This is a genomic window from Massilia sp. UMI-21, assembly GCA_015277795.1.
Lineage (GTDB): Bacteria > Pseudomonadota > Gammaproteobacteria > Burkholderiales > Burkholderiaceae_D > Telluria.
In genome coordinates this window covers 3,559,388-3,674,730 of sequence record CP063848.1, presented here as the reverse complement: position 1 = coordinate 3,674,730, position 115,343 = coordinate 3,559,388, and the positions used below count along the sequence as shown (strand labels likewise).

Genomic DNA, 115,343 nt, shown 5'->3' with positions numbered 1-115,343 from the left:
CATGAGAAGCGACGAACTTGATCGCGATTTGGTTATCCAGCTAATTGACGAGTACATCACCACCCAAGATGTTATCGTTTACGCAAACGCCAAAGACTGCTCTTACGTCGGAAAACCTGCCGCGTTCGAGCTGATTCAGAAGTATCGGCTCAATGACGCTCGTGCACCAGTAGAGGTAGTCGCGGCAGATTTCTCCAGTCGGATTGTGATAGAACCGATTGGCGTCGGGGTTGGTGAGCACCGAAGGATGCGGTCGTAATTTGAAGTGCAAACTGAGGCGCTTATGCAGCGGTTCGCGTTCGTCTCCTTCGGGTCGATTGCAGCCGGTCGTGACCGTCCCTGAATTTTTCCAATCGGGCAACCTGCTATGCTGGGCCGAACGTCCGAGATCGGCCCAGCCTGTGTAAAAACTCATTAACTGGATCCGTAAGCCGAATAGTACGGCTCACGGCCTATCCAAAAGCTTATAGAAGCGCCATAGCCTTGGCCGCCCCGTTTTCCAGTCCTCGGCAAGACCAGCAGCAAGAACGCTCCAAACAGCCCGATTGGCGGCAGAAAACGGGCATACGCCCTAATCGCCGCCAGCATTCCCTGCATGCCAAGCAGCGCGAGCAAACGACTAAAGTTGTAAGCCAGCACATGCAAGCTCATTTCGATCTTCACACGTTCCAGGCCTTTCGTTAGAAAGTGTGTGGATCCCATCCATGCCTTGATCGTGGCATAGGGATGCTCGACGGTTGAACGCCGGATGCGCATGGCGTCGGGCGTCTGTTCAAGACGTGCCTGCATGTCGTCGAGCACATCCTGATGTTCCCAGCGCGTCACGCGCCGCTGAGTGCTCGGCGTGCACTTGTCCTTGAGCGGGCAGCCCTTGCAGTTCGAGCTCCAGTAGCGGTGATTCGTCATGCCTTTTTCGACGCTGGAAAATCGCCATATCAAGGCTTCGCCAGCCGGGCAGCGGTACTCGTTCTTTTCGGAATCGTAGATGAAGTCGGCCTTGTCGAACCGGCCATCGGCCTTGGCCCCGGAAGTTTTCGTAGGCGGCACCAAAGCACGTATGCCCGCCTCATGACAGGCCAGGATTTCCTCGCCCTTGAAGTAGCCTCGGTCGGCAATCGCTGTCAACGTCGCCGTACCGATCGCTGCGCGGGCCTTCTTGGCCATGCCGGACAATTGATCGCGGTCGCTGCCATTGTTAGTGACCTCGTGCTCGACAATCAAATGGTGTTTGGCATCGACCGCTGTTTGCACGTTATAGCCAACGATGCCTGAGCCGCGCGTCATCATCGAGCGAGAATCCGGATCGGTGAGCGAGATCTGCGTTTCTCCAGTCTTTTCCAGCTTCGCTTCGATTTCCTTGAGCGTAGCCATTTGTGATTTCAACGCTGCGATCTTGTCGTTCAGGCGAACGCTTTTCGCTTGTGCAGTAGCCGGCTCCTGCCGGTCTGCCGTGTCGAGTTCTGTCAGGTAGCGGCTGATGTTCGCTTCGATCTCCGTCATCCTGCGCTTGAGCTTGGCGTCAGTGAAGTTGCGGTCGCTGCTGTTGACGGCCTTGAACTTGCTGCCGTCGATCGCCACCACTGCATCCGAGAACAGATCCAGCTGCTGGCACAAGACGACGAACTGCCTGCAGACATTACGAATGGCTTTGCCGTTGTCCTTGCGGAAGTTCGCTATCGTCTTGAAGTCCGGGGTCAGGCGCCTGGTCAGCAACATCAGCTCGACGTTGCGCTGCGCTTCGCGCTCGAGCCTGCGGCTCGACTGGATGCGGTTCAGGTAGCCGTAGATGTAGAGCTTGAGTAGTACAGCCGGGTGGTACGCTGGCCTGCCAGTCTTTGCAGGTATCACCCGCGCAAAACCCAGACTGGCCAGGTCAAGCTCATCGACGAATACGTCGACCACCCGAACCGGGTTGTTTTCGGTGACGTAGTCATCCAGGTGCTCTGGCAGTAGCGTGCCTTGCCCACGGTCTTCGCCTTCGATAAAGCGCTTCATTTAACACCCCGGTGATGAGATACTCCCTCAACGTTAACCCAGCCGGGTTCGTTTACACGGTCCTGTGTTTTTACACAGGCTGGGTCGGTTCCGGTCCTTCGTGACAGAGAGCGATTTTTCGCCCCTGGAGACCTGCTATGCTTGAGCTAGACGGCCGCCGTCGGCCAAATGCGGACCGTACGGTAAGCATTTACGCTAAGTAATTCGGCCTATTCGTCTCAAACGGCCAATCGGACGGGCTGCTTTGAACGACACGCCCGGCATTGCTCATCTCTAAGGAACGCGCAGCGCACGGCAGTTCGGCTACCCTTCCAAGGCATGATTATTGGAAGGAGAGGTCGATATGCATCATATCCGTTGCGGCACCGGGAAACCGCTGCTCCTGATACACGGCCTCGGCGGCCATTGGCAGAGTTGGGAACCGATCCTGGACGATCTCGCCGCGACCCGCGAAGTGATTGCCGTGGACCTGCCCGGCTTCGGCCGGACACCGCGCCTGCGCGGCGAAACCTCGATCCGGAGCCTGGCCGATGCGGTAACAAGCTTCGTCCATGACCACGGCCTGGCCGGTATCGACGCGGTGGGCAGTTCGATGGGCGCGCGCCTGGTGCTGGAACTGGCGCGTCGCGGCGGGGTCGTCGGCGGCGCGGTAGCGCTCAACCCGGGCGGCTTCTGGCGCGGCTGGGAGCGCCACGCTTTCTTCAGCTCGATCTACCTCTCGATCCGTCTGTTGCGCCTGCTGCGTCCGGCACTGCCCTCGCTATGCAACACGGCCATTGGGCGTGCCCTGTTGCTGGCCCAGTTCAGTGCCCGGCCGACCAGGCTGGACCCGGGCATCGTGAGCAGGGAACTGTGCAGCTATGTCGCGGCGCCGGCCTTCGACGAACTGCTGGCCGAGCTTGCCTATGGCGAAGAACAGCAGGGCGCCCCGCGCCACAGCATGGCGCATCCGCTCATCATCGGCTGGGGGCGCCGCGACCGGGTCTGCTTCCCGCGCCAGGCCTGGCGGGCGCTGGCCGCGTTCCCGGATGCGCAGCTCCACTGGTTCGAGCGCTGCGGGCATTTTCCGCATTGGGATGCGCCCGGCGAGACCGTGCAGCTGATCCGGAATGCCTTGTCCGGCCGGCGAGAAGCGCTGGCGCAGGGCGCCGATGCAGGCGCCATCCGTCCGCCCGCGCCGTCCTTGCGGCCGGTCAGCGCCTAGGGGCAGCGTGCGCGACATCGCGCTTGAACAGGCGATAGCACCCCGATGTTCATCACCGCGCCGGCGTTCCGTCGGCGTGTGTTGTGCGGGGGCGCCTACTCGACCACCACCGCGCTGCTGCCGCCGCCGCCCGGGCGCACCAGCACCTTGGTGGCGATCCGTTCGGTCATCTCCTGCACGTGCGAGATCACGCCCACCTTGCGGCCGAGCGACTGCAGCGCATCGAGCGCGTCCATCGCCACGCCCAGGGTCTCGGTGTCGAGGCTGCCGAAGCCCTCGTCGATGAACAGCGACTCCACCCGCACCCGATTCGAGGACAGCGAGGCCAGGCCGAGCGCCAGCGCCAGCGACACCAGGAAGGATTCGCCGCCGGACAGGGAATTGACCGAGCGTACTTCGCCGCCCATGTCCTGGTCGCGCACCATCAAGGCCAGCGAGGGCGCGCCGTTGTGGCTGACGCGCTCCAGGCGGTAGCGCCGCGCCAGCTGGCCGAGGTGGGCATTGGCGTAGCCGAGCAGCACGTCGAGCGTGAACTGCTGCGCATAGTTGCGGAACTTCTTGCCGTCGCTCGAACCGATCAGTTCCGACAGCTTGCCCCAGCGCTGCTCTTCCAGCTGCTGGCGCTCGACATCGGCAATGACCGCCTGCGCCTGCATCCGCCGGGTATCGTCCTGCCCGGCGCGCATGCGCAATTCGGTGGCCAGGTCGTGGGCGGCGCGCCGCTCTGCCGTGAGGGTGTCGACGGCGGCGGCCACCGTGTCGGCAGCCAGGCCGCTTTCCGGCCTGCCTTCGTCGTGCAGCACGCGCTGGGCGCGGCGTTCGGCCAGCACCGCGCCGGCGCCGGTCGCCCCGGCGTCGAGCGCGCCCAGTGCCGTGCGTTCCTGGGCCATCCAGCTGCCGCCGACCGCCAGCAGGCGGCCGAGTTCGGCCGTATCCTCGACCGGGTCGAGTCCCTTGACGAAGGCCGACTTGCGGTAGTCTTCCAGCCAGTCGGCGAGGGCGGAAGACGCTTTCGCACCGGCACTATCGAGCGTGGCGATGTGGGCGCCCAGCTGGGCCAGCGCCGTGCGGGCGCTGGCTTCGCGCTGGGCCGTCTCGGCGGCGACCGCCTGGCGTGCTGCCAGGTGATTGCGCGCGGCGCCGACCGCGGCCTGCAGTTCCTGTTCCACCTCCGCTACCGGGCGGCCGTTCCACAAGGCCATGCGCTGGGCGCGCTTGTCCGTGAGCTCGGTATCGATGCGGATGAATTCGGCCGCGACCCCGGCGCCGTGGCGGTCGGCCTGGGCGATGCGTTCGAGCGCGCCGGCCAGCTCGGCTTCGAGCGTCGCGGCAACCCCCGTGCAGCGGGTGAGCACGGCGGTCTGCTCCTGCCACTGTGCGGCTTCCTGGGCGCGGGCTTCGCGCCAGCCGGCCGGCTGGTTGCGCCAGGCATCCTGCCAGCCGTCGCCGACGGCGTCGCACAGTACCGGGTCGAGTTCGGCCAGCAGCCCTGCGAGCTGTGCGGCGATGGCTTCCTGCTGGACCGTCAGGGCGCGCAGGTCGGCCTGCAGGCGTGCGCCGGCTTCGCGCGCGCTGTCGGCAGCCTGGCGCAGGCGCGCATGTTCCTGCTGTGCCTTGTCGAAGGCGGCCTGGGCGGCGTCGCGTGCCTGCGCCGCGCGCCGCAGCGCCGCGCCGCGCTCATCCAGCGCCGCCGCGGCGCCGCGCAGGCCGTCGCGCGCTTCGGCCAGCCATGCCGTGCGCAGCGCGTCGGCGGGCGCATCGGCGGCCAGCGGCTGTGCCGTCCACTCCGCTTCGAGTTCATCGAGCAGCTTGCGCAGGCTGGCGCGCTCACGCTCGAGTCCGGCAACGCGCTCGCCCGACGCGGCCAGTGTCGCGGCCTGGGCCGCCTGCACCGCTTCATTGTCGCGCACCTGCGCCCGGCATGCGGCGATTTCGCTGCGCAGGTTCGTCAGCATGTTGTGCAGCATGTCTTCGCGGCCGTCGTCGCGATAAGGATGCTGGTGCGAGCCGCACACCGGGCAGGGGGCCGCATCTTGCAGCGTGGCGCGCAATTCCTCGACGCTCGCTGCACAGGCGAGCTCGGCTGCGGCCAGGGATTTCTCGGCCTGCTGCATGGCCGCGTGCAGGGCCGGCGCCGTGGCGCGTGCTTCTTCCAGCAAGCGGGCGGCGGCCGCACGCGCCGTGTCCACACGGTCGAGCTCCCCCGCGGTTTCGGCGAATTCCTGGCGCGTGGTGAGCAGCGCGTTCCATGCGCGTTCGGCCGTCGTCAGCCGTTCGCGGCGCGCATCCAGGGCCCGGCGTTCGTGATCCAGCGCCTGCGGGTCGGCGGCCTCGAGCACAGCCAGCGCCGCGCGCCGCGCGCTGTCGAGCGCATCCAGGCGCACATGGGCCTCGGTCAGCGCCGACATGGCGGCCTGTTCGGTGGTGCCGGCTTCTTCCGCCTGGCGGCGCGCCGTCGCCAGGGCCGTGGCGGCAGCGGCGTCGGCCGCCACCGACTGCGCGCCCTGGGCCAGCAGCTTGTCCCAGCGCGGCCACTGGGCCGCCATCGGCGCCAGCCGCGCGTGGGCGGCCAGCCAGCCGGCGGCACGCTCGCGCTGACTCTTGGCAGCCTCGTGCTCCGCTGCTTTCGTTGCGTGCACGGCGCGCGCCTGGCGCGCTTCGAGGCGGGCCGCTTCCAGCGCGGTCAGGGCTTGCGCATGCGATGGCGCCAGCGCGGCGATGGCCGCATCGAGCGCCTTGGCGCCGTCGAGCTGGGGCGCGGCGGCGCGCAAGCTGCTTTCGGCCGCGTCGGCCGCGGCCAGCGCGGCGTCGACGTCGAGCACCGCCTGGCGGCGCGCGTCGAGCGAGGCGGCCAACGCCGCTTCCAGCCTGGTCGTCGACGCGGCTGCCGTCTTGTGTTCCTCTTGCAGGCGCAGGACCTCGGCAGCCAGCGCACGCGCGGGCTGCACCGCCTCGAGGGTGGCCAGGCGCTGGCGCCGTCCGGCTGCTTCCTGCTGCGCCGCCTGTGCCGCCGCCAGCGCAGCGCCGGCCTGGGTTTCGCCGTGCTCGAGCTTGGCGGCTTCCTGGTGCCAGCGCAGTTCGCCGTCGAGGGCGGCGCGGCGTGCGTCCACCGCCGCCAGCGCCAGCTCGGCGTTGACGCGCTCGGCGTCGAGTTGCTCGCGTTCGTCGGGCGGCAGGGGCGCCTGGTTGGCCAGCCTGGCGGCCAGATTGCGGGTGCGCTCCTGCTCGGCCCGGTAACGCTCGAAGGCGCGCCGTGAAATGTCGCTGTAAATCGTGGTGCCGGTGAGGGTCTCCAGCAGTTCGCCGCGCTCGTTCTCGTCGGTCTTGAGGAAAGCCGAGAATTCGTTCTGGGCCAGCAGCACGGCGCGCGTGAACTGTTCGAAGGACAGGCCGATGCGCTGCACAATCTCGGCCGCGACCTCGGTCTTGGTGCCGCCCAGCGGCGCCAGTTCCGGCAGCCGGTGCAGCGTCATTTTCGCCGCCTGCAGCGCGCCGCCGGCCTTGCCGTAGGCGCGGCGCACGCTCCAGCGCGCGCGGTAGCGGATGTCGTCGTTGCCGGCGAAATCGACCTCGGCCCAGGCTTCGGCGGCGCCGCGCCGCAGCAGGGTGCGCGGGTCGAGCGCCGAGACGGTGTCGCCGCCGACGTCCGGCAACTGGCTGCCGGCGCGCTTGAGCAGGCGCGGGGTGGCGTCGTACAGCGCCAGGCACAGGGCGTCGAGCAGGGTGCTTTTTCCCGCGCCGGTGGGGCCGCTGATGGCGAACAGGCCGCTGGAGGCGAGCGGTTCGGCTTCGAAGTCGACCTGGAATTCGCCGGCCAGCGAGGCCAGGTTCTTGCCGCTGATGCGCAGGATCCTCATGCCGCGTCGCCTCCCAGGGCGGTGCTGAGCTCGGCGAACGCGGCCAGCTGTTCGGGTGGCGCATCGGCGCCGTAGCGCTGCGTCCACAGGCGCCGGAAGATGTCGTCCGGCTGCAACTGGCCCAGCTGGTCGAGGCTGAGCGCCTCGCCCGCGCTGTCCGGTGCGGCATGGCGGCGCGTCGGTTCGATCTTGGCCAGGCGCACCGGCTTGCCGTCCAGCGCCGCTTCGATGCGCGTACGCAAGCCCGGCTCGGGACCGTCGAGCAGCACCCGCACTTCAAGGAAGGGCTGGCGGTGCGGCGGTGCATCGGGCGGGGTATCGGGAAGATCGAGCGCTTCCAGGGCTGCCAGCACCTCGTCGAGCGGCGCCGGCTGGGCCGGCACGCGCAGCAGCTGCACCGCGCGCGGCACGTACAGCGGCGTGACCGATGTCGTGTTCGGGCCGTCGAGTTCGATGCGCAGCACCTGGTGCTGGTAGCCGACCTCGGAGAAGGACAGCGGCAGCGGGCTGCCGCTGTAGCGCCGGTGCTCGTGGCCGCCGACGCGCTGGGCCAGGTGCAGGTGGCCCAGGGCCACGTAGGCCACTTGCGGGTCGAACATCGAGGCCGGCAGGGCCTCGCTGCCGCCGATCACGATGCGGCGCTCGGAATCCTGGGACGACTGGCCGTCGACCATGTGGCAGTGGCCCATGGCGATGATCGCCTCGTTGCCGGTGCAGCGCGACTGCGCCAGCGCGAAGGCCTGGCGGTAGAGCAGGGCGGTGCCCTGCAGGTAGGGGTCGAGCCCGGGATGTGCGTCGTCCAGCACCGCGCGCGGCACGTCGCCCGGGCGCAGGAAGGGAATCGCCAGGCACCAGGCCGCTACCGACCCGTCGCGCCCGTGGAGCGGCACCAGCAGGCGTTCGAGGTCGATGTCGCCGCTTGGGGTGCGTCCGACGTTGCCGACCACGACGGTGCCGTGTGCTTCCAGCAGCGGCGTGGGCGCTTCCAGCCGCCCCGGCGAATCGTGGTTGCCGGCAATGACGACCACCTGCAGCTGCGGCAGCCGGCTGCGCGCCTGCTGCAGGAAGCGGTACAGCTGGCGGTGGGCGGCGGCCGACGGATTGGCGTTGTCGAAGATGTCGCCGGCGATCAGGAGCACGTCGATCCGTTCCGCCACGAGCGTTTCCACGAGCCAGTCGAGGAAGCAGGCATGCTCGTGGGTCCGGTCGAAATTGTGCAGGGTCTGGCCCAGGTGCCAGTCGGAAGTGTGGAGCAGCCGCATGGTGAGAATGGAAAGTCGGGTCGGCGCCCACTATAACGTAGATGAGGCGCGGATTGACCCTGTCGCCGACAAAAAGACTGTGTATTTTTACAGTGGTATTGATTCGCCATTGCAATAAATACATGCGCGAAATCAATCGTGCGGGGTCGTGCGCCATGCCGCGCCTGCTGAATCGTGTTTTGACATCAGATCAATGAAAAAGTCTCCAATGTCCACGGGGGCGGGTTTGCGCCAGCTCAAACCCCGGCGGGGGCATCTCTCTACACTACGAGTTCCCGCGGCTGGCCACAATAACAAAACCTGCCAGCCTGACCCCGACAAAAAAGCTTCCCCAGCCAACGCTTCGCGGCCCCCCGCCAGGCCCGCGCTGGCGAAGCCATCCTGAGAGGAGACACGATGCTGACGTCAACCTATACGCTGGTCGCCTTGTCCATCGAACAGGCCAGCGCACGAATCGGCCTGCAATCCCTGCTGGAGCGCTGGCAGCCGGGTGTCCGGCGCCAGGCCGCGCCCACGCCGCGCGACCTGCAACTGGCCTGCGATGCCCTGCGCGTGGCCTTCGACAACTGCTATTGGCGCAAGCTCGACAAGTTCGTGGTGCCGGCCCTGCGCCGCGCCGGTGCGGGCGCCGCCTTGCTGGCGGAACTCGACGCCCTGACCCTGGCGGCGATCGAGGCGCGCGCCGATGCCCATGCCGCCGCCGCGGTGCAGGATCCGGGCTTCGGCGCCGCCATCGAGCGCTGCTGCAACCTGCTGCTCGAACGGCTGGAGCGCGAGGAGCGCGAGCTGTTTCCGCTGGCGCGCACCCATGTGCCGAGCGAAGTCTGGTTCGCGATCGCCAACCAGATGCTGGCCCGCGACGCCTGGCAGAACGAGAACCGCGCTTACCTGTCCGGGGCGTCCGGGCCGGTACAGCTGGACAGCGCGGCCAGCAATTCCCTCCGGCAAAGTACGGCTGCCGCCGCGTCGCATTGCACCATACATCACGCCACCCATTACGTCACCCACTGAGCGCGACGGGCGAGCGCCACCATGGTTCTTTGCTATGATGGGGGTTTTGGAAGTGCGATTTCATCATGTTCGAATTCCTTTTCAAGCGGCAGGGTGGCGACAAGCCGGCCGGCGCTTCCGGTGAGCAAGCGCAAGCTCGTCCATCCGGCGGGCAGGGGGCAGGCGCGCGCGATGCCGGGCCGGCCCAGTCCGCACCGGGGGCGCGCGCATCGGGTGCTTCCGCAAGCTCGCCGAGCCCGCGCGAGCAACAGGCTGAACAGCTCAAGGGATTGAACGGCGACGAAGACGCCGCAGTCGCCTTCATCCTCGCTTCCGAATTCTCCGAACTGCGCCTGGCGGCGGCCGAGCTGGTCCACAGCCGCCCGCAGCTCGAGCGCGTGCATGCCGCGATGCGCAACACCGATCGCCGCGTCGCCAAGCTGATGCACTCGCGCCTGGAGGCGATCCGCCATCACGAGGCCGAGTTGCGCCGCGGCCAGGAAGCGCTGGCGCAGGCCAGGGCCCTGCTCGACGACGCGTTATTGACCCCGAACCATGTTGCCGAGCTCGATCGCACATGGGCGGTCATTACCGCGCCCGCGCTGGCGACCGAATTCGATGCCGTCCGTGCCGAGCTGGGCAAGCGCCTGGAAGACCAGGTGCGGCTGCAGCGCGCCATGATCGACCGGCTGGCGGCCCTGCGCCGGCTCGACGCCGCCGGCCTCGATGCCGCCGCCTTCGCCGAACGCCTCGAGAGTCTCGCGCGCGAGCAGGCCGCCGCCCTGGCGGCGCCGGGCCACGTCGCGCTGCCGCGCGCCCTGGTGGCGGAGTTCGCCGCCGAGCAGGGGCGCCTGCAGGCCAGCCTGGCCACGATCGAACAGGACCGGGCAGCCCTCGGCGCGCGCGAAGCGGCGCTGGCGCAATGGGAGGCCCAGCCTGCCACCGAACTGAAGGCCGAGCTGCTGCGCAAGGAATGGCAGCGCCTGCCCGCCATGCCTGCCAACGGCGCCGGCGCGCAGCTGCAGGGCCGCTTCGACGCCTTGCTGGCAAGCCTGCCGCAGCCGGCGGGCAGCACGTTGCGCAAGCCGAAGCCGGCGCCGGATGCGCGGCGCCCGGCCGCCGCAGCCGCCGATGGCGCGGCTTCGACGTCGGCACCGAAAACGCACAAGCCGCAGAACAAGGGCGCCGACCAGCACTTCCTCGAGCGCCTCGATGCGATGGAAGCGGCCCTGCAACAGGGCTCGCTTGGCACCGCCGCCGAACTCGACAAGTCGCTGAAAGACAGCAAGGACAAGGGCATGCGCCTGAGCCCGGCCCAGCTCGAGCACCTGAATCACGTTCGTGCCGAGTTCAAGCGCCTGTCCGACTGGGCCCGCTGGGGCGGCAATGTCTCGCGTGAAGAACTCATCAAGTCGGTGGACGCGCTGCCGAGCCAGAACCTGGCGATGGGCGAGCTGGCCAAGAAGGTGGGCAGCATGCGCGAGCGCTGGAAGGCGCTCGACAGCCTGTCCGGCGCCGCCCCGCGCTCGCTGTGGGAGCGCTTCGACGCCGCCTGCACCGCCGCCTATGCGCCGGCCGCCGCCCACTTCCGCCAGCTGGCCGATGAACGCCACGCCAATGCCGCGCGCGGCCAGGCCCTGGTCGACGAAGCCCGGGCCGAGATCGCGCGCCTGGAATCGGGCGAGGCCGACTGGAAGCACGTGTCCGGCACCGTGCAGCGCCTGCGCACCGCCTGGAGCCACCTGGGCCCGATCGACCGCAAGGACAAGAAGCGCCTCGACGGGCTGTTCAGCGATGCGCTCAATACCCTGCAGCGTCCGCTGGAAGAGCAGCGCAAGGGCGAGATATGCGTGCGCGAGCAATTGATCGAAGAAGCGCAGGGGCTCGATCCGCACGACCGGTACGCAGTCGACGCGCTGCGCGGACTGCAGGCGCGCTGGCAGGAGCATGCGCGCGCGCTGCCGCTCGAGCGCAAGGCCGAGCAGGCGTTGTGGCAGCGCTTCCGCGCCGCCTGCGACGCGCTGTTTGCCCAGCGCAAGGAGCACGCCCATGCGGCCGACGTCGAGCGCCGCGCGCACGAGGCGGCCAAGGAAGCCATCTCGACGCGCCTGGAAGCGGCGGCGCCTGACGCGACGCCGGCCAACGCCGGCAAGCTGCTGCGCGAGGCGGCCGCCGAGTGGGCGGCGATCGGGCCGGTGCCGCGCGCCCACGAGGCGCGGGTCGAGAAGCGCTACCACGCAGCGCTGGCGGCGGTGCAGCACCATGCCGAGCTGGCGCGCCGCGCCGCCGGGCTGGCGCTGGCCGGCGCCGTACGCGACAAGCTGCGCCTGATCCAGGCGCTGGAGGCGGCCCTCGTCAATCCCGACGCCCACACCAACCCGGCCGACTGGCGCGGGCGCTGGGATGCGCTGCTGCCGCTCGAGGGTGGCTACGAGCCGGTACTGCATGCCCGCTTCGAGGCCGCCCTCGGCGCGCTCGAGGGCGAGCATGCGGACAGTCGTGCCGACTACGCGCGCCGGCTCGAGGCAAATCGGGAACGCCTGCTGCACGATCTGCTGCGGCTCGAGATCACGGCCGGTATCGACAGCGGCGCCGAGTTCGCGCGCGAGCGCCTCAAGCTGCAGGTCGAGGTGCTGCAAAGCTCGCTCAAGTCCGGACACAGGCCGGGACAGAAAGCGGGGCAGAAGGCAGGACAAAAGCCCGGGCACGCGGGCGGCGGCGCCGACGACCTGCGCAGCTTGCTGGCGCTGCCGGCGTTGGCGGACGCGCGCACCGAAACCCGCATCGAGCAGCTTCTCACGCGCTATGCGAAGGATGGCCGGTGAGCGCGCCTGCGGGGGACGGGCGCACCGACATCCGCGTGCAGGCCGCGGACTTCGACTTGTCGCGCGAGCTGGCCGCCCTGCGCGACGGCGACGGCCGGGTCGGCGCCGTGGTCAGCTTTGTCGGAACGGTACGCGAGCTGAACGACGGAGCGGCGGTGTCCGAAATGGAGCTGGAGCACTATCCCGGCATGACGGAAAAGGCCCTGGAAGACATCGTGGCCCAGGCCCGGGCGCGCTGGCCGCTGTTCGGCGTGCTGCTCATCCACCGCGTCGGCCCGCTGGCGCCGCTCGACCAGATCGTGCTGGTGGCCTGCGGCGCGGCCCATCGCGGCGAGGCCTTCGCGGCCTGCGAGTTCATCATGGACTACCTCAAGACCGACGCCCCATTCTGGAAAAAGGAACAGACGCCGGAGGGCGCGCGCTGGGTCGACGCGCGCGCCAGCGACGATTCCGCCAAGCGCAAGTGGGCTGAGCGTTGAGCTGGCTGGCGGTCGGTACCGGTGCCGCGGTCGGCGCCTGGCTGCGCTGGGCCCTGGGGCTCTGGCTGGGCAGCCTGCACGCCTACGTGCAGTTCGGCACGCTCGCGGCCAACCTGCTGGGCGGCTACCTGATCGGAATGGCACTGGGCTTCTTCACGGCGCATCCCGCGCTGTCGCCCGAATGGCGCCTGTTCGCCGTCACGGGTTTTCTTGGCGGCCTGACCACGTTCTCCAGTTTTTCCGGCGAGTCGGTGCTGCTGCTCCAGCGCGGCGAATATGGCTGGGCGCTGCTCCACACCCTGCTGCACCTGCTGGGTTCGATCCTGTTCTGCGTGGCCGGCTTCGCCACATGGCGCGCCTTGCGTGGCTAGCGGTAGCGCCTGCGGGGACCTCCGCTTGGGTCAGTGACGTGACGCAGTCCGGCATGGAGCGAATCCGGCTGCCGCAGGACAGGAAGCGCATTGCACATCTTGAAAAGCGAACAGTGGCCCCTATCTTGCTTCTCAGTTAAGCACACTACTAGGGAGCACTACCATGCGGCAAGACAAACTCACGACCAAGCTCCAGGAAGCGCTGGCGGATGCCCAGAGCCTGGCGGTCGGCAACGATAACCAATACATCGATCCGGTCCACCTGCTGGTCGCCCTGCTGAACCAGGACGACGGCGGCTCCCGGTCCCTCCTGCAGCGCGCCGGCGTCAATGTCGGCGGTCTGGCCAATGCGCTGAAGTCCTCGCTCGAGCGCCTGCCCAAGGTGACGGGTACCGGCGGCGACGTGCAGGTGGGGCGCGAGCTGGTGTCCCTGTTGAACCTGGCCGACCGCGAGTCGCAGAAGCGCGGCGACCAGTTCCTGTCCTCCGAGATGGTCCTGCTGGCGCTGACCGAAGACAAGTCGGACGCCGGCCGCCTGGCGCGCGAGCATGGACTGGCGCGCAAGGCCCTCGAATCGGCCATCTCTGCCGTGCGCGGCGGCGAGTCGGTGAATTCGCAGGATGCCGAAGGCCAGCGTGAAGCCCTGAAAAAATACACCCTCGACCTGACCGAGCGCGCGCGCCAGGGCAAGCTCGACCCGGTGATCGGCCGCGACGACGAGATCCGCCGCGCGATCCAGGTGCTGCAGCGCCGTTCCAAGAACAACCCGGTCCTGATCGGCGAGCCGGGCGTGGGCAAGACCGCCATCGTCGAAGGCCTGGCGCAGCGCATCGTCAACGGCGAGGTGCCCGATTCGCTCAAGGGCAAGCGCGTGCTCTCGCTCGACATGGCGGCGCTGCTGGCCGGCGCCAAGTACCGTGGCGAGTTCGAGGAGCGCCTCAAGACCGTGCTGAAGGAACTGGCCCAGGACGAGGGCCAGACCATCGTCTTCATCGACGAGATCCACACCATGGTGGGCGCCGGCAAGGCCGAAGGCGCGATGGACGCCGGCAACATGCTCAAGCCCGCGCTGGCGCGCGGCGAACTGCACTGCGTCGGCGCCACCACCCTGGACGAGTACCGCAAGTACGTCGAGAAGGACGCCGCGCTGGAGCGCCGCTTCCAGAAGATCATGGTCGACGAACCGAGCGTGGAGGCGACCATCGCCATCCTGCGCGGCCTGCAGGAAAAATATGAGCTGCACCACAAGGTCGAGATCACCGACCCGGCCATCATCGCCGCGGCCGAGCTGTCGCACCGCTACATCAGCGACCGTTTCCTGCCGGACAAGGCGATCGACCTGATCGACGAAGCGGCCTCGAAGATCAAGATCGAGATCGACTCCAAGCCGGAAGTGATGGACAAGCTCGAGCGCCGCCTGATCCAGCTCAAAATCGAACGCGAAGCCGTGCGCAAGGAAACCGACGAAGGCTCGCTGCGCCGCCTGGAGCTGCTCGGCGAGGAGATCGCGCGCCTGGAACGCGAGTACAACGACTACGAGGAGATCCTCAAGGCCGAGAAGGCCGCCGTGCAGGGCACCGCGCACATCAAGGAAGAGATCGAGCGGGTGCGCCACCAGATCGAGGAAGCCAAGCGCCAGAGCGACTACAGCCGCATGTCCGAGCTGTCGTATGGCCGCCTGCCGGAGCTCGAAGCCCACCTGAAGACGGCCGAGGAAGCCGCCGCCGGCGCCGATGGCGACGCCGCCAAACCCAAGCTGCTGCGCACCCAGGTCGGGGCCGAGGAGATCGCCGAGGTGGTGGCGCGCGCCACCGGCATTCCAGTCTCGCGCATGATGCAGGGCGAGCGCGAGAAGCTGCTGCATATCGAGGAAAAACTGCACGAGCGGGTGGTGGGCCAGGACGAAGCCATCGAAGCGGTGTCGGACGCGATCCGCCGCTCGCGCGCCGGCCTGTCCGACCCGAACCGGCCGTACGGCTCGTTCATGTTCCTGGGCCCGACCGGGGTCGGCAAGACCGAGCTGTGCAAGGCATTGGCGAACTTCCTGTTCGACACCGAGGACGCCCTGGTCCGCATCGACATGAGCGAGTTCATGGAGAAGCACTCGGTCGCCAGGCTGATCGGCGCGCCACCGGGCTACGTGGGCTACGAGGAGGGCGGCTACCTGACCGAAGCGGTGCGCCGCAAACCCTACAGCGTGATCCTGCTCGATGAGATCGAGAAGGCGCACCCGGACGTGTTCAACGTCTTGCTGCAGGCGCTGGACGACGGCCGCATGACCGACGGCCAGGGCCGCACCGTGGACTTCAAGAACACCGTGATCGTGATGACCTCGAACCTGGGCTCGCACAAGATCCAGTCGATGGACACCGACGAGCCGGGCGTGGTGAAGCTGGCCGTGATGGCCGAGGTGCGCGGGCATTTCCGCCCCGAGTTCATCAACCGCATCGACGAGATCGTGGTGTTCCATGCGCTCGACGAGAAGAACATCGGCGCGATCGCGAAGATCCAGCTGCACAACCTGGAGCAGCGCCTGGCCAAGATGGACATGACGCTCGACATCGACGAGGAAGCCCTGCAGAAGATCGCGGAAGCGGGCTACGACCCGGTGTATGGCGCGCGCCCGCTCAAGCGCGCGATCCAGCAGCAGATCGAGAATCCGCTGTCGAAGGACATCCTGGCCGGCCGCTTCGGGCCGAAGGACACCATCCCGGTGCGGGTGCGCGGGGGCAACCTGGTGTTCGGCGAGCCGCAGGTGGCGCTGGCCAAGTAAGGCAGGCCCCACCGGCAAGCAACACGGCGCGTTCCCGCAAGGGCACGCGCCGTTTTTCCATCCGGCCGGAGTCTATGCCTGCTTGTGCTTGTGCTTGCGCTTGCGGCGCGACAGGCCCATCACGGCCAGGCCGGCGCCGACGATGGCCAGCGATTGCGGCTCGGGGATGTCCGCGGGTCCACCGCCGGCGGCAGGCGGCGGAATCGCCTCGTCCTGGGCCGGGGCGTCGACCGGTTCGGTCAGGACGGGCGCGGGAATCAGCACCGGGTCGGACACCGGTTCAGACACCGGTTCGGTGGCGCCGCCAGGCGTGCCGGTATCGGCGCCTTCATCCGATCCGGACGCGCCTGCGCCACCTTGCTGGCCGCCGCTGGCCGGCGGGGTCGGCACGGTCTCGGCCTGCCATGGGAAATCCATCGACAGCAGGCTGCCCACCTTGCTGCCGGCGGCATTCACGAAATGCACCTTCAGGTGCGGCGCGCTCAGCGTCGGCGTGCCGTCGAAGGTGAACGTGAACACCATGTTGTCGGCCAGCTCGATGGCGCTGCCGGTATAGCACAGGCGGCCGCCGCCGGCGGTCTTGGCCTTGCCGCCGGAGGACCGGCCACAGCCCGCTGCATTCAGTTCGGTGCTGGCGTTGGTCCACGCCGCGCCGCCTGGGCTGGCCATTGTGACATTGTCGAAATTGCCGATGGTCTTGATGCCCAGCGCATCGATCGCCGTCGCACCGGCCCAGCCGCCGGTACGGCCGGCGGCATCGATCTCCAGCGTCAGGACCTTCCCGGTGTAAGTCGTGGTGAAGACCACGCCGTCCTGGGTAATCACCCCGGCCGATGCGCTGCCGGCGGTGGCGGCGAAGAGAAGGAAGAGGGCACTGCGAAGCTGGCGGTTCATGGGGAAGCTTTCGGGATCTATTCGACGAAATTAACGATATGACTAGATTGACATTGGCCATGCCTCTAGTCAATACAAATTGCTTTTTCTAAGCATATTTCTCTTAATAACAGCGATAGAGGGAAACAATTACAACAACGGGGAGGGCCTTCCGCCGTGCGATTTCACAATATGAGAGGTGGAGCGCGCATTGCGAAACTCACGCCGGCTTCCCATCCGCGTGCAGTCTCATTGTCAGAAATTTCATGCCACATCATGAAATGTTGGATGCAAGTCCATGAATACACGGCATAAAAAAATCTTTTCATGTCTTATATAAGAGTGGTTGTGCTCTGCACAAACTGTTTTATGATTAAGCCATCGGATTCGTTTTCGCACATCGTTTTTCATTCAGGAGAAGCAGCATGGCAACCCGTGAACAACAGATCAGTGAACTCCAACAAGACTGGGACACCAACCCGCGCTGGCAGGGTGTGACGCGCAGCTATACGGCGGCCGACGTGGTGCGCCTGCGCGGTTCGGTCCGGATCGAACATACGCTCGCCAGGCGCGGCGCCGAAAAGCTGTGGGACTTGCTCAACAACGAGCCCTACGTCAATGCCCTGGGCGCCCTGACCGGCAACCAGGCCATGCAGCAGGTGAAGGCCGGGCTGAAGGCCATCTACCTGTCGGGCTGGCAGGTGGCGGGCGACGCCAACGTGGCCGGCGAGATGTATCCGGACCAGTCGTTGTACCCGGCCAATTCGGTGCCGCAGGTAGTGCGCCGCATTAACAATACCTTCCAGCGCGCGGACCAGATCCAGTGGTCCGAAAGCAAGGGCGACATCGATTACTTCGCCCCGATCGTGGCCGATGCCGAAGCCGGCTTCGGCGGCGTGCTCAATGCCTTCGAACTGATGAAGGCGATGATCGACGCGGGCGCCGCCGGCGTCCATTTCGAAGACCAGCTTGCTTCCGTGAAGAAGTGCGGCCACATGGGCGGCAAGGTGCTGGTGCCCACCCGCGAAGCCGTCGAGAAGCTGGGCGCCGCGCGCCTGGCCGCCGACGTGATGGGCACCCCGACCCTGGTCATCGCCCGTACCGATGCCGAGGCGGCCGACCTCCTGACCTCGGACGTCGATCCCAACGACGGGGCTTTCTGCACCGGCGAGCGCACGGTGGAGGGTTTCTTCCGCGTCAGGCCGGGCGTCGAGCAGGCCATTTCGCGCGGCCTGGCCTATGCCCCGTTCGCCGACCTCGTGTGGTGCGAGACCGGCAAGCCGGACCTGAACTTCGCCAAGCAGTTCGCCGAAGCGATCCATGCGAAATTCCCGGGCAAGATGCTGGCCTATAACTGCTCGCCCTCGTTCAACTGGAAGAAGAACCTGGACGATGCCACCATCGCCAAGTTCCAGAAGGAACTGGGCGCCATGGGCTACAAGTTCCAGTTCATCACCCTGGCCGGCTTCCACGCACTCAACTACAGCATGTTCAACCTCGCCCACGGCTACGCGCGGCGCGGCATGTCGGCCTTCGTGGAGATGCAGGAAGCCGAATTCGCCGCCGCCGACAGGGGCTTCACCGCGGTGAAGCACCAGCGCGAAGTCGGCACCGGCTACTTCGACGCCGTGACCCAGGCCATCCAGCAGAACCAGAGCTCGACCACCGCGCTGCACGGCTCGACCGAGGACGAGCAGTTCTTCGACGAGCAGAAGGTCGCCTGAGCGTCTGGTCGCGGTATCCGCAAGGGCCTGCGGCCATTGTTGCAGGGTGGGCGGGTCTTCCTGCCCACGCGGTGATCGCTTGCAGCGCGATCATCCGGTACGAACACGAAGCTGGAAACAACCACCGCGTGGGCAAGGAACCTGCCCACCCTACGAATGTCCCGGGAAGTCGTGTTGTAGTGGATAATGGCGCCCATTGCGCCGTTGTCAAACTCGGCACCCACTTTCTTCTCAGGAATTCCAGCTTATGTTGAGCTACCGCCACGCCTTCCACGCGGGTAACCACGCCGATGTCCTCAAACATTTTGTACAGGTGCAGTTGCATTCGTACATGAACCAGAAGGATGTTGCCTACACCTATATCGATACCCACTCCGGCGCCGGCGTGTATGCGCTCGACAGTTTCCAGGCGACCAAGACCGGCGAGTACGATACCGGTATCGGCCCGCTGTGGAACGCAGTGAACGTCCCGGCGCCGCTGCAGCCCTACCTGGACCTCGTCAAGGGAATGAATCCGAGCGGCAAGATGCGCTACTACCCGGGCTCGCCCTACGTGGCCGACCAGATGGCGCGCGCCGACGACCGCCTGCGCCTGTTCGAACTGCATCCGGCCGACGTCAAGATCCTGCACGAGAACGTCCGCAAGGCCGAGGCGCACAAGGCCGAGCAGGGCGAACGCACCCGCGGCAAGCGCGTCATCATCGAGCATGGCGACGGCTTCCAGAGCCTCAAGAAGCTGCTGCCGCCGCCGTCGCGCCGCGCGCTGGTGCTGGTCGATCCGCCCTACGAGGTGAAGGACGACTACAAGAAGGTGCGCGATGCCCTGGAAGAAGCCCTGGGCCGCTTCCCGAGCGGCATGTACGCGGTCTGGTACCCGGTGCTGCAGCGCATGGAGTCGCGCCAGTTCCCCGACAAGCTCAAGCGCCTCCCGGCCAAGGAATGGCTCAACGTCACCCTGACCGTCTCGACCCCGGGGCCGGACGGCCTCGGCCTGCACAGCAGCGGCATGTTCATCCTGAACCCGCCGTACACGCTCGAGGCGATGCTGCGCGAGACCATGCCCTACCTGGTGCAGGTGCTGGGCAAGGATGCCGGCGCCCGCTTCACCATCGAGACCGGTACCCAGGTCACCGGCGCCGTCTCGGCGCGCCTGGCCGGTGAGGGGCCACGCACGCCGGTCGGGAATGCCCGCCGCGCCAGTCCGCTGTCCGGAAAGGGCAGCCTGCGCCTGCCGGGCCAGAGCATGGTGCGCGAAGGCGAAGAGGAGGCGCGCGGCGCCAAGCCGGGCGCGGCCGCCCCGGCCCCGGCCCCGACCAAGACCGGCGCGCGCCGGGTGTGGCGTCCCGATGGGAATGCTCCGGGCAAGCCCCAGGCGGCGGCAGGCGGCGACGGACGCGGCGCGGGCAAGCGGCCGGTCGCTGCAGGCGGAACGGGCGGCGGCAGGACGGTCGCGCCACGTCAGGCCGGGCCGCGTCAGGCCGGACCGCGCCAGGGCGGGCCGCGCTCCGGCGGCAAGGGCGGCGGCAATCGCTGAGCGGCAGATTCGATATAAAAATGCTAATAATGTCGGATTTGTAGTATAGTCTTCGAGGCAGGCGTTCGCGCGCCCGCCCGGCAGGCTTATCCGCGCCGTAACAGTTTCCAGGAGCTTTCCAGATGCATGCCGAAGCAACGGCAGCGGCATCCGTGCCGTCCAACGATTTTTTCCTCGCGCGCCAGCCCATCCTTGGCCGCGACCAGCATCTCGTCGCATTCGAGCTGCTGTTCCGGGCCGCCGGAGAAGACGACGATGCCAAGTTGACCGATAACGCGGCGGCGACGGCGGCCGTGATTTCGCACGCCTCGCAGCTCGGCATGGAGCAGGTGGTCGGCGAGCAACTCGCCTTCGTGAATGTCGATGAAGTCGTGCTGATGAGCGACTTCGTGCGTTTCCTGCCTCCGCATAAGGTTATCCTCGAAATCCTGGAAACCGTCAAGCCGACCCGGCAGCTACTGGCGCGTGTCGCCGAGCTGAAGGAGCTCGGGTTCAAGTTCGCGGTCGACGACGTGATCGAGCATTCGCCCGAGCTCGACCGCCTGATCGGGCTGGTCGATGTGATCAAGGTCGACGTCAAGCTGGTTCCGCGCGTCGAGCTGGAGCGCCTGGTGAAGTCACTCAAGGCCACCGGCAAGAAACTGCTGGCCGAAAAGGTCGAGACGCTCGACGAATTCAGGCTGTGCATGGACCTCGGCTTCGAATATTTCCAGGGTTATTATTTTGCTCGCCCGGTCATCTTGTCGGGCAAGAAGATCACGCCGTCCGAGATGGCGATCCTGCGCCTGCTGGAACTGGTGAGCTCGGACGCCGACACCCAGCTGATCGAGACGGCGGTCAAGCGCGATGCGCTGATCAGCCTGAACCTGCTACGCCTGGTCAACAGCCGCGCGGTGCCGGGCCCGCAGATCGAGTCGCTGTCGCAGGCGCTGAGCCAGCTGGGGCGGCGCCAGCTGCAGCGCTGGCTGCAGATCCTGCTGTACACCACCGCCGGCGGCGTGGAGCTGGCATCGCCGCTGCTGCAACTGGCCACCACGCGCGGCAAGCTGCTCGAGCTAATGACCCTGGCCTGCCGGCCGCACGATCCGGCCAAGGCCGACCGCGCGTTCACGGTGGGCATCATGTCGCTGGCCGATGCGCTGTTCTCGATCCCGATGCAAGAGATCCTCGACCACGTCGAAGTGGCGGACGACGTCCGCGCCGCCTTGCTGGGGCGGGAAGGGGAGTTCGGGACGATGCTGCGGGTCGCCGAGTTGCTCGAAGCGGCCGAAGGCGGCTGCATGCTGTACAACGCGCTGCGCAAGCTGGGGCTGAGCGTGGCCCAGATCCGCGAGATCGAATTGCAGGCCTTCGACTGGGTGCGCGAGCTGACCCACGAGGTCCATTGAATCCGTTCGGCCCGGGCCGCGGTTTATTGCGCCAGGAACAGGAAGACGGTCGGCTTCTTGTGGAAATCCGGCGCCTTCCCCGCGGCCAGGGCCGCCTTCCATTTCGCCGCACTCAGGGTCTTGACCGACTCGCTGGCCAGCGATAGATCGGTCGCCACGCAGATCAGGGTGCCCGGCTGGCAGGCGCCGGCCAGCGCTTCCAGCATCTGTCCGTTGCGATAGGGCGTTTCGATCAGCAACTGGGTCTGCTTCTCGCTGCGCGAACGCCCCTCCAGCTGCTGGATGCGCTTGCCGCGTTGCGCCGCATCGGTCGGCAGGTAGCCGTTGAATGCGAAACTCTGGCCGTTCAGCCCGCTCGCCATCACCGCCAGCAGCAGCGAGGACGGCCCGACCAGGGGACGCACCGCGATGCCGTGCTGGTGGGCCAGGCGCACCAGGTCGGCGCCCGGATCGGCCACCGCCGGCACCCCGGCTTCCGAGACCAGGCCCGCGTCGCGTCCCGCCAGCAGCGGCGCCAGCAGTTGTGCGAGCGCGGCCGCTGGGGTGTTCACGTTCAGCTCGGCGATCTCGATTTCCTGCAGGGGTTTGGCCAGCGGATGATCGATTGCAATCAATTTCAGGAAGGCGCGCGCGGTCTTGGCGTTCTCGGCGACAAAGTAGTCGAGCTTCGCGGTCAGCGCCTGCACCTGGGTCGGCAGCAGGGCGGACAGGGCGCCGGAGGTGGCCTCGACAGGGCCAAGGGTATTCGGAATCAGGTAAAGGGTGCCAGGCATCGTTGAATGGGGGATAAAAGGGTGTCAGGCGCCGAAGAACGGGACGCCGGCGCGGCGCAGCATGCCGGTCAGGGCAATCAGGGGCAGGCCGGTGAGGGCGGTCGGGTCGCTCGACTCGATGCGCTCGAGCAGGGCAATGCCCAGGCCCTCGTTCTTGGCGCTGCCGGCGCAATCGTAGGGCTGCTCGATGCGCAGGTAGGCGTCCAGTTCGGCATCCGGCAGCATGCGGAAATCGACGAACACTTGCACATTCTCGACCTGGACAGCCCGGGACGGGTCGGCCGCGCGGCTGTCCCACAGGCACAGCGCGGTATGGAACACGACCCGGCGCCCGCGCATCAACTGCAGTTGCTCGAGCGCCCGCGCGTGCGAGCCAGGCTTGCCGATCTGCATGCCGTCGAGCGTTGCCACCTGGTCCGAGCCGATCACCAGCGCCCCGGGGAAGCGCCCCGCGACAGCGCCCGCCTTGTGGCGCGCCAGGCGCAGGGCGGTGTCCTGCGGCGCTTCGCCCGGCAGCGGGCTTTCGTCGATGTCGGGTGCGACCGTCTCGAAGGGCAGGTGCAGGCGCGCCAGCAACTCGCGGCGGTAGGCGGAACTGGAGGCGAGGATCAGGCGCGAAGGCGCGGAACTTGGTATCATTGCGGTCTGGCGAGTAGTGGCGAGTAGTGGCAAGTAGTGGCAAGTAATGGCGAATCAGTGAGGCAGTCAGCAAAGCGATGATCAGCAAAGCTGATAGATACGGCTCCCTGGCAAGCAAATCTCATAAATGCCACGCATTGCCTGTCGCTTGCAACGCGCCCCGGTCAAAATCGGCGTAAGTCTTTGACTCTGCGGAGAGAAGCCTGTTATTATCGCAGGTTTTCCGGGGAAGTTTTCCAAATGAGCGCTTTTGTCATCGACGCCTTCGAGTTTTGCCGGAATGGCGGACACCGCGACGGCGTGACGCCAGTTGCCGAGATGACCCGCCTGGCGGCCGATTGCGCGGATAAATCCGGCGAAATCCGCTGGTCGATCGACGGTGGCCTGACCAAGCAGGGCTACCCATCGATGACCCTGGCGGTTGCCGGTCCCGTGAAGCTGGTCTGCCAGCGCTGCCTGACGGCAATGGAATACGACATCGATTCGTCCACCATGCTGGTGCTCGGCAAGGACGACGAAGATGCCGACGGGATCGAGGAAGTCCTCGACGATGAAAGCATCGACGTGATCGTCGGCAGCCGCGAGTGCGATATCCGCCAGTTGCTGGAAGACGAAGCCCTGCTGGCCCTGCCGCAGGCACCGAAACATGCGGTATGTCCGGACACCAAGCTCCTGGACACCCTGAAGACCGAAAAGGTCTCGCCGTTCGCGGCACTGAAAAACCTCAAGTCAGAATAAAGCTTTACAGAATTTAGTAGTACCGCAGTAGCTGCAGTACGGCTGGAAGAACGTGTCAAACGCGTGCAGTAGTCGAGTATGGCAGTAGCAGTTGATGTAGGCAGCGTTAAAACATGTCGGCAATGGATGAATAAGAAATTGCCGCTGGGATACTCGATCTGCAAGTATTTGCAAGTCGAATGTGTTAGAATTTTAGAACTTATGTATTAGGAGTCATCATGGCAGTTCAGCAGAATAAGAAGTCCCCGTCGAAGCGCGGCATGCACCGTTCGCACGATTTCCTGACCGCACCGAACCTGGCAGTCGAGCCGACCACCGGCGAAACCCACCTGCGTCACCACATCAGCCCGAACGGTTTCTACCGTGGTCGCAAAGTCCTGAAGACCAAGAACGACGAGTAATCGACGTCTTGTCCTTTAGTACCATGAAAGCGGTGCAACGTATGTTTTCTGCGTGGCGCCGCTTTTTCTTTCGCCGCTTTTTCCATGGCGTATCCGTTCGCATTCCCGTTTTCATCGGCTGCAACAAGCTTGCACTCCGTCATTTTGAATTGCGCGGACAAAGGTTGGTCACGAGCCATACCCGATCCCATCTTGCCGCCCGCGCCGCGTGAGCCGGCATCCCCCGACAAATGACAATCACAATTTCTATTGACTGCATGGGCGGCGACCACGGCCCCTCAGTTACCATTCCGGCAGCCATTTCGTTTCTAAAAAAACAAGCTGACGTCCATCTTGTCCTGGTGGGTCCCGACGACGTCGTGCGCGCCGAGCTGAAAAAGCAGCGCGCCGAGGCGCATCCCCGCATCACGCTCAAGCACGCCACCGAGGTCGTGACCATGGACGACCCGATCGAGATCGCCTTGCGCAAGAAGAAGGATTCGTCGATGCGCGTCACGGTCGAGCTGGTCAAGGACGGCAGCGCCAACGCCAGCGTCTCGGCCGGCAATACCGGCGCCCTGATGGCCATCTCGCGCTACGTGCTCAAGACCATGGCCGGCGTCGACCGTCCGGCGATCTGCTCGATCATGCCGAACCAGAAGGGCGGGCCGACCTACATGCTCGACCTGGGCGCGAATGTCGACTGCGAGCCGCATCACCTGCACCAGTTCGCCATCATGGGCTCGGTGCTGTGTTCGGCGATGGAGCACATCCCGCGCCCGACCATCGGCCTGCTGAATGTCGGCACCGAGGACATCAAGGGCAACGACGTGGTCAAGGCCACCGGCATCCTGCTCAAGGCCGACCACGAGCGCGGCAAACTGAATTTTTACGGCAACGTCGAAGGCAATGACATCTTCAAGGGCACGGTGGACGTGGTCGTGTGCGACGGCTTCGTCGGCAACGTCACGCTCAAGGCCGTCGAAGGCCTGTCGCGCTTCGTCAAATCGGTGTTCACGGAGAATATTTTCTCGATGGCGGGCGCCTTGCTGGCGCGTAAATCGCTGAAGAAGCTGAACCCGGAACGCTACAACGGCGCCAGCCTGCTCGGCCTGAAAGGCCTGGTCTTCAAGAGCCACGGCAGCGCCAATGCCTTCGCGTTCGAATGGGCCATCAAGCGCGCCTACGACGCGGCCAAATACGATGTGCAAGAGCAGCTGTCGGCCCTGATCGCCGAACTGATGCCGCCCCCGCCCGACGCCCAGCGCCAGGCTTGACCAGAACCAGCAGGATGGTGGAGAGATGACTGTTTACAGCAAGATCACCGGAACCGGCAGCTACCTGCCGGCCAAGCGTGTCACCAACGACGAGCTCGCGGCCCAGCTGGCGGGGCAGGGTGTCGAGACTTCCGACGAATGGATCGTGAGCCGCAGCGGCATCCAGAGCCGCCACTATGCGGCGGCCGACGAAAACGCATCCGACCTGGCCGTCAACGCGGCGCGCAAGGCCCTGGAAGCGGCCGGCTGCCAGCCGGCCGACATTGAACTGGTGATCGTCGCCAGCTCCACGCCGGACTTCCACGGCAGCTTCCCGAGCACCGCCTGCATCGTCCAGCAGAAGCTCGGCATGGGCAACCACAGCGCCGCCTTCGACGTGCAAGCCGTGTGCAGCGGCTTCGTGTACGCGGTCTCGACCGCCGACGCCTTCATTCGTGCCGGCGTGTACAAGCGGGTGCTGGTGATCGGCGCCGAAGTGTTCTCGCGCATCCTCGATTTCACCGACCGTACCACCTGCGTGCTGTTCGGCGACGGCGCCGGCGCGGTGGTGCTGGAAGCCTCGGACGCGCCCGGCATCCTGGCGACCAAGCTGCACGCCGACGGCAGCCATGCCGACATCCTGTCGATCCCGGGCAACCTGGCCGGCGGCGCCGTGGCCGGCAGCGGCTTCCTGTACATGGACGGCCCGGCGGTGTTCAAGCTGGCCGTCACCGTGCTGGAAGAAGTCGCCAAGGAAGCGCTCGCGCACGCGCAGATGCAGGCGTCCGACATCGACTGGCTGATTCCGCACCAGGCCAACCTGCGCATCATGAAGGGCACCGCCAAGAAGCTCGACTTGCCGCTGGAAAAGATGGTCATCACCGTCGACCAGCACGGCAACACCTCGGCCGCCTCGATCCCGCTGGCCCTCGATTGCGCGGTGCGTGACGGCCGCATCAAGCCGGGCCACAACGTGCTGATGGAAGGCGTCGGCGGCGGCTTTACCTGGGGCGCGGTGCTCGCCCGCATGTAATTTGTAGGGTGGGCGGGTCTCCCGCCCGCGCGTCCAACTCCCGGACGCGCTGTCGCAACGCATATTCCGGTTGAACGCGTGGGCAAGAAACTTGCCCACCTTACGGAAAGCGTTCAACCACATATTCGAACAGAGAGAACAAGAACATGAGCAAATTCGCATTCCTGTTTACGGGCCAGGGCGCCCAGGCCGTCGGCATGCTGAACGGCTTCGCCGGCAACCCGGTCGTCGAACAGACCGTGCTTGAAGCGTCGGACGCCCTCGGCTTCGACATCGGCAAGCTGATCGCCGAAGGTCCGAAGGAAGACCTCGACCTCACCACCAACACCCAGCCGGTCATGCTGACCGCCGCGGTCGCCGTGTACCGCGCCTGGATCGCGGCCGGCGGCCCGGTGCCGAGCATGGTGGCCGGCCACAGCCTGGGCGAATACTCGGCCCTGGTCGCCGCGGGCGTCATCCAGTTCAGGGACGCGGTGCCGCTGGTGCGCTTCCGCGCCCAGGCGATGCAGGAAGCGGTGCCGGTCGGGCAGGGCGGCATGGCCGTCGTGCTGGGCCTGCAGGCCGACGAGGTGCGCGCAGTCTGCGCCGAAGCAGCCCAGGGTGACATTGTCGAAGCCGTCAACTTCAACGAGCCGACCCAGATCGTCATCGCCGGCCACGCCGCCGCCATCGACCGCGCCTGCGAGATCGCCAAGGCCAGGGGCGCCAAGCGCGCCATGAAGCTGTCGGTGTCGGCGCCGTTCCACTCGTCGCTGCTCACGCCCGCCTCGAGCCGCCTGCGCGACTACATGGAAAACATTGCTTTCTCGGCGCCGCGGATCGACTTGATCAACAACGTGGACGTCGCTATCCTGCACGATCCGGCTGCCATCAAGGACGCCCTGGTGCGCCAGGCCGCCGGCCCGGTGCGCTGGGTCGAGACCATGCAGAAGATGGCCGCGGGCGGCATCACCCAGGTGATCGAGTGCGCGCCGAGCAAGACCCTGATCGGCATGGCCAAGCGCATCGATCCGGTCCTGGCCGGCGAAGCCCTGGTCGACCAGGCTGCGCTGGAGCGCGTGCTGGCCTCGGTCCAGCCGGCCTGAAATACATTGAGAAGAAAAGGAATAGCATGAATCTGGAGAACCAAGTCGCGCTCGTTACCGGCGCGTCGCGCGGTATCGGCAAGGCCATCGCGCTGGAACTGGCGCGCCAGGGCGCGAAAGTGGTCGGCACCGCCACCAGCGCGGCCGGCGCGGAGGCGATCGGCGCCTACCTGGCTGAATTCGGCGGCAAGGGCGTCGTCCTGAACGTGACCGATGCGGCCAACTGCGCCGCCGTGGTCGACGACGTGCAGAAAAGCTTCGGCAGCCTGTCGATCCTGGTCAACAATGCCGGCATCACCCAGGACAACCTGGCCATGCGCATGAAGGACGAGGAGTGGGACAGCGTCATCGCGACCAACCTGAGCGCCGTCGGCCGCCTGTCGCGCCTGGTACTGCGCGGCATGATGAAGGCCAAGCACGGCCGCATCATCAACATCACCTCGGTGGTGGGCGCCTCGGGCAACCCGGGCCAGATGAACTACGCCGCCGCCAAGGCCGGCGTGGCCGGCATGACCCGCGCACTGGCGCGCGAGATCGGCAGCCGCAACATCACCGTCAACTGCGTGGCGCCGGGCTTCATCGACACCGACATGACCAAGGCGCTGGGCGACGAGCAACACGCCGCGCTGCTGGGCCAGATCCCGCTGGGCCGCCTCGGCCAGCCGGAAGACATCGCCCACGCCGTGGCCTTCCTGGCCGGCCCGACCGCCGCCTACGTCACGGGCACCGAACTGCACGTGAACGGCGGCATGTACATGAATTGATGGCGAAAAACAGCGCCGGATGAGATCGAAACGCGGCGGGCTTCCACCCGCGCGAAACAAAATCCGGCGCAATCGCCTCTGTTAGCAGTAATTTCGGTGGAAATAGCCGTAATCGCCGAAAGTAGTTTTTCAACGCGCAAACCTGATAAAATGCGCGCACTTTCCGCAACACATACCTTAATGGAGCCATAACATGTCGGATATCGAACAACGCGTTAAAAAAATCGTCGCTGAGCAACTGGGTGTTGCAGAAGCAGACATCAAAATCGAATCCTCGTTCGTTGACGACCTCGGCGCCGACTCGCTGGACACCGTGGAACTGGTGATGGCACTGGAAGACGAGTTCGAAATGGAAATCCCTGACGAGCAGGCTGAGAAGATCACCACCGTCAAGCAAGCCATTGACTACGCCACCGCGCACGTCAAGGCCTAAGTAGTAGCTGGCGCTTTAAAAAGTTTCTGGGAGAATCGCTTGAGCCGTTCACGCAACCGCCGTGTCGTCGTTACCGGCCTGGGCTGCATTTCACCAATCGGCAACACCATTGCCGAGGCGTGGGACGCGGCGCTGGCCGGTAAGTCGGGCATTGCCAACATTACCAAGTTCGACGCCACGCCGTTCACGACACATTTCGCCGGTGAAGTGAAGAACTTCAAGGTGGAAGACTACCTGCCGGGCAAGGAAGGCCGTAACATGGATAGCTTTATCCATTACGGCATGGCCGCCGGCATCCAGGCCCTGCAGGACTCGGGCCTGGTCGTGACCGAAGAAAACGCGGACCGCATCGGTGTGACCATCGGTTCGGGCATCGGCGGCCTGCCGATGATCGAAGCCACCAAGGAAGAGTACATGAATCGCGGCCCGCGCCGCATTTCGCCCTTCTTCGTGCCGGCATCGATCATCAACATGATCTCGGGCGATCTCTCGATCAAATTCGGCCTGCGCGGCCCGAACCTGGCGATCGTCACCGCCTGCACCACCGGCCTGCACTGCATCGGCGCCGCCGCGCGCCTGATCGAGTACGGCGATGCCGACGTGATGATCGCCGGCGGCGCGGAAGCGACCATCTCGCCGCTGGGCCTGGGCGGCTTCGCCTCGGCCCGCGCGCTGTCGACCCGCAACGACGATCCGGCCACCGCCTCGCGTCCGTGGGACAAGGACCGCGACGGCTTCGTGCTGGGCGAGGGCGCCGGCGTGATGGTGCTCGAAGAGTACGAACACGCGGTCAAGCGCGGCGCCAGGATCTACGCCGAGGTCATCGGTTTCGGCATGAGCGCGGACGCCAACCACATCACCTCGCCGGTCGAGGATGGCAGTGGCGCGGCGCGCTGCATGGTCGCGGCCCTGCACAACGCCGGCGTGAACCCCGGCGAAGTCCACTACGTCAACGCACACGGCACCTCGACGCCGCTGGGCGACGTGGCGGAAGTGCGCGGCATCAAGCGCGTCTTCGGCGACCATGCGAAGAACATCGTCGTGAACTCGACCAAGTCGATGACCGGCCACCTGCTGGGTGGCGCGGGCGGCCTGGAGTCGGTGTTCACCGTGCTGGCGATCCACAACCAGGTGTCGCCGCCGACGATCAATCTCTTCAATCCGGATCCGGAATGCGACCTGGACTTCTGCGCCAACACGGCGCGCGACATGAAGATCGATGTCGCGGTCAAGAACTCGTTCGGCTTCGGCGGTACCAACGGTACCCTGGTGTTCGCAAAAGTCTAGGTTTTCAGACCCGCGGACTGAACCAGACCACACCCATTCCGGTCTAACCGGAATGGGCGCCTGACAGGCCGACGTCGTTCGGTCCTGCACATCAAGTTTTCTACCCCCGTATCTCCTTCCGTATGGCTCCCGCCTGCGGGCGCCCCTTCTTTCCCTATCCACACGATGTCGATCGCGATGACCGTCGTCATTGCGCCGTCGCGCCGCCTGCGCTGTCTGCTCGCCGGCTTCGGCGCGTCCCTGCTTGCGGCCGCATGTGCCGCAGGCCTGCCCGCGTGCGCCGGCGTATCGCGCTACGGCGGCTTCGCTGCCGCACCGCTTGTGGCGGCCGCGCTGCTGTTGGCCGGGCTATGCGTGCTGCATGCCGCGCTGGGTCCTGCAATGGTGCATCGCATTGATATTTCTGGAGTCGGCCGGCTACGCCTGACGGTACAACAGGGGGTGCGGACGGACGCATGCGAAGCCTTCCCGGCGCGGCTTTTACCGGGATCGACGCTGTGGCCGTGGCTGATGCTGTTGCGCCTGGAGACGGCGCCCGGCCCGGCGCCGGACGGTCCCTGCGGCTGGTTTCGCGGGTGCATGCCGGCCCGCCGCAAGCTTGTCTGCCGCAATGTCGTCATCCTGCCCGACAGCGTGCCGCCGGCCGCCATGCGCGCCCTGGCGGTAGCGCTCGGCGGGGCCGGCGGAGCAGGCGGAACAAGCGGCGCGACGTCGACGACGCACAAAATACTTTGAACTTATTGCAGCGGGCCAACTCTTATGCAGGAGGGCCGTTGCAGCGATGGGGCATGGTCCGTGACGACAGAACGCGAGGGAGATCAGCTGTTGGTGGAGCGCGTCCAGGCCGGCGACCGGGGGGCGTTCGACCTGCTCGTGGCCAAATACCAGCGCCGCCTGATGCGCCTGGTGTCGCGTCTCGTGCACGATCCGGCGGAAGCCGAAGACGTGGTGCAAGAGACCTTCATCAAGGCCTTTCGCGCCCTGCGTCACTTCCGCGGCGATTCGGCCTTCTACACCTGGCTGTATCGCATCGGCATCAACACGGCCAAGAATTTTTTGGTGACTCAGGGCCGCCGCGCGCCGACCTCGACCGAGGCCGATGCCGAGCGGGCAGAGGGATTCGACGACGCAGACAGCTTGCGCGACATAAACACACCGGAATCGGTGCTGGCGAGCAAGCAGATTGCCCACACGGTCAATGCGGCGATGGAAGCGCTGCCGGTGGAATTGCGAACGGCAATTGTCCTGCGAGAAATAGAGGGATTGAGCTACGAAGAAATTTCCGAGGTGATGGCGTGTCCGATAGGAACCGTACGCAGCCGGATTTTCCGCGCACGCGAAGTCATTGCTGAGAAATTGCGCCCTTTGCTCGATTTCCCGGTTGACAAACGTCGGTAGGTGGCAGGATCGTACATAGGCGAGACAAATTGAACAGACCGACGGCGGCGAGTTACCAGATGGACACGAATAAGAAGATACGCGAATACATATCGGCCTTTGCGGACGGCGAATTGCCGGATGCCGACCTCGAACTTGCGCTGGCGGCGCTGCGCGAAGAAGACGGCCGGCGGGCATGGGACCTCTACCACCGGATCGGCGACGCGCTGCGCAGCGATCGGGACGAGCCCGTGCTCTCATCCGGTTTCGCCGCGCGCCTGTCCGCCAAACTCGCCGCCGAGCCGGTGCCCCAGCGGCGCCCGGCGCCGCCCGCCACGCCGGGCGAGGCACTGGCGGCGATCGCGCCGGCCGTCGTGGCCGGCGCCGACCCGCTCAAAGGCGCCAAGCGAACAGCGCAGGCGGCGCCCCATGACGGGCCAGCGCCGGAAACCGCCCCGGCCGCCGTCAAGCGCCTCTGAACCGGCCGGCGCGGGCGCTGCCCGGGCGCCGGCCTGCGGGCAGCATCGCCTTCCGGTCATCCCTTGATACGCCACGCGTATCGATTGCCTGCCTTTGATACATTCTACATATCGCCCGCGCAGCCCTTCCCGGTCCCGACCGGGTCATCCGCGCCGTACCGGGCCGCCGCACGTCCCCAGCGGCGCGCGACAAAGCGCGTTTTTTGGCTTACCATAAAGTCAATCTCAGCCTTCCTATGCCAAGCCAATGCCAGCCAACTTTCGCCCGTTTCCCCGTCGCTGCGCAAGCCTGATCCTGTCGGCCCTGCTGGCCGCCGGCGGCAGCGCCTTCCTCCCCGCCACCGTCCTGGCCGCGGCGCCGGTGCAGACCCCGGTGGTCACCGGCCTGCCCGACTTCTCCGACCTGATCGACAAGGTCGGCCCCGCCGTGGTCAATATCCGCACCACCGAGCGCGTCATGCGCGGCCAGGGCGTGCCGGGCGAAGACGAGATGCAGGAATTCCTGCGCCGCTTCTTCGGCGGCCAGATCCCGCGCGGCGGCCAGGGCCGGCCGGGCGCGCCGCGCGGACAGGGCGGCGTGGAAGAGCAGGTGACGCGCGGCGTCGGCTCCGGCTTCATCATTTCGAACGACGGTTACGTGCTGACCAATGCGCATGTGGTCGAGGGCGCCGACGAAGTCACCGTGACGCTCACCGACCGCCGCGAGTTCAAGGCCAAGGTGCTGGGCGCCGACCGCCGCTCCGACGTCGCCCTGCTCAAGCTGTCGGCCACCAACCTGCCTTACCTGCGAACCGGCGACTCGAGCAAGATCCGCGTCGGCGAATGGGTGGTGGCGATCGGCTCGCCCTTCAACCTCGACAACACCGTCACCGCCGGCATCATTTCGGCCAAGTCGCGCGACACCGGCGAGTACCTGCCGCTGATCCAGTCCGACGTGGCGGTCAACCCCGGTAATTCGGGCGGACCCTTGATCAATATGCGCGGCGAGGTCATCGGCATCAACTCGCAGATCGCCACGCTCTCCGGCGCCTACAACGGCATCTCCTTCGCGGTGCCGATCGACGAAGTGATGCGGGTGGCCGACCAGCTCAAGACCACCGGCAAGGTCACGCGCGGTCGCCTGGGCGTGCAGATCAGCGAAGTCACGCGCGACGTGGCCGAATCGCTTGGCCTGGGCAAGGCGCGCGGCGCCGAAGTCTCGATGGTCGAAGCCGGCGGGCCGGCCGAGAAGGGCGGCATCAAGGTCGGTGACATCATCCTGAAATTCAACGGCCAGGCCATCGAGACCACCCGCGACCTGCCGCGCCTGGTCGGCGCCACCAAGGTGGGCAGTCGCGCCACTGTCACCGTCTGGCGCCGCGGCAACCAGATCGACGTGCCGGTGACCATCGTCGAACTGCAGGAAGAAAAATCCCCGACGGCGCGCACGACGCCGAAGAAGCCGGCCCCGGGCGTCGCACCGAACGCGCTCGGCCTGGTGGTGTCCGATATCACCCCGCCCGAGCGTGCCGAGCTGGGCGTCGAGATCGGCGTGCTGGTCGAGAATGCCGAGGGCGCCGCGGCCACGGCCGGCATCCGTCCGGGCGACCTGATCTCGCAGGTCGGCAATACGCCGGTGGGCAATGCGGCCCAGTTCAATGCGCTGGTCGCCAAGCTGGATCCGAAGAAGCCGGTAGCCCTGCTGGTGCGTCGTGAAGACGTGAGCCAGTACGTCGTCGTGAAGCCGCGTCAATGAGCGTGCCGGGCATGCAGTCGATTCCCTTCACGCTCTATTCGCGTAGCTACTGCCACCTGTGCGAGGACATGCTGCAGGCCTTGCTGGCGCTGCAGCGGCCGGGTGAGCACTTCGAGGTGGCCGTGATCGACGTCGATGCCGATCCGGCGCTGGTGGCGCGCTTCGACGAACTGGTGCCGGTGCTGTTCGGCGACCCGGGCGCGGCCGAGCTGTGCCATTATTTCCTCGACCCGGCGGCGGCGCGCGGCTGGGTGGGGGCTTGCACGCAGGCTGCCTGAGCCATGGGCAGAGGCGGCGGTGGCGGCACATCATCGACCAGTTGAACGCGCGGGCGGCGCCCACGCCGCCGCCTTAACCGCGTCCGGGTGGAGCCGCCCACCCTACGAAAGCGGCAACATTGAGCTTCCGATAAGCCAAAACCGCGGTTTCTACCCCTCGCGGCCCCAAATCCGGGCTTTCCGGCGCGGAATCCGGTAAAATGCCGGGGTCGGAAAAGCGTCTGCCCTCGTCCCACGATCCGCTGCCGCTTTCCTTTCGCTTCATCGAGCGCTTCGGCCGGGCCCGGCATGCCCTCCCGCGGAGCGCTTTTTTGCATGACGATCCCGTTCTGCACCCTGTTGCTGTAGCCTGCCGCGCTGTTCGCGGCCTTTTTGGTTTGAGCTTTGTTAATGAACAACATACGTAACTTCTCCATCATCGCCCACATCGACCACGGCAAATCGACCCTGGCCGACCGCATCATCCAACTGTGCGGCGGCCTGTCGGAGCGCGAGATGGACGCGCAGGTGCTCGACTCGATGGACCTGGAACGCGAACGCGGCATCACCATCAAGGCCCAGACCGCGGCGCTGCAATACAAGGCGCGCGATGGCCAGGTCTACAACCTGAACCTGATCGACACCCCGGGCCACGTCGACTTCAGCTATGAAGTCTCGCGCTCGCTGTCGGCCTGCGAAGGCGCGCTGCTGGTGGTCGACGCCAGCCAGGGCGTCGAAGCGCAGACGGTCGCCAACTGCTACACCGCGCTCGACCTGGGCGTGGAAGTGGTGCCGATCCTGAACAAGATCGACCTGCCGCACGCCGACCCGGACAACGCCAAGAAGGAAATCGAGGACGTGATCGGCATCGACGCCTCGGACGCGACGGTCTGCTCGGCCAAGACCGGCCTGGGCGTGGAAGACGTGCTGGAAACCCTGATCGCCAAGGTCCCGCCGCCGAAGGGCGACAAGGATGCGCCGCTGCAGGCCCTGATCGTCGACTCCTGGTACGACCCCTACGTGGGCGTCGTGATGCTGGTGCGCGTGGTCAACGGCACCCTGCGTCCGAAGGAAAAGATCCTCCTGATGTCGACCGGTTCGGTGAACCTGGTCGAAAGCATCGGCGTGTTCACGCCGCGTTCGGTCTCGCTGCCGGAACTGTCGGCAGGGCAGGTGGGCTTCATCATCGCCGGCATCAAGGAACTGACCGCCGCCAAGGTGGGCGATACCGTGACCCTGGCCGCCAAGCCGGCGCCCGAGCCGCTGCCGGGCTTCAAGGAAGTCCAGCCGCAGGTGTTCGCCGGCCTGTTCCCGGTGGAAGCCAACCAGTACGACGCGCTGCGCGACTCGCTGGAAAAACTCAAGCTGAACGATGCCGCCCTGATGTACGAGCCGGAAGTCTCGCAGGCGCTGGGCTTCGGTTTCCGCTGCGGCTTCCTGGGCCTGCTGCACATGGAAATCGTGCAGGAACGTCTCGAGCGCGAGTTCGACATGGACCTGATCACCACCGCGCCGACCGTGGTGTACGAGGTCGAGATGCGCGACGGCAGCATGATCCGGGTCGACAACCCGTCGAAGATGCCGGAACCGTCCAGGATCAACGAAGTGCGCGAGCCGATCGTCGACGTCAACCTGTACATGCCGCAAGAATATGTGGGCGCCGTGATGACCCTGTGTAACGGCAAGCGCGGCGTCCAGATGGACATGGCCTACCACGGCCGCCAGGTCAAGCTGCACTACGAGATCCCGATGGCGGAAATCGTGCTGGACTTCTTCGACCGGCTCAAGTCGACTTCGCGCGGTTATGCGTCGATGGACTACGAGTTCAAGGAATACCGCGCCGCCGACGTGGTCAAGGTCGACATGCTGATCAACAGCGAGAAGGTCGACGCGCTGGCGATCATCGTGCACCGCGCCAACGCCCCTTACCGCGGGCGCCAGGTGGCGGCCAAGATGCGCGAGCTGATCCCGCGCCAGATGTTCGACGTCGCGATCCAGGCCGCCATCGGCGCCACCATCATCTCGCGCGAGAACGTCAAGGCGCTGCGCAAGAACGTGCTGGCCAAGTGCTATGGCGGCGACATCTCGCGCAAGAAGAAACTGCTGGAGAAGCAGAAGGCCGGCAAGAAGCGCATGAAGCAGGTCGGTTCGGTGGAGATTCCGCAGGAAGCCTTCCTGGCCATCCTGCAGGTGGAAGAAAAATAAATGGATATGCAACCGATTCTGAGCAACTTTGCGCTGATCCTGTTCGTCCTGATGGTGGTCACCGGCGTGATCTGGTGCCTGGACGTGTTCGTCTTCGCCAAGCAGCGCCGCCGCGCCGCCGACGCCGCCCTGGCCGAGTACGATGCGCGCACAGCCAAGCTGACCGCCGAGGGCATCAAGCTCGACAGTGGCAGCCAGCGCGCCGCGATCGAGCAGGCCAACCTGCGCCAGCCGACCTGGATCGAATATTCCGGCAGCTTCTTCCCGGTGATCGCGCTGGTCTTCATCCTGCGTTCCTTCCTGTGGGAGCCGTTCAAGATCCCGTCCTCGTCGATGGTGCCGACCCTCCTGGTGGGCGACTTCATCCTCGTGAACAAGTACGCCTACGGCGTGCGGCTGCCGATCATCAACAAGAAGGTCGTCGAGGTGGGCGACCCGCAGCGTGGCGACGTGATGGTGTTTAAGTACCCGAAGGACATGAGCCAGGATTACATCAAGCGCGTCATTGGTGTTCCGGGCGACAAGATCACCTATGAGGACAAGCGCCTGAGCGTGAACGGCAAGCCGGTCGCCTACACCCCGATGGACGACTACCTGGACGACCAGCACCCGGTCTACCACAAGCAGTTCACCGAACAGCTCCCAGGCCGGCAGGGCCAGATCGCACACCGTATCCTGAATACCGAGGGCAAGCCCACGCTCGACCTCGGCGCCGTGGACGATTTCCCGAATCGTGAGGCCTGCGACTATTCGTACGACAAATTTACCTGTATCGTACCTCCAGGCAACTATTTCATGATGGGCGATAACCGCGACAACAGTGCCGACAGCCGCTACTGGGGCTTCGTGCCGGACAAGAACATTGTTGGCAAGGCGATCGTCGTCTGGATGAACCTCGGCAATCCGAAGCGGATTGGCGGCATCCAGTAACCGGAGATCCACATGCAGAAGCAGCCCTTCGTTCGCCAGTCCGGCATCTCGCTGACCGGCCTGGTCCTGGTCCTGGTCGTGCTCGGCGTCGCCGCCGTGTTCGCGCTCAAGCTAGTGCCGACCTACACGGAATACAGCGCGATCAAGGACGCGATCGTGCGCGCCAAGGAAGCTGGCGGCACGCCGCGCGAAATACAGGTAGCCTTCGACAAGAACGCCGGCATCAACAACGTCACCGCGATCCGCGGCCGCGACCTGACCATTACCCGCGAAGACGGCGAAACCCAGGTCAGCTTCGCCTACGAGAAGCGGGTGCCGCTGGCGGGCAAGGTCAGCCTGCTGATCGACTACGCGGGCACCACCGACCCGAGCGGCGTGGTGGCGGCCAGGGATGCCGAGCCGGATCAATAACGAGAGCAACACCGTCCGCGACGCAGGGTGGCGGACGCACACACGACAGCACAATGAATCTACAGTTACTGCAAACACGCTTGGGTTATACGTTCCGGGACACCGGCCTGCTCCAGCAAGCCCTGACCCACCGTAGCCATAGCGCGCTGCATAACGAACGCCTGGAATTCCTGGGTGACTCGATCCTGAACTGTGTCGTCGCCTCGATCCTGTACGAACGCTTCACCGCCCTGGACGAGGGTGACCTGTCGCGCCTGCGCGCCAACCTGGTCAAGCAGCAATCCCTGTTCGAAATCGCCCAGAAGCTCGAGCTGTCGCAGTTCCTGCGCCTGGGCGAGGGCGAACTGAAATCGGGGGGCTTCCGGCGCCCCTCGATCCTGGCCGACACCCTCGAGGCCCTGCTCGGTGCGATTTTCCTCGACAGCGGTTTCGACAGCGCGCGCGACGCGATCCGCGCCTTCTACATCCCGCTGCTCGACACGGTCGACCCGGCCACTCTGGGCAAGGACGCCAAGACCCTGCTGCAGGAATTTCTGCAGAGCAAAAAAATCTCGCTGCCGACCTACAACGTGGTGGCCACGCACGGGGCCGCCCATAGCCAGGAATTCGAGGTCGAATGCCTGGTGCCGAAACTGAACGTGCAGGTGTTCGGCCGCGGCGGCAGCCGCCGCGCCGGGGAGCAGGCCGCGGCGCGACTGGCGATCGAGGCGGCCCAGCAGGCGCTGGTCAAGTCGCCCACCGCCCGCAAGAGCAAACCGCGCGCCGCCCAGCTCAAGCTGGGCATCGCCACCATCCAGTCGGATGCGCCGGCAGAACAACCAGGAAGCAACACGCAATGAGCAACGAAAGCAATCACACCGACCAGCCCGGCCAGCCCGGCCAGCCAGACGCTGGCGCCAAGGACTTCCGCTGTGGCTACATCGCCATCGTCGGCCGTCCCAACGTCGGCAAGTCGACCCTGATGAACGTGCTGATCGGCGCGAAAGTGTCGATCACCTCGCGCAAGGCCCAGACCACGCGCCACCGCATCACCGGCATCCAGACCCGCGACGACGCCCAGTTCATCTACGTCGACACGCCGGGCTTCCAGACCCGCCATGCGAACGCGCTCAACAAGACGCTGAACAAGACCGTCTCGAACACCCTGACGTCCTCGGACGTGATCCTGTTCCTGGTCGAGGCCGGCGCTTTCGGCCCGGCCGACCAGCAGGTGCTCGACCTGCTGCCGAAGAACGTCCCGGTGGTCCTGGTGATCAACAAGTCGGACCGCATCAAGGACAAGGCGGTCCTGATGCCTTTCGCCCAGAAGATCGCCGCGCTGCGCGACTTCAGCGCGATCGTGCCGGTCTCGGCCAAGCTGCGCTTCCAGGTCGACGCCCTTGAAACCGAGATCAAGCGCCACCTGCCGCACAACCCGCCGATCTTCGGGCCGGACGACATCACCGACCGCAGCGAGAAGTTCCTGGCCGCCGAGATCGTGCGCGAAAAGGTGTTCCGCCTGCTTGGCGACGAACTGCCCTACACCAGCACCGTGCTGATCGAGCAGTTCCAGCAGGAAGGCAACCTGCGCCGCATCTTCTGCGCCATCCTGGTCGAGCGCGACACCCACAAGTCCATGATCATCGGTAACAAGGGCGCGCGCCTGAAAGAAATCTCGACCCAGTCGCGCCTGGACATGGAAAAATTGTTCGGCGGCCCCGTGTACCTGGAGATCTGGGTCAAGGTCAAATCGGGCTGGGCCGACAACGAAGCCGGCCTGCGCGCCTACGGTTACGAGTAAGGTCCATTTAACCGCGCGGAGGCCGTTCGACCGCATGCCCAGCCCAGACGACCTCATCGATACCCCGGAGAGCCAGCCCCCTGCGGCGGCTCCGGCTGCGGCGAAACGCAGCCGTCCTCCGCTACGCGACACGCGGGTCAGCGGCCAGCCGGGTTTCGTGCTGCACAGCTATCCCTACAAGGAAACCAGCCTGATCGTGGACATGTTCACGCGCGATTTCGGCCGCGTGGGCGTGGTCGCCAAGGGCGCCAAGCGCCCGCTGTCGAAGCTGCGCGGCGTGCTGCAGACCTTCCAGCCGCTGTCGGTCTCGTTCAGCGGCAAATCCGAGCTGCGCACCCTGATCGATGCGGAATGGGTGGGCGGCATGCTGCCGCTGGAAAAAACCGCGCTGTTGTGCGGCTTCTACCTGAACGAACTGCTGGTGAAACTCATCGCGCGCGACGACCGGCATCCGGCCCTGTTCGACCACTACGTCGCCACGCTCAACCAGCTGGCCCATGGCGAGCCGCCGCCGATCGTCTTGCGAAAGTTCGAACGGGCCTTACTTAAGGAAACAGGGGTGGCGGCCGACCTGGGGCGCAGCACCGCCACCCGCGCGCCGGTCGACCCGGCCGGCGACTACGTGGTCGACCCCGAGAAGGGGCCGCGCGAAGCGCTGCCGGGCGAGGTCTGGCCGGTGGTGAGCGGCAAGACCCTGCTCGACATGGAGCGCGAGGACTACCGCGACCCGCTCACGCAGGCGCAGAGCAAGCAGTTGATGCGCTTCCTGCTGGCGCACCACCTGGGCGGCGCGCCGCTCAACACGCGCCAGATTTTGATCGACCTGATGCAACTATAAAAGACCAACATGAGCTTCCTGCAACCTACCGGTTCGGTGATCGACCTGGGCGTCAACATCGACCACATCGCCACCCTGCGCAATGCGCGCGGCACCAGCTACCCCGACCCGATCCGCGGCGCGCTGCTGGCCGAGCAGGCCGGCGCCGACCTGATCACCCTGCACCTGCGCGAAGACCGCCGCCACATCAAGGATGCGGACGTGCTGGCGCTGCGCCCGCTCCTTGGAACCCGCATGAACCTGGAAGCGGCCGTCACCCGCGAGATGATCGACTTCGCCTGCCGCGTGAAGCCGCAGGACGTCTGCCTGGTGCCGGAGCGGCGCGAAGAGGTCACCACCGAGGGCGGCCTGGACGTGATCCGCTACTACAATGAAGTCGAAGCGGCGGTGCGGCAGCTGAAAGGCGAGGGCATCCGGGTGTCGCTGTTCATCGATGCCGACGAAGCCCAGATCGAGGCCGCCGCGGCCGTGGGCGCCACCGTGATCGAACTGCACACCGGCCGCTATGCCGAAGCCGAGGGCGAGCAGGCACTGCGCGAGATCGAGCGCATCAAGGCCGGCGTGCATGCGGGCGCCGCGCGCGGCCTGCGCGTGAATGCCGGCCACGGCCTGCACTACACCAACGTGCAGCCGATCGCGGCGATTCCCGACATCCACGAGCTCAACATCGGCCATGCGATCGTCGCCCACGCCCTGTTCGCCGGCTGGGAGAACGCGGTGCGCGAGATGAAGGCCATCATGGTGGCAGCGCGCCTGGGTACCCGCTACGGAACTTGAACGTCGCGCACTTGAAAAAAACGAGGCAGGCATGATCTACGGCATCGGCACCGACATCGTCCAGATTTCCCGCGTCGAGGCCGCCCTTGCGCGGAGCGGCCCGCGCTTCGCCGAGAAGATCCTCGGTCCGCAGGAACTGGAAAAATACCACGCGCGCAGCGCCAAGAACGCGACGCGCGGCCTGCGCTTCCTGGCCACCCGTTTTTCGGCCAAGGAAGCGTTCTCGAAGGCGATCGGGCTGGGCATGCGCATGCCGATGACCTGGCGCGCGATGCAGTTGTTGAACGCCCCGAGCGGCAAGCCGGTCATCGTCTGCAGCGGCGCCCTCGAACAATTCATGCAGGATCACCGGCTCAGCGCCCAGGTGACGATCAGCGACGAAGCCGACTACGGGGTCGCCTTCGTCATCGTCACCCAGGCGCCGGGCGATACATTGGCAGAGTGATGTCCGAAGCAAAACCCGAAGACCAGCAGCCGAACACCCCTGACGCAATCCCGCCGGCCGGGCAGGTCGCCGCGCAGGTTACCGACGCGCCGGTGGCCTACGTGGCCGCCGCCGGCGCAGCGATGCCGGCGCCGGCGACGGTCGCCGACAAGCCGGCCCGCACCCGCAGCGCAAAGCCGACGCCCGCGGCGGCGCCGGCCCCGCGCCCGCGTCCCGACGGTTGGCAGGCCATGAAGGAAGAACTCAAGGCCACCATCCAGGGCGACGCGCGCGAACCGGTCAAGCCCAGCGACGCCGCGCGCGAGCAGGTGCTGGCCACGGTGGCCAGGCTGCCGTTGCTGCCGGGCGTGTACCGCTACTTCGACGCCAACGGCAACGTGCTCTACGTCGGCAAGGCGCGCAACCTCAAGAACCGGGTCTCGAGCTACTTCCAGAAGACCCTGTCGAGCCCGCGCACCGCGATGATGGTCGGGCAGATCGCCAGGCTGGAAACCACCGTGACCAGCAGCGAGGCCGAAGCGCTGATCCTGGAAAACAACCTGATCAAGTCGCTCAAGCCGCGCTACAACATCCTGTTCCGCGACGACAAGTCCTACCCCTACATCAAGATTTCCGGCGGCGCAGCGCCGCGCATGTCCTATTACCGCGGCGCGCTGGACAAGAAGAACCAGTATTTCGGTCCCTTCCCGTCGGCCTGGGCCGCCAAGGAGTCGATCCAGCTGCTGCAGCGGGTGTTCCTGCTGCGCACCTGCGAGGACAGCGTCTACAGCAACCGTACGCGTCCCTGCCTGCTGCACCAGATCGGCCGCTGCAGCGCGCCCTGCGTCGACCTGGTCGCGCCCGAGGACTACCAGCGCGACGTCGACAATGCGGCGCGCTTCCTGCGCGGGCGCCAGACCGAGGTGCTGCACGACCTGGAAGAAAAGATGCAGTCCTACGCGATGGAGCTCAAGTTCGAACAGGCCGCCAGCGTGCGCAACCAGATCCAGGCCCTGTCGAAAGTGCTGCACGCGCAAAGCATGGAAACCGTGGGCGATGCCGATGTCGACGTCATCGCCGTGGTGGTGCAGGGCGGCCGCGCCTGCGTCAACCTGGCGATGGTGCGCGGCGGACGCCACCTGGGCGACCGCGCCTACTTCCCGACCCATGTCGGCGAATCCCTGGGCGAATGCCCGATCGAGGTCGAGGTGCTGTGCGCCTTCCTGGCCCAGCACTACGCGGGCCAGTTCATCCCGGGCACCCTGATCCTGAACATCGAGTTCGACCAGCCGGAACTGATCGTGGCCCTGGCGGAACAGTGCGGCCACCGCATCAACCTGATCTTCCAGCCGCAGGGGCAGCGCCGCCAGTGGCTGGAGCTGGCCTGCAAGAACGCCGAGATTTCGCTGGCGCGCCTGCTGTCCGAGCAGGGCTCGCAGCAGGCCCGCACGCGCGCGCTGGCCGACGTGCTGTCGCTGGATGCCGAGACCCTCGACGAACTGCGCATCGAGTGCTTCGACATCAGCCACACCGCGGGCGAGGCGACCCAGGCCTCGTGCGTGGTGTTCCACCATCACCAGATGCAGAACGGCGAGTACCGCCGCTTCAACATCAACGGCATCACCCCGGGCGACGACTACGCCGCGATGCGCCAGGTACTGCAGCGCCGCTACGAGAAGGTAGCGGGCGGCGAGGGCGTCATGCCCGACATCGTGCTGGTCGACGGCGGCAAGGGGCAGGTCGAGATGGCGCGCCAGGTGTTCGAGGAGTTGGGCCTGCCCATCGCGATGATCGTCGGCGTGGCGAAAGGGGAGGGGCGCCGCGTCGGCCTCGAGACCCTGATCTTCGCCGATGGCCGGGCGCCGCAGGAACTCGGCAAGGAATCGGCGGCGCTGATGCTGGTGGCGATGATTCGCGACGAGGCGCACCGCTTCGCCATCACCGGCATGCGCGCCAAGCGCGCCAAGGCGCGCCAGGCATCGCGCCTGGAAGAGATCGAAGGCATCGGCGCCAAGCGCCGCCAGCGCCTGCTGGCGCGCTTCGGCGGCCTGCGCGGCGTGATCGACGCCAGCGTCGAAGACCTGATGTCGGTCGACGGCATTTCGAGCACCCTGGCCGAAGAGATCTACCGCCAGCTTCACTGACACAATCTTGGCGGGTGACAATAATGCCCGCCGGCATTGCCAGTGTCGGAAATCTTGGCATTTCCATTCGTCACGAATAGATGACTGTATGTAAGTCCTTGTATTGACGAGTGTTCTAATTGCTGGCACGGAATATGCAATAGAAGTGGGTGTCTCTTCCACCACAACTATTAGGGGTCCTGCAATGAACGTCACGCTTCGCAAGTGTTTCACCACCGCTGCTTTCGCCATCACCACCATGGCCGCCAGTGCTGCCATGGCAACACCGTTCGTGATCACCGACACGGTGATCACGCCCGGCGCCGGCTATGGCCAGGATGCCAGTGAGAACAACAATCCGACCCTGCTGGGCGCGCTATTCAAGGTGACCAACGCGACGCAAGCCTTCTCGCTGATGAATGCCGGCGACTATTTCGAGTTCACCTTCGGCACCGTCAATTTCAATGAGCCAAACAGCAACGGTGGCATCACCGCGAACGAGATGGACAAGCTCGGCGTGACCACCACATTCACCTTCTCCCAGCCGGGCGTGGGGGCGCAGATGGTCACCGCGACCGGTACCGCCGTCCTCGGTGCGGTCAACGATCCGAACAACGGCGCCAATCAGACCGACCTGACCATCGACTGGGCGACGCTGAGCCCGATCAACTTCGGCATCGGTGGCTCGTTCAAGATCGATCTGACCGACCTGGTATTCACCGCGAACGGCACCAAGAATGCCGTCGCGCGCGTCACGCTCCTGACTGCAGAAGAGGCGCCGGCGAACGACGTGCCCGAGCCTGGCTCGCTGGCGCTCGCCGGCCTGGGCCTGGTCGCGGCCGGTATCGCGCGCCGCCGCCAGCGCTGAACTTTGCACGCCACTCCCTGAGACAGGCTGCTTCGGCAGCCTGTTTCTTTTTAGCGAAGGAGAAGGCCTCCGCATACAGACGAGTCACCTAGTCCAATTTGCAATACCCATGTAGACTGTCGGCGAAACTTTCATTCCCGTAATCAGTGCTTTCTCCATGCCCTTTAACATCCCGATTCTCCTGACCTGGCTACGCGTAGCGCTGATTCCCCTGGTTGTTGGCGTCTTCTATCTTCCCACCCCCTGGCTTCCGCTGGCCGACCGCAACCTGGCGGCGACCCTGGTATTCATCGTCGCCGCGATTACCGACTGGTTCGACGGCTTCCTGGCGCGCCGTTGGAACCAGACCTCGGCCTTCGGCGCCTTCCTCGACCCGGTCGCCGACAAGCTGATGGTGGCCGGCGCGCTGCTGGTGCTGGTGCAGCTGGACCGCGTGAACGCCATCATCGCCTTCATCATCATCGGGCGCGAGATCACCATCTCGGCGCTGCGCGAATGGATGGCCCAGATCGGCGCCACCAAGTCGGTCGCGGTCAGCTCGCTCGGCAAGATCAAGACCGCGGCCCAGATGACGGCGATCCCGATGCTGCTGTTCCACGACCGGATCGCCGGCATCGACACGCACTACTGGGGCGAGTACTTCCTGTGGCTCGCCGGCGTGCTGACGGTCTGGTCGATGTTCTACTACCTGCGCCGCGCCTGGCCGCTGATCAAGGAGACAGCCGGGACGCTCTAATCAGGCTTGCAATAAATGTTCAGTGTCATCCTTGACGTACGGAATAGAATCTCTATAATGCCTGCCTGTTGCGACAACAACGCAGCAGAATGAAAGACAAAGCGGGAGTAGCTCAGTTGGTAGAGCGCAACCTTGCCAAGGTTGAGGTCGAGAGTTCGAGACTCTTCTCCCGCTCCAGTTTCAAGAAGAACGAAGCGCTGTACGATTCGAGAAATCTTGAAAAACTGTCAAAGTTCTGCGATAATCGTTGTTCTGTACGCGGGAGTAGCTCAGTTGGTAGAGCGCAACCTTGCCAAGGTTGAGGTCGAGAGTTCGAGACTCTTCTCCCGCTCCAGTTTGGCTTTATCGAACTGGTGCAATAAGCAGTAGTAAGGCTCAGCAGTAGTAAGGCTTAGCAGTAGTAAGACTCCAATGCGGGAGTAGCTCAGTTGGTAGAGCGCAACCTTGCCAAGGTTGAGGTCGAGAGTTCGAGACTCTTCTCCCGCTCCAAAGGTTTTACGACAAGTAGTACTCCAATGCGGGAGTAGCTCAGTTGGTAGAGCGCAACCTTGCCAAGGTTGAGGTCGAGAGTTCGAGACTCTTCTCCCGCTCCAAATTCAGAGAAGATATTCCTTCTCGGTTGATACGGCACATAACCGGCCGGCTCAGCTCAGCTAAGATGAAATCTGGCGAGGTAGCAAAGCGGTTATGCAGCGGCCTGCAAAGCCGTCTAGACGGGTTCGACTCCCGTCCTCGCCTCCAGAACGTTTCAGACGGGTCCCTTTCGGGGCCCGTTTGCTTTTGTGCGGCCGCTGCAGCACCCGGTGAAATAGCGTAAGCATGACTGGCGCCCATCCCATCTCCGCCCCCTCGCTCCGTCAGCCGCGTGGATCAGGAGGAGGGCCGTGCAGGCCGTCCTCTTGTCCTGCACGCGTGTCGGCGGCCGGCTAACGGACTGCCATTGTCGTATCGTTCACGTTTCCGGCAACGAGCGCGTCGAGCATGTTGCTCGCAGCGTCATCGCTTCCTGCATCGGCTTCTCGTCCCCACTCGCGGTACTCGACCAGCGACGGGATGCGCTCGAGTGCACCGAGCGGCTCGATTCCCATTTTCCCTAGTTGCGCGAGCAATTCGGCAAGGACGGTTTCGCGCTGCAGCGACCAGGTCGAAGCGAAACAACGCCAGAAAATCCATCCGGCGCGTTCCAGCACGCGCTGGCGGCCCATGTCGGCTGCCCACCTGTCCGGTCCGTGGAACGCGTCACCATCGAGCTCGATCGCCAGGCGCCGGTCGTCCGCGCCCTCGACCACCATGTCGATGCGGTAGCCCGCCGCCGGCACCTGCGGAATGACACGGTAGCCACGCTGGAACAGTTCGGTGTAGACGTCGCGTTCGAAACCGGACTCGCACAGGGCGATCAGGCTGCTGGCCTCGTCATTGCTCTCCACCGGCCTGGCGAAATGTTCGACCAGCGTGCGCCGCAGGTCGAGGGTGGACAGTTCTTCCAGCCGGACCGAGCGCACCAGGATCATGCGGTCGCGCGCACGGGATGCGGCGACGTTGAAGCGCTGGTCATACTGCAGGCCGGACAGCGCATGGTGATTCGCGCTGTCGGCCACCATGCTCAGGAACACGATATCGCGTTCGCTGCCCTGGAAGATACGCGCGTCGCCACACGCGAAGTTGCGGCGCGCGAGCTCCGCCGCGTCGCAACGCGAACGCACCAGCCGGTCGATCCATTGCGCCTGCTCCGGGCCGAGCAGCGATACCACGCCGAGCGTGCGATGGCGCATCGCCGGGTCCCGGATGATCGCTTCGATCTCGGCTGCGATGAACTCGGCTTCCGGCGGGTTCTGGGACTTGGCGTTGCGGTAACCGTTGGCGACGAAGACGTCGACGAGCGGCGGGTCGAGCCGCTCGGAGGCCTTGGGGATGCGCAGCGGCTGGATGAAGTCCTTGTAGAACACCCGGTTGCTGTAGGCGATGATCGGCTGCACACAGCGGAAATGCTCGCGCAGCATGACCCGTGACGCGGCAAACACCGAGGAGGCGATGTCGTACAGCGACATGTCGGCAGTGAGTACCGCTTCGAATGGCTGGCCGGCCAGGAAGCGCCGGCGCAGGTCGACGATCTTGGCCGCCGAAACGAAGCCGGCTTCCGGCGAGACCTGCTTGTCGTCGCCGACGACGAGAATCTGTTTGCCGCGCAGGACGGCGGGAAGGGCCCACAGGTCGGACTGGCTTGCCTCGTCGACGATTACCAGGTCGAAGGCGCCCAGCGTGGCCGGCAAGGATTCCGACACACGGGCATGGCTCATGATCCAGCAGGGGACGGCCGCCTGCGCGTCGACCATCGCCTGCTGGGCGTCGCGGCGGTAGCGGGCCGCGTTGACGCCGGTGCCCTTGCCGATCTTGCGCATGGCGATGCGATAGGTTTCGAGCGCCGTCAGCACGTTCTGGCCGGCGTTGCGCCGTGTAGCGAGCCAGGCCGATTTCGAGACCAGGGTTTCGTACAGGCGCGCCAGGCCCTTCTCGAGATCGCGCCGGCGTGCCGCGAGACTGCGCATTTCGTCGCGGCCATCGATGGCGTCGAGGTGGGTCTTGAGGCGTGCCCAGGTCCAGGCATCGCGCCAGTGCACCGGGAAGCTCGCGTCGTCACCGACGGCGTCGACCGGCACCGACAGCACGCGCGCGGCCAGGCGCGGCGCCCCATGACGCTCGATGTCGCCGGCCAGCTGGCGTACGGTGGCGAAGACCGATGACAGCGACTCGACGCGGCGGATCTCGGCAACGATCGCGGCGTAGTCGGACACGATGCTTTCGGCGGGCAGGTCTGCACTGCCCAGCACAGCGTCGACCAGGCGGCGCAGCTGGTCCGAAACAGGGCCGCTCGTGCCGGCCAGCTGCTCACGCAAGGTGGACAGGCTCGTCGTCGCCTCCGCCAGTTCCGCCCGCGTCAGGTGGCGGCGCAGGTGTTCGCGGACCCGCGCCAGGTCGGCGTGCCGCCCCAGCAGGTCCTTGTCGGGCACCCTGGCGAACACCGGTTCGGCCAGGCCCGGCAGCATGCGATCGTGCGTCGTCGCCAGGGTATGGGCCCGGCGTGCGGCCAGGGCGATCTGTTCGGTCGTGCGCAGTTGCCCGACGTCCGGCTGCAAGGGGGGAAGCGAGAGCAGTTCGGCAAACGCATTCCAGCGCACCACGAAGGACAGCAGGCGCGTGTGCAGGGCCGCGAAGCGCTGCACGTGTGCCCAGTCCGCGCTGGAAGCGGGCGCCAGGCCGGCGACGCGGATGGCGCCGATGTGCGGCTTGACGTCGCCCACGCCAAAGGCCAGCAAGCCGAAGGGTTTGCCGGACTGCGCGCCGCGCGCGATGGCTTCCAGCGCTTTCGCTTGCTCCAGTGCTTCGCGCGGCGCCGTCACCGGCCTTTGCATGAACTCGGCCCGGGCCTGCAGCAGCGCATCCATTTCCGAGAACAGTGCTTCGAGCGAGGCGCGTTCCGTGGCGAAGTCGGCGCGCCGGCATTTCTCGCGCAGGGGAAATACCCACGCATGCCCGCACTCCTCGAGTTCGCGCACCAGGGCGCTGGCCGCGTCCAGCGCCGCAAGCAGCCGGCGGGCATGGCCGAGCACCTCGGGCGTGGCGGCACGCAAGGGCGGCAGCACACCGCTTGCCTCGTCGCGCTCGATGTCGCGCACCGTTTGCAGCACCTCATGCAGGCGTCCGAGCTCGGTGGGCTGGGGCAGGGCGCCCGACGCCGGGATGCTGGCATGACAGTACGCGAGGTCGGGCCCGAGCCGGCGCCGCGCGTCGCGCAAGCGCATGCCGGCCTCGTCGCCGAATGGCGGCGCGTGCTCCGCGGCCAGCGACAAGCCGTCGTCGAACCAGCCGTACAGTGCCTGGCCGTGGATCACCAGCTCGGCCATCTTCTGGGCCCGCATCGGAACGCCGTCGACGTCGAGCTCGGTCAGATGGGCGCGGGCGATGTCGTCGATCCGCGTGTCGATCCGCGCCATCTCTTCGTGCGCGCGGTCGAGCGCAGCGCGGCATGTCGCGATGGCTTCCTCTTCCATCTGCGGATTCAGGTGGGTCAGGGTGTGGATGATTGCCTCGATCGACGCCTGGAACTGGCGCATGCCTTCCTTGTCGCCGGACAGCAGTGCGACGCTCAAGGGCCGGATCGATGCGGGGATCTTCTCTTGCAAGACCTTGAGGGCCGGCTCGCCCTTCGAGGTCACCAGGATCCGCTTTCCCAGCGCCAGGTAGTGACTGATGATGTTGGCGATCGTATGAGTCTTGCCGGTGCCGGGCGGGCCCTGGACGGCCACGCCCGCGGCGCGCCCGAGCTGCTGGACGATCGTCTCCTGTTCGCGGTTGTAGGGCAGCGGAAAATACAGCTCGCGCGCTTCGCCCCTCGTGCTCGCACGGCCAGACAGTCCACGGAAGGCAATCGGCGCGTGCTCGATCACGGCCTCGCCGGGCGGCGTGACGATGCCGAGCGGGCCGGCGGGAATGGGGTCGCCGGCGCTGACGCGCTCCTTCAGGCGCGCGATGTCGTCGATCAGGAAATGGCTGGCGCGCGGACGGGCGAACACGACCCACTGGTTCGTCACCACCAGCGCGTCGCCGGGCGCCGGCGCTGTCCCGGCTTCACGGTCATAGCGTGCCGATGCGGCGAGATTGCCGGCAACCAGGCCCAGGATCGGTTCGACCGTGGTCGGGTCGAAGGGCGAGACGGCAATGTCCGGACGTTCGCGCAACAGGGAACGCGCGGCGCGCTCGACATCGCCGATGCCGGGGACGGCGCAGGCGGCGAAGGCGTCGAATTCCAGGCGCGGCGCCTTCTGGCGCGGACGCAGGCTGATTGCGTGGCTGGTGTTGTCGATGTCGAGCTCGACAGCCTGGGTGAGCAAGGGGTAATGGAAGTCGGCGCACGCCGCCGACCCGGACTGATCGGCGCCGGCAACGCGCCACGACGAGACACCCATGCCCCAGACCAGCTCGATCGGGCGCACCGCCTCTTCGGATTCCAGGCGGGTCTTCAATGCAAACAGGTCCGCGTAGAGCGCGATCACCTGGCGGCGCGGTCGCTCGCGCATGGCCCAGTCGTTCCATTGCTGCGTGTAGACGTCCAGCAGGCGTCCGACCCGTGCCCGGCGCTGCTCATCGCGCTGCCCGGCCTCTTCGTCGCCGACCATGCCGGCGTCCTCGTTGCGGACGCTCGCCAGCGAAGCCTCCTTCAATGCCGGCGGCCTGCCGGCCGGGTCGTCGCCGATCGCCAGGAAGGGCGCCAGCTCGGGCTGCGCCAGGGACGGTGCGCGGGTCGCCTCCAGGCGATGCACCCGCAGCCAAATGGGTTCCCCATCGGTGTCGACGTTGAAGTCGACCCAGGGCAGCGTCTCCAGGTCGGCGCGGGTCTTCTTGAAGTCGGTGAGCTTCGACAGTGTAAAAGCTGCAGGATCGATGTCTTTGGCTTGCTCGACCAGATAGTCGAGCAGCCCGCTCATGAGCTGGGCAGGGGATTGCATGTTGGTGTCAAGCGGGTGATCGGGTAGGGGTTGAGCGTTGCGGAAGCCTTGTTCGCCGAGAACGACACGCTGCAAACGACATATTCTCAGCAATCAATGCTCGGTAGCATTGATTTCCGCACAGTCGCGGTATATTAAACCCTTCTCGATCTTTTCGCGGTCCCGCAATTGTGCATTGTCGCAGGACGACGGTGCTCAGCCGCGTCCCGCGACCAAACCCGCGGCGCCCAGGGCCACCGCATCACTCCCCGTGAAATTCGTCCGCCTGCGTAAACAGGCTCCAGGCCGCGATGAACAGCGCGGCGATCACCGGCCCGATCACGAAGCCGTTCAGGCCGAACAGGGCCATGCCGCCGATCGTGGACAGCAGCACCAGGTAGTCCGGCAGCTTGGTGTCCTTGCCCACCAGGATCGGGCGCAGCAGGTTGTCGACCAGGCCGATGACCAGCACGCCGTACAGCGCCAGCACCACGCCCTGCCAGAGCGCGCCGGTGAACAGGAAGTAGACCGCCACCGGCCCCCAGATGATGGCGGCGCCGACGGCCGGCAGCAGCGACAGGAAGCTCATCACCACGCCCCACAGCACCGGGCCCGGGACGTCCAGGAACCAGAAAATCAGCCCGCCCAGCGTGCCCTGGGCGATCGCCACCAGCACGTTGCCTTTCACCGTGGCGCGGATCACGGTCACGAACTTGTCGAACAGGGGCTTCTTGTAGTGCGCGTCGAGCGGCACCGCGCGCTTGATGCGCGCCGCGATCGTGCGGCCGTCGCGGAACAGGAAGAACAGCAGGTAGAGCATGACGGTCATGCTGATCAGGAAGCTGAGCGCGTTGCGCCCGGCGTTCAGCGCATAGCGCGCCGCCAGTTGGCTGGCCTCGGCGATGCCGGCGCTGAGCTTGCCCTGCAGGGTGTCCATGATGGTCGATTCGTAGCGGTCGAACAGCGAGCCCGCCCACCGCGGCAGGCCGGCCACCACGCGGCGCGGCATCGATGCGATGTCGAGCTGGCCGCTGCTGACCATGGCGTACAGGCCGAGCGCCTGGTCGACCAGCGCGGCGGCGATCAGGGTCACCGGCAGGATCACCATCAGGACGATCAGCAGCAGGGAGACCAGGGCCGCGCTATTGGCGCGCTGCCCGAACGCCGCCAGCAGGCGCTGGTGCACGGGAGCGAACACGATCGCCAGCACCACGCCCCAGAACACGGCGCCCGAGAATGGCAGCAGGATGCCGAAGAAGGCCAGCGTCACCAGGGCCAGCAGGATCAGGAAGGAGTGTTGCGGCAGCGTGAATTGGGTCATCGGGCATGCAGGGAAGTCGCGAATGCTGTTGATGATACTCTATCAACATCCGAATGCTTGCACTGCGGACGCTGTCTTGTTGAACATGTTGCGTCGACAGGGGATAATGCCGGGCTTTCCACTCTGCCCACGTGCGTTTTCCATGTCGCTTTCGCTGCGTTCGACCCCGTCGCCGATGTTGGCCGCCACCCTGGCCATGGCCATGGCCGCGGCGCCCGCCTCGGCACACGCCTCGGCACACGCCTCGGCACACGCCACCGTTCCCGCCGCCGACCCGCCCGCAGACCTGACTGACGCGCCGACCGCTGCCGCCAGCCCGGCGCGCGGACGGGCCGACGAAAACGCCATGCGCCAGGCCGAGGATGCCTTCGGCACCAGTGTCGGCCGCGAGACGATCGGTCTGTACAGCGCCTCGAGCGTACGCGGCTTTTCGCCGATCGCGGCCGGCAATGCGCGCATCGAAGGACTGTACTTCGACCAGGTTTGGGGCTTGAGTTCGCGCATCCGGCGCTCGACCACGATCCGGGTCGGCATCTCGGCCCAGGGCACGCCGTTCCCGGCGCCGACCGGCATCGTCGACTACAGCTTCCGTAAACCTGGCGGGCAGCGCAGGCTGGCCCTGGTGAGCGGCGGCGACAGCTACGGCGCAGCCTATGTCGAGGCCGATGGCGAGCTGCCGCTCGGCCGCGAGCTGAGCATGGGCATCGGCGCGGCGGCCAGCCGCAACGAGTATCCCAACGGTACCGACAGCCGCAACCGCAATGCCGCCTTGAGCCTGCGCTGGCAGCCCGTTGCCGCGCTCGAGATCATTCCCTTCTGGCACCGCGCGGAGACCTATGACGACGAGAAGGCGCCGAGCTACCTGCCGGCCGGTCCCTGGCTGCCGCCGCGGGTCGAGCGCCGCCGCTTCCATGGCCCGGAATGGGCCGACTTCCGCACCACCGCGATGAACTACGGCGGCCTGGCCACCCTGCGCGCCGGGGAGGGCTGGACGCTGCGCGCCGGGGTCTTCCGTTCGGTGTACAACGATCACCGTGCCTTCACCCACCTGCTCACCGGCGTGACGCCGGACGGCGGCGCCAGCCGGCGCCTGATCGTCGACCCGCCGGCCGAGAACGGCTCCACCAGCGGCGAGTTGCGCCTCACGCGCCAGCTGGCCGAAGGGCCGCGCCTGCACACGCTGCACCTGAGCGTGCGCGGGCGCGACCGCGAGCGCCGCTACGACGGCTCGCAGGCCTTCGACCTCGGGCGCACCACGATCGATGCGCCCTACACCGCGCCCGCACCAAGCTTCGTGTTCGGTCCCCAGACCCGCGACCGCACCCGCCAGTGGACCGGCGGCCTCGCCTACGAGGGGCGCTGGCGCCAGCGCGGCGAAATCGGTTTCAGCCTGCAAAAGAGCGACTACCGCAAGCGCCTGCACAAGCCGGGCCTGCCGCTCGCCACCGCCGAGGACCAGCCCTGGCTGTACGACCTGACGGCGGCGGCCCACGTCGGCCCACGGCTGGTGGTGTTCGGCAGCTTCACCCGCGGCCTGGAAGAGAGCGGGGTCGCACCGGGCAATGCGCTCAACCGCAACGAGCTGCTGCCGGCGATCCGCACCACCCAGGGCGACCTTGGCCTGCGCTATGCCTTGAATCCGGACATGAAGCTGGTGGCCACCGTGTTCGACCTGCGCAAGCCCTATTTCAACTTCGACGCGGGCAATCGTTACACGCAACTGGGCGACGTGCAGAACCGGGGACTGGAACTGTCGCTGGCGGGCGCCCTGGGTCCGCGCCTGAGCATGGTCGCCGGCGCGGTGCTGTCGCGGCCGCGCGCCACCGGCGAAGGCGTGCGCCTGGGACGGGTCGGCGAGCGCCCGGTCGGCATGAGCCGGCGCAGCGCCGAACTCAATCTCGACTGGCGCACGCCCTGGGTCGAAGGCCTGTCGCTCGACATGTCGGCCTCGCACAGCGGCGCCATCACGGCCACCGTCGACAACCGCGTCGCCATTCCGGCCCGGACCCTGGTGGCGCTGAGCGGCCGCTACCGCTTCATGCTGGCCAGCCGCCCCGCCTCGCTGCGGGTGGCGGTGAACAACGTGTTCGATACCTACGGCTGGGAACTGCGCGGCGCCGGCGCTTACGACATCATCGCCGGCCGCGTGCTGTCGGCCTACCTGTCGGTCGACCTGTAGCGCAGCGCCGGCGCCGCGGCGCGCATCACGTCCGCCGCCCCGGCCCCCTCCGGGGCGGTACGACGCCCCCTCCCACGCAGCACCTCCGTTACAAATTTACAACGTCTCCATCGCCCGGCCCTTCCTTTGCGGGAGCCGGGCTCCGCCCCTGTAAATATTTATTGCAACAAAGTGGCCGGACCAATTTATAATCCGGTCATATCAATTCTTGCGAAATCTGCGCAGGCAGCGCAGGGATTGGCGGCGGGGTCAAGGTTTTTCGAGTTAAGTGGCCTGGCCAATCAGCAGTGTGGTCATATCAATTCTTAGAAAAAAATAGGAGACGTGCATGCACCCAAGTATTGTTCCCACCCCCCGCCGTGCTCAACTCGCGATCGCGGTCAGCCTGGCCTTGTTCCAACTGGCGGCGCAGGCCCAGACCGGCGCGGCGCCGGCCTCGGTACCGGTCGCGCAGGCCGTGGTCGTGACCGGCTCGCTGATTCGCCGCGTCGACGACGAGGGCGCCACGCCGGTCACCTCGGTCAAGGCCCAGGAACTCGAAGCGCGCGGGCATACCGAACTGAAGGACTTCGTGCTGGAGCAGCCGCAGTCGCTCTCGCTGGGCACCAACTCCGGCGCCGCCGGTCCGGTGACCAACCTGCGCGGCCTCGGCCCGATGCGCACACTGTCGCTGCTGAACGGGCGCCGCCTGGCGAACGAGCCGCTGCAGGACCAGTACGTCTCGGTCAACGTGATCCCGCGCATGGCGCTCGACCGCGTCGAGACCCTGAACGGCGGCGGCGCCTCGATCTACGGCGCGGACGCCATCGGCGGCGTGCAGAACTACTGGACCAAGCGCGGCTACCAGGGGGCATCGGTCAAGGCCGAATACGCGCGCCCGGAACTGAGCGGCGGCGGCGCCACCAGGAGCATCGGCGCCATCGCCGGCTGGGGCGACCTGGGCGAAGACGGCTGGAACGCCTACATCGCGGTCGACCACCAGAAGAAGGACGCGCTGTTCCAGGGCGACCGCCCGGACCAGCACGACCCGGACGTGCTGCGCACGCTGGGCCTGGGCATCACGCCGGATGCGCGCAACCCGAACCCGCTGGCCAACTTCGGCTTCGCCCGCAATGCCAATTCCAACTACAACCCGAACTTCGCGGGCGGCTGCGATTCGCCCTGGTCGCGCCCGACGCTGGGCAACGCCAGCCTGAACACGCCGCCGGTCTACGCCCCGGGCTGCGCGCGCGATCCGCTGTTCTGGAACGCCGTCACCGACGGCAGCGAGATCACCACCGTCGCCGGCCGCGCCAGCTGGAACCTCGCCGGCGGCCACAAGGTCGACCTCGATGTGCTGCATGCCGAGTTCACGGTGCAGAAATTCCGCGGCATGCAGGTGCCGGGCTCGAACCAGCCTTTCACCACCTTTTCGCTGGCGCCCGGCAGCCGCTTCTATCCGGGCAAGGGCATCACGCCGCTGCCGAAGGTCGTCGGCAGCAATACCGGCGTCAACAGCCCGGCCATGTACATCGACGCGAGCACGACCCCGGGCGCGGTCAGCGAGCTGAACATGAACAACCGGACCCTGTACTTCCAGTGGGGGCCGGGCGAACTCGGGCCGGCCTACCGCAACGACGAACAGCACAACGACCGCATCGTGCTGTCGGTCGAAGGCGATGTGATGGGCTGGGACTACCGCGCCGGCCTGAACTACGGCCAATCGAAGCGCGACACCCGCGTGGGCGAAGGCTACATCCTGTACTCGAAGGCCCAGGAAGGCTTCGACAAGGGCATCCTGAACCCGTTCGGCGCGCAGGATGCGGCAGGGGTGGAATACCTGCGCAGCATCCAGGCCGAGGACTACACCTACCGCCTGAACAAGGCCTTCAACAAGAGCGTCGACCTGACCGTCACCCGTCCGGTCTGGGAGCTGGGCGGCGGCGACATGATCGTGGCGGTCTCCGGCGAGCTGCGCGAAGATTCGGCGCGCACCTTCGACGCGCCGCTCGACTACGTGCTGAAGAATGCCGACGGCAGCTATGCCATCGACGCCTCGGGCAACGTGAAGCAGACCGACCTGATCGGCGAAGTGCCGCAGGGCGTGGCCAAGAAGCTCAGGCGCCGGATCGCCTCGCTGGTGCTCGAGGCCGACGCGCCCATTACCAAGACCTTCCTGGTCAACGGTTCGGTGCGCGCCGACCACTACGACGACCTGAAACAGACCACGGTGAATCCGGCGCTGGCGGCGCGCTGGCAGCCGATGCAGCAGCTGGTGCTGCGCAGCTCGATCTCGAGCGGCTTCCGCGCGCCGTCCATCATGGACATCCAGAACCCGACGCCCGAGGTGCGCACCCAGGTGATGGATGACCCGGTCCTGTGCCGCAGCACCCAGCCGCTGGTGGCCGGCACCGGCACGCCATCCAGCGGCTATACCGCCGACCAGGTCTGCAACGTGCTCACCTCGTACTGGACCAAGTCGCCCAACAACACCCACCTGAAACCGGAGAAGTCGCGCGGCTTCAACTTTGGCATCGGCCTGGAGCCGATCAGGGGCCTGGCGCTGACGGTCGACTACTGGGGCCTGAAGCTGCGCGACGTGCTGGGCGCCGTCTCGATCGCCGAGATCCAGCAGAACCCGGCCAAGTACGAGCGCTTCATTAACCGCGGCGCCGACGGCACCATCGACTACATCGTCGCCAGCCAGGCCAACCGCGGCCAGACCCGCATCCGCGGCGCCGACTTCTCGGGCAGCTACCGCTTCCCGACCACCAGCATCGGCAGCTTCGATGCCAAGCTGGACGCGACCTGGTACCACAAGTACGAGTTCCAGAGCGAGCAGGGCGGCCCGTGGATGAGCAACGTCGGCATCATCACCAACGACGGCCGCTACGGCAGCGCCGGTCCGAACGCCGGCCTGGCCGGCATGCCGCAGGTGAACCCGCGCTGGAAATACACCGCCGCGGTCACCTACAGCAAGGGCGACTGGAAGACGACCCTGTCGCAGCGCTTCAACACCGCGCTGACCGACCTGACCCCGCGCGCCGGCTCGACCCTGACCGAAGTGGAGGCCTACAGCCAGTTCAACCTGAACGTGCGCTACACCGGCATCCGGAACACCACCCTGTCGCTGGGCGTGAACAACATCACGGAAGAATGGCCACCGCTGACCGCCAACACCATCTACAGCGGTGGTTACCTGACCAGCCTCGCCGACATGATGGGCCGGGTCTACCGGATGTCGGTGGAGTACAAGTTCTAGGTCGGTAGCCCGGGTCCGGGGAGAGCGGCCTGCCTACAAGGGCAGCGCCGTCTCGTACTTCACTTCGCGCAGCGCCACGCTGGTGTTGAGTTGCGAGACCCCGGGCAGCTTGAGCAGCACGTTGTGCAGCAGGTCGTGGTAGGCGTCCATGTTGGCGACCATCACCTTGACGATGTAGTCCGAGGTGCCGGTCATTTCGTAGCACTCCATCACCTCGCGGCAAGCCTTCATCTGCGCCTCGAAGGCCTCGACCACGCCGGCCTCGTGCCGCGTGAGGGACACGTGCAGCATGCACACCAGCCCGAGGTCGAGCTTGCGGCGCTCGAGGATGGCGGCGTAGCGGCGGATGTAGCCGTGTTCCTCCAGCTCCTTCTGGCGCCGCCAGCAGGGCGAGGCCGACATGCCGACCCGTTCGGCCAGTTCATTGACGGACAGGCGGCCATCCTGCTGCAGCTCGCGCAGGATGCGGATTGACGCAGCGTCAAGGTTAAATTTTTCCATACGGAGCACCAAATAGAAATAATTTGCCTATTCTGGGGCAAAACGGGGTAAGTTAGAAAAGTTATTTCCCGTCAGGGGACCTATCATCGTTCACTATCAACAAGCCCCGCAGGGCTGCCATAGTGGAGACGACAAGAATGGGAACGATGCATGAGAAAGTAGGAAAACCCGCGCAGGCAGCGGGCGAGGAGGGCCGCAAGATGCTGGCCGATCCTTCCTACAAGCTGGACGACAACCTGACGCGCGACCGGGGCCGGGTGTTCCTGACCGGCACCCAGGCCCTGATCCGGCTCACGCTCATGCAGAAGGCGCTCGACGAGCGCGCCGGCCTGAACACCGCCGGCTTCATTTCCGGCTACCGCGGCTCGCCGCTGGGCGCGGTCGACCAGGAAGTCTGGCGCGCGTCGACCATCCTGCAGCGGAAGTCCATCGAATTCCTGCCCGCCATCAACGAGGAACTGGGCGCCACCGCCGTCCTCGGCACCCAGCAGGTCGGCGGCGACCCCGAGCGCACCGTCGATGGCGTGTTCGCCATGTGGTACGGCAAGGGTCCCGGCGTCGACCGCGCCGGCGACGCGCTCAAGCACGGCAATGCCTATGGTTCATCAAAGCTGGGCGGGGTACTGGTGGTGGCCGGCGACGACCACGGCTGCGTGTCCTCGTCGATGCCGCACCAGAGCGACCACGCCTTCATGGCCTGGGGCATGCCGGTGCTGAACCCCGCCAACATCGAGGAATACCTCGAATTCGGCCTGTACGGCTGGGCCCTGTCGCGCTTCTCGGGCGCCTGGGTCGGCTTCAAGGCGATCTCGGAAACCGTCGAAGGCGGCGCGGTGGTGGAACTGCCCGAAGCGCCCGCGTACCGGACGCCGGAAGGCTTTACGCCGCCGGCCGATGGCCTGCACTACCGCTGGCCCGACCTGCCCAGCCTGGCGATCGAGCAGCGCGTGGCCGACAAGCTGCAGGCGGTGCACGCGTTCGCCGGGGTCAACTCGATCGACAAGCTGGTGGTGCCGGCGCCGCAGGCGCGCTTCGGCATCATCGCGGCGGGTAAAGCCTATCTCGACCTGCTGGAAGCGCTGGAGCGGCTCGGCATCGGGCTCGGCAAGTTGGAAGCGCTCGGCGTGCGCCTGTACAAGCCGGGCCTGACCTATCCGCTCGAGCACGGCCGCCTGCACGCCTTTGCCCAGGGGCTGCTCGAGGTGCTGGTGGTGGAAGAGAAGGGCGAGGTCATCGAAGGACAGCTCAAGGGCCTGCTCTACAACCTGGCGCCGGAGAGGCGTCCGCTGGTGCTGGGCAAGCACGATGTCGTCGGCGCGCCGCTGCTGTCGAGCCTGGGCGAACTGCGTCCCTCGCGCATCGCGCCGGCGCTGGTGCGCTGGCTGGGGCCGAAGCTGCCGGAGCTGCGCCTGGAGGAATTCCTGCCGCGCTTCTGCCGCGCCGAGGTTCTGTCCAACGGCGCCGACGCGGTCAAGCGCACCCCGTATTTCTGCTCGGGCTGCCCGCACAATACCTCGACCCGGGTGCCGGAAGGCAGCCGCGCGCTGGCCGGCATCGGCTGCCACTTCATGGCCAGCTGGATGCAGCGCGACACGGTCACGCTCACGCAAATGGGCGGCGAAGGCGTGCCCTGGGTCGCGGCCTCGCGCTTCACCCGCGAGAAGCACGTGTTCCAGAACCTGGGCGACGGCACCTATTACCACTCGGGCTACCTGGCGATCCGCCAGGCCATCGCCGCGCGCACCAACATCACCTACAAGATCCTGTACAACGACGCCGTCGCCATGACCGGCGGCCAGCCGGTGGACGGCAAGCTCACCGTGCCGCAGATCGTGCAGCAGGTGCTGAGCGAAGGCGCGGCACTGGCGCTGGTGGTCACCGACCAGCCGGAAAACTACCAGGGCGTCACGCTGCCGGCCGGGGTCACTGTGCACCACCGCAGCGAACTCGATGCCGTCCAGCGCCGCCTGCGTGACATGGCGGGCGTCACGGTGCTGGTGTACGACCAGACCTGCGCCGCCGAGAAGCGCCGCCGCCGCAAGAAGAACAAGCCGGACAAGCTTGTGTTCCCCGATCCGCCGCGCCGCATGGTGATCAACCCGGCCGTGTGCGAAGGCTGCGGCGACTGCGGGGTGCAGTCGAACTGCCTGTCGATCCTGCCGCTCGAGACGCCCCTGGGGCGCAAGCGCCAGATCGACCAGGCCTCGTGCAACAAGGATTATTCCTGCGCCGAAGGCTTCTGCCCGAGTTTCGTCTCGGTGATCGGCGGCCAGCTGAAGAAACCGGCCGCGGCCACGCTCTCGCTGGCCCAGCTCGAGGGCATGCTGGCGGCCTGCCCGCTGCCGCCCGCGTATGCGTTCGACAAGCCGTTCGAGATGCTGGTGGCCGGCGTCGGCGGCACCGGCGTGGTCACGGTGGGCGCCCTGATCACGATGGCCGCCCACCTGGAAGGCAAGGGCGCCTCGACCCTGGACTTCATGGGCTTCGCGCAAAAGGGCGGGGCGGTGATGTCGCACGTGCGGCTGGCGCCTTCGCCGCGGCAGCTGCACCAGGTCCGCATCGACCTGCAGCAGGCCGACGCGCTGCTGGCCTGCGACCTGGTGGTGGCCGCGATGCCGGACGCGCTGGCGGTGCTGCGGCGCGGCCACACCGGCATCGTCGCCAACGAGAACGAAACGCCGACCGCCGAGTTCACGCGCGACCCGGACGCCGACATCCGCAAGGACGAGCTGCTGGCCAAGATCCTGGATGCCGGCGGCCCGGCCCTGCGCCTGAACGCGCAACAGGTGGCCGCCAGCGTGCTGGGCGACCCGATCGGCGCCAACATCCTCATCATGGGCGCGGCCTGGCAGCGCGGACTGGTGCCGGTCGGCCTGGAAGCCTTGATGCGCGCGATCGAACTGAACAACGTGGCGGTCGAGATGAACAAGAAGGCCTTCCTGCTGGGCCGCCTGGTGGCCGCCGACGAGCAGGCGCTGGCGCGCCTGACCCAGCCTGCGAAGGTCGTGCAGTTCACGCCTCCCAGCTCGCTGCAGGAATTGGTCGACTTCCGCGCCGACTGGCTGACGCAGTACCAGGACGCCGCCTACGCGCAGCAATACCGCGCCGCGGTGGCGCAACTGGAGGCGCGCGAAGTCGAGATCGAAGGCCCGGCATCGAAGCGCCCGGTGAGCAAGGCGCTGGCCCGTTCGCTGTTCAAGGCGATGGCCTACAAGGACGAATACGAGGTGGCGCGCCTGCACACCCGGACCGGCTTCCTCGAGGGCCTGACGCAACAGTTCGAAGGCGACTTCCGGGTCGAGTACCACCTGGCGCCGCCGCTGCTGGCCCGGAAGAAGCCCGGCAGCGACATTCCGGCCAAGATGCGCTTCGGCCCGTGGATGCGTTCGGCCTTCCGGGTGCTGGCGCCGCTGAAGGTGCTGCGCGGGACGGCCTTCGACCCCTTCGGCTACACCCACGAGCGCCGCGTCGAGCGCCAGCTGCGCGACGACACCCTGGCGCTGGCCGGGCTGCTGGCCACCGAGCTGAACGCGGAAAACCGCGCCGCGGCCCTGAAGCTGGCCCAGGTGGCGGAGTCGGTGCGCGGCTACGGCCATGTGAAGGCGGCGAACCTGGAACGCGCCCGTGCGGAGACCGCGCGCCTGCTGCAGGAGTTCAGGCAGCCGTTCAGCGCCACCAATGTGGTGCGCCTGTACCGTTGATGGCGCGCATGAAGGCACGCGTGCGCGGCGGCCGCGCCCCGGCTTGAGCGCGTTCGGTTGAGGCGAGCTAACGTGTGCCGGGTCGCGCGCCGGACGGGTATCCTGTTCGTACAAATGTATCGGAGCAGGGCCCCGGCGCGGGGCACGCGGCTGGACGCTGTCGGCGGCACTTCCGCCGGTTTCGTACGGCATGCCGGACCCGCGCGGATACCTCCCGGCTTCTTCACGCACACGTCATTTACGGAGGAAACATGGCACACGAACGCTTCCAGGAATGCATCGACGCCTGCGACGCCTGCGCGGCCGCATGCGAGCATTGCGCCACCGCCTGCCTGGGCGAGGACGACGTCAAGATGATGGCGCGCTGCATTGCGCACGACATGGATTGCGCCCAGATCTGCCGGCTGGCATCGGCCTTCATGGCGCGCGGCAGCGAATTCGCGGCTGCCCTGTGCCGCCAGTGCGCCGACGTGTGCGCGGCCTGCGCCGACGAATGCGGCAAGCACGAGCACGAGCACTGCCAGCAGTGCGCCGCCGCCTGCCGCCGCTGCGCCGACGCCTGCCGCGCCATGGCCGCGGCCTGAGGCTGGAGTGCGCGCGGAGGTCGGGAATGCGCTACCAGAAAGTGCATTCCTACAAATGCACTTATAATGGAGGCTCGCGACCATCACGCCTCCCATGCCACCCGATCCTGCTTCCCACGACGTCCGCTCCGCCTTCCAGCGCGAGTTTGTATCTCCTAATCTTTGGCGCACGCGCATAGTCGTGGTCAGCATGGCCGCCCTGGCCGGCCTGGTCGTGGTGGGCTTTACCTGGCTGGCCGAAGGCGCATTCGGCCTGTTCCGCGAACTGGTCGATACGGCATGGTGGCTCCCGCTGTTATGGACGCCGCTGCTCTGCGCCGCGATCGTCTGGGTGACCCGGCGCTACGCGCGCGGCGCGGGTGGCTCGGGCATCCCGCAAGTCATGGCGGCGCTCGATCCGGTGCTGTCCGGAGGGCGCCGGCCCCTGCTGGTGTCGCTGCGGTTGAGCATGGCGAAGATCGCGCTGACCTCGGCCGGCCTGCTGGGCGGCCTGTCGCTCGGACGCGAAGGACCTTCCGTGCAGATCGCCGCCGGCGTGATGCTGGGCGCGCGCCGCTGGCTGCCGCGGGGCAGTGGCGTCAGCGCCCATTCGCTGCTGGTGGCCGGCGGCGCCGCCGGTATCGCGGCCGCCTTCAATACGCCGCTGGCCGGCATCATGTTCGCCATCGAAGAACTGTCGCGCTCGCCGGAGCAGCGCAACAGCGGCCTGATCGTCGCCGGCATCGTGCTGGCCGGCCTGATCGCCGTGTCGGTGTACGGCAACGGCACCCACTTCGGCGTCATCCATCCCGGTCCGATCGGGATGTCGCTGCTCTGGCCGGGCCTGCTGGCGGCGCTGGCCAGCGGTTGCGCGGGCGGCCTGTTCGCGCGCCTGTTGCTGGTGTCGCTGCGCGGCCAGTCCCCCGACCGGCCGAGCCGCCTGCGCGCCCGCCATCCGGTCTGGTTCGCGGCCGGCTGCGGGCTGCTGGTGGCGGTGATCGGTGCGATCAGCGGCGGCGCCACCTACGGCAGCGGCAACGAGACCACCCGCGCGCTGCTCGAGAACGAGGCCAGCCTGCCGACCGCATTCGTGCTGTTCAAGTTCATTGCGACCTGGCTGACGGCCTGGTCCGGCGTCCCGGCCGGGATTTTCGCACCCTCGCTGTCGATCGGCGCCGCGCTCGGGCACGACATCGCGCTGCTGACCGGCTACCCGCACGGCGCGGCGCTGATCGCCCTCGGCATGGTCGGCTTCCTGGCCGCCGCCACCCAGGCGCCGCTGACGGCCTTCATCATTGTCATGGAAATGGTCGACGGCCACAGCATGGTGCTGAGCCTGATGGCCTGCGCGGTGGTGGCCAGCACCGTGTCGCGCGTGCTGAGTCCACCCTTGTACGGGGCGCTGGCGGCGATCCAGCTGCCGCCGCGCTCGCCGCGCCAGGAACAGGGCTAGGGCGCCGGCCGGTAGCGCTGTTCGCGGTAGAGCAGGGATGGCAGCATCACATGCGCCATCGCCCGCTCGACCTGGGCCTGGGTCGGGGTGCCGGCGTTCGGGTCCAGCACGCCGCTGGCGGCGTCGTAGTGTCCGAGCAGGGCCGGCTGGCCCGGGCGCAGGATGGTGGCCGATGAACCTTCCAGCCAGGTGAACAGGTTGTTGAACTGGATCAGGGCGCGGCCCGGCGTGCTGCTGTCGCGCACGAAGTCGCGGCCGATCATCGGGTGCGTGCTCGACACCCCCAGCAGCGACAGCAGGGTGGGGGCCAGGTCGACCTGGCTGGCGATGGTGGCGATGCGTTTGGGCTGGATGTCGGCGCCCAGGATCAGGCCCGGAATGTGGAACTTCTTGATCGGCACCAGGGCATTGCCGTAGACCCGGTTGTCGTGGTCGGCCACGATCAGGAACACGGTGTCCTTCCAGTAGTCCTGCTGCTTCGCCGCGCGGATGAACTTGCCGAGCGCGTAATCGGCGTACTTGACCGCGTTGTTGACGGTCTGCTTCGGTTGCTGGTGCAGTGCGATCTTGCCGTCCGGGAACTCGAACGGCTCGTGGTTGGACGAGGTGAAGATCAGGCTGAAGAAGGGCTTGTCCTGGGCGTGCAGGTCTTTCAGGCGTTCGAGCGACTTGTCGAACAGGTCTTCGTCCGAGGCGCCCCAGCTGCCGACAAAAGCCGGGCGCATCTGCTGGATGTCGACCACCTTCTGGAAGCCGTTGCCGGTGAAGAAGCTGCGCATGTTGTCGAAGTGGGCTTCGCCGCCGTAGACGAATTCGGTGTGGTAGCCCTGCCGGCCGAGGCCGGCCGCCAGGGTGTAGAAATTCTGCTGGGCCAGCGAGAGCTTGACCACGCTGCGCGCCGGGGTCGGCGCATAGCCGGCCACCACCGCTTCGATGCCGCGCACCGAGCGCGTGCCGGTGGCGTACAGCTGCTCGAACCACCAGCCCTCGTCCTTGAGCTTTTCCAGTTCCGGCGTCACCGGCAGGCCGCCCAGCGATTCCACGAAGGTCGCGCCCAGGCTTTCCTGCAGCACGATCACCAAATTGAGGGGGCGCGCGCGCGCGATCGCGGCCTGCTGGTGGTGCAGGGTCGGCAGTTCCGGGTGGTCGAAGCGCGCCGCGCGCAGCCAGGGCGCGGCCCTGACCTGCTCGAATACTTGCGCACGCGGGAGCTTGCCGTAGATCTCGGAGGACACCGCTTCCTTGCGCATCGAACCGATCGCGTCCAGCACCGACCAGCCCGAATTGATGATCAGCGAATTGACCATCGAGTCGCCGGTCAGCGCGAACAGGGCCGGGTTGGCCGGACGGTGGCCGGTGGTCGAGCGCACCTGCACGAACACCAGGAAGCAGAGCAGGGGCCAGAGCAGCAGCAGCCTGCGGGCCGGCCACATGCGCATTTCCCTGCTGGCGCCGCGCAGCAGCCGGAACAGGCTGACCGCCAGCACCACGCTCAGGCCCACGCCCAGCAGCAGCGCGGTGCGAAAGCCGTTCCACAAGGTGGCGAGCACTTCGCGCGGATAGACCAGGTATTCGATGAACAGGCGGTTCGGGCGCACGTCGTACTGCATGATGAACTGTGGCGAGGACAGCTCCATGAAGACGATGAAGACCAGGGCGAAGGTGGCCCAGCCAACCGTGGCGCGGCGCCAGAAACGGGCCGTCACCCGGTGCGCCAGCAGCGGCGCGAGCAGCAGCGGGATGACCAGGAAGTAGCCGAGCAGGATCAGGTCGGCGCGCAGGCCCTGCAGGAACAGGGCGCCGGCGATCCCGGTCGCCTGCACCCGGTCCCACTGCCAGGCGGCCAGGCCCAGGCGCGACAGGCTGAGAATGGCCAGTCCGAGCAGCAGCATCTGGAGCAGGCTGGCATAGGGGCCAGCCCAGAGGGTGAAACGTGCGAGCAGTGCCGAGGGAGTCTTGTCTTGTGCAGTGTTGCCGGAAGCTGAAGGGACCATGAAAACCGCTTGCTGAGCCTGAATGATGTGGACGACACATCGCCAGGCGATGCCCCAACGGCGCGCGCCTCGTGAGCGCGCGACGACACCTGCCGGTATCGGCAGATCATAGACGATGCTAGGGGGCAATAGATCAGCCGGACGTTACCAGCGCGTTAAGAAAACGTTAAACGGTGGTATGCATACAACATATGCGTAGGCGGGCGGCATGATCCGGCGTCCAGGGACGCCTTACCGAGGCCGACGGTCTATCCGATGGTCAGGGTCGGCGGGCGCCGCGGCTGGCGCGGCTCGGGCTGCGGGTCGGACTCGAGCTGCATCTCCGCCTGGGATTCAGGCGCCGGTACCATCGCGCGCGTATCGCGGATGATCGACAGGATGGTCCGCACGCACGCCAGGGTCGGCACCCCGCTTTGCGCATCGGCGCCCTTGGCATAGGCACGCGCGATGCGCGTGGCCACCGGCGCGCCCTCCGCTACCTGTTCGCGGTACAGCCGGATCAGGGTGACCACGGTTTCGTGCAGCATGTGCTGGGCCGTGCGCGTGATATTGCGCCCGTTGCCGGTCTCGCGTATCGAATCGGCGACGATCTGTTCGAGCTGGCGCTCGGCCCGCTCGATGAGCATTGCAACCTGGCCGGGGGTGAAGCTGATGCGCATGTCTACCTCGCTGTACGTGATGTTGTCATGCCGCCTCCTTGGCGCAGGCGACGCGCCCGGCCCCTGCGGGCACGCCGCCGGTCCTTGGCATGATCCGCGAAGGCCGCACGCGCGGGGGCGGGGGCGGCGGGGCGAAGGGGCGGATCTGCGTCAGGGTGCCGTCGAAGGGGGCCAGTGCGTCGTCGATTTCGTGGACGCCGGCGCCGTCCGCGCCGGCCGCCAGGTACTGGGCAATCGCGATTCTGACAAGCGTGCGGTTGGTGAGTTCGGCGGACAGCCCGACTTTTCGACTGTGATAAAGATAGGCCGCGCTCACACCGTCCGGTCCGGTGATCTCGACCTTCTTCGGCAAGGAAAAGCCGTATCGTCCGCTGGCCCAGAGCTTCACCAGGCACGCGCCGCTGGATGGGGTTGAGAAGCTGAAGTTCATGAACAAATGGTAAGCCCGGCCGCGCACCGACACGATTCGAAATTGTTCCAAACCGTAACGGGCGAAACATTCGTTTCCAATAGTCATGGATGACGCAGCCTTCCCCGGCCGGCAAGCCGGTGGGCCCGGTCAGGGCATGACGCGTCGGACCCGGCGGCGACTGCCGGTCGCGCGCATTGTCACAACTTGCCGCAGTCGGCCCGCAGCGGGTTGGCGGCGTCGATGGTCTCCACAAGGGCCGCCAGGTCGACCGGCTTGACGAAATGGTGGTCGAAGCCGGCGGACCTGGCCAGCACCCGGTCGTGCGACTGGCCATAGCCGGTAAGGGCGATCAGGGTCGCGCGGCCGGTATCCGCGTCCTCGCGCAGGCGGCGCGCCAGGGCGTAGCCGTCGATGTCGGGCAGGCCGATGTCGAGGATGTAGATGTCGGGCCGCGCGGCGCGGGCCTGGGCCAGCGCCGCGTGCGAATCGTGCGCGCTTGCCACCGTATGGCCCAGCGAGCGCAGCACCTCGGCCAGCGACAGCGCCGCGTCGATATTGTCGTCGACCACCAGGATGCGGCGGCCCGCGCCCGGGCCGGCCGCTGCGGCGGGGGAAGCGGCCGGCCCGGGCCCGCCCGCGGCCGTGCCGGCGGCGCCGTCGACGACCGGCAAGGTCACCGTGAAGGTGCTGCCCATGCCCAAGCCCTGGCTGTGCGCCACGACCCGGCCGCCGTGCAGTTGCACCAGGCTGTGCACCAGGGCCAGGCCCAGCCCCAGGCCGCCCTGGGAGCGGTCGGGGGTGCGCTCGGCCTGGGTGAACAGGCCGAACACGTGCGGCAGCATGGCGCGGTCGATGCCGATGCCGTTGTCGCGCACCGCGATCGTCACATTGCCGGCATCCGCATCGACCGACAGCGCGATGGTGCCGCCCTGGCCGGTGTACTTGGCCGCGTTGTTGAGCAGGTTGACGACCACCTGCACCAGGCGGATGCGGTCGCCCCGTACCCAGCAGCGGCGCGACACCATGTGCTGGTCGAGCGCATGGCCGCGCGCCTCGATCAGCGGGCGCGCCTGCTCGACCGCGCTGGCCACCACCGACTTGATATCGACGCGCTCGCGTTCCAGTTCCACCAGGCCGCGCGTCACGCGCGAGACGTCGAGCAGGTCGTCCACGAGCGAGGTCATGTGGCGCACCTGGCGGATGATCACCTCGCTCGACTGGCGCACGCGCTGCGGGTCGAGCGTGCTCATGGCCAGCAGCTGGGCCGCATTGCTGATCGGCGCCAGCGGGTTGCGCAGTTCGTGCGCGAGCATCGCCAGGAATTCGTCCTTGCGGCGCGCCTGCGCGCGCAGCTCGTCTTCGCCGGTCTTCTTGTCGTGGATGTCGGTCAGGGTGCCCATCCAGCGGGTCGGCTTGCCCGCCTCGTCGAGCGAGGGCAGCGCACGGTTGAGCACCCAGCGGTATTCGCCCGACCGGTGGACCAGCCGGTGTTCGACCTCGAAGGGCTCGCCGGTGGCCACGCTGTGGCCCCAGCGCGCGCGCAGTTCCGGCAGGTCGTCCGGGTGGACGATGTCGGCCCAGCCGTCGCCTGCGATGCGTTGCTCCGGCACGCCGGTGAACTCCGACCAGCGGGTATTCACGTAGTCGCTACGGCCACCGGCATCGGCCGACCAGACCATCTGCGGAATGACGTTGGCGATCAGGCGGAACTTGGCTTCGCTGTCCTTCATCGCATGCTCGGCCGCGACCTGGGCCGTGATGTCCATGTTGGCGGCCACCGCGCCAGCCATGGCGCCGTCGCGGTCACGGATGGCGGCCGCCTGCACCAGGATGGTGCGGCGCACGCCGGGGCTGTCGAAGGGTTCGATCTCGAACACGCCGCCGGCCTGGTCGACGCCGCCGAGCGCGTGCGCGATCGGCCATTCGTGCGCCAGCACGCGCTGCCCGGCGCGGTCCGAACCGGCGGGCCACCAGCCCTTCCATTCGCCATATTCCTCGACCGTGGCGCGGTGCGGATGCGCGCCCCAGATCCGGCGGTTGGAGGCGTTGGCCAGCTGCAGGCGCCCGGCCGCGTCGGCGTAGACGATGCCCACCGGCGCCGCGTCGAGCAGCACGTCGAGCCGGCGCGCGCTTTCGTCGGCCCGCCGCGAGGCGGCCAGGGCCTGGCGTTCACTGTCGATTCTGGCCTGTTCGGCGCGCTTGCGGTCGGTGATGTCCACCGCGATGCCGGCAAAGCGCCGTCCGCCGGTTTCGGCATTGGCGAACACCTTGCCGCGCGCATTGACCCACACGTCCAGGCCGGAGCGCTGCGGGATCCGGTACTCGACGTCGTACAGCGACTCGGTGAGGATCGCGTGGTCGATCGCTTCCAGTACGGCCGGGCGGTCGCTCGGGTGGATCATGTCGGTGAAGCGCACCAGTTCGGTGCCCTCGCGGGCCAGGGCGGCCTCGACCTGGAACAGGCGCGCGAAGCGTTCGTCGACATGGGTGGCGGCGGTGTCGAGGTCGTAGGACCAGGTGCCGATGTTGCCGGACGCTTCGAGCGAAAGCGCAAGGCGTTCCTCCGCCTGCTTGTGCTGCGCCAGCGCGCGCACCCGGTCGGTGACCTCGATGACGGTGCAGATCATTCCGCGCACCACGCCGTCGTCGTCGCGCACCGGGCTGTACGAGAAGGTGAACCAGGCCTGTTCCGGGTAGCCATGGCGCTCGAGCGTGGTGGCGAAGTTCTCGAACACGAAGGATTCGCCCTCCAGCACGCGGCGGGCATAGGGGCCGACCGAGTCCCACACCTCGCTCCAGACCTCGGGCATGGGCTGGCCGAGCGCATCGCTTGCCTTGTTCCCGAGCAGCGGTACGTAGGCGTCGTTGTAGAACAGGTCGAAGCGCGGAGCCCAGGCCAGGAAGGTCGGAAAGGACGCGCCGAGCACGATGCCGAGCGCGGTGCGCAGCGCGGCCGGCCAGGACGGAATCGGCCCGAGCGGATGGGTGTCCCAGTCGTGGGCATGGATCCGGGCGCCGGTGGCGCCGCCGTTCGACAGGAAGGCAAGCATGGGTTCAGTGGGTGTCACGGCGGCTCCGGCCTGGCGAAACCGGGAATTCTACCGAAATCGGCGCGGACCCGCGCGGGCGGCGGGAGGCGGGCAGCGGGCATGGCGCCGGCGGGGTCGCCATGGCTGCCGCGCCCGCGACACGAACCAGCGGCGCCTCCCGCGCACTGCTGACATGACGCAAACGCGCGCGGGCCGGGGCTTCTACGCTGGTGTGGTTGCCAACCAGGGCCCATCGTCATGTCCAGCCAGCCTCGCCCGCGCGTGAGCGTCATCATGCCCACCTTCGAACAGGCGTCCTTCATCGGCCGCGCCCTCGACAGCCTGCGGGCGCAAAGCCATGACAATTGGGAACTGGTCGTCGTCGACGACGGTTCCCTGGACGATACCGCGACCGCCCTGGGCCCCTGGCTGGCCGACGCGCGGGTGCGCTTCCTGCGTTTCGACAGCAATGGCGGACTGGGCCGCACCATCAACGCCGGACTCGACGCCGCGCGCGGCGAGCTGGTGGCCTACCTGCCGAGCGACGACGTATGGTACGGCATGCACCTGGCCGGGCTGGTGGCCTGTCTCGGGCGCGAACCAGGCGCGGTGCTGGCCTATTCCGGGGTGCGCCACCATTACAAGGGCAGCGCGCTGGGCATCGTTCCCGGCGAATGCCTGCAACCCGTGCAGTGCCTGCATCGCCGCACGGCCTTGCGCTGGCGCGAACGCGCCGAGGTCGAAAGCGACGACCTCGACCGGCTGTTCTGGTCCGCCCTGCGCAGCCAGGGCGCATTCGTGGCGACTGGCGAGATCAGCTGCGAATGGGTGGACCATCCGGGCCAGCGCCACAAGCGCATGCGCGAACCCCTCGGCGGCATCAATCCCTTCCGCCGGCACTACCGCGTGGCCGGACCCTTGCGCTTCCATACCAGCACCGGCAACGCGATCGACGAAGCGCGGCTCTACGCCCGCCCGCGCGACTGTGCCCCGGCTGCCGCAGCAGCTATTGCGCCGGCTGCTGCCCCGGCTGTTGCCGCGGCCGCGCCCGGCCCGGACGCACGGGGACTGAAGATCGTGCTGGCCGGCGAACTGGCCTACAACGCCGACCGCGTGCTGGCGCTCGAGGCACTGGGGCACCGCCTGTACGGCTTGTGGACGCCGGCGCCGTCCTGGTTCAACACGGTCGGGCCGCTGCCCTTCGGACAGGTCGAGGACTTGCCGCGCCAGGGCTGGCGCGCGGCGCTCGACCGCCTCGATCCCGACCTGATCTACGCCCAGCTCAACTGGCAGGCGGTGCCTTTCGCCCACGAGGTGCTGATGCACACCCCGGACATCCCCTTCGTCTGGCATTTCAAGGAGGGGCCGTTCATCTGCATCGAGAAAGGCACCTGGCCGTTGCTGGCCGACCTGGTGCGCAGGGCCGACGGCTGCATCTACAGCAGCCCGGAGATGCGCGACTGGTTTGCGACCGCCTTGCCCGGCATCCCGCCCGGCCGTCCCGAGCACGTGCTCGACGGCGACCTGCCGCGCCGCGCCTGGTTCCTGCAGGCGCCTTCGCCCTTGTTGTCGAGCACCAGCTGGGAAGTGCACACGGTGGTGCCGGGACGCCCGATCGGACTGCACCCGCCCATGGTGGCAGCGCTGGCCCGGCATGGCATCCACCTGCATTTCTATGGCGACTTCACGCAGGAGCAGTGGCGCGAATGGATCGCCAGGGCGGGCGCGCTGGCGCCCGCACACCTGCACCTGCATGCCAATGTCGATCCGGACGGCTGGGTACGCGAATTCTCGCAGTACGACGCCGGCTGGCTGCATGTCTTCGACAGCAGGAACGGCGGCGAGATCCGGCGCGCCGACTGGGACGACCTGAACATCCCGGCGCGCGCGGCGACCCTGGCCGCGGCCGGGTTACCGATGATTCAGTTCAACAACGCAGGCGCGATCGTGGCGGCGCAGTCGCTGGCGCGGCGCCTCGGTATCGGGATATTTTTTGACGGCATCTCGGCGCTGGCGCGTCAGCTCTACGACCGCGACGCCATGGCCGCCCTGCGCGAACGCGTCTGGCAGGTGCGCGACGGCTTCTGCTTCGACCTGCACGCGCCTGCGCTGGTCGACTTCTTCGGACGCGCCATCGCCCACGCCAACCGGGAGCGGCGCGGGCTGGCGCGGCTGCATCATTTCCAGCCGAGCAGGTCGGCGCGCGGGTAGCCCCATGCGGCTACCGGCGCCGGGCAGGGCGTGGCTGCGCGGGCGGCATACGGCAGGGTCGAGAAATTGGGCTGGTCCGGGGGGCCGAAGCGGATGTCGGTGGCCGTCCCGTCCGCCAGCGCGGGCACGCGTGCGAAGCGCAGCCAGGCGTCGAAGTGGCAGTTGTTGCGTTGCAGTGAGCGAAACGCGGCCAGGCTGCGGGTTTCGCTGTATTTCCATGCCAGTGCAGCGCTTGCCGCCCTGGGCGGCAGGCCGCCCGATCCCGGCGCGTTGCCGGGAACGCCGCCGAAGCGTGCCGGGCAGGCCCACACCGGGCTCGATTCCGGCGCCAGGCTCGCTACCCCGACCCGCACGCTGTAGCGGTCGGCGGCCGGTCCGGTGCTGACGGTGGCAAACGACCAGCACAGCGGATTGGCCGGGAACGCGGACAGCGCAATGTCGAGCACCCGGCTGCCGGGCGCCAGTTGGGCCAGCGCCGCGCGTACCTGGCCGCGCGCCAGCTGGCCGGCCACGGCCTGCACACCGACGAAGCCGGCGCAAGCCAGCAGGCCCGCCAGCAGCCCGGCGCGCGCGCCCAGGCGGTGGCTGGCGGCGCCCACGGCCAGCGCCACCGCCCCCAGCAGGACCAGCGAACCCCATTGCAGGAAACCCAGCCAGGCGAACAGGAGCGGCATGGCCGCGAAGGCGGCCAGCGCCAGCCGGCGCACGACCAGGCTGTGCGCCGCCAGCGCCAGCGCGCAGCCGAGGGCGGTCCAGAACACCGGTTCGACAATGAACACCAGGTCGCTGTATAGCCAGCGCGAATCGACCGGGTGGAACGGATGGACACCGTAGACGTTCAGCGCGTCGAAGGACAGGTGCAGCAGCATGCCGAGCACGGCGGTGGCGACGATGGCCCGGCGCGCGTCGCGCGCGCCCTGCAGCAGGCGGCGCGCGCCCGGCCACAGCAGCCAGGTCAGGGCCAGCAGCAGGGCCACCTGGGGGAGCGCGTACAGCAGGGTATGCGTGTGGCCGCGGTGGTGGATCAGGTAGCCCAGCGGGGCCGGCAGCAGCGGCGTGAAAACCAGGTCGAGATCGGGGAAATTGTTGGCCAGGAGTCCGGTGAACAGCAGGGCGCGACGCCGGGTGCGGCCATGCGCGGCGTCGGTTGCCGCAGGCAGGCTGCGCTCGACCAGCTCTCCCAGGGCCAGGCCGACGAGTGAATGGGTCAGATTGTCCATGCCGGCAGCTTACACCAATTGCAACATTTGCCGAAGGTCAAGATATATTTGGCGAAGCGGACGAGATGGTCTTGTGTAAATTTGATCTATGTCAAAAATTTTACAGTCGTGCCTGCTTAGAATCGGACGCTGAAATTTTGCCGTCAGGCAACTAGGAGAAGCGTCGTGAGAAGCAACCTGCCGGTCACCGGCATCGAGTACCTGTTGAAAGAAGGCCAGTCGATCGTGTCGAAGACCGATACCAAGGGCCGTATTACCTATGTCAACCCGAGTTTCATCGACGTCAGCGGATTCCAGCAGCATGAGCTGCTGGGCAAGGCGCACAATATGGTACGCCATCCGGACATGCCGCCCGAGGCCTTCGCCGACCTGTGGGCGACGCTGCAGGCCGGCGAGCCCTGGACCGGACTGGTCAAGAATCGCCGCAAGAACGGCGACTTCTACTGGGTGGTGGCGAATGTGGTGCCGATCAAGGAAGGCGGCCGCGTCACCGGCTACATGTCGGTGCGTACCGCGCCGACCCGTGCCCAGGTGGCGGACGCCAGCGAGCTGTACCGCAAGTTCCGGGACGGCCAGGCCGGCGGCATGGCGATCCGGCGCGGCCTGGTCGTGCAGCGCGGCTGGCGTGCCCGCCTGGATGCGCTGCGCAGCCTGCCATTGTCGCGCCGCCTCGGCATCCTGATGGGCGGCCAGGCGGCGTTGATGGCGGGACTCGGCATCGGCGCCGATGGCCTGGTGTGGCAAGTGCTGGCCGGCGCCGGCGTGGCGGCGACGCTGGCGGCCTGGGCCGAACTGCAGCGCAGCATCGCGGGACCGCTGCACGAAGCCACGACCGCCGTCTACGCGCTGGCCGGCGGCGACCTGGCCCATCCCGTCGACGTGCGGCACACGGGCCGTAACGACGAGATCGGCCGCCTGCAACTGGCGCTGCGCCAGCTCAACGTCAACCTCAAGGCCATCGTCGGCGACGTGCGCCGCAACGTGGCCTCGATCGAGCACGCCACCCGCGAGATCGCCACCGGCAACGGCGACCTGGCCAGCCGTACCGAGGCCCAGGCGGCCAGCCTGGAACAGACCGCCAGCAGCCTGGCGCAGATCGCGGCGGCGGCCGGCCAGAATACCGACAGCGCGGTGCGCGCCGACGCACTGGTTCTGGCGGCGTCGAATGTCGCGGGCCGCGGCGGCGACGCGGTCGGACGCGTCGGCGACACCATGGGGCGGATCAGCGCCTCGGCGACCCGCATCGTGGACATCATCGGCCTGATCGACGGCATTGCGTTCCAGACCAATATCCTGGCGCTCAATGCCGCGGTGGAGGCGGCCCGGGCCGGCGAGCAGGGCAGGGGCTTTGCCGTGGTCGCCGGCGAGGTGCGCAGCCTGGCCCAGCGCTCGGCGGCCGCGGCCAAGGAGATCAAGGGCCTGATCGAGGCCTCGGTGCAGCAGGTCGGCGAAGGCAATGTGCTGGTCGGCGACGCCGGCCAGACCATGCGCCAGGTGGTGGAGTCGGTGCGCGAGGCGGCCACGATCATGAGCGGCATCACCGGCGCCAGCCGCGAGCAGGGCAGCGGCATCGCCGAGGTCAATGCCGCCATGGCCCAACTCGACCACATCACGCGCGAAAACGCCGCCCTGGTCGAGGAGTCGGCGAACGCCTCGACCAACGTGGCCGACGAGGCCAGCCAGCTGGTGCAGGCGCTGTCGGTGTTCCAGTTCGGCGCAGGCGCCGCCGGCCGCCGCTGAACGCAGGCAGCAGGCGGCAGGCAGCCGCGCTTGCGGCTGCCCTTGCGTCGAGAATCCGCAGTTCCACAAGACTCGACCGTATTTGATGCAAGTCAAGGATTTACGAGACGCTGATCAATAAACTGCCTGTTATTGGAGCCGACATGCATTTCCGCACACCGGCAGCAGCAGGAGTTGATTGACATGCACGCAACAGCGTTTCCGGCCATGGACAAGACCGTGGTTCCGATCCAGGTTCACCCGGACAGCCGTCCGTCCGCCGCTTTTTCCGGCACTCCCACGGTCGAAGTCGACACCGAGCTGCTCAAGCGGCTCGGCAAGAATGGTCCGCGCTACACGTCCTACCCGACCGCCGACCGCTTCGACGCGGGATTCGGCTACCGCGACTACCTGCACGCGGTGGCCGGCCTGCTCACCCGCGGCGGCGCCCGTCCGCTCTCGCTCTACCTGCATATCCCGTTCTGCGACACGGTCTGCTACTACTGCGCCTGCAACAAGATCGTCACCAAAAAGCGCGACAAGGCCGCCACCTACCTGTCCTACCTGAAGCGCGAGATCGCGATGCAGGCCGCCCTGTTCGGCGGCATGAACGAGGTCGCGCAGATGCACTTCGGCGGCGGCACCCCGACCTACCTGCTGGACGCCCAGATGGACGAGCTGATGGCCCACCTGCGGCGCAGCTTCCGCTTCGCGCCCGACGAGGCGGGCGAGTACTCGATCGAGGTCGACCCGCGCACCGTCACCCCCGAGCGCGTGCACCTGCTCCGCCGCCAGGGCTTCAACCGCATCAGCCTGGGCGTGCAGGATTTCGATCCCGAGGTGCAGCGCGCCGTCAACCGCGTGCAGCCCGAACGCGAGACGCGCGCGGTGATCGACGCGGCCCGCGCCGCCGGTTTCCGTTCGGTGAGCATCGACCTGATCTACGGCCTGCCGAAGCAGACCCTGGACACGATGCGCCAGACCCTCGACAAGGTGGTCGCGGCCAGCCCCGACCGCATCGCGGTCTATCACTACGCCCACATGCCGCACCTGTTCAAGCCGCAGCGCCGCATCGTGGAAGCCGACATGCCGTCCAGCGACACCAAGCTGCAGATGCTCCAGCTGTGCATCGAGCGCCTGGGCGCGGCCGGCTACGTCTACATCGGCATGGACCATTTCGCCAAGCCGGAAGACGACCTCGCCGTGGCCCAGCGCCAGGGCCGCCTGCACCGCAACTTCCAGGGCTACTCGACCCATGCCGACACCGACCTGGTGGCCTGCGGCGTCTCGGCCATCGGGGCGGTGGGCGCCACCTACAGCCAGAACGTCAAGACGCTCGAGGAATACTACGACCTGCTCGACCAGAACGAACTGCCGGTGGCGCGCGGCATCCGCCTGGGGATGGACGACGCGCTGCGCCGCAGCCTGATCCAGACCCTGATGTGCCAGTTCGAAGTGTCGATCCCGGCGCTCGAGCAGGCCTTCCCGATCGTGTTCAAGGATTATTTCGCCGCCGAGCTGGCGAGCCTGCGCCAGCTGGAAGAAGACGGCCTGGTCACCGTCGGGCCGGAATGGCTGACCGTCACCATGAAGGGGCGGCTCCTGATCCGCAACGTGTGCATGGTGTTCGACCGCTATCTCGCGGCCGCGCGCGCGGCCGGTCCGCGGCACTCGCAGACGGTATGAGGACGGCATGAGCGGCGTCAGCCTGATCCCGGTGTTCCTGGTCGGCCTGGCCGGCAGCGTCCACTGCGCCGGCATGTGCGGCGGCATCGTCGGCGCGCTGTCGGTCGCGCGCGGTGCACGGCCCGCGCCTGCCTTCCCGGTGCCGGTGCGCACGGTGGCGACGCGCAGCCTCGCCCCGGCGGCGGGACACGTGGCCGCCTACAACGCCGGACGCATCGCCAGCTATGCCGGCGCGGGCGCGCTGGCGGGCGGGCTGGCCGGCGGCGCCGCCAGTCTGAGCGGGCTGCCGGCGCTGCAGGCCGGCGCCTACGTGCTGGCGAACCTGATGCTGGTGGCGCTGGGACTGTACCTGATGGACGCCTGGCGCGGCCTGGCCCTGCTGGAGCAGGGCGGGCAGGCGCTGTGGCGCCGCCTGTCGCCGCTGCTGCGCGAGATCGGCCCGCTCGACAGCGCGGGACGCATGTTCGCCGCCGGCGCGGTGTGGGGCTGGCTGCCCTGCGGGATGGTCTACAGCATGCTGGTGACCGCCATGCTGAGCGGCTCCGCGCTGGATGGCGCCGGCGTGATGCTGGCCTTCGGGCTGGGCACGCTGCCGATGCTGGCGGCGATCGGCCTGGCCGGGGCCAGGCTGCGTACGCTGTTCCAGATGCGCCGGGTGCGCCTGGCCTGCGGCCTGCTGATCCTCGCCTTCGGCCTGCTCGGCCTGGCGCGCGCAGCCGGTGTCGTGCCGGCCGCCGGCATGGCCGCGCACTGGATCGGCGTGCTGTGCCTCGCGCCGGGAGCCGGGGCATGAGCGCGGTGCTGGCGGAGATCGCGGCGCCGGCCGGCATCGGCCGGGGCGCGCCCGAGGGGCGGGCAAGGTCGGGCGCCGGCTGCTTCCATTGCGGCGCGCCGGTGCCGAACGGCAGCAGCTGGCAGGCCCGGATCGACGGTGCGGCGCGCAGCATGTGCTGCCCCGGCTGCGCCGCCGCCGCCGAAGCCATCGTCGCCGGCGGTTTCGCCGACTACTACCACGCGCGCACCGAATACGCCGCCCCGGTCGCGGATGCGGCGGACGAACCCGAGCTGGCGCTGTTCGACCAGCAGGGCATGGATGGCGAGGGCAGCTTCTCGATCGAGGGGGTGCGCTGCGGCGCCTGCGTCTGGCTGGTCGAGCGCCGCCTCGGCCAGCTGGCCGGCGTGCGGGAAGTCTCGCTCAACGTCGCCCTGGGGCGCGTGTTCGTGCGCTGGGATCCGCAGCTTTGCCGCGTCAGCGGCATCGTGCGCGCGCTGCGCGCGATCGGCTACAGCGCGGCCCCGTATGATGTGCAGCGCCACGACCAGGGAATCGAGCGCGCTCGCCGCCGCCTGTTCCGCCAGCTGTTCGTGGCCGGCCTGGCGATGATGCAGGTGATGATGTATGCGGTGCCGGTCTACCTGGCCGAGGACGGCAGCATGGATGCCGACATGCGCGCGCTGATGGGCTGGGCCTCGTTCGCGCTGACCCTGCCGGCCGTGTTCTATTCGGCACTGCCGTTTTTCGAGGGCGCCTGGCGCGACCTGAAGCGCGGCGTGCCGGGCATGGACGTGCCGGTGGCGCTGGGCATCGCGGCCGCCTTCGCCGGCAGCTGCGTCAGCCTGGTGTCCGGCAGGGGCGACGTCTATTTCGACTCGATCACGATGTTCGTCTTCCTGCTGCTCGGCAGCCGCTACCTGGAGCTGGGGGCGCGCCGCCGCGCCTCGCAGGCGCTCGACGCGCTGCGCCGCGGACTGCCGGCGTCGGCCTTGCGCCTGCGCGGCGACCCCGGCGCGCGCGATACCGAACTGGTGCCGGCGTCGACCCTGGCGGTCGGCGACCTGGTGCTGGTCACGCCGGCCAAGGCGGTCCCCACGGACGGCGTCGTGGTGGAGGGCGAGACCGATCTCGATTTTTCCCTGCTGACCGGCGAAAGCCGCTCGCGCCGCATGGGTCCCGGCGACACGCTGCCGGGTGGCGCCGTGAATGCCGGCCAGGCGGTGGTGGTGCGCGTCACCTCGGTGGCGCGCGACAGCACGCTGGCGATGCTGGTGCGCCTGGTCGAACGGGCCGGCCTCGGCAAGCCGGCCATGGCCTTGTGGGCCGACCGGGTCGCCGCCTGGTTCGTGCTCGGCCTGCTGCTGCTCACCGTGGCGGTGTACCTGGTCTGGAGCAGCGTCGATCCGGCGCGCGCCTGGCATGCCGCGGTGGCGGTGCTGGTGGTGTCCTGTCCCTGTGCGCTGTCGCTGGCCACCCCGACCGCGCTGGCGGCGGCCACCGACCGGCTGCTGGGGCGCGGCGTGCTGGCGGTCGCGCCGCACACGCTGGAAACCTTCGAGCGTGCCACCCACGTCGTGTTCGACAAGACCGGCACGCTGACCCTGGGCCGCGTGGTGCTGCGCCAGGTGGTGCCGGTCGGTTCGCTCGACAGCGACCTGTGCCTGCGCATCGGCTCGGCGCTGCAGGCCGAGAACTCCCATCCGGTCGGGATCGCGGTCCGTGCGGCGATGCCGGGGCATGGCCTGGTGGCGGGCAAGCTGCGCGCCGAGATCGGGCGCGGTTTCGAAGGCACGATCGACGGCGTCGTGTACCGGATCGGCACCGCCGAATTCGCGCAGGAACTGGCCGGCGGCATGGTGCGCTGCGCGGCGCCGACCGGCACCAGCACCGCCTGGCTGGCCTGCGAGGGCCACTGGCTGGCGCGCTTCGACCTGGCCGACGGCCTGCGCCCGGAAGCCTCCGAGGTGGTGCGGCGCTTCCAGCGCGCCGGCAAGACCGTGATCCTGCTCAGCGGCGACGACCAGGCCGCGGCCAGCGCGGTGGCGCGCCAGCTCGGCATCGCCAACGCTTTCGGCGACCGGCTGCCGGCCGAGAAGCTGGCCTTCGTGCGCGAACTGCAGCAGGAGGGCGCGGTGGTGGCGGTGGTGGGCGACGGCAGCAACGATGCCGCCGTCCTGCGCGGCGCCGACGTGTCGTTCGCGATGGGGCGCGGCACCGAACTGGCCCAGGTGCATGCCGACGGCGTGCTGCTGGGCGACAGCCTGCTGCCGCTGGCCGACGCTGCCGACACCGCGCGCCGCACCATGGCCATCATCCGCCAGAACCTGGTCTGGGCCTCGGTCTATAACCTGGCTGCGATCCCGGCGGCGGCGACCGGGCTGCTCAGCCCCTGGCTGTCCGGCATCGGCATGGCGGCCAGCTCGGCAATCGTGGTGCTGAACGCGCTCCGCTTGCGAAAGGAATGACATGGAAGCGCTGTATCTGCTCGTTCCACTCAGCGTGATGCTGGTCGCGCTGGCGGTGTGGATATTCTTTGGCGCGGCGGAGAGCGGCCAGTTCGAGGACCTGGAAGGACCGGGGATGCGGATCCTGGTCGATGACGACCGGGGGGAGCTTGCATGCGGCCCGGCGCAGCCGGCCGGCCCTGAACGCGCGGACGGCGCGCCCGGCGCCGTCTAGACCGGTGCGGGGTGGAACCGTCCACCCCGCGGGACTGGAAACTACATCGACGGGCCGCGCCCGGTGTGCTGGTCTTTCTCGAGCTGCTGCTGGCATTCGATGCACAGGCGGACGGTCGGGGTGGCCAGCAGGCGTGCCTCGGCGATGTCGCGGCCGCAGGATTCGCAGATGCCGGCGCCGCCCGACTCCAGCTTGCCGATGGCGACGTCGATCTCGTGCAGCAGGGCGGATTCGTGCTCGGCCAGGTGCTGCTCGTTGTGGCTGATCATTTCGGACTGCGGCGCGTCGTCGCTCTGGCCCTGGTGGGCGAGCGGGGCAATGCTCGGGGCTTCGTCATCCGGCGCACCGGTGCGGGCGCGGACCGCGTCGAGCAGGTCCTTGCGCGTCTGGTGCAGGCGCTGGCTCAGTTGTTCGGATACGGAGTGCGATAGAGGCGGCATAGCGTTTTTCCTGGTGAGGTGCCGCCCAAGCCGCCTGGGCTGGGGGCGATGAAGGAAAAGCCCTTCCGAGTGAGGCGGGCCGTCTGTCGTGAACCTTGTTTCGTCTCACAGTCGCATCGTTGATTTCCCGGAACGACCAGCTGCGCACGCGGCCACAACACATCGTTCACGTAGCTCGTCCGATGCTGAACAATTTGATTCACATCAAGGATTTTTGCAACGCAAAAAACGACACTCCTGATTGTCATTCATCAAGGTATTTTCAGGAGAGCATCTTGGACACCAGTCTAAACTATAACTACAAGATCGTGCGCCAGTTTGCCATCGCGACCGTCGTCTGGGGCGTGATCGGCATGGCTGCCGGCGTCTTCATCGCGGCGCAGCTGGCCTGGCCCGCGCTCAATTTCGACATCCCCTGGCTGAGCTACGGCCGACTGCGCCCGCTGCACACCAACGCGGTCATTTTCGCCTTCGGCATCTGCGGCCTGTTCGCCACCTCGTACTACGTGGTGCAGCGCACCTGCCAGGTGCGCCTGTTCTCCGACAGGTTGGCCAGCTTCACCTTCTGGGGCTGGCAGGCGGTGCTGGTCTCGGCCGCGATCTCGCTGCCGATGGGCTTCACCCGCGGCAAGGAATACGCCGAGCTGGAATGGCCGATCGCGCTCCTGATCACGGTCGTCTGGGTGGCCTATGCGGTGGTGTTCTTCGGTACCCTGGTCAAGCGCCGCGTCAAGCACATCTACGTGGCCAACTGGTTCTTCGGTGCCTACATCCTGGCGGTCGCGGTCCTGCACGTGGTCAACGGCGCGGTGGTGCCGGTGTCCGCGATGAAGTCGTATTCCGTGTACGCCGGCGTGCAGGACGCGATGATCCAGTGGTGGTACGGCCATAACGCGGTGGGCTTCATCCTGACCGCCGGCTACCTCGGCATGGTCTATTACTTCATCCCGAAACAGGCCGAGCGCCCGGTGTATTCGTATCGCCTGTCGATCGTGCACTTCTGGGCCCTGATCTTCACCTACATGTGGGCCGGCCCGCACCACCTGCACTACACCGCGCTGCCCGACTGGACCCAGTCGATCGGCATGGTGTTCTCGCTGATCCTGCTGGCGCCGTCGTGGGGCGGCATGATCAACGGCATCATGACCCTGTCGGGCGCCTGGCACAAGCTGCGCTCGGACCCGATCCTGAAGTTCCTGATCGTCTCGCTGTCGTTCTACGGCATGGCCACCTTCGAGGGCCCGATGATGTCGATCAAGACCATCAACTCGCTGTCGCACTACACCGACTGGACCGTCGCCCACGTGCACGCCGGCGCCCTGGGCTGGGTCGGCTTCATCACCATGGGCTCGATCTACTACCTGATCCCGCGCCTGGCCGGTAAAAAGCAGATGTGGAGCATGCAACTGGTCGAGACCCACTTTTGGGTCGCCACCATCGGCATCGTCCTGTACATCGCCTCGATGTGGATCGCCGGCGTGATGCAGGGCCTGATGTGGCGCGCGGTGAACCCGGACGGCACCCTGACCTACACCTTCGCCGAAAGCGTCAAGGCCACCTATCCCTACTACGTGATCCGCTTCACCGGCGGCTTCCTGTACCTGTCGGGCATGCTGCTGATGGCCTTCAATACCTGGAAGACGCTGAGCGGTACCCGCAGCGTGGACGCGACCATCCCGACCGGCCCGGCCAGGCCGCACCTGAACCACGCCCAGCCAGAAGCTGCGCACGCCTGAACCTCCGGAGCACAATATGAAATTCACGCATGAATGGATCGAGAAGAACCCCTGGCTGCTGATTGGCCTGGTGCTGCTCGTGATTTCCTTCGGCGGCCTGGTCGAGATCGTGCCGCTGTTCTTCCAGAAGTCGACCACCGAACCGGTGGCGGGCCTGAAGCCCTATTCGCCGCTGCGCCTGGCCGGCCGAGACGTCTACATCCGCGAAGGCTGCTACAACTGCCACTCGCAGATGATCCGGCCGTTCCGCGCCGAGACCGAGCGCTACGGCCACTACTCGGTGGCGGGCGAATTCGTCTACGACCACCCGTTCCAGTGGGGCTCGAAGCGCACCGGGCCGGACCTGGCCCGCGTGGGCGGGCGCTACAGCGACGAATGGCACCGCACCCACCTCGACAATCCGCGCGACGTGGTGCCGGAATCGAACATGCCGGGTTATCCGTGGCTGGCCAAGGCCAAGCTGAACCCGGAAGACATCATCCCCAAGATGCGCGCCATGCGCCGCATCGGCGTGCCGTACAGCGAGGCCGAGATCGCGGCCGCACCGAGCGAGGTGGCCGGCAGGAGCGAGCAGGACGCGCTGATCGCCTACCTGCAGGGCCTGGGCACCCAGATCAAGACGAGGAACTAAGAATGGCACTCCAACAGATCTTTGACGACGCGAGCAGCGTCATGACCGTCATCAGCTTCACGACCTTCCTGGGCATCGTCGGCTGGACTTACGTGCTGCGCAAGGGCAGCGATTTCGACGCCGCGGCGCGTCTGCCGTTCGCAGACGAGAACGACGCGGCAGGGGAGAGCGACCGTGGCTGATTTCTTCAACGAGTTCTGGCACTGGTACGTGGCCGTCATCACGGTGCTGTCGATCCTGGGCTGCGGCATCCTGCTGTGGTCGCAGTCGAGCTACCGCGTCAAGCTGCGCGCCGACGGCACGCCCGAGCAGACCACCGGGCACGTCTGGGACGAGGACCTGACCGAGTTGAATACCCCGATGCCGCGCTGGTGGATCGTGCTGTTCTGGCTCACCATCGTGTTCGGCTTCGGCTACCTGGCCCTGTATCCGGGCCTGGGCAGCTACGCCGGCAGGCTGGGATGGCATTCCACCGGCGAGTACCAGGCCGAGCTGAAGCAGGCCCGGCTCGACTTCGGTCCGGTGTTCGCAAAATACGCCGGCCAGGACCTGAAGGTGGTGGCTGCCGACCCGCAGGCCCACGCCATCGGCGAGCGCCTGTTCCTGAACTATTGCGCCCAGTGCCACGGTTCGGATGCGCGCGGCAGCAAGGGCTTCCCGAACCTGCAGGATCGCGACTGGCTGCACGGCGGCGAGCCGGCCGCGATCAAGCAGACCATCCTGCACGGGCGGGTCGGCAACATGCCGCCGATGGGCGCGGCGCTCGGCACCGACAAGGACATCGAGAGCGTGGCGCATTACGTGCGCAGCCTGTCGGGCCTGACGGCCGACCCGATCAAGGTCTCCTTCGGCAAGCCCAAGTTCGCCGCCTGCGCGGCCTGCCACGGCGCCGAGGGCAAGGGCAACCCGGCCCTGGGCGCGCCCAACCTGGCCGACAAGACCTGGCTGTACGGCGGCAGCGCGGAAACCGTGATGGAAACCATCCGCAAGGGCCGCACCAACACCATGCCGGCCTTCGGCGAGTTCCTCGGCGAAGAAAAGGTGCACGTGCTGGCGGCCTATGTCTGGAGCCTGTCGAACGCGCCCGCCCAGCAACCCATCGTCACGGCGCAAGCAAAATGAATGCCCCCGACCAGGCGCCGCGCGAAGCGGTCATCCGCATGTACGCGGCGCGCGAAGACATCTACCCGCGCGAGATCAAGGGCCGCTACGCCTCGCTGCGCTGGGCCTGCGTCTGGCTCACGCAGCTGCTGTTCTACGGCCTGCCCTGGATCCAGATGCACGGCCGCCAGGCGGTGCTGTTCGACCTGGCCAGCCGCAAGTTCTACCTGTTCGGCCTGGTGCTGTGGCCGCAGGATTTCATCTACCTGGCCGCGCTGCTGATCATCTGCGCCTACGGGCTGTTTTTGGTGACGGCGGTGGCGGGCCGGGTATGGTGCGGCTTCGCCTGCCCGCAGACCGTCTATACCGAGATCTTCCTCTGGATCGAGCGCAGGTTCGAGGGCGCACGCAGCGCCAGGATCCGCCTCGACCGCCAGCCCTGGACGCTCGGGAAGATCGCGCGCAAGGGCGGCAAGCATGCCGCCTGGGGGCTGGTGGCGCTGTGGACCGGCTTCACCTTCGTGGGCTATTTCACGCCGGTGCGCGAACTGAGTTTCGACATCGCCTCCTTCGGCCTGGGGCCGTGGGAGACGTTCTGGGTGCTGTTCTATGGCTTCGCCACCTACGGCAATGCCGGCTGGATGCGCGAGCAGGTCTGCAAGTACATGTGCCCGTATGCGCGCTTCCAGAGCGCGATGTTCGACAAGGACACCCTGATCGTCACCTACGACGCGGCGCGCGGCGAACCACGCAGCGCGCGCCAGGGTGCGCCCGGCAGCGGCGACTGCATCGACTGCAGCATGTGCGTGCAGGTCTGCCCGACCGGGATCGACATCCGCAAGGGCCTGCAATACGAGTGCATCGGCTGCGCCGCCTGCGTGGATGCCTGCAACGGCGTGATGGACAAGGTGAACCGTCCGCGCGGCCTGATCCGCTACGCGACCGAGAACGCGCTGGCCGCGGGCTTGAGCCTGGCGCAGGTGCGCCGGCGACTGCTGCGTCCGCGCGTGCTGATCTATAGCGCCGTGCTGGCGATCCTGGGCGCCGCCATGGCGAGCTCGCTCGCGCTGCGCAATCCGCTCAAGCTGGACGTGATCCGCGACCGCGGCTCGATGGGGCGCGAAGTGGACGACGGCATGATCGAGAACGTCTACCGGCTGCAGGTGATGAACACGCTCGAACAGCCGCAGCGCCTGCGCATCACGGTGGAGGGGATCGCCTCGGCGCAGGTGGTGGACGGGGACCTCATCGACATCGACGCCGCGACCACGCGCGCGGTGCCGGTGCGGGTGCGCATTCCAGGGGGCGAGGGCAAGCCGGGCTCGAACCGGATCGCCTTCACCCTGGCGTCCGACCAGAGCGCCGCATTGCGGGTGACCGAAGAAGCCGCATTCATCATTCCGAAATGAAGAAGGAGAACGACATGCAAGCCAATCTGCGCCTGGGACCGGCCACGCCCTGGTACCGGCACCGCTGGCCCTGGTTCCTGATGATCGGCCCGGTGCTGGTGCTGGTCGGCGGCGTCGTCATGATGTGGCTGGCGACCAGCCGCCCGGATGCGATGGTGGTCGGCGACTACTACAAGCAGGGCAAGGCCATCAACCAGGAACTGCGCCGCGACCGCGTGGCGACCCGGCTCGGCCTGAGCTTCGATGCCGGCTACGATGCCGCCGCGGGCCGGATCACGGGAAGCCTGCGCAGCCATGGCGCGCCGGTGCGGGCGCCGTTCCACATCCGCCTGGCGCACCCGACCCAGCCTGGGCGCGACCGCGTGCTGGAAGCACTGCCGGACGGGCAGGGACGTTTCGCGGCAGCCGCGCCGGCGCTGGAGCCGACGCACTGGCAGGTGGTCGTCGAAGGCGGGGCCGGGACCGAGGCCTGGCGCCTGGCCGGCAGCTGGAGCCCTGCCAGGCAGGCGCGCCTGCTGATCCACGCGGACGTGCAGTGAGCCGGGCGCCGTGAGCACCCGCGCAGCGGTGGCCTAGCGCGCTTTGCCCGGTTGCCGGGCTACTTGCGTCGCCTCAGTCGGCCCGGAAGCCCCGTCCCGTCGCCGCCCAATAGATGCCGCCATACAGGTGGTGCAGGAAGACCGGGTCGCGGTACGTGGCCGCGATGTGGCCCAGCGCGGTGTAGAAGGCGCGCCCGCCCTCGTAGGGCTGGTACCAGCTGATCGGGTGGAAGCTGCCCATGCCCATGCCCGTGCCCTTGCGGTCGGGCCAGGTCGTCTCCGGCCGGTAGCTCGACTCGTCGACCGTGAGCAGGTAGCGCAGCGTGCTGGACGTGGCGGGGCCGAACTCGTACCACTCGTCGGTGAACAGGCTGCGCGGCGCGAAGCGCTCCATGCCCGGAAAATTGCGTTCGCGCACCTGCAGCACCGCGGTCTGCACCGCCGGGTGCACGCGGAACATGTGTCCGACCATCCGGGTGTACCACGGCCAGCCGTACTCGGTGTCCGCCGCGCTGTGCACGCCCACGAAGCCGCCGCCCTTGCGGATGTAGCGCTCGAAGGCGGCCTGCTGGGCGTCGTCGAGGATGTCGCCGGTGGTCAGCAGGAACACCACGGCCTGGTACTTGGCCAGCTCGGCATCGTTCATCACGCGCTTCGCATCGGCGGTCCAGAAGACCTCGAAATCGTGCAGCTTGCCCAGTTCCTGCACGGCGCCGACGCCCGCATGCACCGCATCGTGGTGCCAGCCTGCGGTCTTGGTGAACAGCAAGACCTTGAACTGCTGGGCATGGGCCGGCAGGACGGCAAACACCGAGGCCAGCAACAGGGGTCGCAGGATGAAAGGAAATTTCATTTTGTTCGCCTCGATGAAAGAATATTTCATGCCCTGGAATGCTGTGCGCCGCAACCAGCCGGTGTCTTGCAGTCTAGCAAAGATGGCGTACTTAGACGGCTGAGGCGTGCGCGCATTGTTCGTTTGCGCTCATCCATGTTAGATTCCTCGCCGGCAAGCTCGGCGCCCGGCGCCGGCTTCGTCACTACGACAACGACCAAGGACACCAGACCAAGATGCCAAGCTTCCACCAGCGCAGCCTGCGCGCCGTCATCGGCGCATTGTTCATTCCGGCGGCGATTGCCGTCGCCGCCATGCCGACCGTGGCCGTCGCGGCGCCGGCCGCGCATGCCGTCGCCGCCAAGCCGAACAAGGCGTTCGACACCTGGGCCGAGCAGTTCGCCGAAGACTGGGTCCGCATGAACCCGCAACTGGCCACCGCGACCCAGTACTTCAGCGGCGCCGAGCAGGCCAGGCTGGACCGCGAGCTGACGCCCCTGACGCGCGCGCAGCGCCAGAAGATGCAGGCGCTGGCCCGCACCGGGCTGGCACGCCTGGACAAGTGGATGGCCGGCCCGCTCGCCGAAAACCAGCGCGTATCGGGCGCCGTCATGCGCTGGTCCTTGCAGAACGCGGTCGCCAACGAACCCTTCGATGACCATAATTTCATCTTCTCGCAGTTCAGCGGGGTGCAGGTCGGGCTGGTCAACTTCATGACCACCACCCATCCGCTGCGCAACCCGCAAGACGTGGACAGCTACCTGGCGCGCCTGGAGCAGGTCGGCGCCCGCATGGACGAGGCGCTGGTGCGCGCCCGCGCGGCGGCGGCCAAGCAACTCATCCCGCCGCGCTTCATCCTCGAGCGCGCCCAGTACCAGGTCGAGACCTTCCTCAAGCCGGCGGCCGACGAGAACGTGCTGGTCACCTCGCTGGCCCAGCGCACCGCGAACATGGACGGCTTGACGCCGGAAGCGCGCAGCGCCGCGCTGGCGCGCGCCGCCCGCATCGTCGAGGCGCGCATCCGCCCGTCCTACCAGCGGGTACAGGAATTCATGGCCGAACTCCATCCGCGCACCGGCGACGTGGCCGGCATCTCGCGCCTGCCGAACGGCGCGCAAGCCTATGCGCGCGCGGTCGAGAACTTCACCAGTACCAAGCTCACCCCGAACCAGATCCACGAGATCGGCCTGCGCGAAGTGGCGCGCATCGAAGGCGAGATGGACCGCCATCTTCGTTCGCTCGGCCTGACCGAAGGCAATATCGAAACCCGCATGAAGCAGCTGGACGCGCGCTTCCAGCCGAAAGGCGAGGGCGATCCGCGACCGGCCATCCTGGCCAGCTACGCCGAGATGGTGAAGGACGCCGAGCGCAGGAGCGCCGCGCTGTTCAACCTGAAGCCGCGCGCGCCGGTCGACGTGCGCCGCGAACCGCCGCTGACCGAACCCTCGGCCGCCGCCCACTACACGCTGCCGGCGCCGGACGGCACCCGCCCGGGCATCTTCTGGGTGCCGCTGCGCGGGCCGAGCTTCGACATGATCCGCATGCGCAGCCTCTCGTACCACGAGGCGGTGCCCGGCCACCACTTCCAGCTGGCGATCCAGCAGGAACTGACCGGCATCCCGAAATACCGCAGCCAGCGCATCTTCAGCGGCGGCAGCGCCCATTCCGAGGGCTGGGCCCTGTATGCCGAGCGCCTGGCGGCCGAGCAGGGCTGGTATGAAGGCGACGTGCCCGGCCTGCTGGGCGCCCTTGGCTCCGAGCTGTTCCGCGCGCGCCGCCTGGTGGTCGATACCGGCCTGCACACCAAGGGCTGGACCCGCCAGCAGGCGATCGACTACGGCATCGGCGCGCAGGAGGTCGAGCGCTACGTGGCCTGGCCGGGCCAGGCCAACGCCTACATGATCGGCATGCTGCGCATCCTCGAGCTGCGCGACAAGGCGAAGCAGGAACTGGGCGACAAGTTCTCGCTGCCGGGCTTCCACGACCTGGTGCTGGGCGCCGGCTCGGTGCCGCTGGACGTGCTGGGCGAACTGGTGGACGGCTGGATCGCGAAGCAGAAGCAGGCCTGACGCGGCTCGACCGCGGCGGAGGGCCGAAGAAAACCGCGCTATACTGCCTCGATGCGCATCCAGCTTTTCTCCGACCTGCACCTCGAACGCTACCCGCATTTCCTGCCCCGGATCCATGACGACACCGACGTCGTCGTCCTGGCCGGCGACATCGGCTCCTACCAGTCCGGCTCGCGCCTGATCGACCATGGCGACATCGACTTCGGCCTGGCGCGGTTTTCTCCGCTGCGCCCCGGCGCCCCGCGGGCGCGGGTCCTGTACATCCCCGGCAACCACGAGTTCGACGGCCTCGACTACGACGAGGCCTACCTGCGCCTGCGCGCCAGCTGCGCGCGCCTGGGCATCGAATGGCTGGACCGCGAGACCCTCGTCATCGGCGCGGTGCGCTTCGTCGGCACCACCCTGTGGAGCGACTTCGACGCGCTGGCGGGCCAGGAGCCGGATCTCGCGAAGCAGCTGCAGCGGCGCGAAAAGGCCTTCCGCGCCGCGAATTACTACCTGTCGAAGAACACCACCCTGAAGAACGGCGAAAAAGTGCTGGCCGAGGGCCTGCGCGCCATGTCGCTCGATTGCCAGGACTGGCTGCGCGGCGCCCTGGCCACCCCTTTCGAGGGCAGCACCGTGGTGGTGACCCATTTCGCGCCCAGCCTGGAGAGCGCCGACCCGCGCTACGGCCTGACGCCCGGCACCGCCGGCTTCTGCAATGCGATGGATGCGCTGTTTCCCCAGGCCGATGTCTGGATCCACGGCCACCTGCACTGCGCCAACGACTATGTGGTGCGCGGCGAGGAGGGCGGCCGGCCCTGGGCCTGCCGCGTGGTGGCCAATCCGCTCGGCTACCTGAGCAAGGGCGAGCAGGACGCCTTCCGTCCCGATCTCGTCATCGCGCTCTAGCGGCCGCGCGCTCGGGCCTTCCGGCCGGTCTGCTACACTGGCCGACTCATCGAACCAGCATCGCGCACCCGATTGACCCAGCTTCCTGCCCCAGATGACCTGCCGCCCGTGCTGGCCGGTCCCATCCTGCGCCGCCTCGCGTCCGACCGTCTGGTGCTATGGCTGGTCGGCAGCGCGCCGCTCGACCTGAGCCTGGTGCTGGCGCCGGATTCCGGGCCACCCCGGCGCCTGGCGCTGGATGCGCGCCATTGCCGGGTCATCCGCGTCGGCCGCCACGCCTGCATCCACCTGATCGATGTGGCACTGCCCGAGCCGCTCCCGCAAGACACGATCATCGCGTACGACCTGCTCGTCACCCGGGACGATGGCAGCGAGGCCGGCATCGCGCAGTGGGCGCCGCACCTGCTGCATGCGGGCGCGACGCGGCCGGACATGGTGCTGCGCAGCCGCAGCGACAATATCCTGTTTGGCTCGTGCCGCAAGCCGCACCATCCCGCGCGTGACGGTCTGGCGCGCGCCGACGCCCTGGTGGCCGATCATGTCGAGCGGCCGGGCGAGCGGCCCGCCATGCTCATGCTGTGCGGTGACCAGGTATATGCCGACGATGTGGCGGGGCCGATGCTGGCGGCGATCCATGCGCTGATCCGGCGCCTCGGCCTGTACGGCGAATCCCTGGACGGCGCAGTGGTCGCCGACAGCGAGGCGCTGTACCGCCATCCGGCCAGTTACTACCGGCGTGAAGAATTGCTGCCTGCGTTCAGGTCCAACGAGGCCTTGCGCGACCGCTTCTTCGGCGGCAAGGAAAAGCCGATCTTCACCACCGCCAATGCGCACAACCACCTGGTCGGCCTGGCCGAGGTGATGGCCATGTACCTGCTGGTCTGGTCGCCCGTGCCATGGCGGCTGGTGGCGGACGCGCCGGCGCCCGCCCTGGACCCGCGGTTTGCCGACCGTTGGCGCCGCGAGTCGGCGGCGCTGGCGGGCTTTTGCCGCGACCTGCCCAGGTCGGCGCGGCTGCTGGCGCACGTGCAGACCCTGATGATCTTCGACGACCACGACATCACCGACGACTGGAACCTGTCGGCCAGGTGGGAGACCACCGTCTACGCACATCCGTTCTCGCGCCGCATCGTGGGCAATGCGCTGATCGCCTACCTGCTGTGCCAGGGCTGGGGCAACCGCCCGGAGGTGTTCGGGCCGGCGCTGGACGAGATGGCGGCGCTGGCCGCCACCGGCGCTGCCGACCAGCGGCTGGACGCCACGGCGCAAGATGCGCTGATCACCCGCCTGCTGTCGTTCCGCCAGTGGGGTTTCGTGGTCCGGAGCGCGCCCACGGTCATCGTGCTCGATACCCGCACCCGGCGCTGGCGCAACCGGCGCCGGCCCGGGCATCCGTCTGGCCTGATGGATTGGGAGTCGCTCACCGAGCTGCAGCACGAACTGCTGGACGAAACCGCGGCCGTCATCGTCTCGCCGGCGCCCATGTTCGGGGTCAAGCTGATCGAGGTGGTGCAAAGGCTCGCGACCTTCGCCGGCCTGGCCCTGAGCGTCGACGCCGAGAACTGGATGGCGCACCGCGGCGCGGCCAGCAGCATGCTCAATATCTTCCGCCATTCCCGCACCCCGGCCAATTACGTGGTGCTGTCGGGCGATGTGCACTACTCGTTCGTCTACGATATCAAGGTGCGCGAGCTGCCCGAGGCGGATGTTCCGGACCGCAGCCCGCACGTCTGGCAGATCACCAGCAGCGGCATCAAGAACGAATTCCCGCGCCGCCTGCTCGACTGGCTCGATCGCCTCAATCGCTGGTTGTATTCGCCGCGCTCGCCGCTGAACTGGTTCACCCAGCGCCGCGATCTCGCCATCACGCCGCGCCTGCCCGAGTGGCGCCGGCAGGGCGAGCGGGTCTGGAACGGCGCCGGCATCGGCCAGGTATGGCTCGATCCGCATGGGCGGCCGCTGCGCATCGTGCAGCACGACGCCGACGGCCGGCCCTCGACCCGGTTCCTGGCGCCGGAGCAGGACGCATCCGCCGCGGCGGCTGCCGGGCAGCCATCGAGGAAACGCTGATCAAGCGACCGGTTGCGGACCGTGTTCTTCGCAGCAGCGCCGCTGCGCCGCCGTCAGCCCATCGGGCTGCACACCTCGGTGCCGGCGGCCATGGCCTTGAGCCTGGCCGGGTCGAGCAGGGTGACTTCGCGCTTGTCCACCTGCAGCCAGCCTTGCTTCTTGAAGCGCGACAGCAGGCGGCTGATGCTTTCGATGGTCAGCCCGAGGTAGTTGCCGATGTCCTCGCGCGACATGCGCAACTGGAAACTGTTCGGCGAATAACCGCGCGCGGCATAGCGCGCCGACAGGTTCACCAGGAACACCGCAAAGCGCTGCTCCGCGCGCATGTTGCCAAGTAACAACATAACGTTCTGTTCGCGCGTGATTTCCTGGCTCATGATGCGGTGAAAATGGCGCAGCAGGGCCGGCACATGCCCGAACAGCTCTTCCAGGCGCGAGAACGGGATCTCGCATACCTCGCTGTCTTCCAGGGCCACGGCGTCGCAGTGGTGGGTGCCGCTGATCGCGTCCATGCCGAGCAGTTCGCCGGCCATCTGGAAGCCGGTGATCTGGGCCTCGCCGGCCGCGTTCACCTGGTAGGTCTTGAAATGGCCGAAGCGTACCGCGTACAGGTTGCGGAACGGCTCGCCCATGGCGTACAGGCGCTCGTCGCGCACCAGGCGCCGGCGGCGGCCGATGATCTGGTCGAGGCGGGTGATGTCGGCATCCTCGAGTCCCATCGGCAGGCATAGCTGGTGCATGCTGCAGGCGCTGCAGCTGGTCTTGATGGCCTGGATGCTGATCGGTGCTTCGCCTGGAAGCGAAATGGGGTGGCTCATGGCGGGGAAAAGTCGGAATGCGGACGCAGCCATTATAGACGGCTGACGGGCTCCCGGGTTTCATTTTCCGGGAGCAAGCAGGGTGGCTGCCGCCACCCTGCGGCATTGCGCTACAGGTGATGCCGGTGTTCGGCCTTCATCCGGTAATAGGCCTGGCGGCCCTTGGCGCGCACGGTCGCGGCGATCTGCGCCGCCTCCTGCGCCGCCTGGTTCACGGTGGCAAAGGCATTCGGATCCGCCCTGAGGGCCTCGACCGCCTGTTGCGACTGCGCCGTGCCGGCCAGCGCCAGCCCGAAGGTGGCCGCTACCGCCAGTTCGGCGCCCAGGGTGTCGAGGGTCGGCGCCACCACGTCCGGGCCCGCCTTGGCTGCCGCCGCCGCCTCCACCGTGGCCTGGGGCGTCGCCAGCGCGCGCGCCGTGCCCATGTCGCCCGCGACCCGCGCCAGGAAGTCGAGCGCGGCCCGGCTGCCGGTCCGGTTGGCCAGGTCGCCGAGCCGGATCAGGGCCGTGTTCTTGGCGTTGAACACCGCACGCCCGGCGCGCGGGCCCTGCACGAAGTCGATCAGCGGCCCCACCGCGATCTCGCTGCCGATGTAGCCGAGGGTGGCCACGATCTGCGTCAGGAACTCCTCGTGCTGCTCGGGTTCGTTCACCAGCCAGTCCAGCAGCAGGCGGGCGTCCGCTTCCACGAACTGCGACGCCAGCTCCCAGGGCACGCCTTCGATCCAGTGCTGCGACACGAAGTCGCGCACGTCGCCTGGCGCCTGCAGCCCGCCCGCGTCGCACGCGCAGCCGCCGGCGGGCATGAGCGTGCCGGTGACGTTGAGCGGGCCTGCAAGATAGGCCGCCGACTCCGCGTCGTTGACGACGTTGTGGTCGACCCCGACGGACGGGTACATGACCGCGCGCAGGTCGTCGGTGCGATGGCCGAGGCCGCAGTTGTGGCCATACTCGTGCACCCAGATCAGGCCTTCCTGGTCGGGGGTGAAACGCACCGCCGCCACGTTGACCGAGGCGCTGCCGACCGGGGCGCAGCCGATGATGCTGTCGCCGGGGCCGCCGCACCAGCGGATGGCCTGCACGATCTTGATCCCGCTTCCGGCGCTCAGCAGCGCGTTCAGGTCGGCCGCGGTCTGGATGGTTCCGGGGACCGTCGTCGGCAGCACCCGTACCGCGCCGTTGCGCACGAAACGGACCGGCGTCGCGAGGTCCGGGCCGGAATCGTCGTTCTCGAGGATGGCGCCCATGTCGGCCAGGATCCGGTCGGCCTCGGCGTCGCTCAGGGCCACGCTGCCGTGGCGGTGCACGGTGACCGAGACCGTGCGCGGCCCGCCCGCATCCGGATTGACGATCAGGTAGTCGGCATACAGCGGGGTGTCCGCGCTCGATTCGATGTCGACCCAGATGTCGACCCCGCCGGCGCGCGGGGCGACATTGTGCAGGGTGTAACGGGCCGAGCCGATGAGCTTGCCGGCGTCCGGCCCGCCGGGCGCGCCTTCGCCGATGGCCACGAACACCTGGGAGCGGGGCGTGACGGCGTCCCAGCCGAGGCGCAGCACCCATTGGCCGCGCCGCTGGCCCCAGTCGTGGCGGTAGGTGAAGCCGGTGCCGGCGAGCGCGGGTTGCGGCCCGGCTGCGCCGGCCTGCGGCCCGGTCGGGACTTCGGCTTCGGCCTCGCCGTAGGGGGGCTGGTAGGCCGGGGTGCCGGCCGGCTCTCCCGGCGCAAAGGGGCGCGCGAGTTGCAGGGCTGCGTCCCGGTCGAGACGGTCGTTTGGCGACATGCTGCTCTCCTTGTGTGCGTTGGCGGATCGGGACCGAAGATCGGGCCCGATCCTCAGCCCGCGTGATGCTGCCGGGCCCGAATCGACAGTCAATATAGACGAGTGTTCCGGCTGCGCATGGCCGATCTGCCGCGTCATTAATATGGATCAGTGGCATGGATCAGTGGCTTCCAGGTTTTTGATGGTGAGAAAAATCGGGGAGCCCGGCACACGCAACGCGGCCATCACGACGCGTCGACGCATCAATTCGGGTTCAGCAAGCGTGCGGGCCCATCCTGCATGCTAGATTCTGGTCACACCAACGGAATACGACGAGCAAAGGAGTCTGCATGTTCGGCCTGGCCGCCTTGGATCTTGCACGCGTGCAATTCGCGTTCACGATGTCCTTCCATATCCTGTTTCCGGCAATCACGATCGGCATGGCCAGCTACCTGGTCGTGCTCGAACTGTGCTGGCTGCGCAGCAAGCGCCAGGTCTACGTCGACCTCTACCACTACTGGCTCAAGATCTTCGCCGTCACCTTCGGCATGGGCGTGGTCTCCGGCATCGTCATGGCCTACCAGATCGGCACCAACTGGAGCTACCTGTCCGAGTTCGCCGGCAGCATCATGGGCCCGATCCTGTCCTACGAGGTGCTGACCGCCTTCTTCCTCGAGGCCGGCTTCCTCGGCGTGATGCTGTTCGGCTGGACCCGGGTCGGTCCCGGCCTGCACTTCGCCGCCACCTGCGCGGTCGCGGTCGGCACTCTGATCTCGTCGACCTGGATCCTGGCCGCCAACAGCTGGATGCAGACCCCGCGCGGCTATGCGATCGAGGGCGGGCGCATGGTCCCAAGCGACTGGCTGGCGATCGTCTTCAATCCCTCCTTTCCCTACCGCCTGCTGCACATGGTGATCGCGGCCTATCTCACCACGGCGCTGATCGTCGGCGCCTCCGGCGCCTGGCAGCTCCTGAAGCGACGCGACAACCCGGCGGTGCGCAAGATGCTGTCGATGGCGATGTGGATGGTCCTGATCGTCGCTCCCATCCAGGCCGTGGTGGGAGACTTCCACGGGCTCAATACGCTGGAGCACCAGCCGGCCAAGCTGGCGGCGATGGAAGGGCACTGGGAGAACGAAGGGGACAAGGCGATTCCGCTGCTGCTGTTCGGCATACCCGACATGGAACAGGAAAGGACGAAGTTCGCGGTCGGCATCCCGTACCTGGGCAGCATCATCCTGACGCACTCCTGGAGCGGCCAGATCCCGGGCCTGAAGGAGTTTCCCCGCGAAGACCGGCCGAATTCACTGATCGTGTTCTGGAGCTTCCGCCTGATGGTGGGCCTGGGGCTGCTCATGATCGCCCTGGGCGCATGGAGCCTGTGGCTGCGCAGGGGCGGGCGGCTATGGACGAAACGCCCCTTCCTGCGCTTCGCCCTGTGGATGGGGCCGGCGGGCCTGGTCGCGATCCTGGCCGGTTGGACCACCACCGAGGTCGGGCGCCAGCCCTGGGTGGTGTACGGCGTGCTGCGCACGGCCGACGCCGTCTCGCCGCACGGCGCCGGCTCGCTGGCCCTGACGCTGGCGCTGTTCGTGGTGGCCTACCTGTTCGTATTCGGCACCGGCACGGTCTACCTGCTGCGCATGATGCGCAAGGGGCCGCAGCGCTTCGAGCTGCACCGGCCGCCGCAGGGCGGTCCGGGCGAACAACGCACGCCGATGCGCCCGCTCTCGGCGGCGGATGTCGGCAACGACGACGATGCCGCACCGGACGGCGCGGCGCCATCCAACGACCAGCACGGGGGCTAGGCATGGGCATCGACACCACCGTCATCTGGGCGGTCATCATCTTCTTCGCCGTCTTCATGTACGTGCTGCTGGACGGCTTCGACCTGGGCATCGGCCTGCTGTTTCCCTTCACGCCCAAAAAGAACGACCGCGACACCATGATGAACACGGTGGCGCCGGTCTGGGACGGCAACGAGACCTGGCTGGTGCTGGGCGGGGAAGGGCTGCTGGCGGCCTTCCCGGTGGCCTATTCGATCATCCTGTCGGGGCTGTACCTGCCGCTGATCTTCATGCTGGTCGGCCTGGTGTTCCGCGGCGTGGCCTTCGAATTCCGCTTCAAGGCCAAGGAACACGAGCGCCACCTGTGGGACAAGGCCTTCATCGGCGGCTCGGTGGTGGCCTCGTTCTTCCAGGGCGTGGCGCTGGGCGCCTTCCTGGACGGCATCACGGTGTCGGGGCGCAGCTATGCGGGCGGGCCGCTCGACTGGATCGCGCCCTTCCCGCTGCTGGCAGGGCTGGGGGTGATGATCGCCTATACCCTGCTGGGCGCCACCTGGCTGGTCATGAAGACCGAGGGCGAGCTGCATGCCCGCATGGTGCAGGTGGCGCGGCCGCTCGCGCTGCTGCTGCTGGCGGCCATCGTGGTGATCAGCATCTGGACCCCGTGGCGCGATCCGGCGGTGGCCGCGCGCTGGTTCAGCTTCCCGAACATCCTGTTCCTGGCGCCGGTGCCGGTGCTGGTGCTGGTCTTCATCGTGCTGCTGCTGCGCGCGCTGGCGGGACAGGGCGACAACTTGCCGCACCGGGTGCCCTTCGTGGCCGCGCTGGCCCTGATCTTCCTCGGCTACAGCGGCATGGCGATCAGCATCTGGCCGCACATCGTGCCGCCCGCGATCTCGATCTGGGAAGCCGCCTCGCCGCCGAGCAGCCAGGGCTTCGCGCTGGTCGGCACGCTGTTCATCCTGCCCATCATCCTGATGTACACGGCCTGGTCCTACTGGGTATTCCGGGGCAAGGTCAAGGCCGACGCGGGGTACCACTGATGGACCGGCCGCACCGGCGGACGCGCCCGGGCGTGCCCCGCCGCGAATGGATGCGGCGGCTGGCCTGGCTGGTGGCGCTCTGGCTCGGCGGCGTGTTGACGCTGGGGGCGGTCGCCTATGTGATCCGGGTGTTCATGCATGCGCTCGGCATGCGCTAGCGCGGCATACGCCTGGCGAAACGCGCCGGCCAACCGTGCGCGGCCTGCCGCAAGGGAGGACTACACTCTTCGTAACGCTTTGCTAACAGGAGTGCCGCACCGTGTCCCTTTCCGACGCGCCGCCGATCGACCGTCCCGCCGGCCCTGCCGTCGGCCCTGCTGCCGACCCTGCTGCCGACCCTGCTGCCGACCCTGCTGTATTCACTGCCGTCGCCATGCCGCTGTCCGGTGAAGACCAGGCGCGTGCCGACCTGTACGCGCTGCTGTCGCGCCTGCTGCTGGCGGCGCCGGGCGCCCGCCTGCTGGAGGCGCTCGCGCACGCCGACCCCATCCTGTCGGCCGGGGGCGATCCGGCGCTCGAGCAGGCCTGGGAGGCGCTGACGCTCGCCTCCGGCGTCATGGACCCGGACGCCGTCTCCGAAGAATTCGATGCCCTCTTCGTCAGCGTCGGCATGCCGCCGCTGAACCCCTACGGCTCGCGCTACCTGTCCGGCTACCTGAACGACGCGCCGCTGGCGGCCCTGCGCGCCGACCTGGCGCGCCTCGGCATCGGGCGGGTGCGCGACGCCGGCGAATTCGAAGACCACCTGGGCGCCCTGTGCGAGACGATGCGCGTGCTGATCGCCGGCGCACCCGCGCAGTCCGGCACGATCGCGCGCCAGCCGGTCGAACGCCAGCAGGCCTTCTTCGAGGCGCACCTCGCGCCCTGGTATGCGCGCTGCCTGGACGACATCGCGGGCGCCGACGGCGCCAACTACTATCGGCTGGTGGCACGGCTGGCCGCCGCCTTCCTCGCCATCGAAGCGGAGGCCTTCGCGGTCGGGGCGGCGTCCCCGGAAGCATCGGCCCTGGATCCGGTAATTTGACCAACATCAGCCAATACGAGGCACAGGCATGGAACAGCATCCGCAAGCACAGGAAACCGGGCAAGACGGCACGCCGGCAGGGAGCGGCCCCGGCGCGCCGGACCCGACCCGCCGCAACTTCCTGAAGGCCGCGCCGCTGGGCGCACTGGCCGTGGTGGCAGGCAGCGCCGGCGCGGACGAAGCGCCGGCCGCGCCGGCGGCGGCGGCGCCCGCGGTCAAGCGCGGCTACCACGAAACCGCGCACATTCGCCGTTACTACGAGACCGCCGCCTACTGGTGACACCAGCGTGGGCGCAACCGGAGAGCCAGCATGTCCTTAGTAAAATCCGTCCGCGACAGCGGACTCAAACGGCGCCGCTTCCTGGTGGGGGCCGGCGTTGCCGCCGGGGCCGGGGCCCTGGCCCGTCAGCTGCCGCTGAACGTGATCGAACCGGCCAGGGCCGAGCAGGAGGTGCCCGGCGCCCCGGTGCCCACCGAGATCAAGCGCACCATCTGCAGCCACTGCTCGGTGGGCTGCTCGGTCGACGCGGTGGTCGCCAACGGCGTCTGGGTGCGCCAGGAAGCCGCCTTCGATTCGCCGATCAACATGGGCGCGCACTGCGCCAAAGGGGCCTCGGTGCGCGAGCACGCCTTCGGCGAGCACCGCCTGCGCTACCCGATGAAGCTGGTCAACGGCAAGTATCAGCGCATTTCCTGGGACCAGGCCATCAACGAGATCGGCGACAAGCTCATCGAACTGCGCCAGAACGCCGGGCCCGACGCGCTGATGTTGATCGGCAGCTCCAAGCACAACAACGAACAATCCTACCTGCTGCGCAAGTGGGCCGCATTCTGGGGCTCCAACAACTGCGACCACCAGGCGCGCATCTGCCACTCGACCACGGTGGCGGGCGTGGCCCAGACCTTCGGTTACGGGGCCATGACCAACTCGTTCAATGACCTGCACCACAGCAAGGCGGTGCTGTTCATCGGTTCGAACCCGGCCGAGGCGCATCCGATCTCGATGCTGCACTTCCTGCACGCCAAGGAACTGGGTGCGAAGATGATCGTCATCGACCCGCGCTTCACCCGCACCGCGCGCTTCGCCCACCACTACGTGCGGGTGCGGCCGGGCACCGACATTCCGCTGGTGTGGGGCATACTCTGGCATATCTTCCAGAACGGCTGGGAAGACAAGGAGTTCATCGCGAACCGTACCTACGGCATGGAAGACGTGCGCAAGGAAGTCGCCAAATGGACGCCCGACAAGGTCTCGGACGTCACCGGCGTGCCCGAAGCCACGGTGCGCATCGCCGCCGAAATGCTTGCCACCAACCGGCCCTCGTCGGTGGTCTGGTGCATGGGCATCACCCAGCACCACGTCGGCACCGCCAATGTGCGTGCCCTGTCCATCCTGCAATTAGCACTTGGTAACATCGGCAAGCCGGGCGGCGGCGCCAACATCTACCGCGGCCACGACAACGTGCAGGGCGCCACCGACGTCGGTCCGAACGGCGACTCGCTGCCGGGCTACTACGGCATCGCCGAAGGCGCCTGGAAGCACTTCGCCGCGGTCTGGGGCGTCGACTACGAATGGATCAAATCGCGCTTCGGCTCCAAGGAGCTGATGGAAAAGCCGGGCATCACGGTGTCGCGCTGGTTCGACGCGGTCAACGAGAAGCCGGAATACGTCGACCAGCCGAGCAACCTGCGGGCCGTGTTCTACTGGGGCCACGCGCCGAACAGCCAGACCCGCCTGCCGGACATGAAGGCGGCCATGCAAAAGCTCGACATGCTGGTAGTGATCGACCCCTATCCGAGCATGACCGCGTCGATGCACGGGCGCACCGACGGGGTCTACCTGCTGCCGGCCGCCTCCCAGTTCGAGACCTCGGGTTCCTGCACCGCCTCCAACCGCAGCATTCAGTGGCGCGAGCGCGTCATCATGCCGCTGTTCGAATGCAAGACCGATCACGAGATCATGTACCTGTTCGCCAAGAAGCTGGGCTTCCACAACGAACTGTGCAAGAACATCAAGGTCGTGCTGAACGAGCCGGTAATCGAGGACGTCCTGCGCGAGATCAACCGCTCGTGCTGGACCATCGGCTACACGGGCTGCTCGCCCGAGCGCCTCAAGCTGCACATGGAGAACAAGCACACCTTCAACCCGACCACCATGCGGGCCGACGATGGACCCTGCAAGGGCGACTACTACGGACTGCCGTGGCCGTGCTGGGGCACGCCGGAAATGAAGCACCCGGGCACGCCCATCCTGTACGACACCAACAAATCGGTGGCCGAAGGCGGCCTGCCGTTCCGCGCCAACTGGGGCGTCGAGCACGACGGCGAGTCGCTGCTGGCGGCCGACGGCAGCGCCACCAAGGACAGCCAGCTCGATACCGGCTACCCCGAATTCGACCATGTGTTCCTGAAAAAGCTCGGCTGGTGGGCGGAGCTCACCCCGGCCGAGCAGGCGATGGCCGAGGGCAAGAACTGGAAGACCGACCTGTCCGGGGGCATCATCCGGGTCGTCATCGCGCACGGCTGCGCACCTTTCGGCAATGCCCGCGCGCGCTGCAACGTGTGGAACTTCCCCGATCCGATCCCGGTCCACCGCGAGCCGCTGGCGACGCCGCGCCGCGACCTGGTCGCCACCTACCCGACCTACGACGACAAGGCCAACTTCTGGCGCCTGCCGACCTTGTACAAATCGGTGCAGGCGGTCGACTACTCCAAGGAATTCCCCCTGATCATGACCTCCGGTCGCCTGGTCGAGTACGAAGGCGGCGGCGAGGAGACCCGCTCCAATCCCTGGCTGGCCGAGCTCCAGCAGAACATGTTCATCGAGCTCAATCCGCGCGATGCGGCCCAGATCGGCGCCCTTACCGGCGAGTATGTGTGGGTCGAGACCCCGACCGGGGCGCGCCTGAAGATGATGGCGATGGTCACCGAAAGGGTGCCGATCGGACTGGTGTGGATGCCTTTCCACTTCGGCGGCTGGTGGATGGGCGAGGACCTGGAGCGCCACTATCCGGAAGGCGCCGCGCCGACCGTGCGCGGCGAAGCCTGCAACACGGGCTGGACCTACGGCTACGACACCGTGACGATGATGCAGGAAACCAAAGTATCGCTGTGCCGGGTGCTGCGCGCCTAGCGCAACCGGAACGTGAACCGCAGAGCAGAGGAGGCAGTGATGGCGGCGAGGATGAAATTTATTTGCGACACAGAGCGCTGTATCGATTGCAACGGCTGTGTGACGGCCTGCAAGAACGAGCATGAGCTCGCGTGGGGCATCAACCGGCGCCGCGTGGTGACGATCAACGACGGCATCCCCGGCGAGCGCTCGGTGTCGGTGGCCTGCATGCACTGCACCGACGCGCCCTGCCTGGCGGTGTGTCCCACCAACTGCATCTACCACACCGAGGACGGCATCGTCCTGCACAGCAAGGACCAGTGCATCGGATGCGGCTACTGCTTCTACGCCTGTCCCTTCGGCGCCCCGCAATTCCCGGAAAGCAGCGTCTTCAACCACCGCGGCAAGATGGACAAGTGCACCTTCTGCGCCGGCGGCCCGGAACCGGACACCTCGCAGGCCGAATTCGAGAAGTATGGCCGCAACCGCATCGCCGAGGGCAAGCTGCCGGCCTGCGCCGAGCAGTGCGGCACCAAGGCCCTGCTGGGCGGCGAAGCCAACCAGATCGCCGACATCTACCGCCAGCGGGTCGAGACCCGCGGCTATGGCCCGGAACTATGGGGCTGGAAGATCGCCTACGGCCGGCCCAAGCGCGGCGGCCAGATCAAGGTCCAGGGCGACTATCCGCGCGAAAACCAGCTGCTGGGCGACACCCAGAACGATCCGGGGAGGTTCCCGCAATGAACAAGCTACGCTACCTGGTCCTCGCGCTGCCGCTGGCGCTGAGCGGCTGCCTCGAGGTCGACCAGTTCCCCGGCTGGCTGCACGGCGAGTACGCCGGCAAGCCGGACGACCGCCACTACCAGACGCGCTTCCACGGTGACCGGCTGGCCTGGTCGGCCAGCATCCTGAACCGCGGCCTGAAGCAGAACGAGTACAACCGCGCCAACCCCTGAGGAGCCGAGCATGCGAGCCAATCTGTCCGCCCTGCGCGCCGTACCGGCACGGCCGCTGCTGTCCCGGCTGCCGCTTTTGCCGCTTCTGCCGGCGCTGCTGGCGCTGCTGGCGTTCGCGCTAGCGATGATGTCGCCGGCCTCGGCCGGGGTACCGAACGAGAAGGCCAAGCCCGCGTATGCCGAAGAGCAGACGGTCATGCAGATCGAGCACGATTCCGTGGTGCCCGAACCAGGCTTGCTCGACGCCGCCTCCGGCCGGGTGCACATGGACCGCAACTATCTCGGCGACTACGGTGCAAAGGGCGAGCTGAACGTCATCCTGCAGCGCGGCGGCAATACCTGGCGCCACCTGCGCAACGGACCGATCGCGACCATCGCCGGCATCATCCTGCTGGCGGTGCCGCTCCTGATCTTCGTGTTCTACCGCGCCATCGGCCCGGCCCGCGAAGAGCCGGCCACGGGACGACGGATCAAACGCTTCAGCGCCTGGGAGCGCCAGGTGCACTGGGCCACGGCCTACAGCTTCATCGCGCTGGCCATCACCGGCATCGTCATCATGTACGGGAAAGCGATCATGCTGCCGTGGATGGGGCATACGGTGTTCTCGTGGGTGGCGCTCATCTCGAAATACCTGCACAACTTCGTCGGGCCGCTGTTCATCGTCTGCTCGGTGCTGATGTTCATCACCTTCTTGCGCCGTAATTTCTTCAATCGCCAGGACTGGCAGTGGGTCAAGCAGGGCGGCGGCCTGGTGTCGCACAAGCACGTGCCGGCCGGGTTCTTCAATGCGGGCGAGAAGGCCTGGTTCTGGCTCGGCGTGACCTTGCTGGGCCTGGTCATGTCGATTACCGGCCTGGTGCTGGACTTCGGCAATTTCGGCCAGACCCGCTACATCATGCAAATTGCCAACTACCTGCACGTGGCGGGCGCCACGCTCTACATAGCCGCCGCCATGGGACACATCTACATCGGCACCTGGGGCACCCCGGGCGCCTACCAGGCCATGCGTGAAGGCACGGTCGACGAATCCTGGGCCCAGGCCCACCATGGAATCTGGTACGAACAGGTCAAGAACGGGACGGCCCCGGGCACGCAGCCGGACGGCGGCGTGCCGCGCGGCCCGGCGCCGCGCCCGGGACCGGCCCACTGAACAGCGAGGAATGTCATGACACCATCCACACCCGCAAGCGGCTTGCCGCTGGCGCCCGTGCTCCTGATGCTGCTGTCGGCTGCGCTGGTCTCAGGCTGCGACCGCGGCCGCGAGCAACGCGTCGACGGCATCGTCCAGACCAAGTATCCCGGCCAGGTCACGGCGGGCGGCGCGACCAGCGGCACGATCCTCGCCCAGACCGCCAGGCCGACCACCGACGCCGTCTATGCCGGTGGCACGCCGGGTATCGCGGGCGGTTCCGGCGGCAATACCGCAGGGGCGGAGGTCGGCGGCAGTACCCGCGAAACCGGCCAGGGACCGGCGCGCGGCGTGAGCAATCCGACCGGCGTCCAGCCCGGCACCCAGGGGCAGATGCCGGACTACGGCAAGCCGGCGCGGCCCGCGCCGGGAGAAGCCGAGGCGCCATCCGCGACCAACGTCGCGCCGAATCCGCCGGCAGCGGGGAAAGACTTGGGCAAGCAATGAACACATTACGCGCATCGCGCTGCTTGCTGGCGGCCTGGCTGCTGTCCGGCGCGAGCTGGGCCGCACAGCAGCAGCCACAGCAGACACAGCAGACACAGCAGACACAGCAGACACAAGCGCTGCAGCAGCCGCAGCCAACGCAGACTGTCGAGCAAGCCCGGCAGCAAGCGCAGCTGACCCCGGCCCAGCAGGAGGCCGCCGCCAAGAAGGCCGCGGCCGACGCCAAGGCGGCCAAGGAAAAAGAGCAGCTGGCGGCGGCGATGGACCGGCTGTCCGACCGCTGGCGCTCACAGGCGGCCGCCAAAGGCTGGCGCATCCAGCCGCCACCGGCGACCGCGGCCCTGCCGCCGGCGACCGCCTTGGGCGACTTGCCACCCGGCGCGGTCCGCGATGCCGCCGACGCAGGCATGGTGCCGCCGGGCGTGACGCCGCCGGGAGCCGGCATGCCGGCCGCCGCGCCGGCCCATGCGGCCGGGGGCGCCGCCACCGCGCCGGCCACCGGCGCCGCGCCGCGCAGCCCGCAGGCGCTGAACGCGGCCAGGACGCCCATCAAGAGCGAGAAGCTGGGCACCGCGCCGCCCAGCGAAGACGTCAAGACACGCCAGACGCCGTCGCTGCCAAGAGGGACCGCCCCGGCGGTTCAAAAAGAGCACAGTCCCGAGACGGCGAACAAGCAATGAAAATGGGAAGCCTGCCGATCGCGGTGATCATGCAGCGCCGCAGCCTTGCGCACCCTTGGGCCGACGAAGCCTGGGAGGCGGTCGGCGTGGTGCCCGACCGCGGCGAACTGCCGCGCATGCAGGTGCTCAGCACGAGTTCCGAGCGCGACTATTACCTGGTCTCCGGCCTCGAGCTCGAGCTCTACACCGACGAGAACGACGGCTACTACGAAAACTGCATGGCGCCCGAATCGAAGGTATTCGTGCTGTGGCGCATGGAAGAGGGCAGGGCCATGCCGGTGCGCGCCTCGGTCAGCTACGTGGAGGGCACCCGCATGTTCGATTCCGGCGAGCAGGCCGATGGCGTCGCGATGCCGGCAGAAATCTATGCCTGGGTAGCCGGCTACCTGCGCGAGCACTACCAGCCGAAACCGCGGTCGCGCCGGGGCCGCGAGCACGGATGACTGGAGACGCGATGCCGAATGAAGGATTCTTGCGGCGCTGGTCGCGGCTGAAGTCGAGCGGCGGCGACGCCGAGCCGGTGACCGCGCCGCTCCATGCCCCTGCCGCCGCCCCTGCACCCGCCCTGCAGCCCGAACCGCCTGACGCTCGCCGTCAGGACGGCGCGCCGCCGCCGCAGCCACCCTTGCCGACGCTGGAAGACGTCGCCCGGCTCACCCCGGACGCCGATTTCTCCGCCTTCGTGGCAAGGGGTGTCGACAAGTCGGTGCAGCGTCTGGCACTCAAGAAACTGTTCAGCGATCCGCATTTCAATGCGATCGACGGTCTCGACATCTACATGCGCGACTACAACCAGGCCTCGCCGCTCACGCCGGACATGCTGGCTTCGCTCAAGCATGCGCCAGGCGTCCTGGACCGGCTGCTGGGCGACCGGCAGGAGGCCGAGGCCGGGCCGGCCGACGCGCTGGCGCTGGAAGATGCGCCGGGGCCGCAAGCCGGACCGGAGCAGGAGCAGGAGCAGGAGCAGGAACACTACACGATACCGACGTCCACACAACAAGGGAACGCATGAACATCCGCTTTACCGACAATCCGCCGATCGATCCGGTACGGGAAGGCCGCGACGCGCAGGCCCGGCGCGCCGCGATCCAGGCCGCCGACGCCATTCCGGTGTTCGAGCCCGCCGTCACGGTGGATTACCGCTCGGCCGGCCGCAGCCTGGTGGTCGGCTCGGCCGCGCACGCCCTGCCATTGGCCGACCGGATCGCAGGCGTGCTGCCGGTCACCGTCCTGCTGCTCGACAGCCAGGACGAGTTCCCGCTGCGCCCGTATCCGGTGCACCAGGCCCGCACCGTGGCGGTCGCCGGCTGGCTGGGCGCCTTCGAGGCGCGCTGGCAGGCGCCCGGCCAGGCGGTCGGACAGGGCCGCTTCGACCTGGTGCTCGACCTCTGTCCGAGCCGCCTGATCCCCAGCCACCAGCGCCCGCACGGCTACTACGCGCCCGGCGACGGGGAAGCGGCCCGCCTCGCCGCGGGCGAGGCCATGCTCGACATGGTCGGCGACTTCGAAAAGCCCAAGTATTTCGCCTACAAGGAGCGCAGCTGCGCCCACGGCCGCAACGGCCAGAAAGGCTGCAGCGCCTGCATCGAGATCTGCTCGGCCCAGGCGATCGCCGACGACGGCGACCGGATCAAGGTCAACCCCTACCTGTGCGCCGGTTGCGGCGCCTGCTCCACGGTCTGCCCGACCGGCGCCATCAGCTACGCCTTCCCGCCGGCCGCGCTCACCGGCAAGCGCATGCAGGCGGCCCTGCGTTGCTACCGCGAAGCGGGCGGCGAAGACCCGGTGTTCCTGCTGCACGATCCCGAGCATGGCGCGGAGCTGCTGGCTGCGCTGGGCGACGCGGTTCCCGGCCGGGTGATTCCGCTGGCGTTGCAGCACACCGCCTCGACCGGCATCGACGTCTGGTTCGGCGCGGTGGCCTACGGGGCAGCCGGCATCGCGATCCTGACGACCGGCAACGAAGCGCCCCAGTACCTCGCCGCCCTCGACCAGCAGATGACGATCGGGCAAGCGGTGCTCGATGGCCTCGGTTATGACGGCCCGCATTTCCAGTTGCTGCAGGCCGGCGCGCCCGAAGAGCTGGCCGTGGCCCTGCGCCACGCGCCGCGCGGCCGGGTGCCATCCGAGCCGGCCGTGTTCCACCTGGCGAACGACAAGCGCAACACGCTCGACTACGCGCTCGAGCACCTGCACCGCCATGCGCCGCTCAAGCCGGAGGCGGTGACGCTGCCGCCGGGCGCTCCGTTCGGCGCGGTCGAGGTGAACCGCGGCGCCTGCAGCCTGTGCATGTCCTGCGTCGGTGCCTGCCCGGCGGGCGCGCTGCAGGACGGGCAGGGTGCGCCGCTGCTGCGCTTCATCGAGAAGAACTGCGTCCAGTGCGGCCTGTGCGCCAGCACCTGCCCGGAGAACGCCATCAGCCTGGCGCCGCGCCTGTCCTTCGCCGAGACGCGCGGCCAGGCGGTGGTGCTCAACGAGTCCCGGCCCTTCCACTGCATCCGCTGCGACAAGCCCTTCGGCACCCTGCAGATGGTCGAGAACATGCTCGGCCGCCTGGCCTCGCACCCGGCCTTCAGCGGCCACCTCGACCGCTTGCGCATGTGCGGCGACTGCCGCGTCATCGACATGATGGAGCCGCGCGACGAGATGCGGGTCACCAGCCTCAAGCGTAGCTGAACGGGGTGCTCCGGGCCGCGCAAGGCGGCTCGGCCGACCGCGCGTTCGACGCAGGCACGCGCTCACACGGCGCATCCGCAAGTGCGACGCGCGCTCGGCAAGCCGGCCACGCGCCCCGCACCACCCTACATCGACGCCTGCAAACATGGCAGAATGGTCACACCAGGCATGACACCCAGCAAACAGGAGACACCATGACGCCAACCCAGCGCTTCATCCAGGCGCGCGACTTTCTGCTCCAGCACCGGCTCGACTATGCCACCGCCTACCGCGACTACCGGGCGCCCCAGCTCGACGCGTTCAACTGGGGGCTGGATTATTTTGACCAGATGGCAAAAAATAATCACGCGCCGGCGCTCTGGGTGGTGGAAGAGGACGGCTCGGAGCAAAAGATCAGCTTCGCCGACATGGCCTCGCGCTCCTGCCAGGTGGCCGAGTACCTGCGCCTGTGCGGCGTCAAGCGCGGCGACCGGGTCTTGCTGATGCTGCCGAACCGGGTCGAGCTGTGGGAAATCATGCTGGCCGGGATCAAGCTCGGCGCCGTGCTGGTGCCGACCACCATGCTGGTCTCCGGCGCCGACCTGCAGGACCGGCTCGAACGCGGGCGCGTCAGGCACGTGATCGCCCAGGCCTCCGAAGCGCACAAGTTCGACGGCATGGCGGGCAGTTTCACCCGCATCGCCGTCGGCGGCAACGAGGCAAAAAAACCGGACGGCTGGCACGACTTCGAGGCTTGTCGCGACGTGGTGTCGGTGTTCGATCCCGAGGGCGAGACCCGCGCCACCGATCCCTTGCTGCTGTACTTCACCTCGGGCACCACGGCCAAGCCCAAGCTGGTGTTGCATAGCCACCAGAGCTATCCGGTGGGCCACCTGTCGACCATGTACTGGATCGGCCTGCAGCCTGGCGACGTCCACTGGAACATCTCGTCGCCGGGCTGGGCCAAGCACGCGTGGAGCTGCTTCTTCGCGCCCTGGAATGCCGGCGCCACCATCTTCGTCTACAACTACGAGCGCTTCTCGGCCAGGGCGGCGCTCGACACGGTCCAGCGCTGCGGCGTCACCTCGCTGTGCGCGCCGCCGACGGTCTGGCGCATGATGATCAAGGAAGACCTGAGCGCCTGGAAGCCACCGCTGCGCGAACTGGTCGGCGCCGGCGAACCGCTCAATCCGGAAGTGATCGAGCAGGTGGAAAGGGCCTGGGGCATCCGCATCCGCGACGGCTTCGGCCAGTCGGAAAGCACCTGCCAGATCGGCAACCCGCCGGGCCAGCCGATCAAGCCCGGCTCGATGGGCCGGCCGCTGCCGGGCTATCGGGTGACATTGCTCGACATCGACGACCGGCCCGCGCCGGAAGGCGAGATCGCGCTCGCGCTCGACCCGGCGCCGCAGGGGCTCATGATGTGCTACGAGGGCGACGACGAGAAGACCGCCGCCGTCATGCGCGCCGGCCACTACCACACCGGCGACACCGCCACCGTCGACCAGGAAGGCTATTACTTCTACGTCGGCCGCAACGACGACGTGTTCAAGTCCTCGGACTACCGCATCAGCCCCTTCGAGCTGGAGAGCGTGTTGATCGAGCACGAGGACGTACTGGAGGCGGCGATCGTGCCGAGCCCGGACCCGCTGCGCCTGTCGGTGCCGAAGGCCTTCGTCACCCTGCGCCAGGGCGTGGCCCCGAGCCGCGAGGTGGCGGCCGCGCTGTTCGCCTTCGCGCGCGCGCGGCTGGCGCCGTACAAGCGCATCCGCCGCATCGAGTTTCGCGAGCTGCCCAAGACCATCTCGGGCAAGATCCGGCGCGTCGAACTGCGCAGGGAAGAAGCCGGCCGCGCCGACGACGCCGCAGGGCAGGGCGCCGAGTACCGCGAAGAAGACTTTGCCGGCTGAAGCCTGCCGCGCACCGGCGAAGTGTGCGGCGGGCCGCGCGCGATTGCCGCCATAATGGTGGTCAACCCAACAACACGCTCGCGCGCGCCGCGCGTTCCGACCTCGCCGGCTTCACCGCCCACGCTTCGATGACCAACACCAAACGCTCCGCCCAGCCAGAACCCGCTTATGAAGTCAGGAAGTCCCCCGTCCACGGCAACGGCGTCTTCGCCCTCAGGCCGATCGGCGCCGGCGAACGCATCATCGAATACCGGGGTGAGCGCATCAGCTGGGACGAAGCGACCCGGCGCGCCGAACAAGCCGGCGGCCCGATCAACCACACCTTCTACTTCACCCTGGCCGATGGCCGCGTGATCGACGGCGGCAGCCGCGGGAACGCCGCGCGCTGGATCAACCACGCCTGCTCGCCCAACTGCGAAGCCTTCGAGGACGAAGGCCGCGTCTATATCCATGCGATGCGCGACATCGACGCCGGCGAAGAGCTGAACTACAACTATGCGCTGATCTATGACGAGCGCCACACGCCGGCGCTCAAGAAGCTGTTCGCCTGCCGCTGCGGCACGCCCGGCTGCACCGGCACCATGCTGGCGCCGAAAAAGCGCAGCCGGAGCGGCGCCGGCAAGCGCAGCAGCGAAACCGCCACCGCCTGAAGGAAGCCGATGAAGCCCGTTGTCCGCAGCCTGCTGGAAACCGACCTGTACAAGTTCACGATGTGGCAGGCGCTGCTGCACAGCCACCCGGGGGCGATCGGCGAATACGAATTCCTGTGCCGGAACACGCCGGCCTACCCGCTCGCCGAGCTGAAGGTCGAGGTCGAGTGCGAACTCGACCACCTGTGTTCGCTGATGTTCCTCGATCACGAGATCGCCTATCTACGCGGTCTGCGTTTCATCAAGAGCGACTTCGCCGACCTGCTCACGCTGTTTCGCTTCCAGCGCAAGTTCATCCAGGTCGAGACCGACGGCCCCCACCTGCGCATCCGCGCCACCGGGCCGCTGGTGCACGTGATGGGCTTCGAGATCTTCGTGCTCTATATCGTCAACGAGCTGTATTTCCGCCGCTTCGACCAGCAGGCGGCGATTGCCGAAGCGCGCGTACGCCTGCAGCAGAAGATCGACGAGCTGCGCGCCTTCGAACGCGAGCCGAAGCTGGCCACGTCGTTCGAATTCTTCGACTTCGGCGTGCGCCGGCGCTTCTCGGGCGAGTGGCATGACGAAGTGGTGGCGACCTTGGCGCGCGAGCTGCCGCAGTTCTTCAAGGGCACCTCGAACGTCTACCTGGCGCACAAGTACGGGCTGGTGCCGATCGGGACCATGGCGCACGAATACCTGCAGGCCTACCAGGCCTTCGGCGTGCGCCTGCGCGACTTCCAGAAGGCGGCGCTGGAAGACTGGGTGCAGGAGTACCGGGGCGACCTCGGCACCGCGCTCACCGACGTGGTGGGCATGGATGCTTTCCTGCGCGACTTCGACCTGTATTTCGCCAAGCTGTTCGATGGCTTGCGCCACGACTCGGGCGATCCGGTGGAATGGGGCGAAAAGGCGCTGGCGCACTACGCCCGGCTGCGCATCGACGCGCGCACCAAGCGCCTGGTGTTCTCCGACGCGCTGACGGTGCCGAAGGCGCTCGCCCTGTACCGGCACTTCGCCGACCGCACCACGCTGGGTTTCGGCATCGGCACCAAGCTGACCAACGACACGCCCTACCAGGCGCTGAACATCGTCATGAAGCTCACCCACTGCAACGGGCAGCCGGTGGCCAAGCTGTCGGATACGCCGGGCAAGTCGATGTGTACCGACCAGACCTTCCTGGCGTATCTGCGGCAGGTGTTCCAGCACCCCGGGGAGGGGTAGGGGGGGCTCAGGTCCTGGCGGCGATCAGCCCGCGCTGCCGGGTCTGGGCAGGCTCTTCCAGCTGGAAGGTATTTACCACCGCCGCCAGTTCGGCCGCCTGGTTCTGCAAGGATTGGGCCGCCGCGGCCGCTTCCTCGACCAGCGCGGCGTTCTGCAGCGTCATCTCGTCCAGGTCCGCGATGGCCAGGTCCACCTGCTCGATGTCGGCGCGCTGGGCGCCCGTCGCGCTGCTGATCCGCCCCATGATGTCGGTGACGCTGTGCACGCCTTCGACCACCTGGCGGATCGTTTCGCCGGCTTCGCCGACCAGCGCGGCCCCTACGCCGACCTTGCTTACCGAATCCTCGATCAGGACCTTGATTTCCTTCGCCGCGGCGGCCGAGCGCTGCGCCAGGTTGCGCACTTCGCTGGCGACCACGGCAAAGCCGCGGCCCTGCTCGCCGGCGCGCGCGGCTTCGACCGCCGCGTTGAGCGCCAGGATGTTGGTCTGGAAGGCGATACCGTCGATGACCGCGATGATGTCGACGATCTTCTTCGAGGAGGCGTCGATCAGTTGCATCGTGGTGACCACCTGGTCCACCGCCGCGCCGCCCTTGACCGAGATGTGCGAGGCCGCGGTGGCCAGCGCGCTGGCCTGCGCCGCGTAGTCGGCATTCTGGCGCACCGACGCGATCAGCTGTTTCATCGCGTGCGCCACCTGGGCCAGGGCGGCGGCCTGGGTCTCGGTGCGGTTCGACAGGTCGAGGTTGCCGCTGGCGATCTGGGAAGAGGCCGAGGCGATCGCGTCGGTCCCGCCGCGCACCTTGCCGACGATGCCGCTCAGTCCATCGCGCATGGCGCTCATGGCGTACAGCAGGCTGTTCGGGCGGGCGCGGTCCGTGTCGACCGGCCGGTGCAGTTCGCCGCCGGCGATCGCGCGCGCCACGCTGGTGGCGTAGGCCGGCTCGCCGCCGAGCTGGCCGACCAGGCTGCGCACCAGCACCGGCGCCACCAGCACGCACAGCACCACCGACAGCGCGCTCAGGCCGGTGATCCAGTAGCGCGTACCCGCCGCCTCGGCGTTGGCTGCGCGTACGGCCTCGGTGGTGTGCGCCTGCAGTTCCTGGAGCAGGACCTCGATGTCGGCCACGATGCTGCGGCGCAGCGGGCTGCATTCCTCGACCAGGAACGTGGCATACCCCTCCAGGTCGCCGGCGGCACGGTAGTTGCGGGGCCGTTCGAGCTCGCGCGCCATCGCCAGCATGCCTGCGCGCACTTTGGCGTATTGCGGATTGCCGCGCAGGACCGGATCGAGGCGGGCGAGGGCGGCCAGGTAGTCGGCCTTGCGCGCATCGACCAGGTCGAGTTCGCGCCTGGCCGCGGATTCGTCCTTGAAGATGTAGGCATTGCGCGCGGCGATGCCGGTCTGATCCAGCGCTTCGCGGGCGGCGTACAGCGGTTCGAGTTCGCTGTTCCTCACCGTGTCGGCCGTTTGCAGGGCGTGCTCGATGGTGTTCACGCGCGAGACCGAGAAGCCCGCCAGGATGAGGGTGACCGACAGGATCAGGGCGAATGCCGCATACAGTCTGGTTGCAATGCCCGCGTGCTCGAAGGATGCCATGGGTGCCTTATGAGGTAAATGAACAGGAAGTTATTAATTGAACAAATTTATTTAAGCAATTTGGGTCCGATTCTGCACTTTTGATTTCTTTATTGCAATTGAAATTGTGTTATTTGTCTATATCGTAAACTTATCTTTCAAAGGCAGCTTTAGGATGAGGGATTTCGTCATTTCGGCTATACTTGGAGGCATAACCAGGACCGCAAATGCAGAGCAAGTTCATAGAAGAGGACCCGATCCTCACGACCAGTGCCGCAGCCCGCATGCTGGGGGTTGCCACCAGCACCGTACAGTTATGGATGGAAAGTGGCGCTATTCCATCGTGGAAAACTCCGGGTGGCCACCGCCGCACCCGCCGGAGCACCATCCAGGCAATGCTGGACCGCGCCGGCCCGCTGTCGGGCGCCCTGTCCGGCGAAACGTTGGTGCAGGACCCGACCGACCCCGAATTCATCCTGCAAGGCGGCGAAGGCTTCCCTGTGACCACGGAAGAAGCGCGCCGACTGGCCGCGCTGGCGGCCTCGGGCCTGGTCGACAGCCCGCAGGAAGAACGCTTCAACCGCATCGTCCGCCTGGCTGCCACGGTCACCGCCTCGCCCATCGCGCTGGTCTCGCTGCTGACCGCGCGCCGCCAGTGGTTCAAGGCGCGTATCGGACTGGGGCCGCAGGAAACCCCGCGCGAGTGGGCGTTCTGCTCGCACGCCATCCTGCAGGATGCGCCCTTCATGGTCGAAGATGCGGCCACCGACGAGCGCTTCCGCGAGAATCCGCTGGTGCTGGCCGAGCCCCACATCCGCTTCTATGCCGGGGTGCCGCTGCGTGATCGTTCCGGCTTGCCGATGGGAACCCTGTGCGTGATCGACCGCGAGCCGCGCCGCCTGCGCTCGGCCGAGCTGCAGGCGCTGTGCGACCTGGCCGATATCGCCTCTTCGGAATTCCAGGCCAAGGCGGCCTGAGCAGGGAGCTTCGCGGATCGTAGCGACGAAGTATCGGCCGCGTACAGCCGTGGGGCCAGGTACACCGTCCACTTCCTGAACGGCCACCTGGAAACGATCATGCCGGGCGCGCTTGCCTGGCTAGAATTGTCCGCCCGCCAGCTTCCACAGCTGAGTCGGCAGGGCCGGGGGCGCGTCCGGTTTGAAGAAGGCCGAATCCTGGATGTGTGAGGTGGTCACATAGACCGTGCCGTCCGGCCCCTGGGTGAAGGTGTCCGGCCAGCGCAGGCGGTCGTCGCGCACCAGGATCTCCGGCTTGCCCTGCGGCCCGGCGTCGAGATCGCGCAGCTTGACCGCATCGTCTTCGACCGCGGAGAGCAGCATCTTGTTGGTGCCGCGCGGGATCAGCAGGCCGTCCGACACGCCGTTCTTTCCGTATTCCTCGACCTGGCCGCCAATATCCTGGCCCTGCAGTCCCTTGCCGGTCAGGTGCGCCGTGCCGACGCGGTACAGGGTGTCGCCCTTGATCGCCTGCCAGTACAGCCAGTGGCCGTCATCGGACACGGCGATGCCGTCGGCCGAGAATTCGACGCCGCGCCCGTCCGGGCGGCGCAGCTCCTTGCCGTCGGCCTTCACGTTCAGGCCTTTTTGCATCTGGGTGGATGGGTGGCCGTCGAGCAGGCGTACCGTCTTTTCCGCCTCCAGGTCGACGACCAGAATGGCGCCGACCACGCCCGAATCGGTGATGAAGGCGTATTTGCCGTCGCTCGAGAAGCGCACGTCGTTCAGGTAGGAGCCTTGCGGGGCGGCGGCTTCGTCGAAGACGATGCTGCGCACGACCTTGTCCTGGCCGAGGTCGACCTGCACCAGTTTGGCGCCGCCCGACACCAGGTGCGCCTGGGCGGGAGCGGCCGGGTCCAATACCCACAGGCTGCCGCGTCCGTCGGCGACGATGCTTTGCACGCAGACCCAGTGCTTCTCGGGCGGCAGTTCATCTTTCCGGGCATTGCGCCAGGCGTTCCAGTCGTGGTCCGGGTAGGGACGCAGGGCGCCGTCCCTGCCCAGTTCGGCCACCGATACGGCGCTGTCCTCGGTCCAGCGCGGGAAGTTGACGAAAATGCGGCCGTCTTCCGAGACCGACACGCCGGTAACCTGGTGTTCGAAGGCGGCCACCTGTTCGATGGTCCATGCCGTTGCTGGCTTGCTCATGCTGCTCCTCTCATGGATGGTGCTGCGTTCCGGCGGCGCGGTGCGCGCGCGGCCTTGCTGGTCGGGGAGCCGCGCGCTTCCGCACGCTTCTGTTCCCGCTTGTTTTGCCGTTCCCGTTCCCGCTCCTGCTCCTGGCGCAGCCGCTGCTGCAGCAGCGCCAGCACCGCGGCTTCTTCCGGCTGCAGCGCATGCAGCTCTTCCGTCAGCTCCCGCTCGGTGCGTTCGCGCAGCCCCTCGAGCACGGCGCCGTCGAGGTAGGCGTCGAGCACCACCGGGTGCACGTAGCACTTGCGGCAGACCGAGGGCGTATTGCCGAGCTTTTCGGCCACCGACTCGATGGCGCGCACGATGTTCTTCTTGGCCTGGGCTTCGGAGTCGAACTTCTCGAATTCCTGCAGGGCCAGCGCAGCCAGCACGGTGCCCGACCAGGTGCGGAAGTCCTTGGCGGTGTAGTCCTCGCCGGTAATGCCGCGCAGGTAGTCGTTGACGTCGCTCGAGTCGATCGTGTGGGTGTCGCCCTCGTCGTCCACGTACTGGAACAGCTCCTGGCCGGGCAGGTCGCGCGAGCGCCGGATGATGCGCGCCACGCGGCGGTCGTGCACCTGGACCTTGTGATAGACCCCGCTCTTGCCACGGAAGCGGAACTCGACATCGCTGCCGTCCACCTTGGCGTGGCGGTTGCGCAGGGTCGTCAGGCCAAAGGACTTGTTGGTGCGGGCGTACTCCTCGTTACCGACGCGCATCATGGTCGCTTCGAGCAGGTAGACGATGGTGGCCAGCATCTTCTGGCGCGGCATGCCGGGCAGGGACAGGGCGCGGTCGACCTCCTGCCGGATCGCGGGGAGCGCCTGGCCGAAACTGAGCATGCGCTCGTACTTGACCTCATCGCGCGCAGTGCGCCACTTCGGGTGGTAGCGGTACTGCTTGCGGCCCCTGGCATCGCGCCCGGTGGCCTGGAGGTGGCCGTTGGCTTGCGGGCAGATCCAGACGTCGGTCCAGGCCGGCGGAATCACCAGCGACTTGATGCGTCCCAGCGTCGCCTCGTCCGTGACCGGATCGCCGCCGGCGTCGAGGTAGCGAAAAGCGGCGCCGGCCTTCTCACGCCGGATACCGGGGCGGTCGTCGTGGACGTAGCGCAGGCCGGCCGCCTTCGCGGCTGCGGGCGGATCGCTGGGCGGCTTGTCGGCAGTGTCGTTCTGTTCGCTATGCATGTAG

General features: G+C 67.4%; 92 protein-coding genes, 5 tRNA genes and 1 pseudogene (1 of these 98 cut by a window edge). 77 read left to right on the top strand and 21 right to left on the bottom strand.

Features of this window, described 5'->3' with window-relative positions:
• A protein-coding gene (locus tag IM543_16085; protein ID QOY93086.1) for a hypothetical protein crosses the window boundary here: on the top strand, nucleotides 1-259 show its 3' portion. It extends 80 nt beyond the left edge of the window; the window shows 259 of its 339 coding nt (coding positions 81-339); its start codon lies off the left edge, out of view; the stop codon is at nucleotides 257-259.
• Nucleotides 260-567: 308 nt separating this feature from the next.
• Here IM543_16085 and IM543_16080 read toward each other — a convergent pair.
• Nucleotides 568-1,995, bottom strand: a pseudogene (locus IM543_16080) (IS1182 family transposase).
• A gap of 343 nt (nucleotides 1,996-2,338) precedes the next feature.
• Between IM543_16080 and IM543_16075 the strand changes: the two are divergent.
• Complete coding sequence (locus IM543_16075; GenBank protein QOY93085.1) at nucleotides 2,339-3,199, top strand: alpha/beta fold hydrolase; 861 nt, start codon at nucleotides 2,339-2,341, stop codon at nucleotides 3,197-3,199.
• Between the two features lie 95 nt (nucleotides 3,200-3,294).
• Here the strand turns inward: IM543_16075 and IM543_16070 are convergent, their stop codons facing one another.
• Together IM543_16070 and IM543_16065 are read right to left on the bottom strand one after the other, a co-directional pair.
• A complete protein-coding gene (locus IM543_16070; protein QOY93084.1) occupies nucleotides 3,295-7,056 on the bottom strand; it encodes an AAA family ATPase in 3,762 nt (1,253 codons plus the stop codon).
• On the bottom strand, nucleotides 7,053-8,318 hold the full coding sequence (locus IM543_16065) for an exonuclease SbcCD subunit D C-terminal domain-containing protein (protein QOY93083.1): 1,266 nt from the start codon (nucleotides 8,316-8,318) through the stop codon (nucleotides 7,053-7,055). The genes IM543_16070 and IM543_16065 overlap by 4 nt, the downstream gene beginning before the upstream one ends.
• Nucleotides 8,319-8,714: 396 nt before the next feature.
• On the opposite strand from IM543_16065, the gene IM543_16060 reads away from it, so the two are divergent.
• The 5 genes from IM543_16060 to clpB all read left to right on the top strand — a co-directional run bounded on the left by IM543_16060 (nucleotide 8,715) and on the right by clpB (nucleotide 15,756).
• Nucleotides 8,715-9,329 carry a hypothetical protein gene (locus IM543_16060; GenBank protein QOY93082.1) on the top strand — a complete coding sequence of 205 codons (615 nt, stop codon included), beginning with the start codon at nucleotides 8,715-8,717 and terminating at the stop codon, nucleotides 9,327-9,329.
• A gap of 65 nt (nucleotides 9,330-9,394) precedes the next feature.
• Nucleotides 9,395-12,133, top strand: a complete 2,739-nt coding sequence (locus tag IM543_16055; protein ID QOY93081.1) for a DUF349 domain-containing protein — start codon at nucleotides 9,395-9,397, stop codon at nucleotides 12,131-12,133.
• A gap of 29 nt (nucleotides 12,134-12,162) precedes the next feature.
• Nucleotides 12,163-12,612, top strand: coding sequence for a molybdopterin synthase catalytic subunit MoaE (gene moaE / locus IM543_16050; protein ID QOY96720.1), 450 nt, complete (start codon nucleotides 12,163-12,165; stop codon nucleotides 12,610-12,612).
• Nucleotides 12,609-12,983 carry a fluoride efflux transporter CrcB gene (gene crcB / locus IM543_16045; protein ID QOY93080.1) on the top strand — a complete coding sequence of 125 codons (375 nt, stop codon included), beginning with the start codon at nucleotides 12,609-12,611 and terminating at the stop codon, nucleotides 12,981-12,983. Before moaE ends, crcB begins: the two co-directional genes overlap by 4 nt.
• Nucleotides 12,984-13,146: 163 nt before the next feature.
• A complete protein-coding gene (gene clpB, locus IM543_16040; GenBank protein QOY93079.1) occupies nucleotides 13,147-15,756 on the top strand; it encodes an ATP-dependent chaperone ClpB in 2,610 nt (869 codons plus the stop codon).
• A gap of 72 nt (nucleotides 15,757-15,828) precedes the next feature.
• Here clpB and IM543_16035 read toward each other — a convergent pair whose 3' ends face one another.
• Entirely contained in the window at nucleotides 15,829-16,650 is an 822-nt protein-coding gene (locus IM543_16035; protein QOY93078.1) for a PEP-CTERM sorting domain-containing protein, read from the bottom strand.
• 404 nt (nucleotides 16,651-17,054) lie between these two features.
• On the opposite strand from IM543_16035, the gene aceA reads away from it, so the two are divergent.
• The 3 genes from aceA (at nucleotide 17,055) to IM543_16020 (ending at nucleotide 21,275) form a co-directional block, all read left to right on the top strand.
• On the top strand, nucleotides 17,055-18,353 hold the full coding sequence (gene aceA / locus IM543_16030; protein QOY93077.1) for an isocitrate lyase: 1,299 nt from the start codon (nucleotides 17,055-17,057) through the stop codon (nucleotides 18,351-18,353).
• 247 nt (nucleotides 18,354-18,600) lie between these two features.
• Nucleotides 18,601-19,887, top strand: coding sequence for a 23S rRNA (adenine(2030)-N(6))-methyltransferase RlmJ (locus IM543_16025; protein QOY93076.1), 1,287 nt, complete (start codon nucleotides 18,601-18,603; stop codon nucleotides 19,885-19,887).
• Between the two features lie 122 nt (nucleotides 19,888-20,009).
• Nucleotides 20,010-21,275: an EAL domain-containing protein gene (locus IM543_16020; GenBank protein QOY93075.1), complete on the top strand. Its 1,266-nt coding sequence runs from the start codon at nucleotides 20,010-20,012 to the stop codon at nucleotides 21,273-21,275.
• Nucleotides 21,276-21,298: 23 nt separating this feature from the next.
• Here IM543_16020 and IM543_16015 read toward each other — a convergent pair whose 3' ends face one another.
• On the bottom strand, nucleotides 21,299-22,048 hold the full coding sequence (locus IM543_16015; GenBank protein QOY93074.1) for an SAM-dependent methyltransferase: 750 nt from the start codon (nucleotides 22,046-22,048) through the stop codon (nucleotides 21,299-21,301).
• Nucleotides 22,049-22,072: 24 nt separating this feature from the next.
• Nucleotides 22,073-22,687, bottom strand: coding sequence for a septum formation protein Maf (gene maf, locus IM543_16010; protein QOY93073.1), 615 nt, complete (start codon nucleotides 22,685-22,687; stop codon nucleotides 22,073-22,075).
• A gap of 240 nt (nucleotides 22,688-22,927) precedes the next feature.
• Between maf and IM543_16005 the strand changes: the two genes are divergently transcribed.
• From IM543_16005 to IM543_15865, 29 genes are all read left to right on the top strand, one after another.
• Nucleotides 22,928-23,425, top strand: coding sequence for a DUF177 domain-containing protein (locus IM543_16005; protein QOY93072.1), 498 nt, complete (start codon nucleotides 22,928-22,930; stop codon nucleotides 23,423-23,425).
• A gap of 218 nt (nucleotides 23,426-23,643) precedes the next feature.
• Nucleotides 23,644-23,826 carry a 50S ribosomal protein L32 gene (rpmF, locus tag IM543_16000; GenBank protein QOY93071.1) on the top strand — a complete coding sequence of 61 codons (183 nt, stop codon included), beginning with the start codon at nucleotides 23,644-23,646 and terminating at the stop codon, nucleotides 23,824-23,826.
• Between the two features lie 230 nt (nucleotides 23,827-24,056).
• A complete protein-coding gene (gene plsX, locus IM543_15995; protein QOY93070.1) occupies nucleotides 24,057-25,082 on the top strand; it encodes a phosphate acyltransferase PlsX in 1,026 nt (341 codons plus the stop codon).
• A 25-nt stretch (nucleotides 25,083-25,107) separates the two neighbouring features.
• Nucleotides 25,108-26,094: a ketoacyl-ACP synthase III gene (locus tag IM543_15990; protein ID QOY93069.1), complete on the top strand. Its 987-nt coding sequence runs from the start codon at nucleotides 25,108-25,110 to the stop codon at nucleotides 26,092-26,094.
• A 146-nt stretch (nucleotides 26,095-26,240) separates the two neighbouring features.
• Nucleotides 26,241-27,179: an ACP S-malonyltransferase gene (gene fabD / locus IM543_15985; GenBank protein QOY93068.1), complete on the top strand. Its 939-nt coding sequence runs from the start codon at nucleotides 26,241-26,243 to the stop codon at nucleotides 27,177-27,179.
• 26 nt (nucleotides 27,180-27,205) lie between these two features.
• The gene (gene fabG / locus IM543_15980; GenBank protein ID QOY93067.1) at nucleotides 27,206-27,943 is read left to right on the top strand and encodes a 3-oxoacyl-ACP reductase FabG; all 738 of its coding nucleotides are present in this window, start codon (nucleotides 27,206-27,208) and stop codon (nucleotides 27,941-27,943) included.
• A 193-nt stretch (nucleotides 27,944-28,136) separates the two neighbouring features.
• Nucleotides 28,137-28,376: an acyl carrier protein gene (gene acpP / locus IM543_15975; GenBank protein QOY93066.1), complete on the top strand. Its 240-nt coding sequence runs from the start codon at nucleotides 28,137-28,139 to the stop codon at nucleotides 28,374-28,376.
• 39 nt (nucleotides 28,377-28,415) lie between these two features.
• The gene (gene fabF, locus IM543_15970; GenBank protein ID QOY93065.1) at nucleotides 28,416-29,663 is read left to right on the top strand and encodes a beta-ketoacyl-ACP synthase II; all 1,248 of its coding nucleotides are present in this window, start codon (nucleotides 28,416-28,418) and stop codon (nucleotides 29,661-29,663) included.
• Nucleotides 29,664-29,828: 165 nt separating this feature from the next.
• Nucleotides 29,829-30,398 carry a hypothetical protein gene (locus tag IM543_15965; GenBank protein ID QOY93064.1) on the top strand — a complete coding sequence of 190 codons (570 nt, stop codon included), beginning with the start codon at nucleotides 29,829-29,831 and terminating at the stop codon, nucleotides 30,396-30,398.
• A 24-nt stretch (nucleotides 30,399-30,422) separates the two neighbouring features.
• On the top strand, nucleotides 30,423-31,061 hold the full coding sequence (gene rpoE, locus IM543_15960) for an RNA polymerase sigma factor RpoE (GenBank protein ID QOY93063.1): 639 nt from the start codon (nucleotides 30,423-30,425) through the stop codon (nucleotides 31,059-31,061).
• 59 nt (nucleotides 31,062-31,120) lie between these two features.
• Nucleotides 31,121-31,519 (top strand): transcriptional regulator, encoded by a 399-nt coding sequence (locus tag IM543_15955; protein QOY93062.1) that lies wholly within the window; start codon nucleotides 31,121-31,123, stop codon nucleotides 31,517-31,519.
• 247 nt (nucleotides 31,520-31,766) lie between these two features.
• Complete coding sequence (locus tag IM543_15950) at nucleotides 31,767-33,254, top strand: DegQ family serine endoprotease (protein QOY93061.1); 1,488 nt, start codon at nucleotides 31,767-31,769, stop codon at nucleotides 33,252-33,254.
• A gap of 11 nt (nucleotides 33,255-33,265) precedes the next feature.
• Nucleotides 33,266-33,532 carry a glutaredoxin family protein gene (locus tag IM543_15945; protein ID QOY93060.1) on the top strand — a complete coding sequence of 89 codons (267 nt, stop codon included), beginning with the start codon at nucleotides 33,266-33,268 and terminating at the stop codon, nucleotides 33,530-33,532.
• 390 nt (nucleotides 33,533-33,922) lie between these two features.
• The gene (gene lepA, locus IM543_15940) at nucleotides 33,923-35,716 is read left to right on the top strand and encodes an elongation factor 4 (GenBank protein ID QOY93059.1); all 1,794 of its coding nucleotides are present in this window, start codon (nucleotides 33,923-33,925) and stop codon (nucleotides 35,714-35,716) included.
• Nucleotides 35,717-36,646 (top strand): signal peptidase I, encoded by a 930-nt coding sequence (gene lepB, locus IM543_15935; GenBank protein ID QOY93058.1) that lies wholly within the window; start codon nucleotides 35,717-35,719, stop codon nucleotides 36,644-36,646.
• 12 nt (nucleotides 36,647-36,658) lie between these two features.
• Nucleotides 36,659-37,057 carry a DUF4845 domain-containing protein gene (locus IM543_15930; protein QOY93057.1) on the top strand — a complete coding sequence of 133 codons (399 nt, stop codon included), beginning with the start codon at nucleotides 36,659-36,661 and terminating at the stop codon, nucleotides 37,055-37,057.
• A 53-nt stretch (nucleotides 37,058-37,110) separates the two neighbouring features.
• The gene (rnc, locus tag IM543_15925) at nucleotides 37,111-37,896 is read left to right on the top strand and encodes a ribonuclease III (protein ID QOY93056.1); all 786 of its coding nucleotides are present in this window, start codon (nucleotides 37,111-37,113) and stop codon (nucleotides 37,894-37,896) included.
• 80 nt (nucleotides 37,897-37,976) lie between these two features.
• Nucleotides 37,977-38,837, top strand: a complete 861-nt coding sequence (gene era / locus IM543_15920; GenBank protein ID QOY96719.1) for a GTPase Era — start codon at nucleotides 37,977-37,979, stop codon at nucleotides 38,835-38,837.
• A gap of 34 nt (nucleotides 38,838-38,871) precedes the next feature.
• Entirely contained in the window at nucleotides 38,872-39,675 is an 804-nt protein-coding gene (recO, locus tag IM543_15915) for a DNA repair protein RecO (GenBank protein QOY93055.1), read from the top strand.
• Nucleotides 39,676-39,684: 9 nt separating this feature from the next.
• Nucleotides 39,685-40,452, top strand: coding sequence for a pyridoxine 5'-phosphate synthase (gene pdxJ, locus IM543_15910; protein ID QOY93054.1), 768 nt, complete (start codon nucleotides 39,685-39,687; stop codon nucleotides 40,450-40,452).
• Between the two features lie 31 nt (nucleotides 40,453-40,483).
• Nucleotides 40,484-40,897, top strand: coding sequence for a holo-ACP synthase (locus IM543_15905; protein ID QOY93053.1), 414 nt, complete (start codon nucleotides 40,484-40,486; stop codon nucleotides 40,895-40,897).
• Nucleotides 40,898-41,205: 308 nt separating this feature from the next.
• Entirely contained in the window at nucleotides 41,206-43,020 is a 1,815-nt protein-coding gene (gene uvrC / locus IM543_15900; GenBank protein ID QOY96718.1) for an excinuclease ABC subunit UvrC, read from the top strand.
• Nucleotides 43,021-43,204: 184 nt separating this feature from the next.
• A complete protein-coding gene (locus IM543_15895; protein QOY93052.1) occupies nucleotides 43,205-43,867 on the top strand; it encodes a PEP-CTERM sorting domain-containing protein in 663 nt (220 codons plus the stop codon).
• Between the two features lie 157 nt (nucleotides 43,868-44,024).
• Nucleotides 44,025-44,603: a CDP-diacylglycerol--glycerol-3-phosphate 3-phosphatidyltransferase gene (gene pgsA, locus IM543_15890; GenBank protein ID QOY93051.1), complete on the top strand. Its 579-nt coding sequence runs from the start codon at nucleotides 44,025-44,027 to the stop codon at nucleotides 44,601-44,603.
• Between the two features lie 101 nt (nucleotides 44,604-44,704).
• Nucleotides 44,705-44,780: transfer RNA gene (locus IM543_15885), tRNA-Gly, on the top strand.
• Between the two features lie 81 nt (nucleotides 44,781-44,861).
• Nucleotides 44,862-44,937, top strand: a tRNA-Gly gene (locus IM543_15880).
• 79 nt (nucleotides 44,938-45,016) lie between these two features.
• Nucleotides 45,017-45,092 (top strand) — tRNA-Gly (locus IM543_15875).
• Between the two features lie 28 nt (nucleotides 45,093-45,120).
• Nucleotides 45,121-45,196 (top strand) — tRNA-Gly (locus IM543_15870).
• A 74-nt stretch (nucleotides 45,197-45,270) separates the two neighbouring features.
• Nucleotides 45,271-45,344: transfer RNA gene (locus IM543_15865), tRNA-Cys, on the top strand.
• A gap of 185 nt (nucleotides 45,345-45,529) precedes the next feature.
• On the opposite strand, the gene IM543_15860 is transcribed toward IM543_15865, so the two are convergent.
• Together IM543_15860 and IM543_15855 are read right to left on the bottom strand one after the other, a co-directional pair.
• Complete coding sequence (locus tag IM543_15860; protein ID QOY96717.1) at nucleotides 45,530-50,086, bottom strand: AAA family ATPase; 4,557 nt, start codon at nucleotides 50,084-50,086, stop codon at nucleotides 45,530-45,532.
• Nucleotides 50,087-50,348: 262 nt separating this feature from the next.
• Entirely contained in the window at nucleotides 50,349-51,407 is a 1,059-nt protein-coding gene (locus IM543_15855) for an AI-2E family transporter (GenBank protein QOY93050.1), read from the bottom strand.
• A gap of 142 nt (nucleotides 51,408-51,549) precedes the next feature.
• On the opposite strand from IM543_15855, the gene IM543_15850 reads away from it, so the two are divergent.
• On the top strand, nucleotides 51,550-53,586 hold the full coding sequence (locus IM543_15850) for a TonB-dependent receptor (GenBank protein ID QOY93049.1): 2,037 nt from the start codon (nucleotides 51,550-51,552) through the stop codon (nucleotides 53,584-53,586).
• 328 nt (nucleotides 53,587-53,914) lie between these two features.
• A complete protein-coding gene (locus IM543_15845) occupies nucleotides 53,915-56,827 on the top strand; it encodes a TonB-dependent receptor (protein QOY93048.1) in 2,913 nt (970 codons plus the stop codon).
• A 33-nt stretch (nucleotides 56,828-56,860) separates the two neighbouring features.
• Here the strand turns inward: IM543_15845 and IM543_15840 are convergent, their stop codons facing one another.
• Entirely contained in the window at nucleotides 56,861-57,328 is a 468-nt protein-coding gene (locus IM543_15840) for an Lrp/AsnC family transcriptional regulator (GenBank protein ID QOY93047.1), read from the bottom strand.
• Nucleotides 57,329-57,528: 200 nt separating this feature from the next.
• Here IM543_15840 and IM543_15835 point away from each other — a divergent pair, with 200 nt between their 5' ends.
• From IM543_15835 to IM543_15825, 3 genes are all read left to right on the top strand, one after another.
• Nucleotides 57,529-61,029 (top strand): indolepyruvate ferredoxin oxidoreductase family protein, encoded by a 3,501-nt coding sequence (locus IM543_15835; GenBank protein QOY96716.1) that lies wholly within the window; start codon nucleotides 57,529-57,531, stop codon nucleotides 61,027-61,029.
• Between the two features lie 251 nt (nucleotides 61,030-61,280).
• Complete coding sequence (locus IM543_15830) at nucleotides 61,281-61,613, top strand: four-helix bundle copper-binding protein (GenBank protein ID QOY93046.1); 333 nt, start codon at nucleotides 61,281-61,283, stop codon at nucleotides 61,611-61,613.
• 94 nt (nucleotides 61,614-61,707) lie between these two features.
• The gene (locus tag IM543_15825) at nucleotides 61,708-63,045 is read left to right on the top strand and encodes a chloride channel protein (GenBank protein QOY93045.1); all 1,338 of its coding nucleotides are present in this window, start codon (nucleotides 61,708-61,710) and stop codon (nucleotides 63,043-63,045) included.
• Here IM543_15825 and IM543_15820 read toward each other — a convergent pair.
• The 4 genes from IM543_15820 to IM543_15805 all read right to left on the bottom strand — a co-directional run bounded on the left by IM543_15820 (nucleotide 63,042) and on the right by IM543_15805 (nucleotide 69,178).
• Nucleotides 63,042-64,937, bottom strand: a complete 1,896-nt coding sequence (locus IM543_15820) for an LTA synthase family protein (protein QOY96715.1) — start codon at nucleotides 64,935-64,937, stop codon at nucleotides 63,042-63,044. The genes IM543_15825 and IM543_15820 overlap by 4 nt on opposite strands.
• Before the next feature lie 350 nt (nucleotides 64,938-65,287).
• Nucleotides 65,288-65,698: a hypothetical protein gene (locus tag IM543_15815; protein ID QOY93044.1), complete on the bottom strand. Its 411-nt coding sequence runs from the start codon at nucleotides 65,696-65,698 to the stop codon at nucleotides 65,288-65,290.
• Nucleotides 65,699-65,723: 25 nt separating this feature from the next.
• Nucleotides 65,724-66,215: a hypothetical protein gene (locus IM543_15810; GenBank protein ID QOY93043.1), complete on the bottom strand. Its 492-nt coding sequence runs from the start codon at nucleotides 66,213-66,215 to the stop codon at nucleotides 65,724-65,726.
• 92 nt (nucleotides 66,216-66,307) lie between these two features.
• Nucleotides 66,308-69,178: a PAS domain S-box protein gene (locus tag IM543_15805; GenBank protein QOY93042.1), complete on the bottom strand. Its 2,871-nt coding sequence runs from the start codon at nucleotides 69,176-69,178 to the stop codon at nucleotides 66,308-66,310.
• Between the two features lie 219 nt (nucleotides 69,179-69,397).
• On the opposite strand from IM543_15805, the gene IM543_15800 reads away from it, so the two are divergent.
• Complete coding sequence (locus tag IM543_15800) at nucleotides 69,398-71,350, top strand: glycosyltransferase (protein ID QOY93041.1); 1,953 nt, start codon at nucleotides 69,398-69,400, stop codon at nucleotides 71,348-71,350.
• On the opposite strand, the gene IM543_15795 is transcribed toward IM543_15800, so the two are convergent.
• The gene (locus IM543_15795) at nucleotides 71,317-72,570 is read right to left on the bottom strand and encodes a metal-dependent hydrolase (protein QOY93040.1); all 1,254 of its coding nucleotides are present in this window, start codon (nucleotides 72,568-72,570) and stop codon (nucleotides 71,317-71,319) included. The two genes, IM543_15800 and IM543_15795, sit on opposite strands and share 34 nt — an antisense overlap.
• 165 nt (nucleotides 72,571-72,735) lie before the next feature.
• On the opposite strand from IM543_15795, the gene IM543_15790 reads away from it, so the two are divergent.
• From IM543_15790 to ccoS, 5 genes are all read left to right on the top strand, one after another.
• The gene (locus IM543_15790; GenBank protein ID QOY93039.1) at nucleotides 72,736-74,310 is read left to right on the top strand and encodes a PAS domain-containing protein; all 1,575 of its coding nucleotides are present in this window, start codon (nucleotides 72,736-72,738) and stop codon (nucleotides 74,308-74,310) included.
• Between the two features lie 207 nt (nucleotides 74,311-74,517).
• Entirely contained in the window at nucleotides 74,518-75,975 is a 1,458-nt protein-coding gene (gene hemN / locus IM543_15785) for an oxygen-independent coproporphyrinogen III oxidase (GenBank protein QOY96714.1), read from the top strand.
• A 7-nt stretch (nucleotides 75,976-75,982) separates the two neighbouring features.
• The gene (locus IM543_15780) at nucleotides 75,983-76,768 is read left to right on the top strand and encodes a sulfite exporter TauE/SafE family protein (GenBank protein ID QOY93038.1); all 786 of its coding nucleotides are present in this window, start codon (nucleotides 75,983-75,985) and stop codon (nucleotides 76,766-76,768) included.
• Nucleotides 76,765-79,215: a cadmium-translocating P-type ATPase gene (cadA, locus tag IM543_15775; GenBank protein ID QOY93037.1), complete on the top strand. Its 2,451-nt coding sequence runs from the start codon at nucleotides 76,765-76,767 to the stop codon at nucleotides 79,213-79,215. Before IM543_15780 ends, cadA begins: the two co-directional genes overlap by 4 nt.
• A gap of 1 nt (nucleotide 79,216) precedes the next feature.
• Nucleotides 79,217-79,429, top strand: coding sequence for a cbb3-type cytochrome oxidase assembly protein CcoS (gene ccoS, locus IM543_15770; protein ID QOY93036.1), 213 nt, complete (start codon nucleotides 79,217-79,219; stop codon nucleotides 79,427-79,429).
• A gap of 41 nt (nucleotides 79,430-79,470) precedes the next feature.
• Here the strand turns inward: ccoS and IM543_15765 are convergent, their stop codons facing one another.
• Nucleotides 79,471-79,869 (bottom strand): TraR/DksA family transcriptional regulator, encoded by a 399-nt coding sequence (locus IM543_15765; protein QOY93035.1) that lies wholly within the window; start codon nucleotides 79,867-79,869, stop codon nucleotides 79,471-79,473.
• 275 nt (nucleotides 79,870-80,144) lie between these two features.
• Between IM543_15765 and ccoN the strand changes: the two genes are divergently transcribed.
• From ccoN to IM543_15735, 6 genes are read left to right on the top strand one after another with little or no spacing between them, the layout of a single operon-like run.
• Nucleotides 80,145-81,605, top strand: coding sequence for a cytochrome-c oxidase, cbb3-type subunit I (ccoN, locus tag IM543_15760; protein ID QOY93034.1), 1,461 nt, complete (start codon nucleotides 80,145-80,147; stop codon nucleotides 81,603-81,605).
• A gap of 16 nt (nucleotides 81,606-81,621) precedes the next feature.
• Complete coding sequence (gene ccoO / locus IM543_15755) at nucleotides 81,622-82,236, top strand: cytochrome-c oxidase, cbb3-type subunit II (protein ID QOY93033.1); 615 nt, start codon at nucleotides 81,622-81,624, stop codon at nucleotides 82,234-82,236.
• 2 nt (nucleotides 82,237-82,238) lie between these two features.
• Complete coding sequence (locus IM543_15750; protein QOY93032.1) at nucleotides 82,239-82,418, top strand: cbb3-type cytochrome c oxidase subunit 3; 180 nt, start codon at nucleotides 82,239-82,241, stop codon at nucleotides 82,416-82,418.
• Complete coding sequence (gene ccoP / locus IM543_15745; protein ID QOY93031.1) at nucleotides 82,411-83,358, top strand: cytochrome-c oxidase, cbb3-type subunit III; 948 nt, start codon at nucleotides 82,411-82,413, stop codon at nucleotides 83,356-83,358. Before IM543_15750 ends, ccoP begins: the two co-directional genes overlap by 8 nt.
• A complete protein-coding gene (gene ccoG / locus IM543_15740) occupies nucleotides 83,355-84,746 on the top strand; it encodes a cytochrome c oxidase accessory protein CcoG (GenBank protein QOY93030.1) in 1,392 nt (463 codons plus the stop codon). Before ccoP ends, ccoG begins: the two co-directional genes overlap by 4 nt.
• Nucleotides 84,743-85,285, top strand: coding sequence for a FixH family protein (locus IM543_15735; protein QOY93029.1), 543 nt, complete (start codon nucleotides 84,743-84,745; stop codon nucleotides 85,283-85,285). Before ccoG ends, IM543_15735 begins: the two co-directional genes overlap by 4 nt.
• A gap of 73 nt (nucleotides 85,286-85,358) precedes the next feature.
• Here the strand turns inward: IM543_15735 and IM543_15730 are convergent, their stop codons facing one another.
• A complete protein-coding gene (locus tag IM543_15730; GenBank protein QOY93028.1) occupies nucleotides 85,359-86,138 on the bottom strand; it encodes a ThuA domain-containing protein in 780 nt (259 codons plus the stop codon).
• 215 nt (nucleotides 86,139-86,353) lie between these two features.
• Here IM543_15730 and IM543_15725 point away from each other — a divergent pair, with 215 nt between their 5' ends.
• From IM543_15725 to IM543_15715, 3 genes are all read left to right on the top strand, one after another.
• Nucleotides 86,354-88,186 carry a DUF885 domain-containing protein gene (locus tag IM543_15725; protein ID QOY93027.1) on the top strand — a complete coding sequence of 611 codons (1,833 nt, stop codon included), beginning with the start codon at nucleotides 86,354-86,356 and terminating at the stop codon, nucleotides 88,184-88,186.
• Nucleotides 88,187-88,237: 51 nt separating this feature from the next.
• Nucleotides 88,238-89,080 carry a metallophosphoesterase gene (locus IM543_15720; protein ID QOY93026.1) on the top strand — a complete coding sequence of 281 codons (843 nt, stop codon included), beginning with the start codon at nucleotides 88,238-88,240 and terminating at the stop codon, nucleotides 89,078-89,080.
• Between the two features lie 108 nt (nucleotides 89,081-89,188).
• Nucleotides 89,189-91,150: an alkaline phosphatase family protein gene (locus IM543_15715; protein ID QOY96713.1), complete on the top strand. Its 1,962-nt coding sequence runs from the start codon at nucleotides 89,189-89,191 to the stop codon at nucleotides 91,148-91,150.
• 53 nt (nucleotides 91,151-91,203) lie between these two features.
• Here the strand turns inward: IM543_15715 and fnr are convergent, their stop codons facing one another.
• Nucleotides 91,204-91,968, bottom strand: a complete 765-nt coding sequence (fnr, locus tag IM543_15710; protein QOY93025.1) for a fumarate/nitrate reduction transcriptional regulator Fnr — start codon at nucleotides 91,966-91,968, stop codon at nucleotides 91,204-91,206.
• Between the two features lie 110 nt (nucleotides 91,969-92,078).
• Nucleotides 92,079-93,749, bottom strand: coding sequence for a hypothetical protein (locus tag IM543_15705; protein ID QOY93024.1), 1,671 nt, complete (start codon nucleotides 93,747-93,749; stop codon nucleotides 92,079-92,081).
• Between the two features lie 329 nt (nucleotides 93,750-94,078).
• Here IM543_15705 and IM543_15700 point away from each other — a divergent pair, with 329 nt between their 5' ends.
• The 17 genes from IM543_15700 to pncB all read left to right on the top strand — a co-directional run bounded on the left by IM543_15700 (nucleotide 94,079) and on the right by pncB (nucleotide 110,384).
• Nucleotides 94,079-95,536: a cytochrome ubiquinol oxidase subunit I gene (locus IM543_15700; GenBank protein QOY93023.1), complete on the top strand. Its 1,458-nt coding sequence runs from the start codon at nucleotides 94,079-94,081 to the stop codon at nucleotides 95,534-95,536.
• 2 nt (nucleotides 95,537-95,538) lie between these two features.
• Nucleotides 95,539-96,558: a cytochrome d ubiquinol oxidase subunit II gene (gene cydB / locus IM543_15695; GenBank protein ID QOY93022.1), complete on the top strand. Its 1,020-nt coding sequence runs from the start codon at nucleotides 95,539-95,541 to the stop codon at nucleotides 96,556-96,558.
• A complete protein-coding gene (locus tag IM543_15690) occupies nucleotides 96,558-96,716 on the top strand; it encodes a DUF2474 domain-containing protein (GenBank protein QOY93021.1) in 159 nt (52 codons plus the stop codon). The genes cydB and IM543_15690 overlap by 1 nt, the downstream gene beginning before the upstream one ends.
• Before the next feature lie 215 nt (nucleotides 96,717-96,931).
• Nucleotides 96,932-97,582, top strand: a complete 651-nt coding sequence (locus IM543_15685; protein QOY96712.1) for a molecular chaperone TorD family protein — start codon at nucleotides 96,932-96,934, stop codon at nucleotides 97,580-97,582.
• 28 nt (nucleotides 97,583-97,610) lie between these two features.
• Nucleotides 97,611-97,862: a formate dehydrogenase gene (locus IM543_15680; GenBank protein ID QOY93020.1), complete on the top strand. Its 252-nt coding sequence runs from the start codon at nucleotides 97,611-97,613 to the stop codon at nucleotides 97,860-97,862.
• Between the two features lie 30 nt (nucleotides 97,863-97,892).
• Nucleotides 97,893-100,715 (top strand): formate dehydrogenase subunit alpha, encoded by a 2,823-nt coding sequence (locus tag IM543_15675; protein ID QOY93019.1) that lies wholly within the window; start codon nucleotides 97,893-97,895, stop codon nucleotides 100,713-100,715.
• A gap of 51 nt (nucleotides 100,716-100,766) precedes the next feature.
• Nucleotides 100,767-101,438: a 4Fe-4S dicluster domain-containing protein gene (locus IM543_15670; GenBank protein QOY93018.1), complete on the top strand. Its 672-nt coding sequence runs from the start codon at nucleotides 100,767-100,769 to the stop codon at nucleotides 101,436-101,438.
• Nucleotides 101,435-101,650, top strand: coding sequence for a hypothetical protein (locus IM543_15665; GenBank protein ID QOY93017.1), 216 nt, complete (start codon nucleotides 101,435-101,437; stop codon nucleotides 101,648-101,650). The genes IM543_15670 and IM543_15665 overlap by 4 nt, the downstream gene beginning before the upstream one ends.
• Nucleotides 101,651-101,660: 10 nt before the next feature.
• The gene (locus IM543_15660; GenBank protein ID QOY93016.1) at nucleotides 101,661-102,800 is read left to right on the top strand and encodes a formate dehydrogenase subunit gamma; all 1,140 of its coding nucleotides are present in this window, start codon (nucleotides 101,661-101,663) and stop codon (nucleotides 102,798-102,800) included.
• Between the two features lie 66 nt (nucleotides 102,801-102,866).
• Nucleotides 102,867-103,286 carry a hypothetical protein gene (locus IM543_15655; protein QOY96711.1) on the top strand — a complete coding sequence of 140 codons (420 nt, stop codon included), beginning with the start codon at nucleotides 102,867-102,869 and terminating at the stop codon, nucleotides 103,284-103,286.
• On the top strand, nucleotides 103,283-103,966 hold the full coding sequence (locus IM543_15650; GenBank protein QOY93015.1) for a hypothetical protein: 684 nt from the start codon (nucleotides 103,283-103,285) through the stop codon (nucleotides 103,964-103,966). Before IM543_15655 ends, IM543_15650 begins: the two co-directional genes overlap by 4 nt.
• Complete coding sequence (locus tag IM543_15645) at nucleotides 103,963-104,409, top strand: DUF3305 domain-containing protein (GenBank protein ID QOY93014.1); 447 nt, start codon at nucleotides 103,963-103,965, stop codon at nucleotides 104,407-104,409. The genes IM543_15650 and IM543_15645 overlap by 4 nt, the downstream gene beginning before the upstream one ends.
• Before the next feature lie 11 nt (nucleotides 104,410-104,420).
• Entirely contained in the window at nucleotides 104,421-104,978 is a 558-nt protein-coding gene (locus IM543_15640) for a DUF3306 domain-containing protein (GenBank protein QOY93013.1), read from the top strand.
• Nucleotides 104,975-106,642, top strand: a complete 1,668-nt coding sequence (locus IM543_15635) for a 4Fe-4S binding protein (protein QOY93012.1) — start codon at nucleotides 104,975-104,977, stop codon at nucleotides 106,640-106,642. The genes IM543_15640 and IM543_15635 overlap by 4 nt, the downstream gene beginning before the upstream one ends.
• A gap of 194 nt (nucleotides 106,643-106,836) precedes the next feature.
• The gene (locus tag IM543_15630; GenBank protein ID QOY93011.1) at nucleotides 106,837-108,531 is read left to right on the top strand and encodes an AMP-binding protein; all 1,695 of its coding nucleotides are present in this window, start codon (nucleotides 106,837-106,839) and stop codon (nucleotides 108,529-108,531) included.
• 128 nt (nucleotides 108,532-108,659) lie between these two features.
• Nucleotides 108,660-109,181, top strand: coding sequence for an SET domain-containing protein-lysine N-methyltransferase (locus tag IM543_15625; protein QOY93010.1), 522 nt, complete (start codon nucleotides 108,660-108,662; stop codon nucleotides 109,179-109,181).
• 9 nt (nucleotides 109,182-109,190) lie between these two features.
• Entirely contained in the window at nucleotides 109,191-110,384 is a 1,194-nt protein-coding gene (pncB, locus tag IM543_15620; protein ID QOY93009.1) for a nicotinate phosphoribosyltransferase, read from the top strand.
• A gap of 7 nt (nucleotides 110,385-110,391) precedes the next feature.
• Here the strand turns inward: pncB and IM543_15615 are convergent, their stop codons facing one another.
• On the bottom strand, nucleotides 110,392-111,984 hold the full coding sequence (locus IM543_15615) for a chemotaxis protein (protein QOY93008.1): 1,593 nt from the start codon (nucleotides 111,982-111,984) through the stop codon (nucleotides 110,392-110,394).
• A 206-nt stretch (nucleotides 111,985-112,190) separates the two neighbouring features.
• Between IM543_15615 and IM543_15610 the strand changes: the two genes are divergently transcribed.
• On the top strand, nucleotides 112,191-112,940 hold the full coding sequence (locus IM543_15610; protein QOY93007.1) for a GAF domain-containing protein: 750 nt from the start codon (nucleotides 112,191-112,193) through the stop codon (nucleotides 112,938-112,940).
• 120 nt (nucleotides 112,941-113,060) lie between these two features.
• Here the strand turns inward: IM543_15610 and IM543_15605 are convergent, their stop codons facing one another.
• Complete coding sequence (locus IM543_15605; protein QOY93006.1) at nucleotides 113,061-114,128, bottom strand: hypothetical protein; 1,068 nt, start codon at nucleotides 114,126-114,128, stop codon at nucleotides 113,061-113,063.
• Complete coding sequence (locus IM543_15600; protein QOY93005.1) at nucleotides 114,125-115,339, bottom strand: DNA topoisomerase IB; 1,215 nt, start codon at nucleotides 115,337-115,339, stop codon at nucleotides 114,125-114,127. Before IM543_15600 ends, IM543_15605 begins: the two co-directional genes overlap by 4 nt.
• Nucleotides 115,340-115,343 lie beyond the last annotated feature (4 nt).

What these genes read in the sequence shown, in the direction of transcription:
- rnc (QOY93056.1), top strand. Translation starts at nt 37,111, where the DNA reads ATGAATCTACAGTTACTGCAAACACGCTTGGGTTATACGTTCCGGGAC.
- IM543_15690 (QOY93021.1), top strand. Translation starts at nt 96,558, where the DNA reads ATGGACCGGCCGCACCGGCGGACGCGCCCGGGCGTGCCCCGCCGCGAA.
- IM543_15955 (QOY93062.1), top strand. Translation starts at nt 31,121, where the DNA reads ATGGACACGAATAAGAAGATACGCGAATACATATCGGCCTTTGCGGAC.
- IM543_15735 (QOY93029.1), top strand. Translation starts at nt 84,743, where the DNA reads ATGAAGAAGGAGAACGACATGCAAGCCAATCTGCGCCTGGGACCGGCC.
- IM543_15700 (QOY93023.1), top strand. Translation starts at nt 94,079, where the DNA reads ATGTTCGGCCTGGCCGCCTTGGATCTTGCACGCGTGCAATTCGCGTTC.
- IM543_15795 (QOY93040.1), bottom strand. Translation starts at nt 72,570, where the DNA reads ATGGACAATCTGACCCATTCACTCGTCGGCCTGGCCCTGGGAGAGCTG.
- IM543_16060 (QOY93082.1), top strand. Translation starts at nt 8,715, where the DNA reads ATGCTGACGTCAACCTATACGCTGGTCGCCTTGTCCATCGAACAGGCC.
- IM543_15650 (QOY93015.1), top strand. Translation starts at nt 103,283, where the DNA reads ATGAACACATTACGCGCATCGCGCTGCTTGCTGGCGGCCTGGCTGCTG.
- IM543_15840 (QOY93047.1), bottom strand. Translation starts at nt 57,328, where the DNA reads ATGGAAAAATTTAACCTTGACGCTGCGTCAATCCGCATCCTGCGCGAG.
- IM543_15645 (QOY93014.1), top strand. Translation starts at nt 103,963, where the DNA reads ATGAAAATGGGAAGCCTGCCGATCGCGGTGATCATGCAGCGCCGCAGC.
- IM543_15820 (QOY96715.1), bottom strand. Translation starts at nt 64,937, where the DNA reads ATGCTGCTGCTCGGACTGGCCATTCTCAGCCTGTCGCGCCTGGGCCTG.
- IM543_15660 (QOY93016.1), top strand. Translation starts at nt 101,661, where the DNA reads ATGCGAGCCAATCTGTCCGCCCTGCGCGCCGTACCGGCACGGCCGCTG.
- IM543_15720 (QOY93026.1), top strand. Translation starts at nt 88,238, where the DNA reads ATGCGCATCCAGCTTTTCTCCGACCTGCACCTCGAACGCTACCCGCAT.
- IM543_16035 (QOY93078.1), bottom strand. Translation starts at nt 16,650, where the DNA reads ATGAACCGCCAGCTTCGCAGTGCCCTCTTCCTTCTCTTCGCCGCCACC.
- IM543_15605 (QOY93006.1), bottom strand. Translation starts at nt 114,128, where the DNA reads ATGAGCAAGCCAGCAACGGCATGGACCATCGAACAGGTGGCCGCCTTC.
- IM543_15965 (QOY93064.1), top strand. Translation starts at nt 29,829, where the DNA reads ATGTCGATCGCGATGACCGTCGTCATTGCGCCGTCGCGCCGCCTGCGC.
- IM543_15850 (QOY93049.1), top strand. Translation starts at nt 51,550, where the DNA reads ATGTCGCTTTCGCTGCGTTCGACCCCGTCGCCGATGTTGGCCGCCACC.
- IM543_15610 (QOY93007.1), top strand. Translation starts at nt 112,191, where the DNA reads ATGCAGAGCAAGTTCATAGAAGAGGACCCGATCCTCACGACCAGTGCC.
- IM543_15630 (QOY93011.1), top strand. Translation starts at nt 106,837, where the DNA reads ATGACGCCAACCCAGCGCTTCATCCAGGCGCGCGACTTTCTGCTCCAG.
- IM543_15905 (QOY93053.1), top strand. Translation starts at nt 40,484, where the DNA reads ATGATCTACGGCATCGGCACCGACATCGTCCAGATTTCCCGCGTCGAG.
- pgsA (QOY93051.1), top strand. Translation starts at nt 44,025, where the DNA reads ATGCCCTTTAACATCCCGATTCTCCTGACCTGGCTACGCGTAGCGCTG.
- IM543_15860 (QOY96717.1), bottom strand. Translation starts at nt 50,086, where the DNA reads ATGAGCGGGCTGCTCGACTATCTGGTCGAGCAAGCCAAAGACATCGAT.
- hemN (QOY96714.1), top strand. Translation starts at nt 74,518, where the DNA reads ATGGACAAGACCGTGGTTCCGATCCAGGTTCACCCGGACAGCCGTCCG.
- cadA (QOY93037.1), top strand. Translation starts at nt 76,765, where the DNA reads ATGAGCGCGGTGCTGGCGGAGATCGCGGCGCCGGCCGGCATCGGCCGG.
- IM543_15655 (QOY96711.1), top strand. Translation starts at nt 102,867, where the DNA reads ATGCTGCTGTCGGCTGCGCTGGTCTCAGGCTGCGACCGCGGCCGCGAG.
- IM543_15640 (QOY93013.1), top strand. Translation starts at nt 104,421, where the DNA reads ATGCCGAATGAAGGATTCTTGCGGCGCTGGTCGCGGCTGAAGTCGAGC.
- recO (QOY93055.1), top strand. Translation starts at nt 38,872, where the DNA reads ATGCCCAGCCCAGACGACCTCATCGATACCCCGGAGAGCCAGCCCCCT.
- fabG (QOY93067.1), top strand. Translation starts at nt 27,206, where the DNA reads ATGAATCTGGAGAACCAAGTCGCGCTCGTTACCGGCGCGTCGCGCGGT.
- IM543_15845 (QOY93048.1), top strand. Translation starts at nt 53,915, where the DNA reads ATGCACCCAAGTATTGTTCCCACCCCCCGCCGTGCTCAACTCGCGATC.
- IM543_15680 (QOY93020.1), top strand. Translation starts at nt 97,611, where the DNA reads ATGGAACAGCATCCGCAAGCACAGGAAACCGGGCAAGACGGCACGCCG.
- IM543_15950 (QOY93061.1), top strand. Translation starts at nt 31,767, where the DNA reads ATGCCAGCCAACTTTCGCCCGTTTCCCCGTCGCTGCGCAAGCCTGATC.
- IM543_15930 (QOY93057.1), top strand. Translation starts at nt 36,659, where the DNA reads ATGCAGAAGCAGCCCTTCGTTCGCCAGTCCGGCATCTCGCTGACCGGC.
- ccoG (QOY93030.1), top strand. Translation starts at nt 83,355, where the DNA reads ATGAATGCCCCCGACCAGGCGCCGCGCGAAGCGGTCATCCGCATGTAC.
- IM543_15765 (QOY93035.1), bottom strand. Translation starts at nt 79,869, where the DNA reads ATGCCGCCTCTATCGCACTCCGTATCCGAACAACTGAGCCAGCGCCTG.
- IM543_15855 (QOY93050.1), bottom strand. Translation starts at nt 51,407, where the DNA reads ATGACCCAATTCACGCTGCCGCAACACTCCTTCCTGATCCTGCTGGCC.
- IM543_15825 (QOY93045.1), top strand. Translation starts at nt 61,708, where the DNA reads ATGCCACCCGATCCTGCTTCCCACGACGTCCGCTCCGCCTTCCAGCGC.
- IM543_15750 (QOY93032.1), top strand. Translation starts at nt 82,239, where the DNA reads ATGGCACTCCAACAGATCTTTGACGACGCGAGCAGCGTCATGACCGTC.
- IM543_16020 (QOY93075.1), top strand. Translation starts at nt 20,010, where the DNA reads ATGCATGCCGAAGCAACGGCAGCGGCATCCGTGCCGTCCAACGATTTT.
- IM543_15945 (QOY93060.1), top strand. Translation starts at nt 33,266, where the DNA reads ATGCAGTCGATTCCCTTCACGCTCTATTCGCGTAGCTACTGCCACCTG.
- maf (QOY93073.1), bottom strand. Translation starts at nt 22,687, where the DNA reads ATGATACCAAGTTCCGCGCCTTCGCGCCTGATCCTCGCCTCCAGTTCC.
- IM543_15800 (QOY93041.1), top strand. Translation starts at nt 69,398, where the DNA reads ATGTCCAGCCAGCCTCGCCCGCGCGTGAGCGTCATCATGCCCACCTTC.
- rpmF (QOY93071.1), top strand. Translation starts at nt 23,644, where the DNA reads ATGGCAGTTCAGCAGAATAAGAAGTCCCCGTCGAAGCGCGGCATGCAC.
- ccoO (QOY93033.1), top strand. Translation starts at nt 81,622, where the DNA reads ATGAAATTCACGCATGAATGGATCGAGAAGAACCCCTGGCTGCTGATT.
- rpoE (QOY93063.1), top strand. Translation starts at nt 30,423, where the DNA reads ATGCAGGAGGGCCGTTGCAGCGATGGGGCATGGTCCGTGACGACAGAA.
- IM543_15615 (QOY93008.1), bottom strand. Translation starts at nt 111,984, where the DNA reads ATGGCATCCTTCGAGCACGCGGGCATTGCAACCAGACTGTATGCGGCA.
- IM543_15625 (QOY93010.1), top strand. Translation starts at nt 108,660, where the DNA reads ATGACCAACACCAAACGCTCCGCCCAGCCAGAACCCGCTTATGAAGTC.
- IM543_15830 (QOY93046.1), top strand. Translation starts at nt 61,281, where the DNA reads ATGGCACACGAACGCTTCCAGGAATGCATCGACGCCTGCGACGCCTGC.
- pncB (QOY93009.1), top strand. Translation starts at nt 109,191, where the DNA reads ATGAAGCCCGTTGTCCGCAGCCTGCTGGAAACCGACCTGTACAAGTTC.
- aceA (QOY93077.1), top strand. Translation starts at nt 17,055, where the DNA reads ATGGCAACCCGTGAACAACAGATCAGTGAACTCCAACAAGACTGGGAC.
- IM543_15990 (QOY93069.1), top strand. Translation starts at nt 25,108, where the DNA reads ATGACTGTTTACAGCAAGATCACCGGAACCGGCAGCTACCTGCCGGCC.
- IM543_16055 (QOY93081.1), top strand. Translation starts at nt 9,395, where the DNA reads ATGTTCGAATTCCTTTTCAAGCGGCAGGGTGGCGACAAGCCGGCCGGC.
- lepB (QOY93058.1), top strand. Translation starts at nt 35,717, where the DNA reads ATGGATATGCAACCGATTCTGAGCAACTTTGCGCTGATCCTGTTCGTC.
- lepA (QOY93059.1), top strand. Translation starts at nt 33,923, where the DNA reads ATGAACAACATACGTAACTTCTCCATCATCGCCCACATCGACCACGGC.
- acpP (QOY93066.1), top strand. Translation starts at nt 28,137, where the DNA reads ATGTCGGATATCGAACAACGCGTTAAAAAAATCGTCGCTGAGCAACTG.
- plsX (QOY93070.1), top strand. Translation starts at nt 24,057, where the DNA reads ATGACAATCACAATTTCTATTGACTGCATGGGCGGCGACCACGGCCCC.
- IM543_15730 (QOY93028.1), bottom strand. Translation starts at nt 86,138, where the DNA reads ATGAAATTTCCTTTCATCCTGCGACCCCTGTTGCTGGCCTCGGTGTTT.
- IM543_15725 (QOY93027.1), top strand. Translation starts at nt 86,354, where the DNA reads ATGCCAAGCTTCCACCAGCGCAGCCTGCGCGCCGTCATCGGCGCATTG.
- IM543_15705 (QOY93024.1), bottom strand. Translation starts at nt 93,749, where the DNA reads ATGTCGCCAAACGACCGTCTCGACCGGGACGCAGCCCTGCAACTCGCG.
- fnr (QOY93025.1), bottom strand. Translation starts at nt 91,968, where the DNA reads ATGAGCCACCCCATTTCGCTTCCAGGCGAAGCACCGATCAGCATCCAG.
- IM543_16005 (QOY93072.1), top strand. Translation starts at nt 22,928, where the DNA reads ATGAGCGCTTTTGTCATCGACGCCTTCGAGTTTTGCCGGAATGGCGGA.
- IM543_15780 (QOY93038.1), top strand. Translation starts at nt 75,983, where the DNA reads ATGAGCGGCGTCAGCCTGATCCCGGTGTTCCTGGTCGGCCTGGCCGGC.
- IM543_15815 (QOY93044.1), bottom strand. Translation starts at nt 65,698, where the DNA reads ATGCGCATCAGCTTCACCCCCGGCCAGGTTGCAATGCTCATCGAGCGG.
- clpB (QOY93079.1), top strand. Translation starts at nt 13,147, where the DNA reads ATGCGGCAAGACAAACTCACGACCAAGCTCCAGGAAGCGCTGGCGGAT.
- IM543_15835 (QOY96716.1), top strand. Translation starts at nt 57,529, where the DNA reads ATGCTGGCCGATCCTTCCTACAAGCTGGACGACAACCTGACGCGCGAC.
- cydB (QOY93022.1), top strand. Translation starts at nt 95,539, where the DNA reads ATGGGCATCGACACCACCGTCATCTGGGCGGTCATCATCTTCTTCGCC.
- IM543_16065 (QOY93083.1), bottom strand. Translation starts at nt 8,318, where the DNA reads ATGCGGCTGCTCCACACTTCCGACTGGCACCTGGGCCAGACCCTGCAC.
- IM543_16070 (QOY93084.1), bottom strand. Translation starts at nt 7,056, where the DNA reads ATGAGGATCCTGCGCATCAGCGGCAAGAACCTGGCCTCGCTGGCCGGC.
- IM543_16025 (QOY93076.1), top strand. Translation starts at nt 18,601, where the DNA reads ATGTTGAGCTACCGCCACGCCTTCCACGCGGGTAACCACGCCGATGTC.
- IM543_15665 (QOY93017.1), top strand. Translation starts at nt 101,435, where the DNA reads ATGAACAAGCTACGCTACCTGGTCCTCGCGCTGCCGCTGGCGCTGAGC.
- pdxJ (QOY93054.1), top strand. Translation starts at nt 39,685, where the DNA reads ATGAGCTTCCTGCAACCTACCGGTTCGGTGATCGACCTGGGCGTCAAC.
- IM543_15600 (QOY93005.1), bottom strand. Translation starts at nt 115,339, where the DNA reads ATGCATAGCGAACAGAACGACACTGCCGACAAGCCGCCCAGCGATCCG.
- IM543_15675 (QOY93019.1), top strand. Translation starts at nt 97,893, where the DNA reads ATGTCCTTAGTAAAATCCGTCCGCGACAGCGGACTCAAACGGCGCCGC.
- IM543_15895 (QOY93052.1), top strand. Translation starts at nt 43,205, where the DNA reads ATGAACGTCACGCTTCGCAAGTGTTTCACCACCGCTGCTTTCGCCATC.
- IM543_15810 (QOY93043.1), bottom strand. Translation starts at nt 66,215, where the DNA reads ATGACTATTGGAAACGAATGTTTCGCCCGTTACGGTTTGGAACAATTT.
- ccoS (QOY93036.1), top strand. Translation starts at nt 79,217, where the DNA reads ATGGAAGCGCTGTATCTGCTCGTTCCACTCAGCGTGATGCTGGTCGCG.
- fabD (QOY93068.1), top strand. Translation starts at nt 26,241, where the DNA reads ATGAGCAAATTCGCATTCCTGTTTACGGGCCAGGGCGCCCAGGCCGTC.
- IM543_16075 (QOY93085.1), top strand. Translation starts at nt 2,339, where the DNA reads ATGCATCATATCCGTTGCGGCACCGGGAAACCGCTGCTCCTGATACAC.
- IM543_15635 (QOY93012.1), top strand. Translation starts at nt 104,975, where the DNA reads ATGAACATCCGCTTTACCGACAATCCGCCGATCGATCCGGTACGGGAA.
- IM543_16015 (QOY93074.1), bottom strand. Translation starts at nt 22,048, where the DNA reads ATGCCTGGCACCCTTTACCTGATTCCGAATACCCTTGGCCCTGTCGAG.
- IM543_15685 (QOY96712.1), top strand. Translation starts at nt 96,932, where the DNA reads ATGCCGCTGTCCGGTGAAGACCAGGCGCGTGCCGACCTGTACGCGCTG.
- IM543_15670 (QOY93018.1), top strand. Translation starts at nt 100,767, where the DNA reads ATGAAATTTATTTGCGACACAGAGCGCTGTATCGATTGCAACGGCTGT.